The following is a 114,422-nucleotide window of genomic DNA, read 5'->3' on the forward strand; positions in this document are numbered from 1 at the left end:
TTCCCGTCCCACCTGGAACTGCTTGCCGGGCAGGGTGCGCGCGACCATGCGAACGCTGACCTGGTCGACCTCGAGGCTCTCGACGCCCATCACGGTGGGCTCGTCGAGCAGCAGTTCCTTCAGCTTCTCGTCCTCGAAGGCATTGACGCCGACCTCGTGCAGGATGTCGTTGACCTCCGCGATGTCGGCCGTGACCGGGATCGGCACGTCGACGACCGCACGGGCCCAGTCCTTGGAGAGGTTGACGGCCTTGTTGATCTGCCCGTTGGGCACGGTGATGACCTCGCCGGCGGCGTTGCGCAGCTTGGTGACGCGCAGGGTGACGTCCTCGACCGTGCCGACGGCGTCGGCGGAGGCCCCGGTGACCGAGATCTGGACCGTGTCACCGAACCCGTACTGCCGTTCGGTGATGATGAAGAATCCGGCGAGAATGTCCTGGACGATGCGCTGGGCGCCGAAGCCGAGCGCCGCGCCGAGGACGGTCGCGGGGGCCACCAGGCTGCCGATGGGCAGCGCGAGGTAGTCGAACACCTTCAGGGTGGCGACGATGTAGACGAACGTGATGACCACCCAGGTGATCACCTGCGCCACCGAGTGCCGGTGTTTCGTCACCTCCGAGCGCACCAGCGCGTCGGACTGCTGATACGTCTCGTCGATGCGGCGGGTGATGCGGCCGCCGGTCCAGCTGACGAACCGCGCGACGAGGACAGCGCCGAGCACGGTCAGCGCGATCTGCAGACCGCTGGTCGACAGCCAGTCGAGGAGCCTGGTACCGGGAAACAGGGTGGATCCTCCGTAGCCGTGTTATTGATTCTGCTTCTGGTTCTCGCGCATGCGCCACCGGATGCCCTCTTCGAGGAACCCGTCGATGTCGCCGTCGAGGACGGCGGCCGGGTTGTTCACCTCGTACTCGGTGCGCAGGTCCTTGACCATCTGGTACGGGTGCAGGACGTAGGAGCGCATCTGGTTGCCCCACGAGCTGCCGCCGTCGCCCTTGAGCGCGTCCATCTCCGCGCGCTCCTCCTGCCGCTTGCGTTCGAGCAGCTTGGCCTGCAGCACGCGCATGGCCGAAACCTTGTTCTGCAACTGCGACTTCTCGTTCTGGCAGGTGACGACGATGCCCGTGGGGATGTGGGTCAGGCGCACCGCGGAGTCGGTGGTGTTGACGGACTGCCCGCCCGGGCCGGACGAGCGGTACACGTCGACGCGGATGTCGTTCTCGTCGACGTCGATGTGGTCGGTGGTCTCGACGACCGGCAGCACCTCGACCTCGGCGAACGACGTCTGGCGGCGGCCCTGGTTGTCGAAGGGGCTGATCCGCACGAGCCGGTGGGTGCCCATCTCGACCGACAGGGTGCCGTACGTGTAGGGCGCCTTGATCGCGAAGGTCGCGGACTTGATGCCGGCCTCCTCCGCGTACGAGGTGTCGTACACCTCGACCGGGTAGCCGTGCTTGTCGGCCCACCGGATGTACATGCGCATGAGCATCTCGGCCCAGTCCGCGGCGTCGACGCCGCCGGCGCCGGCGCGGATGTTGACCAGCGCGTCGCGCTGGTCGTACTCGCCGGACAGGAGCGTGCGCACCTCCATCGCCTCGATGTCGGTGCGCAGGCCGGCCCGCTCGGCGTCGGCGTCGGCCATGGCGGCGGCGCGGTCCTCACCCTCCTCGCCCTCGGCGAGTTCGTAGAGCACCGGTAGGTCGTCGAGCCGGGAGCGCAGCTCCTCGACGCGGCGGAGTTCGCCCTGGGCGTGCGAGAGCTGGCTGGTGACCTGCTGCGCGTGCTCCTGGTCGTTCCACAGCTCCGGGTCGGCGGCCTGGTGCTCGAGTTCGTCGATACGCCGACGCAGCTCGTCCACGTCGAGAACCGCCTCGACGGTCTCGAGGGTGGTCGCCAGTTCGGCCAGGTCTGCGGAAACATCGGGATGCACGATTCCCAAGGTTACCGGGTGTGCGGCGGTACCTCGCCACCGCTCGGGGCCCGGTGGGCTCTCGGCTAGCGTCTGAGGCATGAGCACCGACCTCTCGGCCGATCTGGACCTCGCCCTGCGCCTCGCCGACGAGGCGGACGCCATCACGCGCACCCGGTTCGGCGCCCTCGACCTGACCGTCACCGACAAGCCGGACCTGACACCGGTGTCGGATGCCGATCTCGGCGTCGAACGCGCCGTGCGCGGCACCCTCGGCGCCGAGCGCCCGGGCGACGCGATCCTCGGCGAGGAGTTCGGCGGCGACGCGGTGTTCACCGGCCGGCAGTGGGTGGTCGATCCGATCGACGGGACGAAGAACTTCGTGCGCGGCGTGCCGGTGTGGGCCAGCCTCATCGCCCTGCTCGACGACGGCGTGCCCGTGGTGGGGGTGGTGAGCGCCCCGGCGCTGAACCGTCGCTGGTGGGCCGCGGCGGGCGCGGGCGCGTGGATGGCGCACGACGGCGCAGAGCCGCGCCGCATCGCCGTCTCGCAGGTCACCGACCTGTCCGCGGCGTCGCTGAGCTTCTCGAGCCTGTCCGGCTGGCGCGATCGCGGTCGGCGCGACGAGTTCGTCGCGCTCACCGACGAGGTGTGGCGGGTGCGGGCCTACGGCGACTTCTATTCGTACTGCCTGCTCGCAGAGGGTGCGGTCGACATCGCCCTCGAGCCCGAGGTGTCCCTGTGGGACCTGGCCGCGCTCGACGTGCTGATCCGGGAGGCGGGAGGCCGGTTCACGAATCTGGACGGTGCGGCCGGCCCGCACGGCGGCAGCGCGGTAGCCACCAACGGGGCGCTGCACGAGGGCGTGCTCACGCGCCTGCGGTGATCCGCGCGGCTCCCGCCCACCCCGAACTTACTTGATAGTAGACACCTACCTTACTCCGGAGTAAGGTAGTGGTGTCCGTCCCCACATCGAGAAACTTCTGGTGATCATGAGCAAGCAAGAGAGTGTGGCCCGGAACACCCCTCGCGACACGTCCGCGGTGGGCCTGAATCCCCTCCGACGGGACGCCATGGGCGCCGCGATGCGGGTGCTCACGCGGATCACCGGTTCGGAACTCGCGGACCGGTACAACCTCCGGCAGGCCATCGACCGGGTGACCTACCAGTCCACCAAGACCGGCTTCAAGACGCTCGGCGCCGCCACCCGTACCTTCAAGAAGGTCACCGGCGGCAACGCACCTCAGCGCCTCGACCCCGCCGTCCGCACCGACCTGTTCGACCTGACCCCCACCGACGATCAGCAGATGATCGCCGAGACCGTCCGCGAGTTCGCCGCCGAGATCCTGCGGCCCGCCGCGCACGACGCCGACGAGGCGGCCGCCGCCCCCACCGACCTCCTCGCCCGGGCCGCCGAACTCGGCATCACCCTCGTCAATGTGCCCGAGGCGTTCGAAGGAGCCGCCACCGAGCGGGGCGCCGTCACCAACGCGCTCGTCGCCGAGGCGCTCGCCCACGGCGACATGGGGCTGGCCCTGCCGATCCTCGCGCCGAGCGGCGTCGCGGTCGCCCTCACCCAGTGGGGCACCGAGGAGCAGCAGCGGACCTACCTGCCGGCGTTCGCCGGGGACGACGTCCCGCAGGCCTGTGTCGTGATCACCGAGCCGCGCGCCCTGTTCGACCCGTTCGCGCTGCAGACCAAGGCGGTGCGCTCCCCCAGCGGTTACCGGCTCAACGGCGTCAAGTCCCTCGTGCCGGCCGCCGGCAGCGCCGAGCTGTTCGTCGTCGCCGCCGAGCTCGACGGAAAGCCGTCGCTGTTCCTGGTCGAGTCCGACAGCAAGGGCGTCGCGATCGAGGCCGACCCGTCGATGGGCCTGCGTGCCGCCGGGCTCGGCCGGCTGCATCTGACCGACGTCGCCGTCCCGCAGGCCGCCCTGCTCGGCGACGCGGACGCCGACGCACGCGCCGAGCAGTACGCGGACGCGGTCCGCCTCGCCCGCCTGGGCTGGGCCTCCCTCGCCATGGGTACCGGGCAGGCCGTGCTCGACTACGTCGTCCCCTACGTCAACGAACGGGAGGCGTTCGGCGAACCGATCAGCCACCGGCAGGCCGTCGCCTTCATGGTCGCCGACATGAAGATCGAGCTCGACGGCATCCGGCTGGTCACGCTGCGCGGCGCGGCCCGCGCCGAGCAGGGCCTGTCCTTCGCCCGGGAGGCGGCGCTGGCCCGCAAGCTCGCCACCGACAAGGGCATGCGGATCGGCCTCGACGGCGTCCAGCTGCTCGGTGGCCACGGCTTCACCAAGGAACACCCCGTCGAACGCTGGTACCGCGACCTGCGCGCCGTGGGCGTCGCCGAGGGCGTCGTCCTCGTCTGAGCCGCCCGATCCGGCAGCGTCACCTCACACCTAGGAATCTGTGATGATCAATCTCGAACTTCCCAAGAGGCTCAAGGCGTCGGCGAACCAGGCGCACCAGGTCGCCGCGCAGATCTTCCGTCCCGTCTCGCGCAAGTACGACCTCGCCGAGCACGTGTACCCGGTCGAGCTCGACACGATGGCCGCGATGGTCGAGGGGTTGAACGACTCCGGCCAGGGCGCCTCGGGCGCGGCGCTCGGCCGCGGCGACGAGCCGAAGAAGCAGGCCGGCAACGTCAACGGCGGCAACATGGCGTCGCTGCTCAATGTGATCGAAACCTGCTGGGGCGACGTGGGGCTCACCCTGTCGATCCCCTACCAGGGGCTCGGCAACTCGGCGATCGCCGCCGTCGCCACCGACGAGCAGCTCGAACGCTTCGGCAAGGTGTGGGCGTCGATGGCGATCACCGAGCCGAGCTTCGGCTCCGATTCCGCCGCCGTGACCACCACCGCCGTCCTCGACGGCGACGAGTGGGTCCTCAACGGCGAGAAGATCTTCGTCACCGCCGGCGAGCGCTCGACCCACGTGGTGGTGTGGGCGAGCGTCGACAGGTCGAAGGGGCGCGCGGCGATCAAGTCGTTCGTCGTCCCGCGGGACGCCCCCGGCCTGAGCGTGGCGCGCCTCGAGCACAAGCTCGGCATCAAGGCCTCCGACACCGCCGTCCTGGTGCTCGACAACTGCCGGATCCCGAAGGACAACCTGCTCGGCAGCCCCGAGGTGAACGTCGAGAAGGGGTTCGCGGGGGTCATGCAGACCTTCGACAACACCCGCCCGATCGTCGCCGGCATGGCCGTCGGCGTCGCCCGCGCGGCGCTCGAGGAACTGCGCGGCATCCTCGCCGAGGCCGGCGTCGAGGTGTCCTACGACATCCCGGCCTGCAACCAGCACGCCGCGGCCGCCGAGTTCCTCGCACTCGAGGCCGACTGGGAGGCGGCCTACCTGCAGGCGCTGCGGGCCGCGTGGATGGCCGACAACAAGCATCCCAACTCGCTCGAGGCCTCGATCTCCAAGGCCAAGGCCGGCCGCACCGGCACCGCGGTCACCCTCAAGGCCGTCGAACTGGCCGGCACCTACGGCTACTCCGAGCGTCCGCTGCTCGAGAAGTGGGCGCGCGACTCGAAGATCCTCGACATCTTCGAGGGCACCCAGCAGATCCAGCAGCTCATCATCGCGCGGCGGCTGCTGGGCCTGTCGAGCACCGAGCTGAAGTAGCAGGTCACAGACCACTTCTCCGAGGGGTCGGGCCCCCGCCGTAGGCACCGACGGTGGGGGCCCTCTCGCGCTCCGGGGGCGGTCCGCTACACGCGAGAGCCGGCGGAATCGTCCTCACGTGCGCGGCGGAGATCTTCGCGGAGGGCGACCACCTCGACCGTCAGCGCGGCCACCTGCGCCCGTGTCACCGCCTGGCTCGCCTCGTCCTGCTCGCCCACACGCTCGACCGGCCAGGACGCCAACGTGACCGTCACGACACCGAGCAGGGCGATGCCCGCGATCATCAGGGCGGCCGCGATCAGCCGGCCGGTGGCCGTGACGGGGGCGAAATCGCCGTAGCCGACCGTGGTGACACCCAGGTGAGCACCATCACCGCCTCGCCCACCCGCGCCGTGCCGTCCGCCGGCTGGGCGAGCACCAGCCATGCGTACGCGGCCAGGAACATCCCCGCCGCGGTGGCCATCGGCCATTCGGACAGGCGGCGCCACCGTTCCTCGGTCACTCGAACGCCCCGGAGGCGAGGTATCGGATCACGAACGGATCCTGCCGTCACCGCCGCGCGGGCCGGAATCGCCTCCCGTCCGGGTGCCCGCCGGCAATTCGGACGAATGTCCATGACTGTGAGGCGCGTCACCACTAGGGTTGCGGTGACGCGAATCCGGCACGAGCTCGAAGGGGACAGCATGCCCGGGCAGGACATCATCGACAGGATCACCGGTGCCGCCGGGGGGGTGACCGACACGCTGGGCGCCGTACGGGTGCTCGCCCGCTCCGGGCTGCTGCACTTCCCCCGGGTGGACCACGGGATCGGCACCCTCGTCGCGGTGAGCCGCTACGGTCCGTTCGCCGGACCGGTGCACGCCCACGCCGCGCGTGGCTTCGACGCCGTCGCCCTCGTCGACGAGCGTGGCCGGCTGAGCTACCAGGAACTCGAGGCGCAGTCGAACGCGCTCGTGCGGGCGCTGCAGGCCGACGGCGTCGCGGCGGGGGACGTGATGGGCCTGATGGCCCGCAACCATCGCGGACTCGTTCTCACCATGCTCGCCGCCGCCAAGCTCGGCGCCAAGCTGGTCATGATGAACACCGGGTTCGCTCCGCGGCAGCTCGCGGACGTCGCCGCGCGCGAAGGTGTGGGCACCTTCGTCTACGACGCCGAGTTCGCGGCGGTGGCGGCCGCCCTGCCGCCGGAGGTGCGGACCTACAGCTCGTGGCCCGAGGGCGACGAGCCGGGCCCACCGGGCATCGAGTCCGTGCTCGCGCAGTTCGACGGGTCCGCCGTTCCGCCGCCGAGCACGCTGGGCGGTTTCGTTCTGCTCACCAGCGGCACCACCGGCACACCCAAGGGCGCCCCGCGCGAGCGCACGTCGCCGCTCGCCTCGGCGCAGTTCCTGGACCGGGTACCGCTGCGGCCGGGACAGACGATGCTGATGGCGGCGCCGGCGTTCCACGGGACCGGAATCTCGCAGTTCGGGCTCGCCTTGGCGTTGGGGCAGACGGTGGTGATGGAGCGACGGTTCGACCCGCTCGAGACGGTTCGCCTGATCGAGCGGCACCGGGCCAACGTGCTGGTCGTCGTGCCGACCATGCTGCAGCGGATCCTGGACCTCGGCGGCGAGACGATCGGGCGGTACGACACGTCGAGCCTGCAGATCATCTTCTCCGCCGGGTCCGCGCTGTCGCCGGACGTGTGCCGGCGCACCCGTGAATACTTCGGCGACGTGCTGCACAACCTGTACGGCTCCACCGAATGCGCGGTGGCCACGGTCGCCACTCCCGAGGACATCCGCCGGGCGCCGGGCACGGCCGGACGACCGCCGGTGACGTGCCGGGTCGAACTGTACGACGAGGCCGGCAACCGGATCACGACGCCCGGCGAGGTGGGCCGGATCTTCGTCGCGAGCGGTCTGAGCTTCGACGGCTACACCGACGGCCGGGACAAGGAGCGCATCAACGGTCTGCTCTCGACAGGCGACGTGGGGCACTTCGACGAGGATGGGCTGCTGTTCGTCGACGGCCGAGACGACGACATGATCGTCTCCGGCGGCGAGAACGTGTACCCGCTCGAGGTGGAGAACCTCCTCGTCGAGCGGGACGACGTGTTCGACGCCGCGGTGGTCGGCGTGGAGGATCCGGACTTCGGTCACCGGTTGCGCGCCTTCGTGGTGCCGGCGGAGGGCTCCGAGCGCGACGCCGAGGAGATCAAGGAGTACGTCAAGGCGAACCTGGCCCGCTACAAGGTCCCGCGCGACGTCGTCTTCCTCGACGAGCTGCCGCGCAACGCGACGGGAAAGCTGCTGCGACGCGTGCTCGTCGACATGAAGCCCTGAGCACATGGGAAGGGCCCGGCACCGGATGATCCGGTGCCGGGCCCTTCCACTTGGTAGCGGGGACAGGATTTGAACCTGCGACCTCTGGGTTATGAGCCCAGCGAGCTACCGAGCTGCTCCACCCCGCGTTGCAAGAACGAAGTTACACGGCCCGATGAACGGAATGCAAATCGCCTGGGCGAAGGCCGTTTTCGCCCCTCATCCTGTGTCCTGGGACACACTCGCGCGACGACCCCGCTCACATAACGGTGGAATAACAATCGCGTGGCGAGGCGGCCGACCTGCAGTGCGAGAGCGGCTGCCCCGGCCGGACGCCGAGTCGTCCTCGAACCGACGGGGCCCCGCGCACCTCGTGCGCGGGGCCCCGTTCGTCGCGGAAGGGATCAGCCGCCGGTGGACTGGTACGCGTCCACGGCCGCCTGCACCCGTTGCAGCGCACGGCCGTAGGCGGCGAAGTCGCCCGTGCTCTGGGCCGCACTGAGCTCGGCCAGCGCCGCGTCGAGTTCGGCGACCGCGGCCGCCCGGTCCGCGGGAGCCGGGGCGGGAGCGGGGTTCGGCGCCGGAGCGGGCGCCGGAGCCGCTGCCTGACCGTCCTGCTCCGTCCCCTCGACCGGCGCGGTGGGCGCCGACTCGCCACCCGGCGCGGTGGCCGCACTGCCGACACCGGCCCCGAAGACCTGGTCCAGCGCCGCGGCGAGAGTGGGGGCGTAGCCGATGCGCACGCCGCCGGCAGGGCCGGGCTCGCGATAGCTGACGATCACCCGGGACAGCTGCGGGAACGTCGACGTGCTCCCCGTCGCCGAACTGCGTTCCGTGTACATCGGCTGGACGTAGAGGATCCCGCCCTGGGCGATGGGCAACGTCAGCAGGTTGCCGTACTGGATCCGGTTGGATCTCTCGAGCAGGGTCCGCTCCGACGCGACGCGCGTGTCGGAGATCATCGCGTTCTGCGTCTGTTCGGGACCGAACGTCTGGGTGTCGGTCGGCAGCCGCAGGATCGTGAACCTGCCGTAGTTGTCCGGGTCCGAGTCCACCGAGATGTACGCGGACAGGAACTGCCGGTTGAAGCCCACCATCGCCGAGGTGAGCCGGAACGACGGGCGGGCCGTCTCCTCGTCACCGATCAGCACGTAGTACGGCGGCTGGTTCGCGGTCGTGTCCACCGTCGGATCGCTCGGCACCGACCAGAACGCGTTGTTGGTGAAGAACTCGCGCGGGTCGTCCACGTGATACTTCGCGAGCATCTCGCGCTGCACCTTGAACAGGTCCTCCGGGTACCGGAAGTGCGAGCGGAGCTCGTCGGAGATCTGATCCTGCGGGGTCACCGCATCGGGGAAGACACCCATCCACGCCTTCAGGACCGGGTCCTGATCGTCGACCTGGTAGAGGGTCACAGTGCCGTCGTACGCGTCGACCGTCGCCTTCACCGAGTTCCGGATGTAGGAGACTTCCTTGCGGGGCAGCAGCCGGCCGGTGTTCTGGTCGACGCTGTCCTCGACGAGCCCTTCGAGGGAACTGCGCTGCGCGTACGGGTAGTTGTCGAGCGTGGTGTAGGCGTCGACGATCCACACGATGCGCCCGTCGACCGCGGCGGGATAGGCGTCGCCGTCGGCGGTGAGCCACGGCGCGACCTTCGTCACCCGGTCCCGCGGGTCGCGGTTGAACAGCAGCTTCGACTCGCTGCCGATGGCGCTCGAGAACAGGATGTTGCGTTCGGCGTACTTGGACGCGAACGCGAGCCGGTTGAACCAGTTGCCGATCGAGACGCCACCCGAGCCGGTGTAGGTGTACTGCGCGGTGTCGGTGTCGTACTCCCGCGGGGCCTCCCCCTCGGCGGCACCGACGATCGCGTAGTCGGGCTCCTCCTGCGCGATGACCTCACCGAAGTAGATCCGCGGCTGCTCGACCGGAATCACCTGGTTGCCCGACTCGAGCGATGCGATGTCGCTGACCATGTACACCGGGTAGCCACTGTTGCTGTTCGCGGCCTCTTCCGCGGACTCGCTGGCGGCCGCGTTCACTCGGTTGGCGGGAGCCGCGACCAGGCCGTTGCCGTGGGTGTACACCGTGTGCTTGTTGATCCAGTCGGTCTGGTTGCCCGTCAGGCTCGACGGCGACAGCTCGCGGGCGGCGACGATGTAGTCCTCGCGCTCCCCGTCGATCTCGTACCGGTCGATGTCCAGCGACGGCGGGAACCCGTAGAAGTTCTTCAGCTGCTGCTGCTGGGTGAAGGTGCGCGGCAGCACGTTGGGATCGAGCAGGCGGGTGTTGGCGATGGTGGTCACGTCCGCCGGCACGTTGCGCGGTGACGTGGTGCCCACGCCGGGGTAATCCCGGTACTCCACGATCTCGTCCGTGATGCCGTAGGCCTCACGCGTCGCCGCGATGTTGCGCTCGATGTACTCGGACTCCTTGACGGCGGCGTTCGGCCGGACGGAGAACTGCTCGACCACCAGCGGCCACACGGCCCCGACGAGGATCGACGAGAGCACGAGCAGGGCCGTCGCCATCGCCGGGATGCGCAGGTCACGCAGCACGATGGCCGCGAAGAACGCCACCGCGCAGATGACCGCGATCGCCATCAGGATCAGCTTCGCGGGCAGCACGGCATTGATGTCGGTGAAGCCCGCGCCCGTGAAGGTGGGCTCCTTGCGCCCGCTCCACAGCAGTGCGTACCGGTCGAGCCAGTACGCGATCGCCTTGAGCGCAACGAAGATCCCGGCCAGCACGGCCAGCTGGATGCGGGCGGCGCGGGTGAGGCTGCCGCCGCGGCCGGCGAGCCGGATGCCGCCGAAGATGTAGTGGGTGACCAGGCTGGCGAAGAGCGCCAGGATGACCGCCACGAACATCCAGTTCAGCAGGAAGCGGTAGAACGGCAGGTCGAAGGCGTAGAACCCGACGTCCAGCCCGAACTGGGGGTCCGTGGTGCCGAACGAGCCGCCGTTGAAGAACATCTGCACGGTCACCCAGCTCGCCTGCGCGATCAGGCCCGACAGCACGCCGAGCACGATCGGAATGCCGAGGCCGAACGTGCGCAGCCGGGTCATCACCGTGGTGCGATACCGCGAGATGGGGTCGTTGGGCCCGGATGCGGGCACGAACACCGGCCGCGATCGGTACGCCAGCAGCAGCGCCAGCCACACCACACCGCCCACGAACAGGCTCACGAGGAGGAACAGGACGATCCGGGTCAACAGCACCTTCAGGTACACGTCACGGAAGTCGACCTCGCCGAACCACAGCCAGTTGGTGTAGGCGTCCACCAGTCGGGGACCGACCAGCAGCAGCACCGCGGCCACCACGGCCAGGCTCAGCAGGATCTTGCTGCGTTTCGACAGCGAAGGTACTCCGGTGGGGGGCCTCATGCCCACGTGCCACACTCCCAATTCTCCGGCGACGCGAACGCGCCGCAGCTGTTCACCCCGACTGTCACCCACGGCACTCGCGGTGACCGTTTCGCCCCACTCTACGGAATGAGGCGACCACCACGCCGCGCGGCGACGAGACCCGGCGACGATGCAAGGATATGTCCGTGAGCGACAGTCATCCCGTCCCGTCCGAAGACGCCCTGCGCCGGTGCGTCGGTGAGATCGTCGACTTCGTCGACGCCGGTGGCTGGGGACAGCCGCCGACGATGTTCGCGCTGGTGCCCACGGCCCTGCTGGCGGCGTCGGAACCCACCCTGCTCGACCAGCTCGACGAGGGCCACGAGTACACCCCGGTGGAGCAGGAGGCCTTCCCCGACGACGTCGAAGGCGGCAGCCCCGCCCTCGACGAGTTCCTCGCCACCACCAGCTGGCCTGATTCCGTCGCCGGCTGCGCCCTGGTGCAGGAGATCGTGGTGCTGCCCCCGAGCGCGGAGTCGGATCTCGACGACGCGCTGGTGCCGCTGCTCGCCGATCCGCACGCCGCCGACGAGGCCGCCCGGGCCGCGGCGCACGGGCACCCGGAGCGGCGCGATGCCCGCCTGATCGCGGCGGTCCTGCGCGACGGTCCGTCGCTGTCGCTGCTGCAGCTGAGGCCCACCGACGAGGACGACCCGTTCGCCGGGATCGAGCTGCGCACCTACGACAACCTCGCGCCGAACGTGGTGTCCGCCCTGTACGCGACCCTCGAACCGGGCGACGACTAGGACCGGTCCCGCACGACGGCCTAGCCGCAGGTGGGCGCGTCGCCGCCGGCGGCGAGGGAGCCGAGCGCGTCGATCGCGCCCTCGAGGGTCTCGACCTTGACCAGCCGCATCCCGTCGGGGGCGTCGCTCTGTGCCTCGGCGCAGTTGTCGGCGGGCACGAGGAACACCGTGGCGCCGTCCTCCGCCGCCCCGACGAGCTTGTGGGTGATGCCGCCGATCGGGCCGACGACCCCGTCGGATTCGATGGTGCCGGTGCCTGCGACGACCTCGCCGCCGCTGAGCTCGCCGGGGCTGAGCTTGTCGACCACGGCGAGGCTGAAGATCAGCCCCGCCGACGGGCCACCGACGTCGGCGAGGTTGAACGTCACGTCGAACGGCACGTCCGGGACCTCCTCGGGGCTGATGCCGAGGAAGCCCTTGTCCGGATCGTCGGGGCGGGCTCCCACGGTCACCGAGGCGGTCTGCTCGACCCCGTCGCGCACGAGCACGACGTCGACCGGGGTGCCGGGCGCGACCGCGGCGACGGCCCGCTGCACGCTGCCGGCGGTGGTCACCGGCTCCCCGGCGACGGTGACGAGCCGGTCGCCCTCGCGCAGCACGCCGGCGGAGGGCCCGGACTCGCCGACCCTGGCGACGCGCAGGACGACGGGCAGGTCGAGGTGGTGCAGGGCGGCGAGTTCCGCGCTGCGTTCGGACTGCTCGAACTGGGCGGCGTCCGCCTCCTTGACCTGCTCCCTGGTCGCGGTGGGCGGGTAGATCTGCTCGCGGGGGGCGATCCCGTACCGGCTGCCCAGCCACGCCGAGAGCGCCTGCGCCACGGTCAGGCGGTCGCTGACCCCGACCGTGGTCATCACGAGCTCGCCACTGGTGGGGTCGGTGTCGGCGCCCTCGATGGCGACGACAGCCTTGCCGTCGATCTCGCCGAGGGTGTCGAACGTCGGGCCCGGACCGAGCGCCACGTACGGCACCTTCACGTTCAGCGCCACCGTCACCAGCAGCAGCGCGGGGAACAGCGCCGCCAGGATCGTCACGAGCCGTCGATTCACCCGGCCAGGGTATCCGGAGCGGCGATGTTCGCGATCAGCGTGATCGCGGGGGCCGCCACCCCGCGGTGCGCCTTGTACCGTTGACGACATGAGCGACACGCCTTTCGGATTCTCGAATCCCGACGACGACCCGGACCGCAGGAAGGATTCCGGTTCCGGCGCCGAGGGATCCGGCGCCGAGGGTGCCGGTCCGGAAGGCGCCGGGTCCCAGGGCGGCGCCACCGGCGGGTTCCCCTTCGGTTTCGGGGCCCCCGGCGCAGGCGGTGCCCCGTTCGGCGCGAGCGGCGACAACCCGTTCGGCGCGCAGGGCTTCGACCCGGCGGCGCTCGGGCAGATGCTGACACAGTTCGGTCAGATGCTCAGCGGCATGGGCAGCGCGGTGGGGTCCGGCGGTTCCGGGCCGGTCAACTACGAGGTGGCCGGCAAGCTCGCCCGCCAGCAGATCGGCTCCGTCACCCCGGTGTCGTCCGGGTCGGCGGATGCCGTCCGGGACGCCGCACATCTGGCGGAACTGTGGCTCGACGGGGCGACGACCCTGCCCGCGGGCGCGACCCGCACCGTCGCGTGGACGCCCGTCGACTGGCTCGACAACACGCTCGAGACGTGGAAACGCCTGTGCGATCCGGTGGCCGAGCAGGTCAACGGCATGTGGATGCAGGGCCTGCCGGAAGAGGCCCGGGCGATGGCCGGGCCGATGCTCGGCATGTTCTCCCAGATGGGCGGGCTGGCGTTCGGTTCCCAGCTCGGCCAGGCCCTCGGGCAGCTCGCCAAGGAGGTCCTGACCTCGACCGACATCGGCCTGCCGCTCGGGCCCGCGGGCACCGCGGCGCTGATGCCCGCCGCGATCGAGGCGTTCGGTGACGGACTCGAGCAGCCGGCCCAGGAAGTCCTGGTCTTCCTCGCCGCCCGAGAGGCGGCACACCAACGGCTCTACAGCCACGTGCCGTGGCTGCGCTCGCGCCTGCTGTCCACTGTGGAGGACTACGCGCGTGGCATCCGGATGGACTTCTCCGCGATCGAGGACCTCGCCCAGGGTATCGATCCCATGGCGCTGACGGATCCGTCGAAGATCGAGGAACTGCTCAAGGGTGCGGCGTTCGAGCCGCAGACCACCCCCGAGCAGAAGCAGGCCCTCGAACGCCTCGAAACGCTGCTCGCCCTGGTCGAGGGCTGGGTGGAGACCGTGGTCGCCGACGCGCTCGGCGACCGGCTGCCCGGGGTGGCCGCGCTGAGCGAGACGCTGCGCCGCCGCCGCGCGAGCGGCGGGCCCGCCGAGCAGACCTTCGCGACTCTCGTCGGTCTCGAGTTGCGGCCGCGGAAGCTGCGCGAGGCCGCGGCCCTGTGGCGCCGGCTCACCACCGATGCCGGGCCGGACGCGCGGGACAAGGTATGGGCGCACCCGGATCTGCTGCCGGACTCGTCGGACCTCGACAACCCGGCCGCGTTCCTCGACCGCGTCATCGGCGGAGAAGCGGCGGCGTTCGACGATCCGATCGCCCAGTTGCGCGAGACCGAGGCGCGCGAACGCGCCGAGCGGGAGAAGGGCGAGCCGGGCTCCGGCGAGTCCACCGATCCCGACGAATCCGCCTGAACGCACATCGGGCCAGGTAGGCGCCGGTTTTACCCTGTGGACAACCCGCCTCGGGCACAGGTGGTGCGGCGGGTTTGCTGTCAGGCTGACGGCATGACCACGGCAACGCATCCACAGTCCGGACCGGCGCTCGACCCTGCCCTCGAGGTGCTCCACCGACCGGACGGCACGGTGCAACTCGGGTGGGGCCCGGACACGGCGGCCGTCCTGTCCCCCGGCGCGGGGCTCGACGCGTTCGGCCTCTCGACGGTGCTGCGCCTGCTCGACGGGCGCTCGTCGCGCGAGGAGATCCTCGCCCGCACCGCGCGGGCGGGGCTGCCGGGCGCCGCCGTCACCGCCCTGCTCGACGAGCTGACCGCCCTCGGTGCGGTCCGGGATCCCGGCGTAGCCGCGCTGCAGGTCCCCCGGGTGCGGGTGCACGGGCGCGGGCCGCTGGCAGACGCGCTGGTCGCCCAACTGACGGTGTCGGGCACGCGGCTGCGCCGGTCCGCCGTCTACACCGGCGACAGCGACGTCGCCCGCTGGGACGCGCAGTGCGTGCTGCTCACCGACGCGCTGGTGCCCGACCCCGGTCTCGTCCGCGAGCTGATGCGGCACCGTGTGCCGCATCTGCCCGTACTGCTGCGCGACGGCCGCGGCATCGTCGGCCCCTTCGTCGTCCCGGGCCGCACGAGCTGCCTGCGCTGCGCCGATCTGACCCGCACGGATCTCGATCCGCACTGGCCGCAGCTGGCCGCCCAGCTGTGCGACCGCGTCGGGTGTGCGGAGCCCGCAGCGGTATTGGCGACCGCGGCCCTCGCCCTCGGACAGCTCGACGCGATTCTCGCCGCCTCGCCGTCCACGCCGCCCGCGACGTTGGACCGGACCCTCGAGGTGGATCTGCGCAGCCATCGACTCACGTCGCGGCGCTGGTTCCGGCACCCGGACTGCGGGTGCGGAGGCACACCCGCGTGAAGCGGCGCACCGCGCCGGTGACGCAGCGGCGCACCGCGCCGGTGACGCAGCGGCGCACCGCGCCGGTGACGCAGCGGCGCACCGCGCCGGTGACGCAGCGGCGCACCGCGCCGGTGACGCAGCGGCGCACCGCGCCGGTCTGACGCCGTCAGGCATGATGGTGGGCGTGGCCGAAATCCCCCGCAGAAGCAGTTCCCGCACCGCCAAGCTCGCCAGCATCCCCCTCGGGATCGCCGGTCGCGCCGCGGTGGGATTCGGCCGGCGTCTGGCCGGCGGGGACCGCGAGGAGATCGATGCCGAGCTTGCGGCGAAGGCGGCCGAGCAGCTGTTCACGGTGCTCGGCGAGCTCAAGGGCGGAGCCATGAAGGTGGGCCAGGCGCTGAGCGTGATGGAAGCCGCGGTGCCGGAGGAGTTCGCCGAGCCGTACCGGGAGGCGCTGACGAAGCTGCAGTCGGCGGCGCCGCCGCTGCCGGCCAAGGCGGTCCATCGCGTCCTCGATCAGCAGCTCGGCGCCCGCTGGCGGGAGCGCTTCGCCTCGTTCGACGACATTCCCACCGCCTCGGCGAGCATCGGCCAGGTCCACCGGGCGGTGTGGGCGGACGGCCGCGAGGTCGCGGTGAAGGTTCAGTACCCGGGCGCCGACGAGGCGCTGCGCGCCGATCTGCGCACCCTGTCGCGGTTCGCGGGACTGTTCGCGACGGTAATGCCGGGCACCGACGTGCGGGCCGTGCTCGACGAGCTGACCGCGCGCACCGAGGAGGAGCTCGACTACCGGATCGAGGCCGACAACCAGCGGACGTTCGCCAGGGTGTTCGCCGACGATCCCCGGTTCGTCGTGCCGCGGGTCGTCGCCAGCTCCCCGAAGGTCTTTGTCACCGAATGGCTCACGGCGACACCGCTTTCCATGATCATCGCCGAGGGAACCCGCGAGCAGCGCAACCGGGCCGGGGCGCTGCTGGCCGAGTTCCACTTCGCGTCCCCGGCACAGGTGGGGCTGCTGCACTGCGATCCGCACCCGGGCAACTTCATGCTGCTCGACGACGGCCGGCTCGGCGTCATCGACTTCGGTGCCACGGCCGCGATGCCGAACGGGTTGCCGCCGGTGCTGGGCCGGATGGTGCGGCTGGCCCTCGAGGAGCGCTTCGACGAGCTGACCACGCTGCTCTACGAGAACCGGTTCGTCCTGCCGGGCCGGGAGGTCACCGAGCAGGAGATCGCGGACTACCTGCGCCCGTTCACGGATCCGATCCACACGGAGTCGTTCCACTTCACCCGGGCCTGGCTGCAGAAGGCGGCGGGCACCGCCACCGACTTCTCCGGATCCAACTTCCGCACTGCGCGGGCACTGAACCTGCCGCCGGAGTACGCGAACATCGTCCGCGTACTCCTCGGCTCCGTCGGTATCTGCGCGCAACTGGACGCGCACGCGCCGTACATGCGGATCCTGTCGGCGTGGCTGCCGGGATTCACCGATCCGGTGGACTGACCTCCCGGCAGCCGGTCCGGCCTAGGCGCACACCAGTTCCTTGCGGGGGCGTCCCCGCGGACGCTTGCGGGCGACGACGACACCCCGTTCGAAGATCTCGCCGCCCCACACGCCCCACGGCTCGGCACGGTCGAGTGCCGCGGCGAGGCAGTGGGCGCGGATCGGGCACCGGCCGCACAGCGCCTTGGCTCGCTCCAGTTCGGTCGGTGATTCGGCGAACCACAGGTCCGGATCGCCGTCGCGGCAAGGCAACTCGCGCACGCGCGTCGTATGGTCGACGTCGAGCGTTGCGGTCTGCACGATGGATGTCTCCTCTGTCTGGTTCGGATGCGATGCGCGAACCGGGCAGAAGACGAAGAAGGCCACGGTCCGCTGGGCGGTGTCCGTGGCCGGAAGGCGAATGAAGATTACCGGGGTGAACCTCGGTGGCTTCGGGGCACGGACGAAGGGGCGGCTGCTCGCACGCGGGCGACGCGCGGAGTGCACGCGCCGGCGGCGACGGGGGCGCCGGCGACGGGGGCGGCGACCACCACTGCAGCTGCATCGAAGCCGAGCATCGGGGCCACCTCCTTCGTCGTCCGCGCACGGGCCTTTCCCGTGACATCGACCTCCAGCCTAGGAACTCGGCCGTCGATCGCACAACCCATTTTCTACCTGCGGTTTTACCGCAGCTTTGCGAACCGCTAGAGATCGAGGGTATCGGGCGCGCGTTCACCGCGCACGACGGCGAGCACGTCCGCGCCGAACTGCTCGAGTTTCTTCGCCCCGATGCCGGGGATGGCGACGAGGGCACGGTCGTCGCCCGGCCGCTGCTCAGCGATCGCGATGAGCGTGTTGTCGCTGAACACCACGTAGGCGGGGACCTTCATCTCCTTGGAACGTTCCCGGCGCCAGTCCTTCAGCGCCATCAGCAGCGATTCGTCCAGGTCCGACGGGCAGCCCTCGCAGCGCCCGAGCATGGTCGCGGACGACCCCATCAGAGGCTTTCCGCACACGCGGCACTGCGGCCGCTTACGTTTCGGCGACGCGGGGGCCGCGATCCGGGAGGCCGGCGAGTCGTCGGGGATCAGACCGTGCAGGAACCGGGACCGCCGCCGCGACCGGCGGCCGCCCTCGGTGCGCGAGAGCGCCCAGGACAGTTGCAGGTGCACGCGGGCGCGGGTGACCCCGACGTACAGCAGGCGGCGCTCCTCCTCGATGCCGGCCTCGTCGGGCGGCGTGGAGCTGTCGCCGACGACGTGCACGATGGGCAGGGTCCCGTCGGTGAGGCCGACGAGGAAGACCGCGTCCCATTCCAGGCCCTTGGCCGCGTGCAGCGACGCGAGCGTCACGCCCTGCACCGTCGGCGGGTGCCGCGCCTCGGCCCGCGCCGCCAGGTCACGCAGCAGACCGTCGAGATCGAGGTCGGGCTCGTGCCCGAGGAGCTCCTCGGTCAGCTGCACGAGCGCCCGCAGCGATTCCCACCGTTCACGGGCCTGCGCACCGGCAGGCTCGGCCTCGGTCAGGCCGAGCGGGGCGAGCACCGCCCGCACCAGCGTGACGAGGGCGGCGCCGCGATCGGCGCCCTCGGGCAGGTCGTCGCGGCCGTGGGCCTGCCGCAGCGCGCCGACCGCCTGGCGCACCTCGGCGCGGGTGAAGAAGCCCTCGCCGCCGCGGACCTGATACGGGATACCGGCCTCGGTGAACGCCTGCTCGTAGGCCTCCGACTGGGCATTGATGCGGTAGAGCACCGCGATCTCGGCGGCGGGCACCCCCGATCCCAGCAGCTTCGCGATCGACTTGGCCACGGCCTGCGCCTCGGCGGGCTCGTCGTCGTACTCGGCGAACGCCGGCTCGGGTCCGGGCGGGCGCTGGCCGACGAGCTGGAGCCGGGTCCCGGCGATGCGGCCGCGTGCCGCACCGATGACCCGGTTGGCGAGGGACACCACCTGAGGCGTGGAACGGTAGTCGCGTTCGAGCCGGACCACGGTGGCGTCCGGGAATCGGCGGGAGAAGTCGAGCAGATACTGCGGGGTGGCACCCGTGAACGAGTAGATCGTCTGATTCGCGTCGCCGACGACGGTGAGGTCGTCGCGGTCGCCGAGCCACGCGTCGAGCACGCGCTGCTGCAGGGGCGTGACGTCCTGGTACTCGTCGACGACGAAGCAGCGGTAACGGTCGCGGAACTCGTCGGCGACGGCGGTGTGCTCCTCGAGCGCGGCGGCCGTGTGCAGCAGCAGGTCGTCGAAGTCGAGGAAGATACCGTCGTCGCGCACCTTGAGGGACTCGTAGCCGGCGTAGACGGCAGCCACCCGTCCGGCGTCGGCGGGGGGCTCACGCCGGGCCCGGGCCACCGCGGCCGGGTAGTCCTCCGGCGCGACGAGCGAACCCTTGGCCCACTCGATCTCCGAGAGCAGGTCGCGCACGGTGTCGGTGTCGGTGGCGAATCCGGCACGGTGCGCGGCCTGGGAGACGACGGCGAACTTGCGGTCGAGCAGCTGCCACGGCGTGTCGCCGACCACTCGCGGCCAGAAGTAGCGCAGCTGCCGCAGCGCGGCGGCGTGGAAGGTACGCGCCTGCACCTGCGGCCCCGAGCCGCCCACCCCGAGTTCGCGCAGCCGGCCGCGCATCTCCCCGGCGGCGCGGGCGGTGAACGTGACGGCGAGGACCTGGCCGGCCGCGACGTGTCCGTGGGACACCAGGTGCGCGATGCGGCGGGTGATGGTCCGGGTCTTTCCCGTCCCGGCACCGGCGAGGACACACACCGGGCCCCGCGGCGCGAGGACCGCCGCCGCCTGCTGGGGATCCAGGCCCTCCACCGATGCATCTGCTCGCATGGGCTCCATCATGGCAGGACGCGGTGACAGGCCTCCGGCCCACACCGACTGTGGTGGAGAACACATTTCACCGTCGCGCGGAACAGCGGGTGCCCCGGAGTTGTTGTGCGCACCGTGACTACGACCGATGCTCCCGCCCTGACGCTCTACACCACCGACTGGTGCGGCTACTGCCGCCGCCTCAAGAGCCAGCTCGACGAGCACGGCATCGGCTACGCCGAGATCGACATCGAGGCCGACCCGTCCGCCGCCGAGTTCGTCGGCAGCGTCAACGACGGAAACCACGTGGTCCCCACGGTGAAGTTCGCCGACGGCAGCACCGCGACCAATCCCCCGCTGTCCGCGGTCAAGCAGGCGCTCGGTCTCTAGCCGACGGCACCGCATCCGCCGGGAGCACCGAGGAGCTCAGGTGGTGTATCCCGGCGGGGCCGGCACGGCGTGTTCGGCTGCCCGGCTGACCTGCTCCCATGCCGCCCAGTCCCGGATGCGCTCCTGCGCGAGTCCGACCGCGGCGTCGTAGACGACGCTGCCGAGGATCAACCGTCTCGGCGGGGCGTCGCTGTCCACGGCTGCCCGGACCGCGGCCGCGGCGAGCGCCGGCTCGCTGTCGACGCCGCCGGCGGCCGACGTCGCTGCCATCTCGGCGCGCAGCGCCGCATAGTCGTCGAGCGGCGCAGTGGCGGGCATGTCCTTGTACAGGTCCGTCCAGTATCCGCCGGGTTCGACGATCGTCACGGCGACCCCGAAGTGTGCAGCCTCGGCAGCGACCGCCTCGCTCAGTCCTTCCAGTGCGAACTTGCTGGCGCTGTACAACCCGGTGGTGGGAAATGCCGCGATCCCCGCAACACTGGAGATCTGCAGCAGGTGGCCCGGGCGCCGGCGCAGCGCCGGCAACACCGCCTGCGTGACCCACAGCGCTCCGAAGAAGTTGGTCTCCATCTGAGCGCGTGCCTGCTCCTCGGTGAACTCCTCGACGAAGCCCGTCCACATCGTCCCGGCGTTGTTGACGACGACATCGAGGCGCCCGAAGTGGTCGACAACCCGATCGACCGCCGCGAACACCGCCGACCGGTCGGTCACGTCGACGTCGACGGTGAGCACCCGCTCGTCGTCCCGGAACTCGGGCACGGCGGTTGCGGTGCGGGCAAGAGCGGCCACCCGGTCTCCTGCGGTGAGCGCCTCCCGGGTGAACGCTCGGCCTAGCCCTCGACTTGCTCCCGTGACCAGCCATATCCGCTGCTCGACCATACCGGCACCTCCTCGAATCTAGACGAGACGGATCGTCTCGCCATGCGAGTATGCGACCCTCGTTCCCTCTTGTCAAGACGGTCCGTCTCGTCTCGGTTTGGCTATGCTGGGTTCCATGCCGCCGAGAACCACCCGCCGCAGCGACGCCGCCCGGACAGCGATCCTGACCGCCGCGGTGGAGTTGGTCGGTGAAGTGGGCTACAGCAAGTCGAGCATCGAGGCGATCGCTGCCCGAGCCGGCGTCGGGAAACAGACCATCTACCGGTGGTGGTCGTCGAAGGGATCGGTGCTGCTCGACGCCTACCTCAACGCAAACGTGGGCGGCGAACCGGAGGACCCGCAGGGCCTACCGAACACGGGCGATCTCGTCGCCGACATGAGGGCGGTGCTGCGCGCCACCGTCGACGAACTGAACGATCCCCGGTTCGAACGGCCGTTGCGCGCGCTGACCGTCGCCGTACTCGAGGACGAGTTCCTGGCCGCCGAATACTCCCGTCGTCTCGACGAGCCGACGCGGCAGATGAAGAAGGAGCGGCTGCGCGCGGCGCAGCGACAGGGTCAGCTGTCCCCCGATGTGGATCTCGACGCCGTCGTCGACACCCTCTTCGCCCCCGTCGCCCAGCGCTGGCTGCTGCGCTCCGGTCCGCTGACCTACGAATACACCGATCACCTCGTCGAGACCGTGCTCACCGGTCTGCCGAGGCCGGGGTCCTGACCGGTTCAGTTCCCCCGGACCCAGCCCTCCAGCATGCCCCGGGCGATCGAGATCGATCCCGGCAGCAACAACGGGGCGTCGGCCGGGGAGGCCCAGTCGCCGAGCGCCAGCGCGGCCCGCACCTCGTCGCGGGTGAACCAACGGGCCTCGGCGATCTCCCCGTCGAGGAAGGCCAGCGGATGCTCCGGATCGGCGACGGCGGAGAACCCGATCATCACCGACCGCGGGAACGGCCACGGCTGGCTGCCGAGGTACCGCACGTCTCGCACGTCGACGCCGACCTCCTCGCGGATCTCCCGCACGACGCAGGACTCGAGCGACTCCCCCGCCTCGACGAACCCGGCGAGCACGGAGAACCGTCGCTCCGGCCACACCGGCTGTCGCGCCAGCAGGACCCGGTCCGCGCCGTCGTGCACGAGACAGATGATCGCCGGGTCGGTACGCGGGAACTCCTCGTGACCGGTGCTGGTGCTGATCCTCGACCAGCCGGACAGGGTCGGCTCGGTCGGCGCTCCGTCCAGTGAACTGAAGCCCGCGTTGTCGTGCCAGTTGAGCAGGGCCACCGCGGTCACCATCAGACCCGCGTCGGCGTCGTCGAGCCGCTCCCCGACCCGGCGCAGGTCGGCGACCGTTCCGGTCTGCGCGAGCACCCGGATCGCCCACACGTGCCGGTCGCCGCGCACACCGAGGAACACCGCGCCGGGAACCGGCTCGGGTCCCAGCTCCACCGCCGCGGCGAACACCAGGGCGTCGCCGTCCACCGGCACCTGCCCGCGACGATCGACCCGCAGCAGATGGGCCCGGGACCAACCGTCGTGCAGGGCCGCGGCGTCGCCCCGCAACTCCTCGGCGCGGTCGACGACCGCACGGGAGAGCAGGGGGGTGTCGGACAGCTGGAAACGGCTCACGACTGCACCCTAGCGGCGGCGCGGGCTCAGCCCGACACCCGCCGGATGTAGAGCAGCTTGTCGTCCGCCTCCACGGCGTCGACCTCGGGGGACCCCACGCGCAGCAGGCGGCCGTCGCGCACGACTCCGAGCACGATGTCGGACAGGTGCCGGGGCGATCCACCCACTTCGTTCGGTTCGACGTCGCGTTCGGCGATCGCGAATCCCGCCTCCGGGGTGAGCAGATCCTCGATCATCTCCACGACGCTCGGCGTCGTGGTGGCGATGCCGAGCAACCGGCCCGCCGTCTCGGACGAGATGACCACCGAGTCCGCGCCCGATTGACGCAGCAGATGCGTGTTCTCCGATTCGCGGATGGCCGCGACGATCTTCGCCCTCGGGGCGATCTCGCGGGCGCTGAGCGTGACGAGCACCGCGGTGTCGTCGCGGTTGGCGGCGACGATGATCGCGGCGGCGTGCTGAACGCCCGCCAGGCGCAGCACATCCGACTTCGTCGCCGAGCCCTGTACCGTCACCAGCCCCTGCCCGGCGGCGGTCTCGAGTACCACCGGATCGGTGTCGACGACGACGATGTCCGACGGCGGAACCCCGTCGCCCAGCATCGCATCCACCGCGGTACGGCCCTTGGTGCCGTATCCGACGACGACGGTGTGATTACGCACGCGGCGCCTCCAACGCTGAATCTTGAACGCCTGGCGCGAACTCTCGGTCAGTGCCGAGAGCGTGGTACCGACCAGGACGATGAGGAAGAAAATCCGCAACGGCGTGACGACCAGGACGTTGATCAGTCTCGCCTCGGGTGTGAACGGGGTGATGTCGCCGTAGCCGGTGGTCGACAGCGAGACGGTCGCGTAGTAGATGCAGTCCAGCAGCGACAGTGCGTCGCCCTGGGCGTCGCGGTAGCCGTCCCGGTCGAGGTAGACCACCAGCACGGCGAATGTCAACGCCACCACCGCATATCCGACGCGGCGAGTGATGGCCCGGCTCGGGCTCGTCTGCAGCTGCGGCACCCGCAGGATGCCCACCAGTGCGAAGTCCGGGCGCTCGGTGAGCACGTCGGAACGGCTGAAGCGGGCACGCAACCTACCCGGCATGGCGGCGCTCCCGCGGCGTTCTCGGCTCCGGTGACGCGGTCACCGACGTTCTCGTTGCTGACATCGGCTCGCAGCCTACGCGTCGGCCGCTAGTGTGGCGCGCATGTCCACACTCCCGTCCCAGCGCGCGGCGCTGCGGCTGTCCGCGCTCCTCCTCGGAGCGGGCGCGGCGCACTTCGCCTCCCCCCGGCCGTTCGACCGGATCGTGCCGACGGCGCTGCCGGGTTCGCCACGCACCTATACCTACGTCTCCGGGGTGGCCGAGCTGACCGCCGGGACGGCGCTTGCGATTCCGCGGACCCGGCGGCTCGGCGGGACGCTGGCCGCGGCCCTGCTGATCGCGGTGTTCCCCGCCAACGTGCAGATGGCCGTGACATGGCTGCGCAGCGAGCGGCTCTCCCCGGCCGCGAAGGCGGTCGCGGTGGCCCGGCTGCCGCTGCAGGTGCCCCTGATCGCCCAGGCTCTCACGGCGCGGCGCAACGCCCCGCGCCGCTGACCGCCGCTATCGCTCGCCGGCCGACGGGCGGTCCGCGCCGGCGCTGCGCACCAACCGGTCCAGCCGCTCGGCGCCGGGCAGGTCCTCCGGCGCGATGGTCCGCCCGGTGCGCACGTAGTGGAATGCGGCCCGCACCTTGTCGAGAGGCGGCACGGCCGGTCGGCCCGTCGCGCGGAACGTGCGGGCGGCCATCAGCTGCGCCCAGGCCAGTCGGTACGCGGCCAGCTGCATCGCCACCGCCTCGAGCCGGTCCTCGTCGGGCTCGGCGCCGGTCTTCCAGTCGATGACCGTCCAGCCGCCGTCCGAGTCCTCGAACACCGCGTCGATCCGGCCACGGATCACCACCCCGGCCAGCGACGTCTCGAACGGAACCTCCACCTCCACCGGGCTGCGCTGCGCCCACCGCGAGCGCAGGAACGCCTCCTGGAGCCGGTCGAGTTCGGTCTCGTCGCCGCCGGCGTCGTCCGCGCCGGGCAGTTCGTCGAGGTCGAGCAGCCGCGTGGCGCCGTATCGCCGTTCGAGCCAGGCGTGGAAGGCGGTGCCGCGGCGCGCCAGCGGATTCGGCCGGAACGGCAACGGACGGCGCAGCCGCGCCGCCAGCGCGGCCGGGTCCGCGGCCAGATCCACCAGCTGGCTGACCGACATCTGGGCGGGCAGCATCACCTCGGCACGCTGCTCGGCGCGCCGGGCCCGCTCGGCGAGCAGCGCGTCGACGTCCGCGGCCCAGTCGTCGGGGTCGTCGTCCGGGGTCGCCGGGGGTTCGGGTTCGGGCTCCTCGAGCATCGCGAGGACCAGGGCCGCGCCCTGCTCGACGAAGGGACGCCGCACCCCGAGGGGATCGCGCGGCCACACGGCGGTGTGTGGATCCGCGGTCATCGGGTTCTCGGTGCCCGGCTCCGGCGCCGGGGCCCAGGTCTCGATGCGGCCGAGCCCGGGTCGCGCCGCCACCAGCTCGTGCAGTTCGGACAGGAACGGGGACGGTCCCTTCGGGTCCGTTCCGGACTCGGCCCAGTGGTGCCCGGAGACGAACAGGGCCCGCTCCGTGCGGGTGAGCGCGACGTAGAACAGGCGCCGGTCCTCGTCCAGTTTCCGGCGCTTGAGGGCGTCCTTGTGCGTGTCGATGCAGTTCTCGAGCGATTTGCGGTCGTAGACCTCGTCGAGATCGAGGACGGGGACGCCGTCGCTGTTCTCGCCCGGCAGCGCCCGGTCGCCGCGCAGCGACGGCGGCAGTTCCCCGAGGGCGCCGAGCCATGTGCTGCCGGCCGTCGACGAGGGGAACACCCCGGCGGTCAGGTGCGGGACCGCCACCACCTCCCATTCGAGGCCCTTGGCCGAGTGCACGGTCAGCACCTGCACCCGTTCGGTGGCGACCTGCACCTCGCCCGGAGCGAGTCCGCCCTCGATCGCCTCGGCGGCGGAGAGGTAGGCGAGCAGGCCGGTCAGCGTCGCCGAACCGCGGCTCGCGTACCCGGCGACCACGTCCGCAAAGGCGTCGAGGTTCTCCCGGCCGACACCGCCGTCGCTGCCCGCGCGGGCCTGCGCCTCGATGCCGATGCCGAGAACCCGCTCCACCTCGGCGACGAGCTCCGTCAGCGGCTGGCCCAGCCGCTCCCGCAGGGACGCCAGCTCCTTGCCCAGCGCGACGATGCGCGCGTAACCGAACTCCGAATACCGATGCGGCGGACCGGGATCGGAGAGTGCGTCGGCGATCCCGGCCTGTTCGGACTGCTCGCCCGGCAGGGCGCTGTCGAGCGCCTCGGCGAGGGCGGCCGAGTCGCTGACCGTGCCGGCGACGCCGAAGCGGCCGCCGATGGCGAGTTCGCCGGCCCGGCGCCACAGCGCCTTCAGGTCGGCGGCGCCGAGCTGCCAGCGGGCACCGGTCAGCACCCGCACGGCCGCGCTACCGGCCGTGGGGTCCGCGGCCAGCCGCAGCATCGCGATCACGTCCGCCACCTCGGGGGTGTGCAGCAGGCCGCCGAGACCGACCACCTCGACGGGCAGGCCGTGGGCTCGCAGCGCCTCCGCGATCGGCGCGGCGTCGGCGTTGCGGCGCACCAGCACCGCCGCTGTCGGCGGCGACGCCTCGGCGGCCCGGGCGGCCGCGTACTCGGCGGCGATCCGCCCGGCCACCCATTCCCGTTCGGCCTCCACGTCCGGATGCAGGGCGAGCCGGACGTCGCCGGGGGTCGGCTCCGGCTTCGCCCGCAGCGTGCTGACCTGGACACCCTTGTGCCGCAACGGTTCCGATGCCAGATTTGCCAGCTCCAGCGCCTCTGGGGGGTTGCGCCAGCTGGTGAGCAACTCGAGCCGGGGCGCGGGGCTGCCGTCCGGCAGCGGGAAGTCCGTCGAGAACCGGGGCAGGTTCGCCGCGGACGCGCCACGCCATCCGTAGATCGACTGCATCGGATCGCCCACCGCGGTCACCGCGGGCATCCGCTCCGAGGCGCCGCCGGACAGGGGACCGCCGAACAGCGACGACAGGAGGACACGCTGCGCGTGGCCGGTGTCCTGGTACTCGTCGAGCAGCACCACCCGGAAGCGGGCCCGCTCGGCGCGGCCGACCTCCGGGTGGTCGCGGGCCATCCGGGCGGCGAGCGACATCTGGCTGCCGAAATCCAGCGCGCCCTCGCGGCGCAGCGTCTGCGCCAAGCGCTCGACCAGGGGCAGCAACTCGATCCGGGCCTGCTGCGCGTCGAGGATGTTCAGCAGGGTCTTCGACGGTCCCCCACGCTGATTCGGGCCGGCGGGCAGCGTGTGCACGAGCTTGTCCAGCTCGGTGTGCGCGACGCGCAGGTCCTCCGGCTCGACGAGGTGCTCGGCGAGCTGCCCCGACAGGGCCAGCACGCACTCGGTGACCGACGCGGGATTGCGGTCGGTGTCGAGGTCGCCGTCCCAGGCGCTGACCACGCGGTACGCGAGCTGCCACAGCTCGGTCTCGGACAGCAGGGTCGCCGACGGTTCGATGGGCAGCAGCAGCCCGTGCTCACCGAGCAGGCGCCCGGCGTACGCGTGATAGGTGCCCACCTCCGGCTCGCCGGCGAGGATGCGGGCGCGCAGCCCGCCGGTCGGGTCGAGGTCGCGCACCAGCGCCGATCCGGCGAGCTTCGCCAGCCGCCGGCGGATCCGGGTGGTGAGCTGCTGGGCGGCCTTGCGGGTGAACGTCAGGCCCAGCACCTGTTCCGGGTCGACGAAGCCGTTCGCGACGAGCCAGACCACGCGCGCCGCCATCGTCTCGGTCTTGCCGGCGCCGGCGCCGGCGACGACGAGCGTGGGCTGCAGCGGCGCCTCGATCACCGCGGCCTGCTCGCCGGTCGGCGGGAACTGCCCGAGCGCGGCGGCCAGCTCGACCGCACTCACCGTCGGTGGTGCCACTATCCCGTCACCTGCCTGCCCTCGTCGTGCGCCGGGCAGCTCGACAGGACCGGGCAGTGCCGGCACCCGTCGTTGACCCGGGCCAGGAACTGCGGTCCGCGGGTGGCCGCGGCTGCTTCGTGGATCACGTCGCGCCAACGGTCGAGCGCCTCGGCGTCCAGCGGGGGCTGTACCCGCTGGGTGGCGCCCTCCTTGTTGTGCGGTTTGGCGACGAACACCAACCGTGCCCCGCCGGGTTCGCCGGCGGGCTGCCCGTCGATCGCGCCCGCCGCGGCGGCGACCTGGTAGGCGGCCAGCTGCGCGTGCTGCTGCGCCGCCTCCTTGGTGACCGGATGGCGCGCGGTCTTGACGTCGATGATCACGGGCCGCCCGTCGGGGTCGCGCTCGAGCCGGTCGATCCGGCCGCGCAGCCGCACCCGAGGCTCGTCCTCGGTCCGGGGTTCGAGGATGCCGTCGACGGCGATCTCGACCCCGACCTCGGTGAGCTCGCCACGGGTGCCGCGCAGCCACGCCGAGAACGTGTCGAGCATGGCGCGGGTGCGTTCGAGCTCGCGACGGGCGTACCACTGGGAGCCGAGATCGACCGAGTCCCATGCCCGTTCGAGCGCCCGCTCCACCTGGTCGGGCGGGATCCGCCCGGCGAGCGCCTGCACCAGCGTGTGCACCAGGCTGCCCGCGACGGCGTGGGTGTTGTCGCCGTCGGAGCCGCCGTGCCGCTCGAACATCCACCGCAGCGGGCACGTGGTGAGCTGTTCGACCGTCGACGGCGACAACGGCACCGCGTCGGCCCCGGGGTCCCACAGTTCCTGTTGCGTGCTGGGCTCGGCGGTGCCGTACCACTGGTCCGGATGCGCGCCCCGCACACGGGCCCGGGCGAGCCGCGCGAGCTGTGCGGCCGCCCGGCGCTGCCGCTGCGGATCGTCCCGGGCCACCACGGGATCGCACACCACGCTGCGCAGCTCGGCGACGAGGGTGGGGAGGGCGAGCACCCGGGTGCGGGTCTCCTCGGGCAGCACCGAGACGTCCTCACCCGCCTCGTCGACGACGTCGTCGGAGTCCGCGCCCACCAGCTCGTCGACGAACCGGGACCGCACCATGTCGGTGTCGCCGCCCACCGATTCGACGGCGGTGACGAGCAGGGTGCGCCGCGCCCGGCTGCACGCGACGAGGAACAGGCGGCGCTCGTCGGCCAGTAGCGGCGCGGTGCGTGAGAGCCGCGTCGAGCCGTCGCCGCCGCCGTCGGCCCCGGACACCGCGTCGATCAGCGTCTCGATGCCCAGCAGGGTGCCGCGGGCGCGCAGGCTCGGCCACAGGCCCTCCTGCACGCCGGCGACCGCCACGACATCCCACTCCCGGCCGGCCGCCGAGTGGGCACTGACGACGGTGACCGCCTCCGCCGGCGCGACCAGGCGGGTGCGGACGGTGCCCGGGATCTCCTGCTCGGTGAGGTAGTCGACGAATCCGGCGAGCTGGGCGCGCGGCAGCCGGTCGACGTAGTCGGCGGCGGCGTCGAACAGCGCCACGATGCCGTCGAGGTCGCGGTCGGCCTGCGCGCCGACCGGACCGCCGCGTTCGGACGCCGCGGCCCACTTGCGCTCGAGTCCGGTGGCCTGCCACGCCTCCCACAGCACGTCCTCGATGCCGCCGCCGCGGCGCGCGGCCTCCCGGGCCTTGCGCAGCACGGCCTGGGCCTTCTTCAGCGGCGCCGCCTCGACGTCGGTGAGTCCGCGCTCGAGCCGTTCGGCGTTTTCGCCCTCGTCGTCGACGAGCAGCAGTCGCAGCAGTTCGGCGGAGTCGCGGTCGCCCCCGGCGGCGAGCTCGACACGGCGCAGGCCGCGGCGCAGGCGGCGCAGGGCGACCGGTTCGGCTCCGCCGACGGGCCCGGACAGCAGGGCGAGCGCCTCCTCGCCGCCGAACGGCAGCCCGGACAGGGCCCGCAGTACGAGCAGCAGCCCGGCGACGCCGTGCTGGCGGGCCAGCGGCAGCTCGGAGGCGGCCGTGGTCACCGGCACGCCGGCCGCCAGCAGGGCGCGCCGCAGCGGGGCGAGCGAGCGCGGCACCGACCGCACCACGACGGCCATCCGGGACCACGGCACCCCGTCGACGAGGTGGGCGCGGCGCAGCGTGTCGGCGACGAGCGCGGCTTCCTTCGCCGGCGTCGGCAGCACCCGGACCCGCACGGTGCCCGGGTCGTCCGACGGGACGGCGGGTGCGCCGCGGTGCGGCGGGAGGCCGGACAGCCGGCGGGTGATACGGCCGACGAGTTCGGCCACCTCGGGGGCGGCGCGGTGGTTGGTGCCGAGCACCACGCGGCGGCTCGGGTCGTCGTCGACCAACGCGGCGAGGAAGGCCGGGTCGGCGCCACGGAAGGTGAACACCGCCTGGTCCGGATCGCCGGCGACGGTGGTGGTGCGGGTGCCGAGCCCGACGACGCGCACCAATTGCGCCGCCTGCGGGTCGAGATGCTGGGCGTCGTCGACGAGCAGGTGCCGGATTCGGGACCGTTCCCGTGCGAGCAGGTCGGGGTCGGTGACGAACGCGGCGAGGGCCGCCCCGACGAGTTCGGCGGCGTCGAGGGCGGGCGCGGTGGCCTCGGGCGCCTCGATGCCGACCGCGCCGCGCAGCAGCATGATCTGCTCGTACCGGGCGGCGAATTCGCCGACGGCGACCCACTCCGGCCGCGACCGCCGCTGCCCGAGCTCGATCAGGTCCTCGGGACCGAGGCCGCGTTCGTTGGCGCGCAGCATCAGGTCCCGCAGCTCCACCGCGAAGCCGGTCATGCCGAGCGCGGGCCGCAGCCGCTCGGGCCACATGCCCGCGCCGTCGTCGAGATCGCCGCGCAACAGCTCGCGCAGGACGGCGTCCTGCTCGGCGCCGGTGATCAGGCGGGGGGGCGGGTTGCCGTGCGTGGACGCCTGCAGCCGCAGCACCGCGAACGCGTACGAGTGGACGGTCCGCACCAGCGGTTCCCGCGTGGCCCGGGGACCACCGGGAACCGCCCCCACGCGGAGCAACCCGGCGGTGATCGCCTCTCGCACCTCGGTCGCGGCGCGCCGGGAATGGGTGAGCACCAGCACCGACTCCGGGTCGGCGCCGGCGGCGATCCGGGACACGGCCAGGTCCACGAGCAGCGCGGTCTTACCCGTCCCGGGGCCGCCCAGCACCTGCCACGGCCGCCACTGCGGCATGGGCGGCGAATCGGCGAACACCCGCTGCACGTCCTCGGGCCACTGTCGCTGCGGCGGCGCCTCGTCCGGCCTCGGCACCAGCCGCACCTCGGCCTGCCGGGGCCGGGCGTCGGGGCGGATGTCGGCGTCAGTCATGGGGCCATTCCAGCAGACGGGACCGACACCGCCGCGGAGCGGCGAATCCCGCACCGCCGCGGAGCGGCGAATCCCGCACCGCCGCGGAGCGGCGAATCCCGCACCGCCGCGAAGCGGCGAATCCCGCACCGCCGCGAAGCGGCGAATCCGACAAGGCCGCGGAGCGGCGAGTCAGCCGGGCAACGGAACGTTCTGCAGCCGGACCTGACCGCGCGCCAGGGTCCTGCCGCTCTCGGTGCCGGTGACGGTGACGAGCCACAGCTGCTGGACGCGGCCCTGCTGAAGCGGTTCGGCGACGACGTCGACGCGCTCCCCCGTGCTCGAGCGCAGGAAGTCGGTGCTGTTGTGCACCCCGACCGCGAACTGGCCGCGGTCCTGGACAGCGGCGCTGGCCCCGACGCTGGCCGCGGATTCGACGGCGGTGGTGTAGACACCGCCGTGCACGACGCCCCACGGAGTGTGATGGTCCCGGCTCAGATCGATGTGTCCGGTGACCCGGGTGCCGGAGACCTCGTCGAGCACGAGGCCCGCCGCCTGCAGGAAGGCGCTGCCGGCGGGGAGATCGGTAGAGGTGGTGTCCATGGCGTCACGCTAACTTCTGAAATTACAGTTAGCAAGGGTCTAGCCTCGATGCATGCGCTGGTTGGAGACGGACACGGCGAACTGTTCCGTGCAGCGGACACTGGACGTGATCGGCGAGAAGTGGACCCTGCTCGTCCTGCGGGAGGCGTTCAACGGCGTGCGCCGGTTCGACGACATGCGGCGGCACGTCGGGATGTCCGAGCCGATCCTGGCCGACCGCCTGCGCAAACTGGTGGCCGCGGGAATCCTGCGCCCGGTGCCGTACCGGCAGGCCGGACACCGCACCCGCAACGAGTACCGGCTCACCGACAAGGGTCTGGACCTCTTCCCCGTCCTCGTCGCCCTGCTCCAGTGGGGCGACCGCTACTGCGCCGACGAGGACGGGCCCCCCGTGGTGGTTCGCGACCGGGTGAGCGGCCGGCCCGTCGCCGCGGTGGTCGTTCCCGCCGGCACGGCCGGACTGACCGCCCGCGAGACCGAATCGACCCCGGGTCCGGGAGCCCGGCCCGTCCCCGCCGACCGGCCGCACCGGTCCCGCGCGAGCGCATCGGCTGCCACCGGAACCGGCCGCGGCCCTGACACAATCGACGGGTGAACGAACTGCACACCCATCTGTTCGGCCCCGCCGACGGTCCGCAGCTGCTCGCCCTGCACGGCCTCACCGGTCACGGCCGGCGCTGGGAGCACCTCGCGTCGGAGCACCTGCCCCAGGCCCGGGTCATCGCGCCGGACCTGCGCGGGCACGGCCGCTCCCCGTGGACGCCGCCGTGGAACTTCGAGACGCACGTGCGGGACCTGCTCGCCGTCCTCGACGCCCACGCCTCGGGTCCGGTGCTGGTGGTCGGGCATTCGTTCGGCGGCGCCCTCGCCGTGCATCTGGCGGCGACCGCCCCCGAGCGGGTGCGCGGGCTGGTGCTACTGGATCCGGCGATCGGGCTGCCGCCGGAACGCATGCTCGAGATCGCGGAGCTGACCGTGCAGCACCCCGACTACACCGACGCGGCCGAGGCCCGCGCCGACAAGACGAACGGCGCGTGGGGCGAGGTCGATCCCGCGCTGCTCGACGCCGAACTCGCCGAGCACCTGATCACCCTCGACTCGGGCCGGGTCAACTGGCGCCTGTGCGTTCCCGCCCTGGTGACGTCGTGGAGCGAGCTGGCGCGTGAGTTCGTCCTGCCACCGGCGCACCTGCCCACGATCGTCGCGCGGGCCGCGAAGGTGCAGCCGCCGTACGTGACCGACGAGTTCCGGGCCGCCCTCGCCGACCGCCTCGGCACGAACCTCACGGCGCTCGACATCGACTGCGACCACATGATCGATCAGGCACGACCGGAGGAGACCGCGGCCCTCGTCCGGAAGCTGCTGTAGATGCCGGCAACGAGCGAGGCGGACGTCGAACGCGTCCGGGAGCTGGTGGCCTCCGTCCCCGAGGGCCGCGTGACCACCTACGGCGACGTCGCCGCGGCGGCCGGCCTGTCCAGCCCGCGCACCGTGGGCTGGATCATGCGGACCGACAGCGCGGACCTGCCGTGGCACCGGGTGGTCCCGGCCTCCGGAAGGCCCGCCGCGCACCTGGCCCACCGGCAACTCGCCCGGCTCGAGCTCGAAGGCGTGCCGATCCGCGACGGCCGGGTCGATCTCGCGGCGGCGCGGCACCGCTTCTGAGCCGGCTCACACCAGCGGTGGTGCCGCTCGCCGCGGCTCGAGGACGGCCGCGCCGAGCCCGGCCAGCACGTCGACCGCGGCGAGCAGTTCCGCGACCGGCCGGGTGAACGGCAGGCGCTGATGGTCGTCGAACGCGTGGCCGGTGCCGAATCGGGTGCCCGGCAGCAGGACGAGTCCCTGCCGTTCCGCCGCGGCGACGAGGCGGGTGGAACCGATACCGTCCGGCAGCCGGCACCACAGCGACAACCCGCCCGCGGGCGGGACGAACCGCCACCCGGGCAGGCGTGCGGCGACGGCCGCGGCGAGCGCCTCCTGACGGGCGCGCAGCCCGGCGCGGCGCTCGTCGAGGATCCGCTGCCACTGCGCGAACAACTCCACGGCGGCGAGCTGGTCGAGGATCGAGACGCCGAGCTGGCGCCGCAGCAGCACCTCCCGCACGCGCGCGACGGTCGCCCGGTCGCCGCGCACCCAGCCGATCCGGATCCCGCCCCAGACCACCTTGCTCAACGAGCCGACGTGCACGGTGGCCGCGTCCGGGACCGCCGCCCCGAACGGCTCGATGTCGTCGCCGGCGAACGACAGCTCCGCGGCGACCTCGTCGACGACGGTCAGGACGCGGTGCCGCCACAGGGTCGCGGCGAGGGACCGCCGCGCGGCCACGCTCAGGCTCGCACCGGTCGGATTGGCGTGGTCGGGCATCAGGTACGCGACGGTCGGGGCGTGCTGCCGCGCGGCGCGATCGGCCTCGTCGACGATCACATCCGGATCGTCGACGTCGACGGGCACGGCGACGGACTGGGCCCCGGTCGCCGCGATCGTCTCGAGCGCGCCGGGATGGCTCGGATGCTGGTGCAGCACCCGTCGTCCCGCCCCGACGACGGTGTGCAGGACGGCGTCGAGCCCGTCCGCCGCGGCGGCGGTGATCAGCACCTGCTCGGGGTCGGTCGGCAGTCCGCGGGCGGTGTACCGCGCCGCGACGGCGGCACGCAGCTCGGGCAGGCCGCTCGGCGCGTACCCGTGACCGGCCAGCAGGTCGGGCAGCCGGGTCTGCGCGACCGCGTAGGCGGCGGTCAGCAGGGACGACGCCTCCGGGGCGGCGTTGCCCAGGTCCAGCACGCCGGGCACGGGGGCGCCGAGCGCGGTGCCCCACGGCTGCCGGCCGTCGGGAGCGGCAACGAACGTGCCCGCCCCGTGCCGGGTGAGCGCCCAGCCGTCGTCGCGCAGGTCGCCGTAGGCGGCGGCCACCGTGACGCGGCTGACGCCGAGCGCGTCGGCCAGCGCCCGCTCGGCGGGCAGGCGCGCGCCGACCGGGAGCCGGCCGTCCGCGATGCGGCGGCGCAGCGCGGCGGCGACGGCCCGGTACAGCGGACCGCGGTCGGCTCCGACGTCGCCGAGCAGCGCCGCGAGCCGGGCAGCGGACGGGGTGGCGGACACGTCCTTCATACAGTCCACTTTCGCACGGTGGACCGGAATCTCCGGTCCACCGGCCCGAGAGAATAGGACCATGATCTTCCTGGTCGTTCTCCTCACCGCGCTCAGCCTGGCGGCGGCCACCTGGACAGTGCTGGACACCGCGCAGGGCGGCCGGTGCGGTATCGGCGGGCCGCCGCGCAGTCACCACACGCCCGACTGACCGCCCCGGCACACCGCGCCGGTCCGCGTCGGGCAGCATGAGCTCATGAGTTCGCTGACCGACGTCGAGGCCGTCATCGTCGCGGGCGGACGCGCGACCCGCATGGGCGGCGTCGACAAGCCCGCACTCGTCGTCGGGGGCCGGCGCATGCTCGACATCGCGCTGGCCGCGGTGGCCGGGTGCCGCCGGATCACCGTCGTCGGACCACGGCGCGACGATCTCGACCCGGCGGTGGTCCAGGTCCAGGAGCAGCCCGCCGGGGCCGGGCCCGTCGCCGCCCTCGCCGCCGCGGGTCTTCACGCACCGGTGGTGCTGGCCCTCGCCGCCGACCTGCCGTTCCTCACCGCGGACACGGTCACCGCACTGGTGGAGACCCTGCGCGGCGCCCCCGGAGCCGACGCGGCGTTCGCTGTCGACGACTCGGGCCGGATCCAGTTCCTGCTCGCCGCGTGGCGTGGTCCCGCGCTCGCCGGCCGCCTCGCCGCGCTGGGGACGGATCCGGCCAATCAGCCGATGAAGGCCCTGCTGCCGGAGCGCTACGTCACGGTTCCGGTGGCGGGGACCGCGGACTGCGACACCCCGCAGGAGCTCGCGCAGGCCCGCGCCGCGCGTCCCGGGCTCGTCGCGGCCGACCCCGCCGCCGCCCGCGCGGAGATCCGGCGGTCGTTGCCGCGGTTGCCGGTCCGCACCGTGGCGCCCCAGGCGGCGGAGGGTGCCACCCTCGCCGCGGCACTCGTCGCCGCCGAGGCCCTGCCGCGGGCCGCGGTGTCGGCGATGGACGGGTACGCCGTCGCCGGCGACGGTCCGTGGCTGCTGCGCGCCGAGGTCCACCGGGCCGGCGCGACCGAGCCGTTCACCCTGCACGACGGCCAGGCCGCGCGGATCGCCACCGGTGCCTACCTGCCGCCCGGCGCGACGACGGTGGTGCGCGACGAACACGTCGAGGTGACCGACGGCACCGTGACCCGGATGCCCGGCGCCCCGGTGCGCGACGACGCGCGCCGTCGCGGGGAGGACTGGGCGCCCGGTCACGTGCTCGCCGAGGCGGGCACTGCCCTGGGCCCGGCGGTGGTCTCCGCTGCGCTGAGCGGCGAGGTGACCGCGGTGCCGGTCCGCGGGCCCGTCCGGGTCCACGTGGTCGTCACCGGCGACGAGATCCGCCGCGACGGGCCGCTGCGCGACGGCCAGACCCGCGATTCTCTCGGCCCCGTCCTGCCGCGGTTCGTGCAGTGGTGCGGCGCCGCCGTCGCCGCCGAGGCGCACCTGCGCGACACCGTCGACGGGTTCGACCGGCTGCTCCGCGAAGCCACCGACGTCGACACGATCGTCGTCACCGGGGCGACCGGCGGCGGGGCCGCCGACCAGCTGCGGGCGGCGCTGGCCCGCGCCGGCGCGGCGATCGTCGTCGATCGGGTCCGGTGCAAGCCGGGCGGTTCCCAGGTGACAGCGGTGCTGCCGGACGGTCGTGTGGTGCTCGGCCTGCCCGGCAACCCGGTCGCGGCCGTCGCGACGCTGCTGGTGATGCTGCCCGCCGTCGTCGACGGGCTGACCGGACGACGGCCGGAGCCACCGTGGACCGCGCCGCTCGCCAACGCCTCGCAGGTGAGCGGCGACGTCACCCGGCTGCTGCCGGCGACACAGACCGACGACGGACTGTGGGTGTGCGACAACGCGATCCGCACCGCACACCTGGCGGGGCTGATCGGGCGACGGGCGATCGCGCTCGTGCCGCCCGGCGCGGCGGACGACGATCCGGTGGAACTGGTGCCGCTGCCACACTGACCGGCGCGCCGGTCAGGCCGGGTGCGCGAGGACCCGGTATCCGGTCTCGTGGAGCCGCCGGTGCTCCGGCCACCGGTCGCGGGTCCAGCCGGGTTCGGTGTGGGCCGCGACGATCGCGGCGGTCGTCGCGGCGTGCAGGTCGAACTCGAGGTCGCGGCGCAGTTCCGGCAGGACGGTCCGCTCCCCCGCCGTGCGCGCCTGCACGATGGTGGCGACCGTCTCCGCGACCCGCGCGTCGGCGCAGCGCAGCACGCGACGATGCGCGAACGGCAGCACGACCCACAGCACCGCGACGGCGACGAGCACGCCGATCACCGTCTCGAGCAGGCGGTCGCGGGCCACCACGGCGAAGTCGTGCGGCACCCCGGCGCCGCCGAGCAGCAGCGCGAGCGGAGTGATGAACACCATCGCCACGCCGTAGTTCCGGACCAGGTACTCCTCGGTTCCGGCGAGCAACACCGCGACCACCACGACGAGTGCGACGGCCGTCGGGGCGGCCCACACGACCGCGGCCAGCACGCCCAGACCCACGACGGTGCCGGCGAACCGGTGCAGGCCCCGGTAGCTGCCCAGCACCCGGTCGGGTCCCTGATGCAGCACCATCGCCGCCGTGATCACCGCCCAGTCCGGCCGCCCGACACCGCACGCGAGCGCCAGTGCGCCCGCGACGGGACCGGCCACGACGAGGCGGAGGACGATGGTCCAGGATCGACTGCCGGGCCCGGCGGCCCGCGCCAGCCGGTATCGCGCCGACGGGCGCGGCAGCGGTGGTTGCGGCCGCAGATCGTCGGTCTCGGAGGCGGCACCCTCGTCGGTTCCTGCGACGACCGTCGCGAGCCGCAGGTGCGCCGCTCGGAGCGTCCGGGTCAGCGGATGCGCGCCCCCGCCCAGCCGCCCGTCGTGCAGGCACATCCACGCGGCGTGCAGCGCCCGGACCGCCTCGTGCCGCGGCCCGGTCTCCGCCGGGGCGCGCAGGCAGGCGTCGACGGCCTCCACGGCCGCCGCCACCGCGGCACGCTCGGGTGCGCGGGGCCGGGCCACCGCGCCCGACATCGACACCACCACTGCCGTGCCCGCGCCGGCCGCGGTCCACGACACGACCGCACCGACCGGCACGCCGGCGCTCGGCAGTGCCGCCGCGATCTCCAGGGTGAGCAGCGGCAGGAACGCACCGGGTGCACCGAAGCGCAGCGCGTCGACCAGGAAGGCGCCCACGGCGACGACCGCCGTCATCACCGCCACGAGCAGCAGCCACGTCCATTCCGAACCCGAATGCACGAGCGTGCCGACACCGGCGCCCAGACCGGCCAGCGCGACGAGCACCGCCGCGACGACCATCACCACCTGCCACCGCGCCCGGTAGGCGCGGCCCTCGCCGTAGACGACGGCGAACGCCCCGAGGGCGGCCGTCGCGGCGACGGGCCCGTGACCGAGCGCGAGGCCTGCCAGGCCGGGCAGCGCCACCGCGGCGGCCGCGCGCAGGGCACCGGGCCAGCGCCGGCCCCGCCGGGGCACCCCGAGCAGGAGCGTCCGCGCAGGCCCCGGCGCCGGGATCGGCGGGCTCGCCGCGTCACTCCGGGACCCGGCTCCCGGATCTGTCACCGCTTCGGACACGAGGATCGACGATACGGCGCGCACCCGCGGTCGGCGGCGCCGTGTCGGCAAGGTCACCCGCGCAGCGGGCCTCCGGCGAGCAGCGCCGTCGCCGCCGACCGGTACCGCTCGGCCACCAGGCGCACGATCGAGTCGTGCACCCCGAGCGGGGCCGCCACCCCGTCGGCGCCCGCATCGGCGAGACGCGCGTGGAACAGCCCGTCGGCGAGCAGGTACGAGGCGACGAACACCCGGCGCGCACCCGCGGCGCGCAGTCCGGCGACGACGTCCGGCACGCGCGGGGCACCCGTGGCGACGTACCCGACGCGCACGGCGACGCGCGCGAGGGCCGACAACATGTCCGCGGCCCGTCGCACGTCGCCGAGGGCGCGGGGGTCGGAGGAGCCCGCCGCGGCGAGCACCACCGCGTCACCGGGTTTCCAGCCGGCCGCGGAGAGCCGGTGCAGCAGCACCCGTGCGAGCACCGGGTCGGGTCCGAGCGCGCGGGTGACCGCCACGGCGGGATGCCCACTGTCGGCGACCTCGCGTGGCACGTCGGCGTGCACGTGGTAGCCGGAGGCGAGGAAGGCGGGCACCAGCACGGTGGGCCGGCCGGAATCGCGCAGCACCTCCGCCGGCGAGGGTCCGAGGACATCGACGAACGCGACGCGGGTGGCGCCCACGTCGCGGGAGACGGCGTCGGCGAGGGACGCGATCATCTCGACGCCGCGCGGATTGCGCGTGCCGTGAGCGACGAGCAGCAGGGCCGGGTCGATCATGGTCACAACTCCTGATCCGGAACGGGGTCGGCCGGAGACGATGCCCCTAGCCGAGCGGGTATTCCTTGTCGGCGCAGCCCACCGGGTCGACCGCGAGCCGGTAGCCACGCTTGACGACGGTCTGCACGATCGTGGGGGCGCCGAGCGCGGACCGCAGCCGCGCCACGGCGGTCTCCACGGCGTGGGTGTCGCCGCCGCCGCCGGGCAGCGCGGCGAGCAGTTCCTCACGCGAGACGACCCGGCCGGGCCGGGCGGCGAGGGTGCGCATCAGCGCCATCGCGGCGGGCGCCAGGCAGCGGATCTCGCCGTCGACCACGACGCAGCGGCCGCGGACGCTGAGGACGTGCCCCCCGGCCTCGATGCGGTGGGCGCGCCGCGGCAGCTCTTCGGCCAGGTGCCGGGCGAGGGATCCGAGCCGGGCCCGGGCCGGTGCCGAGACCGGCACCTCCAGCTCGACCAGCGGCGCGGCCGTCACGGGCCCCACGCACACCGCGGTGACCCCGGTGCGCAGCGCGCGCAGCATCAACTCGAGCATGCCGGTGGCCTTGGAACGCATCAGCAGCGACGCGACGGCCGGCGCGCTGGTGAAGCTCACCGCGTCGATGCTGTGGTCGGCGATCTGCTCGATGAGCCGGTCCAGCGCGGTGGGGTCGTCGGGCGGGGTCCACCGGTACACCGGGACCGCCACCACGTCGGCACCGGCGTCGCGCAGCACCTCGCACAGGTCCGCGCCGGGTTCCCACTCGGTGCGGGCGCCGTGCAGCTGCACCGCGATCCGCACCCCCTCCACACCCTCGGCCAGCAGGTGCTCGAGCACCTCCGCGGACGACTCCGACGCCGGCGACCACTCCTCCCGCAGGTCGGCGGCCCGGATCGCGCCGGTGACCTTCGGCCCGCGGGCCAGGATGCGGCTGCCGCCCAGGGCCTCGCCGAGCTGCTCGGCGAGGCCCCAGCCGTCCGCGGCCCCCATCCAGCCGCGGAAGCCGATCGCCGTGGTGGCCACGGTGATGTCCGGCGGGGTGTCGAGGATGTCGCGCGTCACGCGCTCGAGCTCGGCGTCGTCCGCGAGCGGGATGATGCGGATGGCGGGTGCGTGGACAACCTCCGCGCCGCGCCGGGTGAGCAGGGTGGCGAACTCGTCGGCGCGGCGTGCGGCGGTGATGCCGATCGTGAAGCCGTGCAGCGGCGCGTTGTCCTCGCTCACGAACGCTCGCCGTAACCGCGGTGCACGGGCACGAGGCTGTGGATCTGGACGACACCGGCCCACACCCGCACGTCGTACACGGGCAGGCGGACCGACGGATCGTCGAGGCAGCGTCCGTCGTCCAGCGAGAAGACCTGCTTGAGCAGCGGCGAGGCGACGGTGGGCTCGCCGCTGCGGTCGCCGACGATCCCACGCGACATCACCGCGGCGCGGCCGAACGGATCGAAGTTGCCCACCGCCCGCAGACTGCCGTCGTCGAGCCGGAACAGCGCGGCCTGCTCGCCGCCGCGCAACAGCACGGCGACGCCGCGGCCGGGGATGAGGTGACTGAGCGGGCACGCCGACGTCCACTCCAGACGCCCGTCGTACACGCTGGCACGCGACGCGCGCTCGGGGGTGTGCGTCTCGATGACGGTCATGAATGTCCTCCTTGGAACTACGGACGGAATTCTCCGGGGCCGGTGTTTCTCGGGCGTTAACCCGAGATTCCCTCACGGTAAGAGGGCATTCCGACCAGCACCGGCACCTTCCGCTTGCCCGAGTCGTCGAACCGCACGGTCGGGTCGGCCACCTCGGGCGCGTTGACGAACGACACGAACCGGGACAGCTTCTCGGGGTCCTCGAGCACTCCCTTCCACTCGTCCCGGTACCCGGCGACGTGCTTGGCCATCGCCGCCTCGAGCTCGTCGCCGATGCCGAGGCTGTCCTCGCACACCACCGCCCGGAGGTGCTCGAGCCCGCCCTCGAGGGACTCGAGCCAGGGCGCGGTGCGCTGCAGGCGGTCGGCGGTGCGCACGTAGAACATCAGGAACCGGTCGATGTACTTGACGAGGGTCCCGTCGTCGAGACCACCGGCGAGCAGCTGCGCATGCTTGGGCGACTGGCCGCCGTTGCCGCACACGTACAGGTTCCAGCCGTTCTCCGTGGCGATCACCCCGACGTCCTTGCCGCGCGCCTCGGCGCACTCGCGGGCGCAGCCGGAAACGCCGAACTTGAGCTTGTGCGGTGAGCGCAGCCCGCGGTAGCGCAGTTCGAGGTCGACCGCCATGCCGACCGAGTCCTGCACGCCGTACCGGCACCACGTCGAGCCCACGCAGCTCTTCACGGTGCGCAGGGACTTGCCGTACGCCTGGCCGGATTCCATGCCGGCGTCGACGAGCCGCTGCCAGATGAGCGGCAGCTGCTCGACCCGCGCACCGAACAGGTCGATGCGCTGGCCGCCGGTCATCTTGACGTACAAGCCGAAGTCGCGGGCGATCTCGCCGATGACGATGAGCTGCTCGGGGGTGCACTCCCCGCCGGGCATCCGCGGCACCACCGAGTAGGTGCCGTTCTTCTGGATGTTGGCCAGGAAGTGGTCGTTGGTGTCCTGCAGCGCCGCCTGCTGCCGGCCCAGGATGTGGTCCGAGTCGGTCGAGGCGAGGATCGAGGCGACGACGGGCTTGCAGATGTCGCAGCCGGTCCCCTGGCCGTACTTGGAGATCAGTGCCGAGAACGTGCGGGTGTTCGTGGCCTGCACGATCTGGAACAGCTCGGCCCGGGACTGCTCGAAGTGCTCGCACAAGGACTTCGACATGACCACACCGGACGCCGCGAGGAGCTGCTTGACGGTGGGCAGGCAGCCGCCGCACGTGGTGCCGGCGCCGGTGCAGGCCTTGACCTGGGCGATGTCGCACGCGCCGTCCGCGATGGCACCGCAGATCGTCCCCTTGGTGACTCCGTTGCAGGAGCACACCTCGGCGTCGTCGGGCAGCGACCCGGCGCCCGGCTTCTCTCCCGCCGGGGAGATCAGCGCCGCGGGGTCGCCGGGCAGCTCCCGGCCGACGAGCGGCCGCAGCGACCCGTACGCGGAGGCGTCGCCGACGAGGATGCCGCCGAGCAGTGTCTTCGCGTCGTCCGAGACGACCAGCTTGGCGTAGGTGCCCTTCGCGGCGTCCGACAGCACGACCTCGAGGGCGCCGGGAGTGATGGCGTGCGCGTCGCCGAAGCTCGCGACGTCGACGCCGAGCAGCTTGAGCTTCGTGGACAGGTCGGCGCCCGGGAACTCGGCGGCGCCGCCGAGGAGCCGGTCGGCCACCACCTCGGCCGTGCTGTAGCCGGGGGCGACGAGGCCGTAGCAGGTGCCCTCGACGGCCGCGCACTCGCCGATCGCGTAGACCGCGTCGTCGGTCGTGCTGCGGCAGCCGAGGTCGGTGCGGACACCGCCGCGCGGGCCCAGCTCGAGCCCCGCGTCGCGGGCCAGCCCGTCCTGGGGACGGACGCCTGCGGAGAACACGAGCAGCGCGGCGTCGATCACCGACCCGTCGGACAGTTCCACCCTCAACCCGCCGGGACCCTCGGTGATGCCGGCGGTGCCGACGCCCGTGTGCACCGTCAGCCCGAGATCGGTGACGAGCCGGGCGAGGAGCGCACCGCCGCCCTCGTCGACCTGCAGCGGCATGAGCCGGGGGGCGAACTCGACGACGTGCGGCGTCATGCCCAGCATCCGCAGCGCGTTGGCCGCCTCGAGGCCGAGGAGCCCGCCGCCGACGACGACGCCGACCGCTCCCGGAGCGGCCCGCTCCGCGCCGGCCCGGATGCCGTCCAGGTCGTCGAGGGTCCGGTAGACGAAGCACCCGGCCAGATCCTTGCCGGGAATCGGCGGGACGAAGGGGTACGAGCCGGTGGCCAGGACGAGCGCGTCGTACCCGATCACCTCACCGGCGTCGGTGGTGACGGTGCGCCCGGCACGGTCGATCGCCGCGGCCCGGGTGCCGATCCTCAGCTCGACCAGGTCGTCGCCCTCGTACTCGTTGCCGGCGAGGGCGAGTTCCTTCGAATCCCACGAGCCGACATAGGAGGACAGTCCCACGCGGTCGTAGGCGGGCAGCGGTTCCTCGCACAGCACCGTCACCGACCAGAGGTTCTTCTCGTCGCGGGCGCGCAGCGCCTCGACGAAGCGGTGGCCCACCATGCCGTGTCCGACGACGACAACAGACTTGTGGCTCATACCGTTTCCTTCTTCCTTGCGTACGTGATGGGGGGCCGGCCGCGGTCAGACGCGGGTGGCCACCGTGTCGGCGGTGACGTCGCGCGGTGCGGGCGTCTCCGCGGGCGGGGCGGTGGGTCGGCGCAGGAACACGGCCCAGGTGACGACGATGCAGACCAGGTAGAAGGCGAGGAACACCCAGAACGCCATGGTCGCCGACTTGGCTTCGCTGCTGTAGGACGCGCGCAGCACCAGGTTGATCCCGACGCCGCCGAGTCCGCCGATGGCGCCGGCGAATCCGATCAGGGCGCCGGACATGCTGCGCGCCCATGCGGCCTTCCCGGCCCGGTCGAGCGAGTCGAGGCTCTGCGCCTTGGCCTCGAAGATGGACGGGATCATCTTGTAGACGGAGCCGTTGCCGATGCCCGAGAGCAGGAACAGGGCGATGAACCCGAGGACGAAGGTCACCATGATGCCGCCGGTGGCGGCGCCGGCGGTGGCGTCGTCGAGGGTGCCGGCGGTGACGAGCAGTCCCGCCGCGAGGGCCATTGCCGCGAACGTGTACAGCGTGATCCGGCCGCCCCCGATCCGGTCGGCCAGCTTGCCGCCGAGGGGCCGGGCGATCGAGCCGAGCAGCGGGCCGATGAACGCGATCTGCGCGGCGTGCAGGGAGGCCTCGGCGGCGGTCGCGCCCCCGGCCAGGAAGTTGATCTGCAGCACCTGCCCGAACGCGAAGCTGAAGCCGATGAAGGAGCCGAAGGTGCCGATGTAGAGGAAGCTGAGGATCCACGAGTCGCGGTACCTCAGGGATTCGCCCATCGCCCGCAGGTCGGCGCGCTGGTCACCGAGGTTGTCCATGAACAGGGCCGCGCCGAGCGCGGCGAAGGCACACAGCACCAGGTAGACGGCACACACGATCCACGGCTCGGTGTTGCCGACGGTGGCGATGACGAGCAGGCCGACGAGCTGGACCACCGGCACGCCGATGTTGCCGCCGCCCGCGTTCAGGCCCAGCGCCCAGCCCTTGAGCCGCTGCGGGTAGAAGGCGTTGATGTTGGTCATCGACGAGGCGAAGTTGCCGCCGCCGAGTCCGGCGACCGCGGCCACCACCAGGAAGGTGGTGTACGAGAAGCCGGGGTTGAGCATCAGGTACAGGGCCGCGAGGGTGGGGATCAGCAGCACCAGCGCGCTGAACACCGTCCAGTTCCGACCGCCGAACCGGGCCGTGGCGACGGTGTAGGGAATGCGCAGCAGCGAGCCCACCAGGGTGGGCACTGCGACGAGGAAGAACTTGCCGGCGGGATCGATGCCGTAGACGTCGGCCGGCATGAACAGCACCATCACGGACCAGATGGACCAGACGGAGAAGCCGACGTGCTCGGCCAGGACGGACCAGATCAGGTTCCGCTTCGCGATCTCCTTGCCGCCGGCTTCCCATGCCGCCGTGTCCTCGGCGTCCCAGTGTTCGATGCGGTGCTTGCGCGCGAACTTCGCACGCAGGCCTTCGGTCGGTGATACTCCGGTCGTTGCGGCCACCCCATGCCCCTTCCTCGGGTCGGTATCGATGGACCCAAGGTAGGAAACGGGTGTTGCCGCGGTGCTGCCCTCGGTGACTGCCGCGTCAAGAGATGCTCACCTGCGGCAGGAGGCCTCCGTGAGGTCGGCGCCGCGGGTGCTCGCGGGCTGTGGACCGGCACCGGAACCGCCCCAGGTGTCCTCGACGTACCGGGGCCGGCAGGCGACCCGGCCGGCGATGAGCACCACGAGCGCCGCACACCCGAGGAACGCGAACGGCGCCGTCCAGCCGCCGGTGGCCTCGCGCAGCACACCGACCAGCACCGGGCCGAGACACGCGACGGTGTAGCCGAGACCCTGGGTGAAGCCGGACAGTGCGGCGGACGCTGCGTGGGTGCGGGTGCGCAGATTGATCAGGGTGAGCGCCATGGGGAACGTGGTCGGCCCGACGCCGATCGCCAGCACCCACAGCGCCGTGGCCGTCAGCGGCGCGAGCAGCAGACCGGTGAACCCCACCGCGTAGCACGCCACGCACACGACGACGAGCGGGAACGGATCCCGCATGCGGGCGCACGCGGCGGGAGCGACGAACGAGGCGGTCAGGCCGACGAACGAGAACAGGGCGATCATGGCGCCGCCGAGCGCCTCGCTGCCGCCGGCGTCGAGCAGCACCGCGGGGATCCAGGTGAACATCGAGTAGGTGATCAGCGAGGTCATGCCGAACATGCCGGCCATGCCCCACGCGACGGGCGAGCGCCACACCCGGCCGGGCGTGGGCTGGGAGTGCGGCGCGTCGCCGGCGGCCGGACGCGTGCCGCGGGCCCGGTACAGGACGCCGATCCACGGGATCGCCGCGGCGAACGCCCACGCCGCCCACAGCCCGATGGACCAGCGCCACCCGGCGGCCTCGGCGACGGGGACCGCCGCGAGGGCCGGCAGCACCGTCCCGATCTGGACGCCGACGATGTACACGGTGCTCACGACCGCGAGCCGGTCGGAGAAGTACCTCTTGACCAGTGGCGGGATCACCACGTTGCCGACCCCCATCCCGGCGAGCGCGAGCGCGGAGAACGCGAGCAGTGTCCACGTCTCGTGGGTCAGCGCGCGCGCTGCCATGCCGAATCCGGCGGCCAGCATCGCGACGAGGGCCGTGGCCTCGAGCCCGGCCCGGCGCGCGATGACGGGGGTGAGCAGCCCGAACACCGCGAACATCGCGGTCGGCACCATGCCGAACACGCCCACCACGGCGGGCGCGAAACCGAGCTCGGCGCGGATCTGCTCGGCGAGCGGGCTGAACGAGGTCACGGCGAGGCGCAGCGTGAGCGCGGACATCACGATCGCAACGAAGACCAGGAGCCGTCCCCGCAGGAGGGACGGGGACGAGGATCCGGCACCGGTGACAGCCACGAGCGAAATCATAGGATGACCCGACGTCTATCGTCGAAGGTGTTTTCCGGATGCAGGAAGGATCCCCATGCGCACCGTGCGACGCACCAGCCTCATCGCCCAGGTCACCGAGCAGTTGCGCGACCAGATCCGCACCGGCGCCTGGGCGGTGGGCACTCGCATCCCTTCCGAACCCGCCCTGGCCGAGCTGACCGGGACGGGCCGCAACACCGTGCGCGAAGCCGTGCAGGCGCTCGTGCACTCGGGGCTGCTGGAGCGGCGGCAGGGCTCGGGCACCTACGTCGTCGCCACCTCGGAGGTGGGCAGCGCTCTCGGCACCTACTTCGCCGACGCCCACGAGCAGGACGTGCTCGAACTGCGGCAGGCGCTGGACGTCACCGCCGCAGCGCTCGCCGCCCGGCGCCGCACCGACGCGGACGCCGCGCACCTGACCGAACTGTTCGACGCGCGGATGCGCGCGTGGGCCGACCCGCGTTCGGCCGCCGCCCTCGCCGCCGACGTCGCCCTGCACCGCGCAATCGTCGAGGCCAGCCACAACGCCGTGTACCTCGAGTTCTACGACTCGCTGCTGCCCGTCATCGAGGAGACGATCCGGCGCCGCGTCGACGAGACGGGGGCGGGGTTCCACGACGAGCACCGCGAGCTGGTGCTCGCCGTCGTCGCGGGAGAGCCCGGCCGCGCCACCGCCGCCGCGCTCGCGATGTTCGGGGAGCTGCGCGGCGGCGAAGGCTAGAGGAGCAGCCGCACCAGATCCGAGGTGTGTGCCAGCCCCGGGAACGCCTCCTCCGTGGAGCGCGGATGCAGGGCGTGCACGGCGAGCCGGAACATCACCGCGCGCAACAGCATCTGCGGCCATTCCGGCAGGTCCTCCCACCGGCCGATGAGCTCGTCGTCGGCCCCGCCCCACGACAGCGCGTCGACGACGGCGACACCGGCCGCCCACGACGCGGGCCGCCAGTAGGGGGTGATGTCGGTCAGGCCCGGCGCGGCGCTGCCGGCGAAGAGCACGGTGCCGAACAGGTCACCGTGCACGAGCTGATCGGGCAGGTGGACCGGCTTGCGCAGCGTCGCGAGCTGGTTGATCAGGTCGATGCTCTTGCGTCCGTCGGGAGTGACGGTTTCCGGGGCGCCGGCGGCGCGGGCGGTGCGCAGGGGCACCGCCTCCCACGCCGCGCGGTCGGCGGCGACGAACACGTCGACGTCCTCCCACGGCGCCACGGGCGGCTGCATGAGGAAGCGCGGCCGCTCCAGCTGGGCGGTGGCCGCGTGCAGCCGCAGCGACAGGGCCACCACCTCGTCGTGCCGCGGTTCGGAGGTGCCCACGATGTAGGTGTCGGCGCGCCAACCGGAGACGACGTAGCGGCCGTCGGTGGAGCGGACGGGCCGCGCCAGTCGCACCCCGTCGACCCCGAGGGTCTCGCGCACCTTCGCCGACCACGCTGCGCGGGCATGGTCGGCGACCGGCGAGAGCACCACGTCGCCGCACCGCCAGCCACCGTCCCAGTCCGCCCCGAGCGGGACCGGTTCGACGTCGCGGAGGCCGAAGGTCGAGCGCACGTGCTGCGGGGGTTCGAGGGGACTCACGGGGCACACCGTACAGTCGGCGCCGCCCCGTTGAGGGGAAGGCACTCCGTTACCCGGGGACACCATTCCCGCATCGTTATCTTCCCCGTATTCCCCTCAGTACACGGGCAGCGAAGGGTCCACCTGCTGCGCCCACGCGAGCACCCCGCCCTGCAGATGCGTGGCGTCCGCGAAACCGGCCTCCTTCAGCACTGCGAGGGCCTCGGCCGAGCGGATCCCCGTCTTGCAGTGCAGCACGATCGGCCTGTGCTGCGGCAGCTCCGCCAGCGCCTCGCCGGAGAGGATGCGGTCCTTCGGGATCAGCCGCGCCCCCTCGATGTGGACGATGTCCCACTCGACCGGCTCGCGCACGTCGATCAGCTCGATCTCCCGGTCCGACTCGAGCAGCCGGCGCAGCTCGGTCGGGGTGATGGTGGACTCGGCGAGGGCGGCTGCGCCGTCGTCCGGCACCACACCGCAGAAGGACTCGTAGTCGACCAGCTCGGTCACCGGCACCCGGCCCGGGTCGCGGCGCAACGTCACCGTCCGGTAGCTCATCGCGAGAGCGTCATAGATCATCAGGCGTCCGAGCAGCGACTCGCCGATGCCGGTGATCAGCTTGACCGCCTCGGTGGCCATGATCGACCCGACGGACGCGCAGAGCACCCCGAGCACGCCGCCCTCGGCGCAGGACGGGACCATCCCGGGCGGCGGCGCCTCCGGGTACAGGTCCCGGTAGTTCAGCCCCCGCCCGTCCGGTGCGGCCTCCCAGAACACCGACACCTGTCCCTCGAACCGGAAGATCGACCCCCATACGTACGGCTTGCCGGCGAGGACCGCGGCGTCGTTGACGAGGTAACGGGTGGCGAAGTTGTCGGTGCCGTCGAGGATCAGGTCGTACTGCTCGAACAGTGCGACGGCGTTGGCGGGGTCCAGGCGCACCGGGTGCAGCCGCACCTCCACGTTGTCGTTGATCCCGCGGATCGTGTCGCGGGCGCTCTCCCCCTTGGGGCGGCCCACGTCGGCGATCCCGTGGATCACCTGCCGTTGCAGGTTGGACGATTCGACATCGTCGAACTCGACGATGCCGAGTGTGCCGACACCCGCCGCGGCGAGGTAGAGCAGCACCGGCGAACCCAGGCCGCCGGCGCCGATGCACAGCACCCGCGCGTTCTTCAGCCGCCGCTGCCCCACCACCCCCACCCCGGGGATGATCAGGTGCCGGCTGTAGCGGGCCACCTCCTCGCGCGTCAGGTCCGCAGCGGGTTCCACCAGAGGTGGTAATGGGCTCACGACAGCTCCTCGGCCGGCTCGATCGGGCGGTTACCCGATTGTCCCATCCTCACGCCCGCGGATACGGCCACGGGTTGAACCTGCAGGTGAGTCCGTCGCGGGGGACGAGGCCCTCGGGATCGAGGCCGGCGATGTCGTCGTTGGCGGTGCCGAAGGACTGCTGCATCATGATCGGCGCGAGGCCCCCGTCGCTGCCGCACCCCTCGTGGGCGGCGAAGCCGATGGCGTGCCCGACCTCGTGGTTGATCTGATACTGACGGTAGGAGCCGATGTCACCCTGGAATGCGACGGCGCCACGCACCCACCGCGGCTCGTTGAGCAGGACCCGGCCCAGGCCCGGGTTGTAGCACGACACCTCCAGCTCGATGTCGTACCCGCAGCCCTGCCGGATCGTCATCTGGGACGTCAGCGACACCCGGAAGTCGGGCACGCCCTGATCGACGCGACGGAACGCGAACGCCGGGTCCTGTGTCCAGCTCTTCGGGTTGGCCAGGGTCTCGTCGACCATCCGGGCGAACGCCGCGTCGCCGCCGTAGCCGGTGGCGTCGACCCCGTCCTCGATCTCCACGGTGTAGGTGTAGACGCGGCCGGTGCCGACCTGACCGCTGGTCCCGGGCACCACCCGCCAGGTGCCGACGCCGGCCACCGTGAACGGCCCGCCGTCCGGGAGCGCGCCGGACGGCAGATCGGCGGGGAACGTGCCGTCCGCGACCGGCGCGGGCACGCCCACCACGTCGCCGGATGCGGCCGCCGCGTCCCCGGCCGCCGTGGCCTCGGGCGTGCTGCCACCGGTACGCAGCGCATCCACCAGGACGATCACCGTGAGGACCGCGAGGACGGGGATGGCGTAGGCCCGCCATCCGTAGGTCGCGACGAACCGGCCGAGCCGGGTCTGCCTGCGCACCCCGCGGTCCGGGCGCGGCGGGCGAGGAACCTTCTCCCCGCCCGAGACGGGATCCCACTGAGCTCGCAGAGGCTGGTGGGAAGGGGCGCGGCTGCGTCGCCGGTCGGACGTCCGGTCCTCGGGTGTCCGGTGCGGACTGCGCACCGGGCGGCGCGGTGTGTCCGTCACGCCGGCTCCTGCTCGGTCGGTCACGGTTGCCAGACTCTCATACGGCCGTCGCCGGCCGTGCCGGGTCGCCGAGCGCGGGCGCCGACCGCCGCCACGCCGATGTGGCGCCGCGCACAGTGGGCCTTCGGCTGGGATACTCGTGGGTAGGGGTGCACGGCACCTCGAGGCCCCCCGGCCTGTAACGTGCAGAGACGATTGCACGTCGTAGTGGTAGGCATCACTTCGACGAATTTTTCGGATTGGGAGCGACATGACCGAACTCGCAGCCCGGACATCGTCCGGCCGCGCCACCAGCTCGGGCAACGGCACCGGCACTCGACGCGGCGCCCGGATGCCGCGGGACGAGCGCCGGGTCCAGCTCCTCGCTGCAGCCAGCGAAGTCTTCGTCACCCGCGGATACCACGCGGCCGGCATGGACGAGATCGCCGAGTGCGCCGGGGTCAGCAAGCCGGTGCTGTACCAGCACTTTCCCGGCAAGCTCGAACTGTACTGCGCTGTGCTGCAGAGCTACGTCGACAGCCTGATCGCCGGAGTCCGCCAGGCCCTGCGGTCGACGACCGACAACAGGCAGCGCGTCCGCGCCGCGGTGCAGGCGTTCTTCGACTTCGTCGACAACGACTCGCAGGGTTTCCGTCTGGTGTTCGAATCGGACCTGATGGGCGAGCCGCAGGTGGCCCACCGCGTGGAGCAGGCCACCGAGGCATGCGTCGACGCGGTGTTCGACCTGGTGAGCCACGACTCCGGTCTGGACCCCTACCGGGCGCGCATCCTGGCGGTCGGCCTCGTCGGCACCAGCCAGTTCACCGCCCGCTACTGGCTCGAGGCCGCCCGGCCGATTCCGAAGGAGGACGCCGTCGACACCACGGTCGCTCTCGCCTGGGGTGGACTCTCGCACGTGCCGCTGCAGCCGGAGCTGCGCAGGCGGTAACCGGAAGGCGCCGACCAGACGGCGCCGACCCCAGGGCCGGGGCCGCGCCCGCGACGACAGAAGGGCCGGGGCAGCAGCCCCGGCCCTTCGTCGTGATGCCGTCGTTCTAGGTCGCCGCGAACCCGACCTTGCGAATGTCGGCGGGGCCGATCTCGACGTAGGTGACCCGCGCCGCCTGCACGATGAGCTTGCGGCCCTTCTCGTCGACGAGTGTCAGCACGCCGTCCTTCTCGCCGGCCAGGGCTTGCGCCACGAGCGACTCGACCTCGTCGGGCGTCTGCTCGCTGATCACGGTGAGCTCGCGGGGACTGTCCGCAACACCGATCTTGACCTCCACGGTCGACCTCCGAACTCTCAGGGCTCTACAGCTGTCCCCGCCCAGGCTAGTGCAGTCCCAGCACCGCCATCCGCTCGGCGTGCTCGAGCTGCATCCGGTCGAACAACGCGGCAATGTCGGTGAGATCACCGGACGCGGCGATCACCAGATCGGTGAGGTCCTCACGCTGGGCCATCACGTACTGCGCCTGGGTGATGGCCTCGCCGAGCAGCCGCCGTCCCCACAGCATCAGCCGGTCCTTGTCGGCCGCGCTGCGCCGCACCGCCTCGCGCACCTCGTGCACCACGAACTCCGAGTGCCCGGTCTCGGCGAGGACCTCCCGCACGACCTCCGCCACCTCGGGGGCGAGGGTGCCGGCGATCTCGCGGTAGAAGTCGGCGGCGATGCCGTCGCCGACATACGCCTTGACCAGCGACTCGTGCCAGTTCGAGGGGTTCGTGGACGCGTGGTACGCGTCGAGGGCGCGCCGGTAGGGCTCCATCGCCGTGTAGATCTCCACGCCGCGCGCGGTGAGCGCGGCGTGCAGCGTCTCGAAGTGGCTCATCTCCGCGGCGGCCATGCTCGCGAACGCCACCCGCCCCTGCAGGCTCGGCGACATCCGTGCATCGTCGGCGAGGCGGTAGAAGGCCGAGATCTCACCGTAGGCGAGCACCGCGAACAACTCGGCGACGCCGGGATGATCGGCCGGGACGCGCGCCGGAGCGGCGGGTGGACGAGACTCTGCGGCGGACGGCGACGTTTCGGCTCCCATGACGACACAGCGTAGTACCCAGCCGGTGACCGCGCGGCTCACGGTACAATGGTCCTGGAAGGCCGCGCCTCGAGGCGCCGACCACCGGCCCCGCGGACTTCACCGATGATGTGCGCGCACCCGATCGCAGATCGCTGCCGCGCCTCGCAGAGCCCGTTCCGGTCGCTCTCGCTGAGGCGCAGGCCGGTCGCCTCTCCACTCGTGCGTGCGTGCCGAGACCAGGAAGGCCAGACCCCTGAGCAAGATCACTGTCGACCACGAAGACGACGCCACCGAAACCACGGTGTCGGCCCAACTCGACTCCACCCACACCCCGCCCACGTTCGGCGAGCTGGGCGTGCGGGACGAGATCGTCCGCGCTCTCGCCGAGATGGGCATCGAGCGCACCTTCGCCATCCAGGAGCTGACGCTCCCCCTCGCCCTCGCCGGCGACGACCTGATCGGACAGGCGCGCACCGGCATGGGCAAGACCTTCGGGTTCGGTGTCCCGCTGCTGCACCGCCTCACCACCACCGCGTCCGGCACCACCGCCCTCGACGGAACGCCCCGCGCCCTGGTGATCGTGCCGACGCGCGAGCTGTGCCTGCAGGTCACGCAGGACCTCGAGAACGCCGCCAAGTACCTCCGCGGCGCCGACGGACTGCTGAAGGTCCTGTCCGTCTACGGCGGGCGCCCGTACGAGACACAGGTCGACGTGCTGAAGAAGGGCGTCGACGTCGTTGTCGGGACCCCGGGCCGCCTGCTGGATCTCGCCAACCAGGGTCACCTGATCCTCGGCAAGATCGGCATCCTGGTGATGGACGAGGCGGACGAGATGCTCGACCTCGGCTTCCTCCCGGACATCGAGCGCATTCTCGGCATGGTGCCCGACCGCCGCCAGACGATGCTGTTCTCGGCGACGATGCCCGGCCCGATCATCACGCTCGCCCGCACCTTCCTCACGCGCCCGACGCACATCCGGGCCGAGGAGCCGGAGTCCTCCGCGGTGCACGAGCGCACCAACCAGCTCGTCTACCGCGCGCACGCACTCGACAAGGCGGAGCTGGTGGCGCGGGTGCTGCAGGCCGAGGGCCGGGGCGCCACGATGATCTTCACCCGCACCAAGCGCACCGCGCAGAAGGTCGCCGACGAGCTCGCCGAGCGCGGCTTCGCCGTCGGAGCCGTGCACGGCGACCTGGGGCAGATCGCCCGGGAGAAGGCCCTCGACAGGTTCCGCAAGGGCAAGATCGACGTGCTCGTCGCCACCGACGTGGCCGCCCGCGGCATCGACATCGACGACGTCACCCACGTCGTGAACTACCAGTGCCCCGAGGACGAGAAGACCTACGTCCACCGCATCGGCCGCACCGGCCGGGCGGGGCGCACCGGCATCGCCGTCACCCTGGTCGACTGGGACGACATCCCGCGCTGGCAGCTCATCGACAAGGCCCTCGACCTCGGCCTGTCCGACCCGGTCGAGACGTACTCGAGTTCGCCGCACCTGTTCGAGGAGCTGGGCATCCCCGAAGGCACGACCGGCACGGTCCGCAAGGCGCCGGCGGAGCGGCCCGCCCGCGAGGAGGCCGCCGAGGCCGCCGAGGACGCGGCACGACCCAAGCGCACCCGGGTCCGCCGGCGCACCCGCGGTGGCCGGCCCGACTCCGGAAGTGCCGAGAACACCGGACCCGAGAACACGAGCGCCGCGTCGGAGCAGGCCGAGGACTCCGGGGACGGGACGGCGGCGCCCGCACGCCGGCGCCGGCGCCGGCGCCGCGGCGGTTCCTCCGCGACGGCGAAGAGCGACACGGTCACGGCCTCGGCTGCCCAGTAGTCGGCCGCGATGCTCGCACCGGAGCGCAGAACCCGGGCGGACCTGATCGCAGCCCTCCTGCTCGCCGTCGCGGTCGTCGCGGCGGCGAGCGTCGTCTGGCTGCGGTCGGACGCACGCGGCACCGTGTCCGTCACGACCGACGCGGCACCCGAGGCGCCGGCGTCCGCGACGGCGGTGCCGTCGACGCTGACGGAGGCGTGGCGGGCCCCCAGCGGTGCGACGTCCCGTCCGATCGCGGTCGGAGGTGTCGTGGTCACCGGCGACGGCGGCACGGTCACCGGCCGCGCCCTCGACTCGGGCGCCGAGCTGTGGCGCTACGGCCGCGACATGCCGCTGTGCGGGGTCGTGGAGGACTGGCGCACCGCCGTGGCGGTGTACCGCGACCAGCGGGGATGCAGCCAGGTGACCCAGCTGGTCCCCGATTCGGGGATGCGCGGGGCGCAGCGTTCCAGCGACGCCGACGACGCAGTGACCCTCACCGCCGCCGACACCCACGTGATCTCGCGGGGCGACACCCGCCTCGAACTGTGGCGGTCGGATCTCGTGCGCACGCTCGAGTACGGGCGCGTGGACGCGCCCGTCGTGCCGGGGGCGCAACCCCGCAACGGGTGCACGCTGCGCTCGGCCGCGGCCAGCAGCACCCGGCTGGCGGTCGTCGAACGCTGCCCGGGCGAAGAGGCGGACCGGTTGACGCTGCTCGAGACGACCCCGGAGGCAGACTCCCAGCCGAAGGAGATCGCCTCGTCGGTGCTGCCGGAACTGGGGCCGGACGACATGGGTACGCGCGTCGTCGCGGTGAGCGGTGAGCGCACGGTGCTGTACCTGCCGCCCACCGCCTCGTCCGGGCCCGTTCTCGCCGGATACGACGCCGCCGGCACGCTGACCGCCCGGCACCCGCTGTCGGCCGCGGCGACGCCGGACGCGGTGTTCCCCGCCGCGGTGCAGGGTTCGTTCCTCACGTGGTGGTCGGGCACGGAGACCGTCGCCCTCGGCGGCGACGACCTGGTGCCGCGGTGGACGCTGCCCGGGACGACGGGCACCGGCGCCGCCATGGCCGGGGCCCTGCTGCTGCCGGTGCGCGACGCCCTCGCGGTGGTCGAGCCTGCCACCGGGGCGGTGCAGGGCCGGATTCCGGTCGTGCGCGACGAGGCGGGAGTGGTGAACGTGGCGGTCGCCGGGACTTCGGTGCTCGAGCAGCGCGGGCCGCAGGTCGTGGTGCTGCGATGAGCCCCCGAGGAACTCACCGCGCACCTCACGACGTGAAGGTGACCAGCTTCTTGCCGTCGCGCCAGTGGGCGAGCAGGTTCTCGGCCAGCTCGCGATAGGCCTCGGCGCCCTTGTTCTTCCGGCCGGCGAGCACCGACGCCCCCGACGCCGACGCCTCCGCGAAGCGCACGGTGCGCGGGATCGGCGGCGCGAGCACCGGCATGTCGTACCGGTCGGCGACGTCGGCGAGCACGTCGCGGCTGTGCGTCGTGCGGGCGTCGTAGAGCGTCGGCAGGGCACCGAGGAGCTCGAGGTCGGGGTTGGTGATCTGCTTGACCTCGGCGACGGTACGCAGCAGCTGCCCGACGCCGCGGTGCGCGAGGGTCTCGCACTGCAGGGGCACGAGCACGGACTGCGCGGCGGTCAGGCCGTTGAGCGTGAGCACGCCCAGCGACGGCGGGCAGTCGATCACGACGACGTCGAAACTGTCGAGCAGCGGGGCCAGCGCCCGCCGGAGGGTGAACTCCCGCCCCGGCCGCATCAGCAGCAGCGCCTCGGCCCCGGCGAGGTCGATCGTCGCGGGCAGCAACGTGAAGCCCTCGTCCGTGTCGAGCAGAACCTCCTTGGCCTCCGCCGCCCCGACCAGCACGTCGTGCACCGAGCGTTCGAGCCGGTCGGGGTTGTGCCCGAGCGAGAATGTCAGGCATCCCTGCGGGTCCAGGTCGACGACGAGCACCCGCTGCCCCAACCCGGCCAGGGCGGCCGCCAGAGACGCGACGGTGGTCGTCTTCGCGACGCCACCCTTCTGATTTGCCACCGCAAGTACCGTTGTCACGGAACGATCCTCGCCTAAAAGTCGTCCGAACGCGAGAATCGACCGCGACTTCCGCCGTCCGGCGGGTCGCCGATCCCCACGAAAGGCCCCCGATCGTGATCCGCCGCGCCCGTCCCGCCGACGTCGACGCCCTCACCGCCCTCGTCTACGAGCTGGCCGAGTACGAGAAGGCCCGCGCCGAGTGCACCGTCGTGCCCGAGCAGCTGCACACGGCGTTGTTCGGCAGGGACGCCGCCGCGTTCGCCCACGTCGCAGAGGACGCACAGGGAACGGTGGTGGGCATGGCGCTGTGGTTCCGCAACTTCTCCACCTGGGACGGGGTGCACGGCATCTACCTCGAGGACCTGTACGTCCGGCCCGAGCACCGGGGCCACGGCCACGGCCGCGCTCTGCTCGCGGCACTGGCCCGCGAATGCGTCGACCGCGGCTACAGCCGCCTGAGCTGGTCGGTGCTGGACTGGAACACGCCGTCGATCGGGTTCTACCGCTCGCTCGGCGCCGTCCCGCAGGACGAGTGGACCACCTTCCGCCTCAGCGGGCAGGCACTCGCCGCGCTCGGCGGAGATCAGGCCACGTCGTCGGCGTCCGGGGCGTAGTCCTGCGCCAGCCAGCGCGTCGTCGGCGGGCTGAACAGCAGCACCAGCGCCGGCACCACGATCAGGGCGAGCAGGATGCCGAGCACGACCTGGTGGGAGTCCGTCAGCAGCGACCAGGCCACCGGCAGCAGCAACAGCTGGGCGACGATCGCCACGGCCCGCCCCCACCGCTTGCCCCGCAGCAGCGCGATCCCGGCCGCGAGCACGCCGCCGAACAGGATCCCCAGCCACAGTGCGAGGCCGTAGCCGTTGCCGACCGTCTGGTCGTGCCCGCCCGTGAGGGCCCGGACCACGGAGACCACAGCGAAGCCGATGGCGATCACGCCTTCGAGGACGACGAGACCACCCGCGGCTCGAACGGTCGACGGAACGGTGCTGCGTGGCGACTCGGTGGACACCCGGCCAGCGTAGTGGACCCGTACGAGACCACTTAGGCTGATGCTCCGTGCGCGCACTGCTGATCGTGAACCCCAACGCGACGACCACCACTCCGGCCGGTCGCGACCGGCTGGCCCGTGCGCTCGCCGACCGGGTCTCCCTCACCGTCGCCCACACCACCCATCGGGGGCACGCCGCCGAACTGGCCCGCTCGGCGCACGCCGACGGGATGGACGTCGTCGTCGCGCACGGCGGCGACGGCACCGTCAACGAGATCGTCAACGGCCTGCTCGGCACCCCGTCGGAACGGGTGGCCGACCCCACTCTCCCCCTGCTCGCGGTGGTCCCCGGCGGCTCGGCCAATGTCTTCGCCCGGTCGCTGGGCGTGGACGCCGATCCGGTGACGGCGACCGAGCAGTTGCTCGACCTGCTGGCCCAGCGCACCACCCGCCGGATCGGCCTCGGCCACTGCGACGGCCGGTGGTTCGTCTTCAATGCGGGACTCGGGCTCGACGCGCAGGTGTGCGAGGCCATCGACCTGAGCCGGCTGGGCGGGCGGAAGGTCACCACCGCGCGTTACGTCGCGCATTCGATCACGCAGTTCTTCAAGTCGAAGGGCGCCGAACCCGCGCTGACGTTGACGCTGCCCGGCCGGCCACCGATCCCGGGCGTGTACTACGCGTTCGTCTCCAATTCGAGCCCGTGGACCTACCTCGACAAGCGCCCGGTGCATACCAACCCGGGCACCTCGTTCGAGACCGGGCTCGGAGTCTTCGCGATGACGACGACGGCGGTGTTCGCGAGCCTGCGGGTGGTCCGCCAGCTGCTCGCGCGGCGCGGCGATCCGAACTCCCGTCGCCTGGTGCGCGTCGACGACGTCGCGCGGGTGCAGGCGGTGTCGTCCCGGCCGATCGGCCTGCAGGTCGACGGCGACTACCTGGGCCTTCGCACCGAAGTGGAGTTCGTGTCGGTGCCCGCCGTGCTCGACGTCGTGGCCCCGTGTCCCAGGCGCGCCGACGCCCGTACGTGATCCGGGTTACATTTTTGTTTCCCGAGGTGTACAAAGGAAGTTCGAACCCAAATACCCGGGACACCGTCGGCGTGAGCTTCCCCACGGTCGTGACGTTTTCTATTGACTTCACGCTGGTTCGTGAAAGCATTCACAAGTAACCGCGCGGAAACACTTGCCGACGCGCACATGAACTTGCCACCACGATCAGCCGGTGCGACGAGCACTATCGAAGGAGAGTAGAAGCATGGACTGGCGCCACAAGGCCATCTGCCGCGACGAGGATCCCGAGCTGTTCTTCCCCGTCGGCAACAGCGGTCCGGCCCTCGCGCAGATCGCCGACGCCAAGCTCGTGTGCAACCGCTGCCCCGTCACCGCCGAGTGCCTCTCGTGGGCCCTCGAGTCCGGCCAGGACGCGGGCGTCTGGGGCGGCATGAGCGAGGACGAGCGTCGCGCCCTCAAGCGCCGCAACGCCCGTACCCGGGCACGCACCGCGGTCTGACGCGACCTACGCCACAGAGCTCCGGGAAGGCCCGGCACCGTTTCGGTGCCGGGCCTTCCCGCGTCCGGAGGCCGCGCTCCCCCGTCCCGGCAGGGACACGGCAACACCGTCCCGGCAGGGACACGGCGACACCGTCCCGGCAGGGACACGGCGACACCGTCCCGGCAGGGACACGGCGAGACCGTCTCAGCCGAGTGTCACCCGGCCCAGCGGAACCCGCAGCCGCGCGTCGGTGCCGGTCGGCGCAGCCCGTTCGAGCCGCAACGTCCCGCCGAGTTCCGCGGCGACGAGCGTGCGCACGATCTGCAGGCCCAGGCGGTCCGAGCTGCCGAGGTCGAACCCCTCCGGCAGACCCTTGCCCTCGTCGTGGACCACCACGTCGAGCCAGCGGGCCGACCGCTCGGCGCGCAGCGTCACGGTGCCGGAGGCACCCGGGTCGAAGGCGTGTTCCACGGAGTTCTGCACGAGTTCGGTGAGCACCATCACCAGCGGTGTCGCCCGCTCGGCGGGGAAGACCCCGAGGCTGCCCTCCCGGCGCACCCGGACCTGGCTGCCCACGGCCGCGACGTCGACGACGATGGGGATCAGCCGGTCGACGACGTCGTCGAGATCGACCTCCTCGTCCACCGACATCGACAGCGCTTCGTGCACGAGCGCGATCGACGTCACCCGGCGTACCGCCTCGGCGAGGGCCTGCCGGGCCTCGGTGTTGCCGGTGCGCCGTGCCTGCAGCCGCAGCAGGGCCGCGACCGTCTGCAGGTTGTTCTTCACCCGGTGGTGGATCTCCCGGATGGTGGCGTCCTTGCTCAGCAACGCCCGGTCGCGCCGCTTGACCTCGGTGACGTCGCGGATGACCACCGCAGCGCCCTCGAGCCGGCCGCCGGGCGCGAGCACCAGCGCGCGCAGCAGCACGGTGGCGCCGCGGGCCTCGATCTCCATGGGCCGTCCCAGCTTGCCGTGCACCGCTCCGCGCAGATAGGTCTCGACGTCCTCGCTCTCGAACGGATCGGTCACCAGCGCGCGCGTCGTCTCGATCAGGTTCTGGCCGAGCAGGTCGGAGTTCAGGCCCATCCGGTGGTAGGCGGACAGGGCGTTCGGGCTCGCGTACACCACCCGGCCGGACCGGTCGAGGCGGATGAAGCCGTCCCCGGCCCGCGGACTGGACTTGGTGTCGGATCGGGATTCCGGATTCGGGAAGGTGCCTTCGCAGATCATCGTGAACAAGGCGTCGGCGCATTCGAGGTAGGCGGTCTCGAGGGCGCTCTTGGTGCGCCGCGCCACGGTCGCCGCGTCGCGGCTCAGGACCGCGATGACCTGCCCGTCCCAGCGGACCGGCACGGCCTGACGGCGCAGGGGCGCGACGTGGCTGGGCCGTGAGTCCGCGGAGACGACCACTCCGGTCTCGAGGGCCCGCAGCACGTGTGGGTGCTCCCGTTCGGAGACCACCGAACCCACCATGTCCTCGGGCAGCACGGTCGAGGCGGTGGTGGGCCGGCACTGCGCCACGCACACCACCCCACCCGGCTCCGCGCTCACCCACAACAGGACGTCCGCGAAGGACAGGTCCGCGAGCAACTGCCATTCGCCGACGACCCGCTGGAGGTGATCGACCGCACCGCCCGGCAGGTCGGTGTGCTCGGCGAGGAGGGCACTGAGGGTGGACACGGGGGGCACGTGCGGACTCAGGAGATGACCGCGATGAGATCGCCCTGCTGGACGACGTCGCCGACGACCACGTCCAGCGATGTCACGGTGCCCGACGTCTCGGCGAGCACCGGGATCTCCATCTTCATGGACTCCAGGATCACCAGTGTGTCGCCTTCGGCGACGACGTCCCCCTCCTGCACGACCACCTCGAACACGGTGGAGACCATCTCGGCGCGCACGTCCTCGGCCATCGGGCACCTCATTCCACGAAGAAGACGGTGGCCCTGCTTTCAGGGCCACCGGACCACACGTGAAACACTGTAATGAACCAGAAAGGAGATCGGACCATGGGTAAGCGAGGCCGCAAGAAGCGCAGCCGCAAGGGCAACGCCGCCAACCACGGCAAGCGTCCCAACGCCTGAGGCGCGCGCACACGCGTGAGGGGGCCGGTAGCAGCTGCTTCCGGCCCCCTCACTCGTTGGTGGCTCAATCCCGGACGTCGGTGCGGGTCGTCACGACGACGGTCCGCCGGATCTCTATCAGCAGCCGCTCCCGGAGGCCCTCCGGAGCGTGCTCGCCGCCGCATTTGCGGCTCAGCAGGGACTTGAGCTGGGACTCGAGCCCGTACGCCTCGAGGCAGGACCCGCAGTCGTCGAGATGGCGCTGCAGGCGCTCACGCGACCGATCGTCGCACTCGCTGTCGAGCAGCAGGTAGACGTCCGCGATCACCGCGGAACAGTCGAGCTGATCGAAGTCGGCCGACTCGCTCACCTCGAGACCTCCTTCTTGTCCGCACCGTCTCCGACGGCCGCGTCGACGGCTCCGCTCCGGTTGAATCCCCGCTCCCGCGCGACATCGGCCAGCAGGCCGCGCAACTGCTTGCGGCCGCGGTGCAGCCGCGACATCACCGTGCCTATGGGGGTCCCCATGATCTCCGCGATCTCCTTGTACGGGAAGCCCTCGACGTCGGCGTAGTACACCGCCATCCGGAACTCCTCGGGCAGCTCCTGCAGCGCAGCCTTGACGTCGTCGTCGGGAAGCGCGTCGAGCGCCTCGACCTCGGCCGACCGCAGACCGGTGGAGCTGTGCTCGGCGGTCGCCGCGAGCTGCCAGTCGGTGATCTCCTCCGTCGGGTACTGCGCGGGCTGGCGCTGCTTCTTGCGGTAGGAGTTGATGTAGGTGTTCGTCAGGATGCGGTACAACCACGCCTTGAGGTTGGTGCCCTCCTTGAACGAGGAGAAGGCGGAGAACGCCTTGATATACGTCTCCTGAACCAGATCCTCCGCATCCGCAGGGTTGCGGGTCATCCGCAGGGCCGCGCCGTAGAGCTGATCGAGCAGGGGCAGTGCATCCCGCTCGAACCGTTCGGCCAGTTCCGCACCAGACTCCTCGACCACACCGATCCCTTCACTTGCCGTATCCGTGAAGGCTACCGGTCGGGGCGGGCACAGCACAGGCACGCGGTACTCCCTCGCTCTCGGTCACCGGCCGCGCCCGATCGGGGCGGCCACCCGGAATCAACACGACAGGTCCGGCCCTTGTTCCCTACATTGGCGCGCATGGCCTCGACCTCCACTCCCGCGACGAAGCTGCTGCTGCGCGAGAACATCACCCACCGCGTCCACGAGTACCCGCACGACCCGCGGGCCGGCTCCTTCGGCTCCGAGGCCGTCGAGATGCTCGGGCAGCGGCTCGGGGTGGTCCCCGCGCAGATCTTCAAGACCCTGGTGATCAAGCTCTCCGACGGCAAGCTCGCGGTGGCCGTGATCCCGGTCCCGGCGACCCTCTCGCTCAAGGCGGCGGCGGCCGCCCTCGGTGGCGGTAAGGCGGTCATGGCCGAGCGCAGCGACGCCGAGCGCGCCACCGGCTACGTCCTCGGGGGGATTTCACCGCTGGGCCAGCGCAGCCGGCTGCGCACCGCCGTCGACGCCTCCGCGCAACAGTGGGATCGGGTCCTGTGCAGCGCGGGACGCCGCGGCCTCGAGATCGAACTCGCGCCGGCGGACCTGGTGCGGCTCGCGGGCGCGGTGGTGGCGCCGATCACCACCGGGGCCTGATTCGGCGCCGGGCGTCAGAGCAGGGTGAGCTGCTCGGCGGCGGGCGAGGCCGGGGCGAGCAGTCCGGGACCGTGGTTGCGGACGCTGCCGACCGCGGCCGACGCCGGATCGTGATCGAGACCACCGCCTCGCGGCTCGACTTCGGATCGGACCACCGCGACCACAGCCCGGCCGTGCAGTGGCGCGAGCCGCCCGCGGGGACATGTAGTACAGGATCCGCCCGGCCCTGCCAGCCTTGCCGGCAGGGCCGGCCCTGCCGTCGGCCGACGACGGGTCGTGCTGCCACTCGTACCAGCCGTCCGTCGGCACCAGGCACCGCCGGTGCCGCACCGGCCGCGCGAAAGCGGGCTCGAGCGCGGCCGATTCGGGTCGGGCGTTGAAAAGCGTTGCGCTCCGGACAATCTCGGTGGCGAACGACGGGACGGGCCCCCAGCGCATCCGCCGGATCCGCCGTCACCGCATGCCGGCCGCACACGGCTTCGAAGTGTGGCAGGTGTGGCCCTCGCGCGGATGGGCGAAGATGGACGGGTGAATCCGTGGAGTGCGCCCCGAGCCGAGTCACCCGTCGACAGTTCCGTCACGCTGCCCGGGTCCAAGTCGATCACCAACCGCGCCCTGATCCTCGCCGCCCTCGCGGACGGCCCGTCGACCGTGACCGGCGCGCTGCGCAGCCGCGACACCGACCTGATGATCGGCGCCCTGCGCGGACTCGGCGCGACGATCGACGAACGCGACGACGGCACCACCCTGCACGTCACCCCCGGCCGGCTGCACGGCGCCCGGGTGGACTGCGGCCTGGCCGGCACGGTGATGCGATTCGTGCCGCCCGTCGCGGCACTGGCCGACGGCGACGTCTTCTTCGACGGCGACGAGCAGGCGCGCACGCGGCCGATGGGCACGGTCCTCGAGGCCCTGCGCTCGCTCGGCGCCGACGTCGACGGCGACACCCTGCCCTTCACCGTGCACGGGCGCGGCCGCCTGCGCGGCGGTGTCGTCACCATCGACGCGTCCGGCTCGTCGCAGTTCGTCTCGGGGCTGCTGCTGTCCGCCGCGGCGTTCGACGAGGGCGTCACGGTCCGGCACGCCGGGGCGGCCGTGCCGTCCATGCCGCACATCGACATGACCGTCGACATGCTGCGCGAGTCCGCGGTGACGGTGGACACCACCGTGCCCGACACCTGGCGGGTCGCGCCGGGCCCGATCCGCGCGGTGGACCGCGTGGTCGAGCCGGATCTGTCCAATGCGACCCCGTTCCTGGCGGCCGCGGCCGTCACGGGCGGCACGGTGTCGGTGCCGCGGTGGCCGCAGCGCACCACCCAGGCCGGCGACGCGATCCGCGGCATCCTCCAGCAGATGGGCGCCGACGTCGCCCTGTCCGGCGGCACGCTCACCGTGCGCGGCCCGGAGCGCCTGCGCGGCCTCGACATCGACCTGCACGACGTGGGTGAGCTCGCCCCCACCGTCGCAGCGCTCGCGGCGCTGGCGACGACCCCGTCCACGCTGCGGGGCATCGCGCACCTGCGCGGGCACGAGACGGACCGCCTGGCCGCCCTGGCCACGGAGCTCGGCAAGCTCGGCGGCGCCGCGACCGAGACCGCCGACGGCCTGCACATCGTGCCCGCGCCGCTGCACGGCGGGCGCTGGCATTCGTACGCGGATCACCGGATGGCCACGGCGGGCGCGATCGTGGGCCTCGTGGTCGACGGCGTCGAGGTCGAGGACATCGGCACGACCGCCAAGACCCTGCCGAACTTCCCCGAGCTGTGGGCCGGGATGCTGACGGGAGCACGCTCCTGAGCCGGCGCACCTACGACGAGTCCGATGTCCGGATCCGTCCGGGCAAGGGCTCGCGTCCGCGCACGAAGGACCGGCCGGCTCATCTCGACGCCGCCGAGGCGATGGTGGTCTCGGTCGACCGCGGTCGGTGGGGCTGCGTGCTGGGCGGCGATCCGGCACGGCCGGTGGTGGCGATGCGGGCCCGTGAGCTCGGCCGCACCCCCGTCGTGGTCGGCGACCGGGTCGCCGTGGTCGGGGACCTGTCGGGACGGCCCGACACCCTGGCGCGGATCGTGCGGGTAGAGGAGCGCACCACGGTGCTGCGCCGCACCGCCGACGACACCGACCCGTTCGAGCGGATCGTCGTGGCCAACGCGGAGCAACTGCTGATCGTCGTCGCGCTGGCCGATCCGCCGCCGCGGACCGGGCTGGTCGAACGGTCCATGGTCGCCGCGTACGCGGGCGGTCTCGACCCGGTGCTGTGCCTGACCAAGAGCGATCTCGCCGATCCGGCCGAGTTCACCGCGCAGTTCGCCGACCTGGACGTCCGCGTGATGCTGGCCGGACAGGATCGGGACCTGACGGAACTCCGGGAGATGCTCACCGGCAAGGTGACGGCCCTGATCGGCCACTCCGGCGTCGGGAAGTCGACCCTGGTCAACAGACTCGTCCCGGATGCCGACCGGGCCATCGGGGCGGTCTCGGGCGTCGGGAAGGGCCGGCACACCTCCACGCAGTCGGTGGCGTTGCCGCTGCCGGGCGGTGGTTGGGTGATCGACACGCCCGGTATCAGGTCGTTCGGACTCGCGCACATCGGCGCCGACAACGTGATCGCCGCCTTCTCGGATCTTGCCGAGGCGGTGGAGGCCTGCCCCCGCGGCTGCACCCACCTGGGCCCGCCTGCGGATCCCGAGTGCGCGCTCGACGAACTCGAGGGCAAGTCCCGGCGCCGCGCGATGGCGGTGCGGGCTCTGTTGACCGCGATCGCCGCGAACGAGACCTGGTGACCGAAAGCCGGTGATACGGGCCCGTGACGCCGAGCGCCCGGCGTCACGGGGACGCCGGGCGCTCGATGCGGGCTCGGGATCAGCGCATGCCCAGGAGGCGGCGCACGCCGCGGACCCGGCGGTTCTCGCGGATCGCGGTCGCCAGACCGCGTCGCCGGCCGGTCGCGGGGTCCACCACGGCGGTGCCGCCGAAGCCGCGTTCGGACGCGGTTTCGGGTGCGGCGTCCGGGGTGTCGGCGAGGTACTTGTTCGGCAGCGACAGCTTGGCGATGGTGCGCCACGACTTGAAGTACTGCACCGCGAGCGGGCCGGTGGTGTACGGCAGGTCGTACTTGTCGCACAGCTGCCGGACCTTCACCGCGATCTCGGCGTACCGGTTGGACGGCAGGTCCGGGAACAGGTGGTGCTCGATCTGGTAGCTCAGGTTGCCGGTCATGAAGTCCATGACGGGGCCGCCGGAGATGTTGGCGCTGCCGAGCATCTGCCGCAGGTACCACTGCGCCTGCGACTCGTTGTCGACGTCGGCCTTGGTGAACTTCTCGGCGCCGTCGGGGAAGTGCCCGCAGAAGATGACCGCGTTGGTCCACAGATTCCGGATGACGTTCGCCGTCATGTTCGCGGTCAGCGTGGACTTCCAGGCCTTGCCCGTCAGCGCCGGGTAGACCACGTAGTCCTTGACGATCTGGCGACCGATCTTGTCCCCGACCTCGCGCAGCTTGCGCTTGGTCTCGGCGCGGTCGTCGCGGCCCTTGGCCACCTTGCCGAGCTCGAGATGCTGGACCGCGACGCCGTACTGGAACAGCAGGGCGAGCAGCGCGTTGTAGACGATGTTGCCGTAGTTGAACGGCGACCAGCGCTGGTCCCGCGTGACCCGCAGCAGGCCGTATCCCACGTCGTCATCCATGCCGAGGATGTTGGTGTACTTGTGGTGCAGGTAGTTGTGGGTCTGCTTCCAGTGCGCGGACGGGTCGGCGTTGTCCCACTCCCAGCTGGCGGAGTGGACCTCGGGATCGTTCATCCAGTCCCACTGCCCGTGCATCACATTGTGCCCGAGCTCCATGTTCTCGATGATCTTCGAGACGCCGAGCAGGCCCGCACCGAGCAGCCACAGCGGACGCCGGCGGCTGCCGAACAGCGCCGCGCGCCCGCCGAGTTCCAGGCCGCGCTGCAGCCGGATCGTGTTGCGGATGTAGCGGGCGTCGCGTTCGCCGCGGGAGTCCTCGATGTCTCGCCGGATGGCGTCGAGTTCTCGGCCGAGGGCCTCGACGTCCGCCTCCGTGAGGTGCGCGTACTCCTTGATGTCCGAAATGGCCATGCGCCTACCGTACCGTAGGTTACGAGTCCGTAGGTTACGGAGATGTAGCTTGTGCGGCAGATCACTTCCGCCGGGCGGCGCGTTTGGCGGCGCGCAATGTCTGCAGTGCGGTCGCCAGCCCCTCGCGACGCTCCCCCACCGACCGCACCCGCGGCAGATCGGGACGCCGGAACTTGCGCTCGGAGGAGGTCTCCGGGGCGTCGTCCGACGTCGCCCGCAACCACGCGTCCGGCAACGCCAGCTTGTGGATCGTGCGCAGCGCCAGCAGGTACTGCTTGCCGAGCGGACCGCTCGTGTACGGCAGGTCGTACTTCGCACACAGCGTGCGCACCCGCTCCGCGATCTCCGGGTAGCGGTTGCTGGGCAGGTCCGGGAACAGGTGGTGCTCGATCTGGTAGCTCAGGTTGCCGGTCATGAAGGCCATCACCGGACCGGCATCGATGTTGGCGCTACCGAGCAGCTGCCGCAGGTACCACTGGCCCTGCGTCTCGTTCTCGTACTGCGCCACGGTGAACTTCTCGGCGCCGTCGGGGAAGTGACCGCAGAAGATCACCACGTACGCCCACAGGTTCCGCACCAGGTTGGCCGTGAGGTTCGCGGTGATCGTGCTGCGCCACGCCCGGCCCGTCATGGCCGGGAACAGCACCAGGTCCTTGCCCAGCTGCCGCGCGATCTTCCGGGCAAAGTCCTTGGTGGGCTGGGAGTTCCGCTGCCCCGGCGGCACACCGCACGCCTTCTTCTCGGCTCCGAGGTCGTGCAGGGCGATGCCCCACTCGAAGGTGGCCGCCAAGATCAGGTTGGCCACGGGCTGCAGCAGGTTGATCGGCCGCCACTTCTCGTCGCGCGTCATCCGCAGGATGCCGAATCCCACATCGTCGTCCATGCCGACGATGTTCGTATAGGTGTGGTGCGCGTAGTTGTGGGCGCGCTTCCAGTGCTGCGACGGACCCGTCTGGTCCCACTCCCACGACGTCGAGTGGATCTCCGGGTCGTTCATCCAGTCCCACTGCCCGTGCATCACGTTGTGCCCGAGCTCCATGTTCTCGATGATCTTCGACAGGGAGAGCAAGCCCGTGCCGAGCAGCCACAGCGGACGCCGGCGGCTGCCGAACAGCGCCGCCCGGCCGCCGATCTCGAGCACGCGTTGCAGCCGGATCGTGTTGCGGATGTAGCGGGCGTCGCGCAGCCCCCGGGTGTCCTCGATGTCGCGACGGATCGCGTCGAACTCGCGGCCGAGTTCCTCGATGTCCGCGTCGGTGAGGTGCGCGAACTCGGTGATGTCGGTGATTGCCACCGGGGTCCTTCCCCCTGGTCCGGGTCGGTAGTGCGTCAGGCGCCGAGCGTGCAGTCTCCGGCAGCCGCGGAGATGCAGGTCTGAACCCGCTCCCCCTCGGCGTGTTCCTTGCCGGACCGGAGATCGACGACGTGCCCCTTCTCCAGGGGCACCACACAAGTCTGACAGATTCCCATCCGGCAGCCGAACGGCATCAGGGCGCCGGCGCTCTCACCCGCCTCGAGCAGGGTCGTCGCACCGTCGACGGTGACGGTCTTGCCCGACTTGGCGAAGGTCACCGTGCCGCCGGCGCCGGAGGTATCCGCCCGGGTGACGGCGAAGCGTTCCAGATGGAGCCGCTCCGGCAGGCCCGCGGCATCCCAGAACCGCTCCATGTCGTCGAGCATCGCCTGCGGGCCACACGCCCACACCTGGCGCTCCCGCCAATCCGGGCACACCGTGTCCAGCTCGGCGAGGGTGAACTTGCCCTGCTCCCGCGTCAGCCGCACGTATGGGCGGTACTGCTCGTGGTCCGCACCGAAGCGGGCGATCTCGTCGGCGAACATCACCTCGGGGGCGGTGGGCGCCGAGTGCACGTGCACGACGTCGGGCAGCTCGGCATGCGCCTGCAGCGACCGGCGGTCGAGGGTGCGCAGCATCGACATGATCGGGGTGATGCCGCTGCCCGCGGTGAGGAAGAGGATCTTCGGCGGCGGGGGGTCGGACAGGACGAACTCGCCCTTGGGCGCGGCGAGCCGCACGATCGTGCCCGCGGGCACGCCGCTCACGAGGTGACTCGACAGGAAACCGTCGGTCATGGCCTTGACGGTGATCGAGATGAGCTTGCGGTCCCAGGTGGGCGACGAGGTCAGCGAGTACGAACGCCAGTGCCAGCGGCCGTCGACGTGCAGCCCGATGCCGATGTACTGGCCCGGCGCGTACCCGAAGTCGAAGCCCCAGCCGGGCTTGATGACGAGCGTCGCGGAGTCGGCGGTCTCGCGGCGGACCTCGACGATGCGGCCGCGCAGCTCACGCGCCGACCACAGCGGGTTGGCGAGGTGCAGGTAGTCGTCGGGCAGGAGCGGTGTCGTCAACCGCGCGGCCGCGCCGCGCAGGAGATTCGACACGGATCGGTCCCTCGTCGCGACATGCGCCGCCGGCCGCTCGATCCAGTCCTTCAGACCCATCCGATCACTTCTCCTCGTCCAGGGGCTACGCCTCCGTAGGTTACCAGCTCCCTACGGAGGCGTAGGTTGCGGCGAGACAGCCGTCACACTCGGGGCCGGGAGCAGCTCAGAGCAACTCGAGCAGGAACTGCAGTTCCTGGGCGGCGTACCAGGCGAGTTCGTGGTCCTCGGCGTCGCCCAGCACGAACTCCGCCTCCTCGTCGCCGAGGTCATCCGCGTCCACGACCGGGAGGGCACGGGCGATGTCCGGCTCCGCGGCGGCGAGGTCCACGTGCACCGACGCGACCGCGGACAGCGGCACCGGTCCGGGCAGCCGGACCACCGCATCGTCGAGATCCGGGCGCAAAGTCACCCCGTCGACGTCCGCGGCCACGACCACCCGGCGCAGGCCGAACTCGGGAGCCGGGTCGTCGTCGGCCCGGCCGGCGAGCAACCGCAACGAGGCGCGGGCCGCCTCGGCCATCGCGACCTCGGCGAGTTCCTCGTCGTCGCCGGAGGTGTACGCCTCGCGCAACGCGGGGGTGACCGCGAACGCGGTGCGGCTCACCGCCTCGAACTCGCCGTCGGCGACCAACCGCTTCAACGTCTCGATCGTGGCCGGCACGTACACCCGTGTCACAACTCACCTACTGGCATCCAACAACTCCTCGAGCGACTCGTGCAGCAGCGACGTCAGCACCTCCACATCGGGCATGGCGTCGCGGTCCGCATTCAGACCGTAGTAGACGTTGCCGTCGTACGACGTCAACGCGACGCTCAGTGCCTGGTTCTTCAGCAGGGGCGAGATCGGGTACATCTCGAGCACCCGCGCCCCGGCGAGGTAGAGGGGATGCTGCGGACCCGGTGCGTTCGTGATCATCAGGTTGAACATGCGCTGGGAGAAACCACTCGCGACACGCGCCCCGACCGCGTGCATGGTCGCGGGCGCGAACCCGGACAGCCGCATCATCGACCGCGCCGGCACCCGCCGGCCCTGCCGCGAGTAGGCCTCCCCGGCGTGCGAGATGTGGGACAGGCGGACGACCGCGTTCGGTTCACCGACCGGAAGGTCCACCAGGAAGGTCGAGACCTCCCCGCGCGGCCCCGCCGCGGACACGTCCCCACCCTCGTCGGGCGCATCCGGGTCCTGCGTGTACACCGACATCGGCACCATCGCCCGCACCACCGTCGCCTCCGTCAGCGGCTCCCCGCGTGAGAGCAGCCAGTACCGCAGCGCCCCCGCGATCACCGCCAGCACGACGTCGTTGATGGTGCAGCCGTAGCGGGCCCGGATCTTCCGGTACAGCTCGAGATCGGCCTTGACCACCGCGAACCGGCGGTTGCGCGAGATCGAGGCATTCAGCGGGCTGCCGGGCGCGGACTGGGCGGCGGTGCGCGCCAACCGGCCCACCACATCCAGCGCCTCGCCGGCGGTGGCGGCCAGATCGCCGACGGCCGCCCGCAACCCCGACACGGCCTCGCCGGGGCGGGCCACCAGCTCCGCGAGCGCGCCGAACACCAGCGCCGAGTCGCTCGGCTCCGGTTCCGGCATCCACAGCTCCTCCGGATCCACCCGGGGAGTCTCGGTGGGCTCGAAGAGCACCTGCCCGATCTCGAGTGCCTCCTCGCCGTCCACCAGGGCCGAGTGGGTCTTGGTGAACAGGGCGCACCGGTCGCCGGCCAGGCCCTCGACGAGATACATCTCCCACAGCGGGCGCGAACGGTCGAGAGGACGGGAGATCAGCCGGGCCAACAGGTCGTGCAGCTGCGCTTCGGAGCCGGGCCGCGGCAATGCCGAGCGCCGCACGTGGTAGGTGATGTCGAAGTCGCGGTCGTCGACCCACACGGGCCGCGCCAGGCCGAGCGCGACCTCGCGGGCCTTCTGCCGGTACCGCGGCACCGCCGCGAGACGTCGCTCCACCAGCCGCAGCACGTCCTCGTAGTCGAGCCCACCGCGCGGCTGCTCCAGGATGGCGAGCGAGCCGATGTGCATCGGCGTATTGCTCGTCTCCAGAAAGTAGAACGACGCGTCCTGAGCCGACATCCGGTTGGTCATCGCCCGACATCCCCCTCGTCCCGCGGCGCCCCGGCCCGCGACGACTCGCCGAGGCCGAACAGCACCGTCAATTCCGCCACCACCTCGGCGGCATCGGCATGATGCACGCCGACCATCCCCGCCGCGACCGCGCCGTCCACGTTCACCCGCAGGTCGTCGACGAACACGCACGCCGACGGTTCGAGCCCGAGACGCCGGGCCACCAGCAGGTAGCTGCGCGGGTCCGGTTTGGCGGTGCCCACGTCTCCGGACAGCACCACCTCGTCCACCAGCCGGCCGCGCCCGAGATCGCGCAGCGGGCCGGCCGCGGGACCACCCGGATCGTTGCTGAGGATCGCGGTGCGCACGCCGCGCCGGCGCACCTCGGCGAGCACCCCACCGAGCGCGGCCGCGTCCGTGCCGGGGCCCGCGAGCACCCCACCGAAATCGAGCACCAGTCCACGCATCGCCTCACCCTAGTTCGCGAGCACCGGTTCGGCGATGCAACAGCCCGAACGACGCGGCGACACCGGACCCGCCATGCTCGCGCCTCCTCGGCGCGGATGTGGCACCATGACCGGCGACTCCGTCCTCTCCCGGGGTCCGCACACCGGGCGTCGGCCGTTCCGCGCCGACGTCGCCCCCTGGATCCGGGAGAACCGATGACATCTCCGCACGGCGACGCCCACTACGTCCGGCGCATCGTTCCGTTCGAGCCGCCGGTGCAGCGCTGTTGCCCGGCCGGACCGCATCGCCGGCACGCGCGGCGCCGCCTCACCCCGCACGACGGCCGCTCGGTGCGCGCCTCGGCGCCGCCGGCCGGCCGGCCGCTGCCGGAGGTGGATCCGGCGGCGCGACGGTTCGCCGACCTCGCGGCCCGGTTGATCCTCGAGGTGGCCGACCGGCGCCGCCCGGAGACCCAACTCGCCGCGGTGCTGCATTCGTCGCTGCACGCGACCGTCGCCGCCGTGGCGAAGTCGGGCGACACGGGGACCGCGGTGCTCCTGCGGACCCGGCTGCGCGCGGTCGACGCCGACACCGCCGAGTTGTTCGGCTCCTACGGCCGCGGCCACCGCGTGTTCGCGCTGGCCGGCCGGGTCTCGCGCCATCCCACGACACGCCGGACGCCACACGGCTGGCTGATCACCACCGTGTGGCTGGGCTGACCGGACGACGCGGCCGGGCCGGCGCTCCGGCCCGGACCGGGTCGTCAGCGGCGGCGCTGCGCCTTGGTCTGCTTGCGTGCCGCCTCCCGGCGCTGCCGGCGGGTGCCCGTCGTCCCGGGCGCGGACGCGGCCGGCGACGATGTCGCGGGGCTGCGCCGCACCTGGGCACTGCCGTCCTCGGCCGGCCCGGTGTAGGTGAGGTTGCGCTCCTCGTCCTCGTCGAGCCCCTTCGCGCGCAGCGCGGCCGGAGCGGGCGCGGGAGCAGGAGGTGCCGGGGCTGGAGCAGGCTTCGCCAGGGTGGGGGCGGCCTGCGCCGTGACGGCCGCGGACGCGGCGGTGACGCTGACGCCCGGGGCCGGCTGCGGCTGCGCCGCCTCGACCTGCAGGTTGAACAGGAATCCGACGGACTCCTCCTTCAGGCCCTCGAGCATGCCGATGAACATGTCGTAGCCCTCCCGCTGGTACTCGACGAGCGGGTCGCGCTGCGCCATCGCCCGCAGGCCGATGCCCTCCTTGAGGTAGTCCATCTCGTAGAGGTGCTCGCGCCACTTGCGGTCGAGCACCGACAGCAGGACACGGCGCTCGAGCTCGCGCATGCCGCCCTCGCCGGCGACGGCGTCGATCTCCGCCTCGCGGCGGGCGTACGCGGCGCGCGCGTCCTCCAGCAGGGCCTCGCGCAGTTCCTCGCGGCTGAGGTCCGCGGGCTCGCCGTTCGTGGAGACGGTGAGTTCCTTGTGGTCGATGCCCACCGGGTAGAGGGTCTTCAGCGCCGTCCACAGCTGCTCGAGGTCCCAGTCCTCGACATAGCCCTCGGCGGTGGCGCCGTCGACATACGCGGTGACCACATCCGCGATCATGTGCTCGACCTGGCCCTCGAGGTCCTCCCCGCGGAGGATGCGGCGGCGCTCGTCGTAGATGACGGTGCGCTGCTGGTTCATCACCTCGTCGTACTTCAGGACGTTCTTGCGGATCTCGAAGTTCTGCTGCTCGACCTGCGTCTGCGCGCTCTTGATGGCCTTCGAGACCATCTTCGCCTCGATCGGCACGTCGTCGGGCAAATTCAGGCGGGTCATGATCGACTCGAGCGCCGCGCCGTTGAAGCGGCGCATCAGCTCGTCGCCGAGCGAGAGGTAGAAGCGCGACTCACCCGGATCGCCCTGCCGGCCGGAACGGCCGCGCAGCTGGTTGTCGATACGGCGGGACTCGTGCCGCTCGGTGCCGAGGACGTACAGGCCGCCCGCCGCCCGGACCTTGTCGGCGTCGGCCTTGACCTCGGCGTTGATCCGCTCGATCACCTCGTCCCAGGCCGCCTCGTACTCCTCGGGCGTGTGGACCGGGTCGAGACCCCGCTTGCGCAGCTCCACGTCGGCCAGGATGTCCGGGTTGCCCCCGAGCACGATGTCGGTACCGCGACCGGCCATGTTGGTGGCGACGGTCACCGCGCCGGACCGGCCGGCCTCGGCGATGATCGTCGCCTCCTGCTCGTGGAACTTGGCGTTGAGCACGTTGTGCGGGATGCCGCGCTTGGTGAACTGCTTGGACAGGTATTCGGAGCGTTCGACGCTGGTGGTGCCGATCAGGACCGGCTGGCCCTTGGCGTGGCGCTCGGCGACGTCGTCGACGACGGCCGCGAACTTCGCCTCCTCCGTCTTGTAGATCAGGTCGCCCTGGTCCGCGCGGACCATCGGCTTGTTCGTCGGGATCGGGATCACGCCGAGCTCGTAGATCTGGTGCAGCTCCGCGGCCTCGGTCTCGGCGGTGCCCGTCATGCCGGAGAGCTTGTCGTAGAGGCGGAAGTAGTTCTGCAGCGTGATCGTGGCGAGCGTCTGGTTCTCCGCCTTGATCTCGACGCCTTCCTTGGCCTCGATGGCCTGGTGCATGCCCTCGTTGTAGCGCCGTCCGACGAGGATGCGGCCGGTGAACTCGTCGACGATGATCACCTCGCCGTTGCGGACGATGTAGTCCTTGTCGCGCTGGTACAGCTCCTTGGCCTTGATGGCGTTGTTGAGGTAGCTCACCAGCGGCGAGTTCGCCGCCTCGTACAGGTTGTCGATGCCGAGCTGGTCCTCGACGAGCTCCACCCCCGCCTCGTGCACGCCGATGGTGCGCTTCTTGATGTCCACCTCGTAGTGGACGTCCTTCTTCAGCAGCGGCGCGATCCGCGCGAACTCGGCGTACCACTTGCTCGACGCGTCGGCCGGGCCCGAGATGATCAGCGGCGTGCGGGCCTCGTCGATGAGGATCGAGTCGACCTCGTCGACGATCGCGAAGTTGTGGCCGCGCTGCACGAGATCGTCGAGCGAGTGCGTCATGTTGTCGCGCAGATAGTCGAAGCCGAACTCGTTGTTGGTGCCGTAGGTGATGTCCGCGGCGTACGCGGCGCGCCGCTCGGCGGGCGGGAGGCCGGACAGGATCACCGCGGTCTCGAGCCCGAGGGACCGGTGCACCCGGCCCATCCACTCGGAGTCGCGCTTGGCGAGGTAGTCGTTGACCGTCACCACATGCACGCCCTCGTCGGCGATGGCGTTGAGGTAGGCGGGCAGCACACAGGTCAGGGTCTTGCCCTCACCGGTCTTCATCTCGGCGATGTTGCCGAAGTGCAGTGCCGCGCCGCCCATGATCTGAACCGGGTAGTGCTTCTGGCCCAGTACCCGCCACGACGCCTCGCGGGCCGTCGCGAACGCCTCGGGCAGCAGCTCGTCGAGGGTCTCGCCGTCCTGGTAACGCCGGCGGAACTCGTCCGTCTTGGCCCGCAACTGCTCGTCGGTGAGCGTCTCGAACTCGGGTGAGAGGGAATCGACGTGGTCGGCGATGTGCTTGAGCCGCTTGACCATGCGACCTTCACCGACTCGGAGCAGCTTCGACAGCGACAGCACGGGCGTGTTCGTCCTCAATCTCGGGTACAGCACGGGCAACGAAAATCCGGCCGAGGCCTGTATCGACCCCGGCCGGATTCCATGGTAGGCGGTCTTTCAGCGAGGTGACGACGGGCGACCGCTCGGCAGGGTGGCGCGCGAGGCGCCGCCGCTCCGCGGTGCGGTCGTCACACCAGCCGGATCAATCCGTAGTCGAACGCGTGCCGGCGGTAGACGACCGAGGGACTGTCGGTCTCCTTGTCGTGGAACAGGTAGAAGTCGTGCCCCACCAGCTCCATCTCGTACAGCGCGTCGTCGACGGTCATCGGCTCGGCCGTGTGCTCCTTCGTGCGCACGATCCGGCCCGGACCTGTGGGCTCGGGCTCGTGCTGTTCCAGCGAGATCTCCGGTGAGATGCCGAGGGAGTCGTCCTTGGCGAGTTGCGCGGTGGCCTCGGCGACCGAGACGGGGGTCTTCTCCCCGTGGTGCACCTTGCGGCGGTCCTTCGTGCGACGCAACCGCGACTCCAGCTTGTCCGTCACGGACTCGAAGGCGGCGTAGAAACTGTCCGCGGACGCCTCCGCGCGCACCACCGGTCCCTTGGCCCGAGCGGTGATCTCGACTCTCTGACAACTCTTCAGCTGCCGGCGATTGCGCTCGTGCTGCAACTCCACATCGAACAGGAAGATCGTCGGGTCGAAACGTTCGAGCCGAGCGAGCTTCTCGGACACGTAGACCCGGAAGTGATCCGGGACCTCGACGTTGCGCCCCTTGACGACGATGTCGGCGCGGGGACCGTTGGACTCCGCAGTACCGGCTTCGGCCTCTGCAGCGGGAACCTTGGACTTCGAAGGGATCGTCACTCGTACCTCCCGAGTACGGCCGGCGCAGCTCGCGCGCCGGCATGATCGACGAGCGCGAAACGCGCTCCGCCCGACACGACGGTCAGGGGCGTTTTGCGCCCGCTACCTGTGTTTTCGGGTCTGAGGGCGACGGTAGTACGGAACGGCGGGGAGTGCCACCGTTCCGTCGAATTTCACGCCGTGGTCACCTCGTGGCAGGACCGATGTCCCCTTTCTCGCGGACCCACGTCCCGCGGCGCAGGGCCCTCCGGCTCGCTACGCGGCGGCGATCACCAGCACCCCGCACGGGCGATGGCCCGCGGCCCGCAGGACCCGCACCGACTCCGCCGCGGTGGCGCCGGTGGTGACGACGTCGTCGACGAGCAGCACCGCCGCCCCGGGCGGCGGACCCGCCGCCGTCCGGATCCGCACCCGGCCGGCCAGGTTGCGCTGCCGCTGGGCGGCCGACAGCCCCACCGAATCCCGGACGCCGCGCCCGGTGCCGAGGAGGCCGCAGACCTCGAGCCGCCGGTCGTGGCCGGCGGCCACGCGCGCCGCGCGCGTCACCGGGTCGCCGCCGCGTGACCGCGCCGCCCGCGCCCTCGTCGGGGCGGGCACCACGACGACGGGTCCGGCGGGCAGCTCACCCCAGCGCCGCAACCGCGACACGGCGGTCGCCAGCGCGAGGCCGAGCGGGACGGCCAGATCGCGCCGGCCGTGTTCCTTGGCCGCGATCACCGCGCGACGGCGGGCGCCGCGGTACGGCCCCAGCGCCCACACCGGCACGCCGGGATCGACCCGGGGCCGGACCCGTGCAGGCACGTCCGCCAGTTCCCGGGCACAGCGCCGGCACCAGCCGACGCCGGCGAGTCCGCAACCGCCGCACTCGACGGGCAGCACCAGATCCAGCAGCGAGGTCAGCACCGCGCCAGTGTGGCCGCCGGCCCCGACATCCCGCGCCGGACCGTCAGCCCGGCAGGACGGGGACCGCCTGCAGCCCGGTCAGGCCGGGTACCTCGCGCCAGTACCGGTCGCCGGCCGGATCGGCGTTGTTCAGCTGGAACACCGCCCGCGAGTCGGCCACGAACTCCGAGGTCGTCGACGCCTCGACGGCGACCACGGGCGGGGTGAGGTTCCGGCTCGGCAGGGCGTCCATGCGGGAGCCGTCCACCGCGACCTGCACGACGGGCACGTCGGAGGCGGACCGTGCCACCACCACGGTGTCCGGGGTGCTCCAGTCCAGCGACAACGCCGGGCTGCCGAGGCCGATGGCGATCTCCCGCGGCGTCGTGAGCGAGAACTCGCCGTTCGACTTCTGCACGACCACCGCGACGTACACGCGGCCGTCCACGATCATCGCCGCGCGCACGCCGTCGCGGGAAAGCCGCAGATCGCTGATCACGTTGCCCACGGCCCGCACGGAGCCGGCGTCGACGGGGAGGACGGTGACCCGGCCGGTGCCCGGCTCGCGCACCACGCGCACCACGTTCGTGCCGTTGACCACGGCCCACACGGAGTTGTCGTCGAGCGCCCACGTCGGCCGCGTGATCGATTCGCCCTGCAGGGCACGTGCCGCCGTCCCGTCGCGGTAGGGGCCGATCAGCAGCTCGGCGGTGGCTTCGGGGGCGGGACGCCCGGTGTCTGCGACGGCGGCCGCGAGCTCGCCGTCGTGCGACAGCGCGACCGAGCGCAGGTTCGTCGCGGCGCCGAAGGCCCCGGGCACCGGAGTCACCCCGGTCTCGGCGACACTGACCAGCCCGCCGCCCCGCAGGGCGTGGAGGCCGATGGTGGCGCTCGAGGTGGCCAGCGGGTTCATCGACGCCACGTCCGCGGTGGTCCAGCCGTTCGGGAACCGCTCGTCCAGCGGCTGACCGTCCGCGAGCAGCACGTAGGGCCCGGTGATCTCGGCGTTGGCGAGGGTCCAGATCACCTGTGCCGCCAGCATCTCGCGGCTCTCCTTGCCCAGGGGCTTCAACCCCAGGAAGTCGATCCGGACGCCCCCGAGACCGACACCGACCTGGGTCGTGCGGCCGTCGGCCTTGGTGATCGGCCCCCGCACGGACACCCCGGAGCCGAGTTCCGTGCGCACGGCCGGTGCCAGGGCCGCCTTCGGGCCCTCGATGAGCAGGTCGATCAGCTGTGCCGCGGTCTGGTCCTGGGTCGCGGCGATCCAGCGGGGGTCGGGCACGACCGTGCGCCCGGACGGGTCGACGAAGTACAGCGAGCGTCGCTGGTAGCCGTTGAGGAACTGCGGGCGGTCCATGACGACGCCCGGTCCCATCTCGTCGATGCGCCACTCGCCGCCCGTGAGCACGAGCGTGATCCTGGTTTCGAACGGTCCCTCGTCGGCGCGGTAGACCCCGCCCTCCTCCAGGTGCCCGACCCGGTTGGCGCGGATGACGTACGTCGCGCGCTCGGCGCTGCGCGACTCCGGCAGCACGTCGACCTTGTCCACGATCGTCGCGCTGGCGGCGTCGTCCCACCCGGCCGACATGTCGGCGGTGAGGAACTGCCGGGCCGCGAGGTGGCGGTTCGCCGGGTCGGTGCTGGCGCGCAGGAAGTCGCGCAGGAGCAGGTCCGGTTCCCGGCCCGGTGCCGGCGGGGGGACCGAGGTGGTGGTGGGCTCACGGGCGATGGTGCCGACCGCCTGCGGCGACGACGAGTCCGGCAGGCTGGCACACCCCGACACGGCGACGGTCAGGCCGAGCATCGCCGTGAGGATCGTCTTCGTGCCCCTCATGTGGCGGCTCCTTCGGGCGGGACCGGCACGTGCGCCGAATCCGCGGCCGTCCCGGCGTCGTCGCCGGTCCCGGCATCCGCCGACTCCGCCTCGGCCGGCGCGGCCGCTCCCGGCAGCGGGCGGCCCTGGACCGCACGGACCGTGCTGGGAACGAGCGGCAGCGGACTGCGGCCGACCTTGCGTCCCCGTTCCCGCGGGAGGGTCAGCCGGAAGCAGGACCCCTGGCCGGGCTCGCCCCACGCCTCGAGCTTGCCGTTGTGGAGGTTGGCGTCCTCGACGCTGATCGCCAGGCCGAGACCGGTTCCGCCGGACCGCCGGACCCGCGACGGGTCCGAGCGCCAGAACCGGTTGAAGACGAGTTTCTCCTCGCCCGGACGCAGGCCGACGCCCTGGTCCCGGACGATGAAGGCGGCGGCGTTGTCGTCGGCGCGCAGGCGCAACAGGATGGGTTTTCCCTCCCCGTGGTCGATGGCGTTGGCGAGCAGGTTCCGCAGGATGCGCTCGACGCGGCGCGGATCCACCTCGGCGGTGACGGGTTCGCCGGGCAGGTCGACGATCAGCTCGGTCCCGCTCTCGCGGGCGAGGTGCCGGACGGTGGAGACCGCGGCACGGGCGCACATCCGCAGGTCGAGCTGCTCGGCCGCGAGCTCGGCGACGCCGGCGTCGTGACGGCTGATCTCGAGCAGATCGCCCAGCAGGCTCTCGAACCGGTCGAGCTCGGTGACGAGCAGCTCCGAGGCCCGCTTCAGGGACGGGTCGAGTTCGTCGCTGCCGTCGTGGATCAGGTCGGCGGCCATCCGCACCGTCGTCAGCGGGGTCCGCAGCTCGTGACTGACGTCCGAGGTGAACCGCTTCTGCAGGTTGCCGAACTCCTCGAGCTGCGTGATCTGCCGCGACAGGCTTTCGGCCATCTCGTTGAAGGACATGGCCAGGCGCGCCATGTCGTCCTCACCGCGCACCGGCATGCGTTCCTTGAGGCGGCCGTCGGCGAACCGGACCGCGATGCGCGACGCCGAGCGGATCGGCAGCACGACCTGGCGCGCGACGATCATCGAGATCGCGGCGAGCAGCACGAGCAGCACGCCGGCGCCGACGAGCAGCGTGCCCCGCACCAGCGACAGCGTGTTCTCCTCGCCCGCCAGCGGGAACACCAGGTACAGCTCGAGGGTGGAGATGTCCGACGCCGTCGGGGTGCCCACGATCAGGGCCGGGCCGGAGTAACCGTCCGGATCCGACACGGTCGCGAACTGGTAGGAGATCTGGCCCTTCTGCACGAAGGCGCGCAGGTTCTCGGGGATCTGGTCGGCAGGACCGCTCGACGTCGGGGCGCGCGGTCCGTCGCCCGGCACGATCAGCACCGGGTCGAAGGTGCCCGCGACGCCGGTGTCCTGGCCGGCGTCGCTGCCGCGGTTGGTCAATGCCGCGGCGGCCCCGTCGAGCCGTACCTGCAGCGAACCGGAGTCGTCGGCGCCGGCGAGCTGGCCCTCGACGAGTGCGCGGGAGCGCTCGACCTCCTCGGTGGCGGCGTTGATCTTCACCTCGAGCAGCCGCTCGGTGATCTGGCTGGTGAGCACGACACCGAGGACGAGCATCACGATCAGCGACAGCGACAGGGTCGAGACCACGACCCGGAGCTGCAACGATCGCCGCCACGTGTGGGCGAGCCGGTTGCTCACCGCACGTGACCACCTCAGCAGCGGCAGGGTCCTCCTCGTGACCCGCCGCCGCAGTCGGTACCCACCGATCACGGCGGTCCGGCCTTGTAGCCGACGCCACGCACCGTCAGCACCACCTCGGGATTCTCGGGATCCTTCTCGACCTTCGCGCGCAACCGCTGCACATGGACGTTCACCAGGCGGGTGTCGGCCGCGTGCCGGTAGCCCCAGACCTGCTCGAGCAGCACCTCACGGGTGAACACCTGCCGCGGCTTGCGCGCGAGCGCCACCAGCAGATCGAACTCGAGCGGCGTGAGAGAGATCAGTTCGTCCCCGCGGCTGACCTTGTGGGCGGGAACGTCGATGGCGATGTCGCCGATGGAGAGCACCTCGGCCGGTTCCTGCTCGGTGCGACGCAGCCGCGCCCGGACCCGGGCCACGAGTTCCTTGGGCTTGAACGGCTTGACGATGTAGTCGTCGGCGCCGGATTCGAGCCCGAGCACCACGTCCACGGTGTCCGACTTGGCGGTGAGCATCACGATGGGCACGCCCGAGTCGGCCCGCAGCACCCGGCACACGTCGATGCCGTTCATGCCCGGGAGCATGAGGTCGAGCAGGACGAGGTCGGGCCGGATCTCCCGGACCGCGTTCAGCGCCTGCGAACCGTCACCCACCACGTACGGCTCGAATCCCTCGCCCCGCAGGACGATCGTGAGCATCTCGGCGAGCGCGGTGTCGTCGTCGACAACCAGAATCCTCGGCTTCATGGCTTCTATCGTGTCACTCCTCGACCGTGGTGAAGCTGATTTGAGATCTCGGCGGCGAGTTGTCGCGGATCGGCGTCGGGTCCGGCAACCCGCCACGGCGACATCCACTGTCGGCGTGCGAGGTCGTCGTACACCTGCCCGGTCCGGGCCTGCAGACCCGAGTCCCGTTCGTACGCGTCCCGATCGCGGGCCGTGTCGGCAGCGGCGCGACTGCGGGCCCGCTGCGCAGCCAGTTCCACGGGCACCCGCAGCAGCAGCTGCAGATCCGGTACGGGCAGCGCGAACCGATCGAACTCGAGCTCGCGGACCCATTCCACCGACGGCCCCGAGCCGTCCTCGTGGTGCCGCGCGGCGGTGTAGGCGGCGTTGGACGCGACATACCGGTCGAGCAGCACGATGTCGTTGTCCGCCAGGAGCTTCCGCAACTCGTCGGCGGCGTCGCGCCGATCGAGGGCCCACAGCAGGGCCATCGCCTCGATGCTCGAGGCCGCGTCACCGTGCCGGCCCCGCAGGGCCTCGGCACCGAGGTCGGCGTGCACCGACACGCCGTAGCGCGGAAACGCGAGCGTCGCGACGACGAATCCCGCAGCGCGCCAAGCCTCGACGAGGCCCGCGGACAGTGTCCGCTTGCCGGCCCCGTCGAGCCCCTCCACGACGATCAACGCGCCCATCGGCGGTGTCCTGCGATCCTCGCTACCGTGCTCAGTACCGGTAGTGCTCGGGCTTGTACGGGCCCTCCACGTCGACCCCGATGTACTCGGCCTGGTCCTTGGACAGCTTGGTGAGCTCGCCGCCGAGGGCCTCGACGTGGATGCGGGCGACCTTCTCGTCCAGGTGCTTGGGCAGGCGGTAGACCTCGTTGTCGTACTCGTCCGGCTTGGTCCACAGCTCGATCTGGGCGATCACCTGGTTGGCGAACGAATTGCTCATCACGAACGACGGATGGCCCGTGGCGTTGCCGAGGTTGAGCAGCCGGCCCTCGGACAGCACGAGGATGGAATGCCCGTCGGCGAAACGGAACTCGTCGACCTGCGGCTTGATGTTGATGCGGGTGACGTCCGCCGCCCGCTCGAGGCCGGCCATGTCGATCTCGTTGTCGAAGTGGCCGATGTTGCCCAGGATCGCCTGGTGCTTCATGCGGCGCATGTGGTCGAAGGTGATGATGTCCTTGTTGCCGGTCGCGGTGATCACGATGTCGGCCTGCTCGATGAAGCCCTCGACCGTGACGACATCGAAGCCGTCCATCAGCGCCTGCAGCGCGTTGATCGGGTCGATCTCGGTGACGGACACGCGCGCACCCTGCCCGCGCAGCGCCTCCGCGCAGCCCTTGCCGACGTCCCCGTAGCCGCACACCAGGGCGGCCTTGCCGCCGATGAGCACGTCGGTACCGCGGTTGATGCCGTCGAGCAGCGAGTGCCGGGTGCCGTACTTGTTGTCGAACTTGCTCTTGGTGACCGAGTCGTTGACGTTGATCGCGGGGAACGCCAGGTCGCCGCCGGCCGAGAGCTGGTACAGCCGCAGCACACCGGTGGTGGTCTCCTCGGTGACGCCGCGCACCGACTCGGCGATCGCCGTCCACTTCTTCGCGTCCTGCGCGAGGGACTCGCGCAGCAGCGCCAGGAACACCCGGTACTCGGCGGAGTCGTGCTCCTCGTCCACCGGCGGCACCACACCCGCCTTCTCGAACTGCGCGCCCTTGAGCACCAGCATGGTGGCGTCACCGCCGTCGTCGAGGATCATGTTGGCCGGCCGCGGTGTCCCGTCGGCGGCGGCGGGCCAGGTGAGCATCTGCTCGGCAGCCCACCAGTACTCCTCGAGGGTCTCGCCCTTCCACGCGAACACCGGCACACCGCGCGGGGCCTCCACGGTGCCGTGCGGGCCGACGACGACCGCAGCGGCGGCATGGTCCTGGGTCGAGAAGATGTTGCACGAGGCCCAGCGCACCTCGGCGCCGAGCGCGACGAGCGTCTCGATCAGCACGGCCGTCTGGACGGTCATGTGCAGCGAGCCGGAGATCCGCGCGCCCTTCAGCGGCAGCACCTCCGCGTACTCGCGGCGCAGCGCCATCAGGCCGGGCATCTCGTGCTCGGCCAGCCGGATCTCCTTGCGGCCGAATTCGGCGAGGGACAGATCGGCGACCTTGAAGTCGATCCCATTCAGCTGGTCGGCCACGAGCTTGGTGTCGGACACGTGAGAATGCCTCTCCTGTTGTCAGTCGGTTCTGCCAACAGGCTATACAACTCGCTGCTCAGTCGTGCCGGGCGGAGCGATCGATGAACGGCCCGAGCAGCTCCGCCAGGTCCGCGGCGACGTCCCGGTCGGACTCGGGCGGCATGGAGATGTAGCTCATCGCGATGCGCACGATCGCGCGGCCCAGGATGCCCGCATCCGACGCGGACGCCTGGACCCAGCTGCGCTGGAAGGTCTCCGACAGCCGGGCGGAGGCCCGCTCGATGAGCGGCGCCGAATCGGTGGTGATCAACCGCAACAGGTCGGGCTTGGCCTCGCCGCGCAGCAGCGACTGGATCAGCGGGTCGGCGCTGCTCTCGACGAAGAACGACGTGAACCCCTCGACGAGGGCGTCGCGCGCCTGCCCCACATGGCTGTAGATCGCGTCGTCGACGGCGTCGACGAACTGATCGACCAGGCGCAGGGCATACGCCTGGGCCAGGCCCTGCCGCGAGGCGAACTCGTTGTAGAGCGTCTGCCGGCTCACACCGGCGCCCCGGGCGACGTCCGTCATGGTGACGGCGGACCAGTCGCGGGCGGTGAGCAGGTCCCGCATGGCATCGAGCACCGAGTTGCGCAGCAGCATCCGGCTGGCCTCGTGGAACGGTACGCGTTGCCGGTCCTCGGGTTCCCCGGCTCGCGGGGGCTCCCCGGCGGGGGACGATTCGTGCACGATCGACATGCCGCGACGTTTTCACGCGGGGCGGGTCCCGTCAACACGAATGGAGCTAGCGGCGCGGCGCCGCCGGTTCCGCCAGTACCGAGTGCCGGCGACTGTAGGTGAAGTAGACGACCACGCCGATCACCATCCACACCACGAACCGCAACCACGTCTCCACCGACAGGTTGGCCATCAGCCACGCGCACGCGAGTACCGCGAGAATCGGCACGAGCGGCACCGCGGGCACCCGGAATCCGCGCTCGAGATCCGGACGGGTCCGGCGCAGCACGATCACCCCGATCGAAACCAGGACGAACGCGAAGAGCGTCCCGATGTTGACCATCTCCTCGAGGGTGCCGAGCGGAATGAGACCGGCGAGGACGGCAACCACGACCGTCACCAGCACGGTCGTCCGCACCGGGGTACCGTGCCGGCCGGTGTGCGACAACCGTCGCGGGACGAGGCCGTCGCGTGCCATCGCGAACAGCACCCGGGTCTGGCCCAGCATCAGGACCATCACGACGGTGGTCAGGCCGGCGAGGGCACCGACCGAGATGAGGTTCTTGGCCCAGTCCATCCCGTTCAGCGCGAACGCCGTCGCGAGCGTCGACTCGTCTCCGGCCAGTTCCTTGTAGTTCACCATCCCGGTGAGGACGAGGCTCACCGCCACGTACAGCACGGTGACGATCGCGAGGGAGCCCAGGATCCCGATGGGCACGGCCCGCTGGGGATGCCGCGTCTCCTCCGCGGTGGTGGCGACCACGTCGAACCCGATGAATGCGAAGAACACCAGGCTCGCCGCGGCGAGCAGGCCGTACCACCCGAACGTGCTGCCCCCGGCCCCGGTGAGGAACGAGAACAGCGACTGCCGCAGGCCCTCACCGGTCGAGGCAGATTCCGACGGCGGGACGTACGGGGTGTAGTTGTCGGTGTCGATGTAGAAGACGCCGAGCGCGACAACGAACAGGACGACGGCGATCTTGATCGAGGTGATCACCAGCGACACGCGCGAGGAGAGCTTCGTGCCTGTGGCTACGAGTACGCCGATCACCACGACGATCAGGATCGCACCCCAGTCCACCTTCACGGGCCCGAGAGAAGCCACCGGCGACAGGCCGCCGAGCACCTCGCCGAGATACAGCGACCAGCCCTTGCCGACCACGGCGGCGGCGAGAGCGAACTCGAGGATGAGGTCCCAGCCGATGATCCATGCGACGAACTCGCCGAACGTCGCGAAGGAGAAGGTGTAGGCGCTCCCGGCGACGGGCACGGTCGACGCGAACTCGGCGTAGCACAGCGCCGCGAGCGCGCAGGCCACAGCCGCGAGCACGAACGCGAGGGACACGGACGGGCCGGCGACGTTCCCGGCCGTCCGGGCCGTGAGGGTGAAGATGCCGGCGCCGATGACGACGGCCACGCCGAACACGATCAGGTCCCACGCTGTGAGGTCCTTGCGCAGACGGGAATCCGGTTCGTCGGTGTCGAGGATGGATCGCTCCACCGACTTGGTCCGGAACAGTCCGCTGCGGGATACGCCGCCGGTCTCGGTCATCGGGCACTCCCCTTTCTCCGGAGCGGAAGTACCCGGAGTGGCGCCTTCCCACGCCTAAGCCACAGGGGTACGGAACAGGTCGGGCTCGAGGTGGATCAGCCGAACGGCGGGGACGACGGCCCCGACCCGGGCATCGGGTCGTCGATCGCGGACAACGAGCCGAGGGAGAACAGCACCCCCTCATCGATCGGAAACGAGCGTGTTTCTGCTAGTCGACGGGAGCGCCGGTGTCCGCCAACCGCGCGCGGAACAGTTGCGCCGGCTCGCCGGCCGCCCGCACCGTGACGGCCGGGTCGGAGGCCGACAGCCACACCGCCTGGCCGGCCGACAGCTGCAGGCTCCGCCCACCGCATTCCACCCCGGCCACCCCGGCGGTGCACAACAGGATCTGCGGGCCGCACGGCGGCAGGGTGACGGCGTCCGGTGCGGCATCGGAGCCGGCGGCGACGTCGACGCGTGACAGCGCGAACTCCGGGGCCGGAGTCCGGTAGCGCACCTCGCCCGGCCCGGACGGCTCCGGTTCGAGGATCGGCACATCCACGGGACGGAAATCGAGCACCCGCAGCAACTCCGGCACGTCGACGTGTTTCGGCGTGAGGCCGCCGCGCAGCACGTTGTCCGAATTGGCCATGATCTCCACGGCCATGCCGTGCAGGTACGCGTGCAGGTTCCCGGCGGCGAGGAACAGGCCCTGTCCCGGCTCGAGGGTGATCCGGTTGAGCAGTACCGCAGCGAGCACCCCCGCGTCGCCCGGGTAGAACTCGGCCAGCTGCAGCACGGTCCGCACCTCCTCGGCGAACGAGGCCGTGCCGTTGCCGTTGTGCGTCGCCAGGTACGTCACGCAGCCGTCGAGCACCCGCGGCAGCAACGCCGACAGCACCGACTGCGGCAGGGTGATCCAGATGGTGAACAGCGCCCGCAGGCCGTCCGAGTCGGGCTGCCCGGCGAGCAACCCGATGTACGGGTCGAGCTCGGGAACCTCGAGGGCGCCGAGCAGCTCGACGGTGCGGTGCGGATCCCGGAAACCGGCGAGCGCCTCGAAGCGGGTGAGCGCGACGACGAGTTCGGGCTTGTGGCTCGCATCGCGGTAGTTCCGCACCGGCGACTCGAGGGGCAGGCCCGCGGCCTCCTCCCGGGCGAAGCCCTCGGCGGCCTGTTCGGCGCTCGGATGGGCCTGCAACGACAGTGGCTCCTCGGCGGCGAGCAACTTGAGCAGGAACGGCAGCCGGGGTCCGAACCGGCTCAGTGTCGCCGGCCCCAGATGCCCGCCCGGATCGGCCTCGAGCACGTCGAGCAGCGATGCGCTCCCGCCCGGGCTGTCGCCGTTGGCGCTCACCACGCGCGCCGGGTCCGCGGGATGCGCACCGAGCCACAGTTCCGCCTCCGGATGTGCGGACGGCACGGTACGGCCGCACAGCGCCGCGATCGCGGTGCGCGAACCCCAGGCATACGAACGCAGCGCACCTTCGAGTCGGAGCACTAGCAACCACCGACCAACCGCAGATAGGCCGCGGCCATCTCGAATCGCACGGCCAGCACCGCCACCTGCTCCGGCACCGGCGGCACCGCCTTCGCCTCGAACTCCCCCACCACCGATACCAACTCCATGTCCGGCAGCGCTGCCGCGCGCCGCTCCGCCTGCCGCCGATCCTCCTCCACGCTCAGCACGAACACCCGCGCCGGGGGTGCGGGCACCGGCCCGTCGAGCTGTTCGTCGTGGAAGAACGGATCGTAGGGTTCCCCGCTCGCCGGCGGCCTCGCGATGAGCCGGTCCCGGGCGGCGAGGACGTCCGACAACGCCGACGCCGACGCGATCACCCCGGCCACCTGCAACAGGGACTCCCCGGCGTGCCGGGCCAGCGCGGCCGTCACCGCGGAGTCGCCGGCCAGCGCCACCCGACGCGACTGGATGCGGGCCGCGAGCGCCTTCGCCGGGTTGTGGAACACCTCGCTGCCCGGCTGGTCGCGACCGGCCTCCGCGTCCGCCGAATCGGCGAGGTCGGCCAGCGGGGGAACCGCGCCCGCCGTGCGGGTGGCCTCCATCGCGACCACCACCGCGAGGAACACGGCGAGGTGCCGCAGGAGTGAGTACGCCACCGGCACCCGGATCCGCGGGGGCAGCAGCGTCGCACGGCCGGCGGTCGCCGCCCGGATCGGCCCCTCGTCCGGGGCGTCGACGACGACCTCGGCCCCGCGCCGCAGGGCCGCGGCGACCGACTCGGCGAGCTGCGGGTCGCCCGCGTCGTCGCCCGCGACGACGACGACGTCGAGCGGGCCGACCCACGGCGGCGTGACGGGGGCCGTGACCAGCGGCACGGCCGAGCGGGCCGCAAGCATCGCGACGACCAGCTCGCCCGCGCGCGCGGCGCGCGCGTCGCCGCACACGAGCACCACGCTGCGGGGGTGCAGGCCGTGCAGGCGGTCGAGGATCTGCTCGTCGACGGCCGCGGCGGTGGCCCGGATCTGGGCCCCACCGAGCGCGGCGAACCGCAGGATCCCGTCGACGTCCGCGTCGATCAGGGCGTCCGTGTCGTCCAAGTCGAGGAACGAAGAGGGAGCCGTCATGGCTGCGCCACCATCCTTCCGACTCGAACCGTCCCGGCGCCGGGCCCCGGGAACTCGATTATCCCCGCCACGGATACTTCCGTCACGCGCGCACGATTGCCAGGATTTCCCTCACCAGCGCGTCGACCTGTTCGGCGGTGCGGGCCTCGACGTTGAGCCGCAGCAGCGGCTCGGTGTTGGAGGCGCGCAGGTTGAACCAGGCGCCGTCGGCGAGGTCGACGGTGACGCCGTCGAGCCGGTCGACCGATTCGGCACGAGCGCCGAATGCCTCGAGCACGGCGGCGGTGCGCCCCGCGGCGTCGGCGACGGTGGAGTTGATCTCCCCGGACGCCGCGTACCGGTCGTAACCGGCCATCAGCTCGGACAGCGGCCGGTCCTGCCCGGCGAGCGCGGCGAGCACGTGCAGCGCGGCGAGCATGCCCGAGTCCGCGCCCCAGAAGTCGCGGAAGTAGTAGTGCGCGGAGTGCTCCCCCCCGAACACGGCCCCGGTCTCGGCCATCTGCTGCTTGATGAACGAGTGCCCGACGCGGGTGCGGACGGGCTTGCCGCCGAGTTCGGCGACCAGTTCCGGCACGGCGCGCGAGGTGATGAGGTTGTGGATGATCGTCGACCCGGGTTCCTTGGCGAGTTCCCGCGCGGCCACCAGCGCGGTGACCGCCGACGGAGTGACCGGCTCGCCGCGCTCGTCGACGACGAAGCAGCGGTCGGCGTCGCCGTCGAAGGCGAGTCCGAGGTCGGCACCGGATTCGCGCACGAGCTTCTGCAGGTCCACCAGGTTGGCGGGATCGAGCGGGTTGGCCTCGTGGTTGGGGAAGGTGCCGTCGAGTTCGAAGTACAGCGGCACGAGGTCGATCGGGAGCGCGCCGAACACCGCCGGCACCGTGTGCCCGCCCATGCCGTTGCCGGCGTCGACGGCGACCTTCAGCGGACGCATCGCCGACAGTTCCACCCGCGAGCGGACGAACGCGGCGTAGTCGGCGAGCACGTCCCGTTCGGAGACGGTGCCGGGGGCGCCGTCGAAGTCCGGGACGCCGGCGACGAGTTCGGCGGCGATGGTGGCGAGGCCGGTCTCCTGCCCGACCGGCTTCGCCCCGGCCCGGCACAGCTTGATGCCGTTGTAGCGCGCCGGGTTGTGGCTCGCGGTGAACATGGCGCCGGGGGCCTCGAGGATGCCGGAGGCGAAGTACAGCTGGTCGGTGGAGGCGAGTCCGATGTGCACGACGTCGAGTCCCTGGGCGGTGACGCCGGCGGCGAAGGCCTGCGACAGCTGCGGGGACGATTCGCGCATGTCGTGGCCGATCACGATGCGGGTGGCGCCGCCGTCGCGCATCAGGCGAGCGAAGGAGGCTCCGACATCACGGACGAACCCCGCATCGAGCTGTTCTCCCACCACGCCACGCACGTCGTATGCCTTGACCACGGCGGACACGGACTCGGCAGATCTCGCCACTGTTGCTGCTCCTGATCGTCGACTGGCACCGCCGCCTCCGCGGCGGGGCACGGTCAGCCTAGTGGGCGACGATCAGGACGTGGGATCGGGCAACACGCGCAGGTGGCCACGGCGGCCGGTGCGGGCCGTGGGCGGCGCGGCCAGCGCCGTGGGGACACCGGAATCGGTGTCGTCGGAGTCGGTTCGGGCACGCTCGCCGAGACCGGCCTCACGCACCGCCTCGGCCAGGGCGGTCAGGTCGTCCTCGTCCGGAGTGCCGGTGGTGAAGGCACCCTCGTACCGGACCAGCTCCCACCCCTTCGGCGCGGTGATCCGCGAGCCGTGCGATTCGCACAGATCCCACGAGTGCGGCTCGGCGACCGTCGCCAGCGGACCGACGACCGCGGTGGAGTCCGAGTACACGTAGGTCAGCGTCGCAACAGCAGGGTTCTTGCACCCAGGCCGGCAGCATCGACGCAGTGATCTCACAGTCGGAGAGTAGCGCGCCGTCCGCCCGGGGACTATCCGGACACACCGGAGAACCCGGTACGGATTTTCGTGTCGTACTGTCCAGAGCATGCACCGATCGCGCCGTTCCCGCCCCGTGACGTCCCGCTCGGTCGCGCGACGCGGCCGCGGCGTGCGCGGGCCGTTGTTCCCGCACGAGTTGCCGGCGTGGCGCTCACGGGCGGAGAAGTTCGACCTGCTCGTGCTGGGGGCGTTCGCCCCGATCGACGCGCAGTGGCACGACCGGCTGACCAAGCTCGATATCGCCGTCGACGAGGTGCCCAAGATCCGCGCCCTCGACCCCGACTCGGTGAACTGGCCGTCGGAGGTGGTCGCGGACGGTCCGGTGCCGCTGTCGCGACTCGTGCCCGCGGGGATCGACCGCCGCGGCGCCGCGACGCGGGCCCGGATCGTGCTCTTCCGCCGCCCGCTCGAACTGCGGGCGAAGGATCCCGAGGATCTCACCGATCTGGTCCACGACGTGCTCGTGCACCAGGTCGCCACCTACCTCGGCGTGGAACCCGAGGTCATCGACCCCGAGCTCGGCGGCTTCGACGAGGACTGACGTCCTCAGACGATGCCGCGCTTGAGGCGCCGGCGCTCCCGCTCCGACAGACCGCCCCAGATGCCGAAGCGCTCGTCGTTGGCCAGCGCGTATTCGAGACACTCGTCCCGGACCTCGCAGCCCAAGCAGATCCGCTTCGCCTCCCGGGTCGATCCGCCCTTCTCGGGGAAGAACGCCTCGGGATCCGTCTGCGCGCACAGCGCGCGTTCCTGCCACTGTTCGTCGCCACCGTCGGACGGGTCGCCGAAACCATCGATCAGGCTGAGCACGGGTCGCGCGGGCGCGTCCCCCCCGATGCCGTCGATGTCGTCCCGAACGTCCTCGCCTGCAGTGTCGATGCCTGCAGTGTCGATCCGAGAGCTCTCGAACCATTCGCGCTCGTCGGCCATCGTTCGCCTCCTCACCTGCAGCGCTGCAACTCTCGTCGAAACCGGCCCACTCCGCGCCATCCCCGGTCGAACATGCGTTCGAATGCAGTTCACCACAACCGATCTCGGCCCCGGTTCACTGGAAATGACACTTATGTGATTAGACACGTGGGGCGTGTCGCGGTCAAGCCGAGCGGCGCCGCTGCCTTACCATCCGGGGTTCTCCACCGTGCCGGTGCGCACCCGCCGCCCGGGCGCGCAGGCACCCCGGCAGCCCACCCGGCGCACCGCCTAGGCTTGCCCTGTGAACGTGACTGTATTGGTCGGCGGCGTCGGAGGTGCGCGTTTTCTCACCGGCGTGCGCCGGCTCCTCGGCATCGAACCCGGCCGCGACCTCGACCCCGACGCCGCACACCGGGTCACCGCGATCGTCAACATCGGCGACGACGTCTGGATGCACGGGCTGCGGATCTGCCCCGACCTGGACACGTGCATGTACACCCTCGGCGGCGGGATCGACACCGAACGCGGATGGGGCCGGGCCGACGAGACCTGGCACGCGAAGGAGGAGCTGGCGGCCTACGGCGCCACACCCGACTGGTTCGGTCTCGGCGACCGCGACATCGCGACCCACCTGCTGCGCACCCAGTTGCTGAGCGCCGGATACCCGCTCTCGGCCGTGACCGAGGCCCTGTGCGACCGGTGGAAGCCCGGCGTCACCCTGCTCCCGGTCTCCGACGACCGCAGCGAGACCCACGTGGTCATCACCGATCCGGCCGACGGCGAGCAGCGCGCCGTGCACTTCGAGGAATGGTGGGTCCGGCACCGCGCGCAGGTCCCCACGCACAGCTTCGCGCACATCGGCGCCGAGAAGGCCGCCCCCGCTCCCGGAGTGCTCGCGGCGATCGAATCGGCGGACGTGGTGATCCTCGCCCCGTCGAACCCGGTGGTGAGCATCGGCGCGCTCCTCGCGATCCCCGGCCTGCGCGGCGCGCTGCGCACCACGTCCGCGAAGATCGTCGGCCTCTCGCCGGTGATCGACGGAAAGCCGTTGCGCGGCATGGCCGATGCCTGCCTCGACGTGATCGGCGTCGAGTCGACCGCCCAGGGCGTCGGGCGGCACTACGGCGCCCGCAGCGGCGCGGGCCTGCTCGACGGGTGGCTGATCCACGCCACTGACACCGCCGATGTGCCCGGCGTCGAGGTGCGCAGCGTGCCGCTGCTCATGACCGATCCGGACGCGACAGCCGAGATGGCTCGCGCCGCATTAGAACTGGCAGGAGTGACCCCGTGACCATGCCCACCGACACGGCCACCGGGACCGCCGCCGGAGTGCGCGACCACTCCCCCGGACGGCCGATCGAGATCCTCCCGGTGCCGGGCCTGCCCGAGTTCCGGCCCGGCGACGACCTCGCCGCCGCAGTGGCCACCGCCGCACCCTGGCTCGCCGACGGGGACGTCCTCGTCGTCACCAGCAAGGTCTTCTCCAAGGTCGAGGGCCGCATCGTCGACGCCCCCACCGATCCCGAGGCCCGCGACACGCTCCGGCGCCGCCTCGTCGACCAGGAGGCCGTACGCGTGCTCGCCCGCAAGGGCCGCACCCTCATCACCGAGAACCGGCTCGGGATCGTGCAGGCAGCCTCCGGGATCGACGGCTCCAACGTCGCCGCGTCCGAGCTCGCCCTGCTGCCCGAGGACCCGGACGCGAGCGCCGCGGCGCTGCGGGAGCGCCTGGGGACCCTGCTCGGCGTGACGGTCGCGGTGGTCGTCACCGACACGATGGGCCGGGCCTGGCGCGTCGGCCAGACCGACGCCGCGATCGGTGCGGCCGGGATCCCGGTCCTGCACGAATATGCCGGATCCCGGGACGCGCAGGGCAACGAGCTGTTCGTCACCTCCGTCGCCGTCGCCGACGAGATCGCCGCCGCGGGCGACCTCGTCAAGGGCAAGCTGGGCGGGGTACCGGTCGCGGTGGTCCGCGGTCTCGACCTGCCCGACAACGGTTCCACCGCACAGGAACTGATCCGCGGCGGGGAGGACGACCTGTTCTGGCTCGGCACCGCCGAGGCACTCGAGCAGGGCCGCCGTGAGGCGCTGCTGTTGCGCCGGTCGGTGCGCGAATTCTCCTCGGAACCGGTCGATCCCGAGGATCTGCGGGACGCGGTCGCCGAGGCGCTCACCGCTCCGGCGCCGCACCACACCCACCCGGTGCGGTTCGTCTGGGTCCGCACCGAGCAGGTCCGCCGGCGGCTGCTCGACCGCATGCGCGAACGCTGGGCCGCCGACCTCGCCGGCGACGGGCTCGACCCGGCGGCGATCGACCGCCGGGTCGGCCGCGGCGCCATCCTCTACGGCGCCCCCGAAATGGTGATCCCGTTCTGGGTTCCCGACGGCGCACACAGCTACCCCGACGCCCGCCGCACCGCTGCCGAGGCCACGATGTTCACCGTCGCCGCCGGCGCTGCCGTGCAGGGGTTGCTGGTCTCGCTCGCCGTGCGCGGGCTCGGCAGCTGCTGGATCGGGTCGACGATCTTCGCCCCGGACGTCGTGCGGCGTGAACTCGGCCTGCCCGGGGACTGGTCGCCGCTCGGCGCGATCGCGGTCGGGCACCCCCTCGAGCCGGCGACGCCGCGCGTCGCCCCCGCGGCCGGCGACCTGCTGCTGGAGCTTTGAGGTGACCGCGTCCACGCTGCACGCCTCGGCCGTCGACCGGCTGCAGAACTGGCGGACCGACTCGGTGGATGCGGAGTCGCTGCGGCACACCATGCTCGCGTTCCTCGACGCCGCGCCCGAGGGGTGCCTCCGCAGGCACGTGCCCGGGCACGTCACGGCGTCGTCGCTCGTGCTCGACGCCGACCGCCGGCACGTGCTGCTCACCCTGCATCCCCGGGTGGGGCGGTGGATCCAGCTCGGCGGGCACTGCGAGGAATCCGACGAGACGGTCGTCGGGGCGGCGCTGCGGGAGGCGACCGAGGAGTCCGGCATCGAGAACCTGGTCATCGATCCGGAACTGCTCTCGGCGCACACCCATCCGATCACCTGCTCGCTGGGCCGCCCGACCCGGCACCTGGACCTGCGGTTCCTCGTCGTCGCGCCGCCCGGGGCCGTGCCCGTCCGCAGCGCGGAATCGACCGACCTGCGCTGGTGGCCGGTCGACGCGCTGCCGCCGGAGGCCGAGCACGACACCCTCGGGCACCTGCTCGGCCTCGCCGCCGTACGCACCGGGGCGGGCCCCGCCGTACGCACCGGGGCGGGCCCCGCCGTGCGCACCGGGGCGGGCCCCGCCGTGCGCACCGGGGCGGGCCGTTAGACCGGCTGCAGCGTGGGGCGTTTCGGTTCGATGCCGTCGCCCGAGGAGGTGCCGCGCAGGCGCCGCCCGACCCAGGGAATCAGGAATTCGCGTGCCCACCGGCGGTCCTCGGCCCGCTTCGCCGCCGAGACCACCGGCGCGGCATCGAATTCGGCCGGGGTGAGCGTGTGCGACACACCGAGGAGATCGAGCACGCGGATCGCCATGTTCCGGTGCCCGGCCGGCGACATGTGGAGCCGGTCGAAATCCCACATCCGCAGGTCGCGGTACTCGTCGAACCGCCAGAAGTCGACGATCGCCGCACCGTGGCGGTCGGCGATCGCCCGGACCAGCTCGTTGTAGACGGCCCAGCGGCCGCGCAGCACCCCGAACACCGGCGCCCAGCTGCCGTCGTAGGCCGTCCACACGAGCACTCGCGCACCCGTGGCGGCAAGCTTGCCGATCGCGTCGTCGTACTCGGCCGCCAACGCGTCGAGGTCAAGCTTCGGGCGCATGAGGTTGTTGCCACCGGCGTAGATCGTCACCAGGTCGGGTCGCATCGCGATCGCCGCGTCGAGCTGCTCGTCGAGGATCGGGCGCAGCAGCCGTCCGCGCACGGCGAGGTTCGCATACCCGAACCCGGGGTGGTCGCGGGCGAGCTCCTCGGCGACGAGGTCCGCCCAGCCACGCAACCCGTTGGGCCGGGCCGGATCCGGGTCCCCGACGCCTTCGGTGAACGAATCACCCAGCGCCACATACCGTTCGAACTTCATTCGTGGACCCCCCGTGCTCACACGTCGGTGCTGAAACGGATCCCCCCGTCGGGGATCTGCACACCGGGCCAGACCCGGGCGCCGCGCAGCAGCTCGCAGCGCGCCCCGATGTCGGCGCCGTCGCCGATCACCCCGTCGCGGATCAGGGCGCGGGGACCGACCCGGACCCCGAATCCGATGATGGACCGCTCGATCACCGCACCGGCCTCCACCCTCGCGCCGTCGAAGATCACCGCGCCGTCCAGGCGTGCGCCGGCGCCGATCTCGGCGCCGCGGCCGACGACGGTGCCGCCGATCAGCAGGGCACCGGGCGCGACGGAGGCACCGGGATGGACGAGGGATTCGCCGCGCTGCCCACCGAGCGCGGGCGACGGTGCGATGCCGCGCACCAGGTCTGCCGAGCCGCGCACGAAGTCCTCCGGCGTGCCCATGTCCCGCCAGTAGGCGGCGTCGACGTGCCCGTACACGCGCTTGCCCTCCGCCAGCAGGGACGGAAAGACCTCACGTTCCACGGAGACCGGACGACCCTCGGGGATCGACTCGATGATCTCGCGCTTGAAGACGTAACAGCCGGCGTTGATCTGGTCCGTCGGCGGATCCTGCGTCTTCTCCAGGAACGCGGTGACCCGGCCCTCCTCGTCGGTGGGCACGCACCCGAACGCGCGGGGGTCGCCCACGCGCACCAGGTGCAGCGTCACGTCGGCGTCGGTGCGCAGGTGCGTGTCGAGCACCGCACCGAGATCCGTGCCGCCGAGGACGTCACCGTTGAAGACCATGACGTTGTCGGCGCGCAGCCTGGGCAGCACGTTGCGGATGCCGCCGCCGGTGCCCAGCGGCTCCGCCTCGGTGACGTACTCGATCTCGAGACCCAGTTCCGAGCCGTCACCGAAGTAGTCCTCGAACACCTCCGCCTTGAAGGATGTTCCGAGCACCACGTGCTTGATGCCGGCCGCACGGATGCGCGTGAGCAGGTGCGTCAGGAACGGCACGCCGGCGGTGGGCAGCATCGGCTTCGGCGCGGACAGGGTCAGCGGCCGCAGCCGGGTCCCCTGCCCGCCCACCAGGATCACCGCATCGGTGTGCGGCGCAGCATCGTTCGTCATCGTGTCCCCTGTTCCGTGGTGTTGCCCGCCTCGGCCGCCCGCGCCCGTTCGCGTGCCGCCGCGGCCACCGACATCCTCGACCGGGCGGCGAGCCCGGCCCGCAGCGCCCACCGCAGCGGCGCCTGCCACGGATGCGGGTGCCGGTCCGCCTGGAACCGGTACGCGCTGTCGTGGTGGGCCGGCAGCATGAGTTCGGGATGCCGTCCTGCGGCGTGCCCCTTCGCGTGGGTGACCTCTGCCGAGGGCACGTACACGTTGAGCCAGCCCGCCCGGCCGAACCGGTCGCCGAGATCGACGTCCTCCATGTACATGAAGTAGCGCGAGTCGAAGCCGTCGACCGCGTCGAACGCCGCCCGCCGCACCAGCAGGCACGACCCGGACAGCCAACCCACGGGGCGTTCGGAAACGGTCTCGTTCTCCTGCCGGTACCGCTGCGTCCACGGGTTCTTCGGCCACACCGTGCCGAGCAGCGCGTGCCCGGCGCCGGAGACCAGCCCGGGCACCGAGCGCGCCGACGGATAGACGGTGCCGTCGGGTTCGTAGATCAGCGGGCCGAGGGACGCCGCGCGCGGCCAGCGACGCGCCGCCTCGAGCAGCCGGTCCAGCGACCCGGGTCCCCAGCGCACATCGGGATTGGCGACGACGACGAACTCCTCCGCCGGATCGACCTCCGCGACGGCCCGGTTGACGGCCCCGCCGTAGCCGATGTTGCCGCCGGTGTGCAGCAGCCGCACGTTCGGGTGCCGGGCCGCGGCGTCTTCGGGGGCGCCGTCGGTGGACCCGTTGTCCGCCAGGATCACACGGGTGGGCAGGTTCGTCGCGCCGGTCAGCGAGGTCAGGAAGTGCTCCAGATGCTCACCGGGCGAGTAGGTCACCGTCACCACGGTCAGCTTCGAACTCACGCCGTCACCTTAGCCGCCGGGCGCGGTCCCGCCGAATCACGCCCTGGCCCGCAGGGCGCCGATCGCGGCGTGCAGCGCGGGCCGCCACGGCCGGAGCGGCGTCAGCCCGGCCGCCGCCCACGCGCTGCCGTCGAGGACGGAGTACGCCGGGCGGGGCGCGGGCCGCACGAACTCGTCGCTGCCGCAGGGCTGCACGCGGCCCGGGTCGGCGCCCGCCTCGGCGAACACCGCACGGGCGAGGTCGAACCAGCTGGCCTGCCCGGAGTTCGTCGCGTGCAGGACCCCGCCGGGCACCGCACCGGCGCGGGTGGCGAGTTCGAGGAGTCCGTCGGCGAGATCGGCGGCGTAGGTGGGGCAGCCGACCTGATCGTCGACGACGCGCACGGTGTCGCGTTCGCGTTCGAGCCGCAGCATCGTCGCGACGAAGTCGTTGCCCTCGCCGGTGTAGAGCCACGCGGTGCGCACCACGTGGGCGGTCGGCAACCGGTCGAGCACCGCGCGCTCCCCCGCGAGCTTGGTCCGGCCGTAGACGGTCCGGGGCCCGGTCGGATCGCCGACCCGGTACGGGCGGTCCCCGTCGCCGGCGAACACGTAGTCGGTGGACACGTGGATCAGGTGCGCTCCGGCGGCGGCGCACGCGGCGGCCAGATGGGCCGGTCCCCACTCGTTGACCGCGGCGGCGTCCTCCACATGGGTCTCGGCCGCGTCGACGGCGGTGTAGGCGGCGCAGTTGAGCACGACGGCGCCCGGTTCGACGAGCGCGGCGACGGCATCCGGATCGGTGATGTCCGCCTCCTCCGCGCCGACGCCCCGGATCGGGAGGCCGGCCGCGGCGCCGCGGGTGAGCAGGTGACGGCCCAGCTGTCCGCGGGCTCCGGTGACGAGAACGGTCTGCACGGGCACGAGTCTGGCACGCCGGGGCGGCTGTCACCCGGTAGCCGGCACGGCTGTCACCCGGTAGCCGGCGCGGCTGTCACCCGGTAGCCGTCGCGGCTGTCACCCGGTAGCCGTCGCGGCTGTCACCCGGTACGAGCCGGGCACGCCGCGGCGGGTGCCACAAGGGCCGCGGTCTCGGCAGTAGCCTGGGTGCGACCGCCGACGCCCGACGAGAGGACCGCCAGGTGCCGCCAGAGCCGCCCACACGCCGAGTGCCGGCGCGCGACGCGGGGGGAGGATCGGGGATCTTCCGCGGCCGGCCGCTGCGGATCGCCGTCAGCGTCGCCGCGGCGCTCACCCTGGTCGTCACCGGCGTCGCATGGCGCGGCATCGATTCGCTGCGCTCGTCGCTCGCCACGGTGGGCGGGCTCACCCTGGGCGACGGCCGGGACGGCGCCCTCGACATCCTCCTGGTGGGCACCGACAGCCGCACCGACGCGCACGGCAATCCGCTGTCCCAGCGCGAACTCGACGCGCTGCGGGCCGGCGAGGAAGTGGCCAACAACACCGACACGATCATCCTGGTCCGGGTGCCGCTCGACGGCACCTCGGCCACCGCCATCTCCATCCCGCGCGACACCTACGTCGAGGTGCCCGACATCGGGATGTCGAAGATCAACGCCGCGTTCGGCGCCACCAAGGAGACCGAGCGGCTGCGGCTCGTCGAGGCCGGCGAGTCCGATGCGGCCGCCGAGAAGGCGGCCACGCAGGCGGGCCGGGAGGCACTGGTCGAGTCGGTCGCCGACCTGACCGGCGTCACCGTCGACCACTACGCCGAGGTCGGCCTGCTCGGGTTCGTGCTGCTCACCGATGCCGTCGGCGGCGTCGACGTGTGCCTGAACAACCCCGTCGACGAGCCGCTGTCCGGGGCGAACTTCCCCGCCGGCGAGCAGACCCTCGACGGCGCGGACGCCCTGAGCTTCGTCCGGCAGCGCCACGACCTGCCGCGCGGCGACCTGGACCGAATCGTGCGCCAGCAGGTGTTCATGGCCTCACTCGTACAGAAGGTGCTCAGCGCGAAGACGCTGAGCAACCCGTCCAAGCTGAACCAGCTCAGCGCGGCCGTGCAGAGGTCGGTGGTCCTGGACTCCGACTGGGACATCCTCGACCTGGCGACCCGGATGCAGGACCTCGCCGGCGGCGCCGTGCAGTTCTCCACGATCCCCGTCCAGGACCTCAACGCGATGACCGACTACGGCGAATCGGTGGTTCAGGTGGATCCGGAGGAGGTGCGCCGCTTCGTCGCCGACCTCGTCGATCCCGGCTCCGGCGACGACGGGTCGCAGCCGACGACGAGCGCGGCACCGGAGGTCGATGCCGGCACGATCACGGTGGACGTCGCCAACGCCGGTGGTGTCGGCGGCCTGGCCTCCCGCGTCGCGGCCGTGCTCGTCGGCGACGGCTTCATCGAGGGCGGCGTCGGCAACCACACCGGCCGCGCGGTGGACGAGTCGACGGTCTTCGCCGCCGACCCCGAGTCCGACCAGGCGCGTGCCGTCGCGGAGGCGCTCGGCGGCCTGGCTACCGCCGCCGACCCGTCGCTCGACGCCGACACGGTGCGGGTGGTGCTCACCGCGGACTACGCGGGGCCGGGCACGGATGCGAACGTCACCTCCGTGGCCTCCGGATCGGATCTCGTGAGCGCCGGGGCCACCCCGACGTCCGTCCCGGCCGCCCCGCCGATCGACGCCGGCTCCGCCGGCCCCCGCTGCGTGAACTGAGGAACGAGGAAGCTGTGACCACCCTGACCGACACCCTGCTCGATCCGATCCTGGCCGCCGACCCGGCCGGCCCCCGCATCACGTGGTACGACGACGCGTCCGGCGCCCGGATCGAGCTGTCCGCGGTCACCCTGGCGAACTGGGCCGCCAAGACGGCGAACATGGTGCGCGACGAGTTCGGTCTGCTGCCCGGCGGCCGGGTGGCCGTCCTGCTCCCGGCTCACTGGCAGAGTGCCGCGGTCCTGCTCGGCGCATGGTGGGCCGGCGCCGAGGTGGTGCTCGAACCCGACGACGCGGACCTCGCGCTGGTCAGCGCGGACCGTCTCGACGATGTCGCGGACGTCGCCGAGGTCGCCGTCCTCTCGCTCGACGCGTTCGGCCGGCCCGTGCCGGACCTGCCGGTGGGGGTCACCGACTACGCGACGCACGTGCGGGTACACGGTGACCAGTTCCGCTCCGCCGGGGACGGCGGACCGGTGCTCGACGGACGGACGGCCGGCGAAGTGATCGCGGCGGCCCGGGACGCGGCCGCGGCCGCCGGCATCACCGGCGCGGACCGGGTGCTGTCGAGCCGCGACTGGGGCACCCCGCAGGCGCTGATCGACGGCCTGCTCGCCGTCCTCGCCGTCGGCGCGTCGCTGGTGCAGGTGAGCAACCCGGATCCCGCCGCCACCGACCGACGGGTCGAGAGCGAGAAGGTCACCGCCCGGCTGAACGGCTGACGCGCGGCAGGCTCAGGCGACGTAGCCGCCGTCGGCGAGGCCGGCCTCGATCTCGAACCGGTTGCGGGCACCCGGGTGGCGTAGCTCCTCCCACACGTAGCGGACGGCGAATCCGGCCCCGTACCGCGCCCACTGATCGGCGTGGACCGCCTCGTGCCGCAGGATCCGGCGCGACGGTGGCCGGCCGGTGAGGAACACCCCGCCGATCGTCGTGCCCGAGCGGGCGTAGCCGCCGCGCATCCCGGTGCACACGTAGAGTCCGAACTCGTCGTCGAAGCCGACGCGGCCGCCCCATCCCCGAGCCCACAGCAGGGCCAGGGCCGTCACCGCCCGGGCCTGCGCGTCGCCCCGCGACGCGCAGGCCCGTTGCAGGTCGGCACGCGCGTCGCGGGGGCTCACGGGCCCGAGCCTATCCGGCCGACAGTGCCTCCACCGGCGACACCGCCGCCGCGCGCCGCGCCGGAAGCAGCGCCGCGACCACACCGGCCACGCCGCCGGCGACGACGATCCCCAGCAGCTGCAGCCACGGCACCGACGGCAGGACGAGCTTGTCCACGCCGAACACCGACGCGGTCCCGGCGACACCGAGGATCAGTCCGAGCGCGACGCCGAGGCCCGAGGCCACCCCTGCCACGAGCAGCGCCTCCTGCACGAGCAGCGACCGGATGCCGCCTCGGCCGAGCCCGACGGCCCGCAGCAGTCCCGTTTCCCGGCGCCGCTCGAGCACCGACAGGGCCATGGTGTTGCCGACGCCGATCAGGGCGATGAGCACGGCGACCGACAGGAGGCCGCCCACCACGAGCAGCATCGTGTCGAGCACCTGCTCGATGGTGCGGCGCATCGCGACGGCGCCGCCGACCTCGCTGCCCGGGGCGGCCTCGGCCGCGGCGCTCGTGACGGCGCGCTGCGCGGCGGCGATCGCCGCGTCGTCGTCGATGTCGGCCAGCCGCAGCCACACCGCCTCGGTGCGCGTCGCCCCGGTCAGCGCGGGCAGGTCGGCGTCATCGACGAGGGCCGGGGCGCCCTCGGTGCCGTCGACCACGGTGAGGGTCCGACGCCCCCGCTCTCCGGCGACGTCGAGCCGGGAACCCGCGGACACGCCGCGTCCGGCACGCTCGTCGGGCGACAGGGCGATCTCCCCCGGTCCCGGCAGCGTGATGTCGGTGCGCAGGGTGCGGCCGACGTCGACCCGATCCACGCCGAGCACGCGCAGGTCCACTCCGCCGACGGCGAGGGTGACCGCCTGCAGGTCCGCGGTCTCCGCGACCCCGTCGATCGTGTGCAGGCGTTCGCCGAGGCCCGCCGGAAGGCCCTCGTCGCCGGCGGCCGTGACGGTCACGTCGACGGGGAACTGGCCGTCGATGGCCGCGGGCGCGCTCGCCTTCACCGTGGCCACGCCCACGACGATCGTCGCGGTGAGGGTGACGCCGAGGATCAGCGCAGTTGCCGTGGCGGCGGTGCGGCGCGGATTGCGGCCCGCGTTGCCGGCGGCGAGCTCGCCCACGGGCCCGCCGATCCGCGCCAGGGCACGCCCCGCACCCTGCACGACCGCCGGGACGATGCGCCGGGTCGCGGCGAGGAATCCGACGAATGCGAGCAGCCCGCCCGCACACGCGACGAGGACGTTGACTCCCAGGACGCCCGCGGTCAGCAGCACGGCCCCGGCGACGAGGCCGACCGTCGCGACGATGCGGCGCAACCAGGACGACCGTGCCGGCTCCGGCGTGCTCTCCATCGGATGGAGCGCGGCCAGCGGCGCGACGCGGGTGGCGGCCCGTCCGGGGCCGGTGGCGGCCAGGACCGTCACGACGATGCCGACGAGCAGGCCGACGAGGACGGTGAGGGGCCCGACGGCGAGCGATCCGATGGGCAGCGGTGCGTCCCACGCCCGGGCCGCCGCGACCACCGCCGCGGCGAGCCCGATTCCGGCGAGGACGCCCGCAACCGAGGCCACGGCGCCGACGAGCAGCGCCTCGAGCAGGACACTGCGCCGTACCTGTGCGGCGGTGACCCCGACGCAGCGCATGAGGGCCAGTTCCCGGGTGCGGGCGGCGAGCACGACCGCGAAGGTGTTGGCGATCACGAGCGCGGACACCACGACGGCGATCGCACCGAACGCGAGCAGCACGTTGCGCAGCAGGTCGGCGTCGCCGAAGTAGCGCGCGGCCACTGCGGCGGACCGTTCGGCGCCGGTCCGGACGGTCCATCCGGGCAGCGCCTCGGACACCCGGTCGACGAGGTCGGCGGCGGTGACGGTGCCGTCCCCCGCCAGGCGCAGTTCCCACCCCGGTGCGCCGCCGGCCCATCGGTCGACCTGCGCTCCGGTCCCGAACACCGCCGCGTCCGCGGCCTGCGGGGTTCCGGCCAGATCGACCTGCCCGACCACCGTCACGGTCGCGGGCTCGCCGCCCTCGGCATCCGTCACGGTCAGGACCGTGCCGAGCGGCACACCGGTGGTCGAACCGACCGCGATCTCGGAATCGGCGGCGGGCCATCGGCCGTCGGCCAGCCGCTGCCAGCGCAGGGCCTCGTCGCCCCCGACGGAGGTGACGTCGGCGTACGAGGGCACACCCTCGGGACCGGTGTAGCGCACCGGCGCGGTCAGGTCCACCGCGACGGCGCTCACGCCGGGCACCGCGGCCACCCGGGCCGCGAGCTCCTGCGGCCGCTCGACGGGCGCCGGCGGCGACTCGGGCGCGGTGACGACGGCGTCGGTGCCGCGGTACTGGGCCGCGAGCGAATCGGTCACCCCGGCGCGCACCGTGTCTCCGAGGACGAGAGTGGTCACGACGTAGGCGACCGCGACGAGGACGGCGAGGACCGAGGAGAGGTACCGGCCGGCGTGTGCCCGGGCCTGGGCGAGCGCCAGCCGTCGCATCAGCGCACCTCCTGGAGCGCGGCGGTGCCGAGGCGGCGCATCGTGTCGAGGACGGTGTCGGGCGTGGGCGCGGCGATCTCGCCGGCGGGCCGGCCGTCCGCGAGCAGCACGACGCGGTCGGCGTAGGACGCGGCCACCGGGTCGTGGGTGACCATGACGACGGTCTGACCGGTCTCGCGCACGCTCGCCCGCAGCAGGCCGAGCACCTCCGCCCCGGAGCGGGAGTCGAGGTTCCCGGTCGGTTCGTCGGCGAAGACCACATCGGGCTGGGGCAGCAGGGCCCGCGCGACGGCGACCCGCTGCTGCTGGCCGCCGGACAGTTCGTGCGGCAGGTGCCGCAGCCGCCCGTCGAGGCCGAGGCGGGTGACGACGTGGTCGCGCCATTCGTCGCTCGGTCGCCGCCCGGCCAGCCGCATCGGCAGCAGCATGTTCTCCTCGGCCGTGAGCACGGGCAGCAGGTTGAACGCCTGGAAGACGAATCCGATGCGGTCGCGCCGTAGTTCGGTCAGCCGCCGGTCCCCTGCCCCGCTGATCTCGTCGTCCCCCAGGAAGATCCGCCCCGAGGTCGCGGTGTCCAACCCGGCGAGACAGTGCATGAGGGTGGACTTCCCGGATCCCGACGGCCCCATGATCGCCGTGAAGGCTCCCTTCTCGAAGGCCACGCTCACCCCGTCGAGCGCACGCACCTCGGCGTCGCCCCGGCCGTACACCTTCACCAGCTCTTCCGCACGCACGGCGGCGGTTCCCACATCGTTGTCGTCCATGCCGTCGACGCTAGGAACCGCGCCGCGCCGGCACATCGGAGCGCGGGCGGATCTTCCGGCCCCCGGGTCCTACCGTGGTATGACCGGCCGCGACCACGACGGGCGGACGGCCGGAGCCGCGCAACCGTGCGCCCGCAGGTTCACGGTCCGTCCGCCGCGCCGAGCAGATCCTCCGGCCGGACCAGTCCCGCACGGAACGCGAACAGCACCGCCTGCACGCGGTCCCGCGACGCTGTCTTCGAAAGCACCCTCCCCACATGCGTTTTCACGGTGGCTTCCGACAGCACGAAGCGTTCGGCGAGTTCGGCGTTGGTGAGGCCGTGCGCCATCGCGACGAGCACCTCGAGCTCACGCGGGGTCAACTCCGGCGGAACCCGCACGGCCGGACGACGATCGGGCGCGCCGTCGCCCCCGAGCAGCGGACCGACGTGCCGCAGCAGACGGCGGGTGGCGCGGGGCGCGATCACCGCGTCGCCGCGGTGCACCGTGCGGACCGCGGCGAGCAGATCCTCCGGCGGCGCGTCCTTGAGCAGGAACCCGCTCGCGCCCGCGCCGAGCGCGGAGACGACGTACTCCTCGGTGTCGAAGGTGGTGAGCATCACCACCTTCGGCGCGTGCGGGCGGGTGAGCAGCCGGCGGGTGGTCTCGATCCCGTCCAGGCCGGGCATCTGCACGTCCATCAGCACCACGTCCGTCTCGGCCCGTGCGAGCGCGTCGAGGGCGGCGTTCCCGTCCGCCGCCTCGGCGACCACCGTCAGGTCCGGTTGCGAGTCGAGCACCATCCGGAAGCCGGCCCGCACGAGGTGCTGATCGTCGACGAGACCGACCCGGACGGGTCTCGGCTCCGGGCCCGAGTCCGGCACGGTCTCTCTCCTCTCAGTGGTACGGAAGCAGCGCATGGACACGGTAGCCGCCGCCCGGCGCCGGACCGGCGGACACGGCGCCGCCGTGCAGCCGGGCGCGTTCCGCCATGCCGATCAGTCCCTGCCCGCCCGGGCAGGGCTCGACGAGGGCCGCCGCGCCGCGACCGTTGTCGACGATCTCCACCTCCACGCGTTCGGGCAGCCATGCGAGGCGGACACGGGCGTGGGCGCGGGGGCCGGCGTGCCGCAGCACGTTGGTCAGCGCCTCCTGCGCGATGCGGTACACGGTCAGGCCCGTGCCCGCGGGCAGGTCGCGCCGCGGACCGGTGACCGTGAACTCGACGTCGAGCCCGCCGCCCCGCAGATCGGCGATCAGCTCGTCGAGGTCGTCCGGCCCGGGTGCGACGCGGAACTCGCGGGGTCCGTCCTCGCGCAGCACCGCCAGCAGCGAGCGCATGTCGCTCAACGCGCGCCGGCCGGTGTCGGCGATGGCCGTCAGCGCGGACACGGCCTCCTCGGGGTGCTGCGGGGCGGCGTACCGGCCACCGTCGGCCTGGGCGATCACGACGGTCAGCGAATGCGCGACGATGTCGTGCATCTCCCGGGCTATGCGGGTGCGCTCGCCGAGCGCGGCGAGCTCGGTCTCCTTCTCCCGTTCGAGTTCGAGAAGGCGGTTGCGCTCGCTGAGGTTCGCCATCTCCTCCAGGCGCAGATTCCGGATACGCCCGAACGCCCATGCCCCGGCGAGGAATACGACCACGAACACCGCGGACACGGCCATGCCGAGGGCGGAGCGGTCTTCGATGTTCCCGAGGTAGCGGATGCCCGCGAGGGCACCGCCGGCGACCGCCGCGGCGAGGCCGAGGGTGCTCGCCCACCGCGGGCCGTAGGCGGCGAGGGCGTAGACCGCCGCCGGGACGGCCACCGGGGCGACGGGGCTGACCGTCGGCACGGTCGCCAGGTGCACGAACGCGGCGGCGGCGACCACGGCCGTGGCCGGCACCACCCGGGTGCGCCGCCACGCCAGCGGCACGCTCAGGACGAGCACGAGGACCGCGTCCCACCAGCCGGGCTCGGAGGTGGCGACGACGAGCAACCCGAAGGCGGTCAGCAGAGCGGCCAGGACCGCGTCGATGGTGCCGGTGTGGGTGCCGCTCCACCGGTACCACCGCTCGAGGCGAGTGGGGGCGGGCACGGCGCGGCCGTCAGCCCAGCAGCTTCCGCCGCAACGCGTCGTCCTTCTCGAGCACCATCTGCTCGAGGCCCGCCTGGAACTGCTCCATCCGGCCCCGCAGCGCGGGGTCGGCCGCGCCGAGGATACGGGCGGCGAGCAGGCCGGCGTTGCGGGCGCCGCCGATGGAGACGGTCGCGACAGGCACCCCGGCAGGCATCTGCACGATCGACAGCAGCGAGTCCATGCCGTCGAGGTACTTCAGGGGGACGGGCACGCCGATCACCGGGAGCGGGGTCGCGGAGGCGACCATGCCCGGAAGGTGGGCGGCACCACCGGCGCCGGCGATGATCACCTTGATGCCGCGTCCGGCGGCGTCGCGGGCGTAGTCGAGCATGCGCTGCGGGGTGCGGTGGGCCGAGACGACCCCCACCTCGAAGCGGATGCCGAACTCGACGAGCGCCTCGGCGGCGGCCTCCATCGTCGGCCAGTCCGAGTCGCTGCCCATGATCAGGCCGACCTGTGCTCCGTCAGTCACCGTGAGAATCCCATCCGTCGGTCCACACTCCGTGCGAGAGCCAGTGCGCCGCGCGTTCCGCGCGTTCGCGCACCGCCGCCACGTACTGCGGGTCGTCGATCGACCCGGACGCGTCCCCGAGCACGTTGACGTGCCCGATCTTGCGGTCCTTGCGCTCGCCCTTGCCGTAGAGGTGCACACGCACGTCGGGCATCCGGGCGAACAGGTGGTGCAGCCGCTCGTCCATGCTCATCGCGGGCGCCTCGGGGGCGCCGAGGACGTTCGCCATCACCGTCACCGGGGCGATCGGTGACGTGTCGCCGAGCGGGTAGTCCAGCACCGCGCGCAGGTGCTGCTCGAACTGCCCGGTGCGGGCGCCGTCCATGCCCCAGTGCCCGGAGTTGTGCGGCCGCATCGCGAGCTCGTTGACGATCAGCTCGCCGGTCTCGGTCTCGAACAGTTCGACCGCCATGACTCCGACCACACCGAGCTCGGCGGCGATGCGCAGGGCCAGCTGCTCGGCGCCGGCCTCGATGTCGGCCCGCAGGTTCGGGGCGGGCGCGATGACGACGGCGCACTGCCCGTTCAACTGCACGGTCTCGACCACGGGCCAGCTCGCGCCCTGCCCGAACGGCGAGCGCGCGACCATCGCGGACAGCTCCCGCCGCCACGAGACCTTCTCCTCGGCGATGAGCGGCACCCCGGCCGCGAGCTGCTCGGCGACGATCCGCTGCGCCTCGTCCACGTCGTCGGTGATCCACACACCGCGACCGTCGTAGCCGCCGCGCGCCGACTTGATCACGACGGGCCACCCGTGCTCGTCGCCGAACGCGGTGAGGTCGTCGACCGAGGTGAGCTCGGTGAACGGCGGCACCGGGGCACCGAGCTCCGCGAGGCGCCGGCGCATCGCGAGCTTGTCCTGCGCGTAGATCAGGGCCTGCGGCGGCGGCTGCACGCTGACGCCCTCACGCTGGAGCACCTCGAGATGCTCGGTGGGCACGTGCTCGTGGTCGAAGGTCAAGGCGTGGACGCCGGTCGCGGCACTGCGCAACGCGTCGAGATCGGTGTGGCTGCCGAGCACCACGTCGGGGCTGACCCGCGCGGCCGGATCGTCCGGGCTCGCGGCCAGCACCCGCAGGGTCTGGCCGAGCGCGATCGCGGCCTGGTGGGTCATCCGGGCGAGCTGGCCGCCGCCGACCATCGCGACGACCGGCATACCGGTGGGCAGCGTGCGGGGAGGGTGCGAAGGGGCGTCGCCGGCCGCGGAGGCGGGAGTCGCGGCGGCCGAGTCCGGGGGTGTAGCGGTCACGGCTCACCATGGTGTCACAGCGGGCGGCGGGCGCGGCGCCGCGCTCCCGCGCGACACCCCGTCGTTCCTGTGGTAAAGCTGATAAACCGCCCGCGGGTTCGTGTGTTCGGATCCCGGTTTCGTAGACTCGTCCGGGTGTCTTTCGTCGATGCTGCCGTGAACCGAGTCCCCGAGCCTCTGCGGGGCCTGTTGCTGCGGCACCACGAGTTGATCAAGTTCGCGATCGTCGGCGGCACCACCTTCGTCGTCGACTCGGTCATCTTCTACACCCTCAAGCTCACGGTGCTCGAGGAGAAGCCGGTGACCGCCAAGGTCATCGCCGGGGTGATCGCCGTGATCTGCTCGTACGTCCTCAACCGGGAGTGGTCGTTCAAGAACCGGGGCGGCCGGGAGCGGCACCACGAGGCGCTGCTGTTCTTCGCCGTCAGCGGCATCGGCGTGGTCCTCAGCTTCATCCCGTTGTGGATCTCGAGCTACGTGTTCGACCTGCGGGTGCCGAACGTCAGCCTCACCATGGAGAACATCGCCGACTTCGTCAGCGCCTATCTCATCGGCAATCTGCTGCAGATGATCTTCCGGTTCTGGTGCTTCCGCCGTTTCGTGTTCCCGGAGGAGATGAACCCCGGCGGAGACGACATTCCCGAGCACGAGGAACTCGCCGAGGAAGGCCTGGGACACTCCTGAGTCCGGTCCCCGCCGCCGCGGGTCAGCCGAATCCGGTCCCCGCCGCCGCGGGTCAGCCGAATCCGGTCCCCGCCGCCGCGGGTCAGCCGAATCCGGTCCCCGCCGCCGCGGGTCAGCGTGGTTCCCGGATCCCCGCGGGGGCGGACTCGTCGCGGGTCGAGCCGAGGAACAGGGCGAACAGGGCGGGCCGCCGGCGTTGCAGTTCCAGGCGCCCGCCGTCGGCCTCGGTCAGGGCACGGGCGAGCGCGAGTCCCACCCCGGTCGAGCCGGTACCCGAGAAGCCGCGGTCGAAGATGTGCGGGGCCAGCTCGTCGCTGACGCCGTCACCCTCGTCGGTCACCTCCACGCACACGGTCGATCCGCCGCCGTGGGTCGATACCCGCCGCACGGACACCGTGCACGTTCCACCGCCGTGCATGAGGGCATTGTCGACCAGCACCGCGACGGCCTCGCGCAGCCGGGATCCGGTTACGCGGCTGCGCAGCGACGGATCCCCGCTCAGCAGCAGTTCCCGGCCCGCCTCCTTGTAGGGCCCCCGCCAGTCCGCGATCACCCCCGCCAGCTCCCCCACGACGGACACCTCGGTGCGCAGCTCGGAGCCGCTGTTACGGGACGCGCGCACCAGCTCGTCGATGGCGGTGGTGAGCCGGTCCACCTGGCGCATCGCCTCCTCCGCCTCCTCGACGACGGCCGGGTCGGCGTGGGTGGACAGCTCGTCGAGGCGCAGCCGCACCGCGGTCAGCCGGGACCGCAGCTGGTGCGAGACGTCGCCGACGAGGGCGTGCTCCCGCTGCAGGCGCCCGGCGATCTCCACGGTCGCGGCGTCGAGGACGTCCGAGACGCGGTCGAGTTCCGGGATGCCGTGCCGGCGTGGATCGGGCCGGAAGTCGCCCTCGGCCAGCCGGCGGGCCCGTGCCGCGACGTCGCGCAGAGGGTCGGCCAGCCGCCGCGCGGTGACGACGGCGACGACGGCGCCGACGGCCATGGACAACAGCACCAGCAGCGTCACCCCGACCAGGACCTGCCGCTGCAGCAGGCGCATGTCCTCGGACGGCGCCTCGAGCCGCAGGGATCCCGACGTTCCCATCGACAGGGACTCGACCAGGGGGTTCGGGACTGCGGCGGCGCCGATGTCGAGGCGGGCCGCGGCGTCCTCGGGGGTCGGGTAGACGACGAGGAGGCGGCCGCCGTCGGGAACGACGAGCCGCAGCGAACTGGTGTCGAGGCCGCCGACGACCAGGCCGTCGGCGCCCTCCTGGGCGATGATCTCCGCGGACATGCGGTCGAGCCGGTCCTGCAGGTCCCTGCGCGCGGTGTCCTCGACGAACAGCCAGGCGGTGTAGGCGAGCGGGACTCCGAGCAGCAGGGCCACGAGCAGCGAGCCCGCGAGGACCGCGAACAGGATTCGGCGGCGCACTCCGGTCCCGTCAGTCGGTGTTCAGGCGGAAGCCGACGCCGCGGACGGTGGCGATGCGCCGCTCCCCGGCCGGGCCCTCGTCACCGATCTTGCGGCGCAGCCAGGACATATGCATGTCGAGAGTCTTGGACCCGCGCAGGTCGGCGTCGCCCCACACCTCCTGCAGGATCACGTCCCGCGAGACCACCTGGCCGGCGTGCTCGAGCAGCACCCGCAACAGTTCGTACTCCTTGTTGGCGAGGGTGACCTCGGAGCCGTCGACGAGCACGCGCCGGGCCGCCCGCTCGAGCCGGATCCCCGCGACCTCGACGATGTCCTCGGGCTCGCCGCCGCCACGGCGGCGCAGCAGCGCCCGGACCCGGGCCATGAGTTCGGCGAGCCGGAAGGGCTTGCCGACGTAGTCGTCGGCGCCGGCATCGAGGCCGACGACGAAGTCGACCTCGTCGGTACGGGCGGTGAGCATCAGGACGGCGAGGTCGGAGCGGTGGGCCCGGATCTGCCGGCACACCTCGAGGCCGTCGATGCCGGGCAGCCCGAGGTCGAGGATGAGCAGTTCGTAGTCACCGGACAGGGCCCGTTCGAGCGCGGCGGGACCGGTCTGTTCGACGGTGACGTCGTATCCCTCCCGGCCCAGCGCCCGGGACAGGGGCGCGGCGATGGCTTCGTCGTCTTCGGCGAGCAGGACTGCGGTCACGGATCCAGCGTACGGATCGGCACCGGCCGTCCGGCGCGTTACCAGGCTTTGCGACTCGGCCCGTCGGGTCGGGGTTCCCGGTCCCGCGCCGGGTCGGCGTGGAACGCCTGCTGGTACAGCAGGGCATGCACGCGCTGCACGTCGGGGATGTCGTCGAACTCGAGCGGATCGTCGGCCGCGGAGACGATGACGAGGGTGCCGGTGCGCAGGATCCGGTCCAGCAGGCCGTGCCGGAACTGCACGTTGCTGATGCGGCCCATCGGGATGTCGATGCCGGAGTGGGTGAGCACGCCCTGCCGGACGAGCACCCGCCGGTCGGTGACGATGAAGTGGGTCGACAGCCAGCTCACGAGCGGCGCCAGGCACTGCCACGCGACGATCGCCGCCCACAGCACCGCGAGCACGATCGTCAGCGTGCTCGCGGTGGAGCCGTCGAGCCGGGCCTGGCTCAGGCCGAGCAGGAATCCCGCGAGCGCGGTGGCGACCAGGAAGATCGCCGCCGGCACGATGAGCATCTTCCAGTGCGGGTGCCGGTGCAGCAGCAGCCGTTCCTCGGTGGCGAGGGCGTCCTCCGGGTATCCCATGCCGGACACGATGGCACAGCCGCAGCGCCGGGCGCCCGTGCCGGGTCAGGGCACCGGGCGCAGGTGGGTGATGTCCCCGGCCGACACCGCGATCGGCTCGCCACCGTCGTCCGGGGTGATGACGATGCGGCCCTGCTCGTCGATGTCGACCGCGACGCCGTGCAGTTCCGTGTCGCCCGGCAGGACCGCCCGCACCCGGCGGCCGAGCGTGCCGCACCGGTCGCGGTAGGGAGCGGCCAGCCCGGCGACGTCCCAGCCCGCGACGTACCACTGCTCCCACCGGCGGCCGAGTTCGCGCAGCAGGGCCTCGGCGAGTGCGGTGCGATCGAGTTCGGTCGCCCCGGCGAGCGCGAGCGACGTCGCGGTGGGAACCGGCAGCTCGTCCTCGGTGAGCGAGACGTTGAGGCCGATGCCCACCACCACGACGGGCTCGGGGTGGGTACCGGCGACCTCGGCGAGGATGCCGGCCACCTTGCGACCCTCGACGAGCACGTCGTTGGGCCACTTCAGTTCGGCGTCCACTCCGGTGACCGAGCGGATCGCGTCGACGGTGGCGATGCCGGCCAGCAGCGGCAGCCAGCCCAGGTCGGCGAGGTCGATGCCGGGCATGCGCAGCAGCACCGAGACGATCACCTGGGCGCGGGGAACACCGGCCCATCCACGCGAGTGCCGGCCCCGGCCGCCGTGCTGGAACTCGGCGAGCAGGACGCGGCGGTCGGCTCCGGGTTCGCGAGCGGCCGCGAGCAGGTCGGCGTTGGTCGAGGCGGTCTCGGTGACGACGTCGAGGCGCCGGTAGAACGCGTCGGGGTCGGCGCCACGCACGAGCGCGGCGCGCAGCCGGGCGGCATCCAGCTCGCGCCGCACGGGCGCGGGGTCGACGGGCGGGCGCTGCGGTTCGGGTTCGGTGGGCATCCGCACAGCCTAGGATGGGCAGCGAAACGTACTCGCCGGTAGCTTCAGTTCAATGATTCAACACAAGCGGGGCCTCGGTGCGCGATCGCTGACTGACGCTCGCTAAGCTCATGGGCCATGACCACTGTCCAGGAGCCGTCCGCGCCCGAGGCGGCGAGTACGCCCGATATCCACACGACTGCCGGCAAGCTGGCGGACCTGCGCAATCGCCAGGCTCAGGCTCAGGCCCCGAGCGGTGAGGCCGCCGTCGAGAAGGTGCACGCGAAGGGCAAGTTGACCGCCCGCGAGCGCATCGAAGCGCTGCTCGACGAGGGCTCGTTCGTCGAGCTCGACCAGCTCGCCCGGCACCGCAGCACCAACTTCGGCCTGGCCGAGAACCGCCCGGTCGGCGATGGCGTCGTGACCGGCTACGGCACCATCGACGGCCGCGACGTGTGCGTGTTCTCGCAGGACGCGACCGTCTTCGGCGGCAGCCTCGGCGAGGTCTACGGCGAGAAGATCGTCAAGGTCATGGACCTGGCGCTCAAGACCGGCCGCCCGCTGATCGGCATCAACGAGGGGGCGGGCGCGCGCATCCAGGAGGGTGTCGTCTCGCTCGGCCTCTACGGCGAGATCTTCCACCGCAACGTGCAGGCCTCCGGGGTGATCCCGCAGATCTCGCTGATCATGGGCCCGGCCGCCGGTGGACACGTCTACTCCCCCGCCCTGACCGACTTCGTGGTGATGGTCGACCAGACCAGCCAGATGTTCGTCACCGGTCCCGACGTCATCAAGACCGTCACCGGTGAGGACGTCACCATGGAGGATCTCGGCGGCGCGCACACCCACATGGTCAAGTCCGGTGTCGCGCACTACGTCGCCGACGGCGAGCAGGACGCCCTGGACTACGTCAAGGACCTGCTGTCCTACCTGCCGAGCAACAACCAGGCCGCCGCGCCGCGCACCGAGCCGACCGACCCGATCCTCGGGTCGATCGAGGAGTCGCTGACCGAGGAGGACATCGAGCTCGACACGCTGATTCCCGACTCGGCGAACCAGCCGTACGACATGCACGAGGTGATCCGTCGCCTCCTCGACGACGACGAGTTCCTCGAGGTCCAGGCCGAGCGCGCCCAGAACATCATCGTCGGCTTCGGCCGCGTCGACGGCCGGTCCGTCGGCATCGTCGCCAACCAGCCGACCCAGTTCGCCGGCTGCCTGGACATCGACGCGTCGGAGAAGGCCGCGCGCTTCGTGCGCACCTGTGACGCGTTCAACGTCCCGATCGTCACGCTCGTCGACGTGCCGGGCTTCCTGCCGGGCACCGAGCAGGAGTACAACGGCATCATCCGCCGCGGCGCCAAGCTGCTGTACGCGTACGGCGAGGCCACTGTCGGCAAGATCACCGTCATCACCCGCAAGGCCTACGGCGGCGCGTACGACGTGATGGGCTCGAAGCACATGGGCGCGGACGTCAACCTGGCCTGGCCGACCGCGCAGATCGCCGTCATGGGCGCCTCCGGTGCCGTCGGCTTCGTCTACCGCAAGCGCCTGCTCGAGGCGGCCAAGAACGGCGAGGACGTCGACGCGCTGCGCCTCGAGCTGCAGAACGAGTACGAGGACACCCTGGTGAACCCGTACGTCGCCGCCGAGCGGGGCTACGTCGACGCGGTCATCCCGCCGTCGCACACCCGCGGGCAGATCGTGGCGGCCCTGCGGCTGCTCGAGCGCAAGATGGTCACGCTTCCGCCGAAGAAGCACGGGAACATCCCCCTCTGACGGCCGCACGGCCGAGACCATCCCGGCCGGCTCGGTCCTTCCGAGCCGGCCGGGCCACGACCCCACGAGAGGGACGACATGACTTCGAACGCGCAGCGATCCCGCTCCCGCGTCCTGCCCACCGGCTCCGGTAGCCTCCCGGGAGGTGTGTTGTGACTGCGGTAGCTGAGGAGAAGACCATCATCGACACCGAGGTGACCGAGGTCGCGGCGGCCGAGGAGGCCCCGGCGGCGGCGCCGGCGGCCGAGACCGCCGCTCCCGAGGCGGCCGCGGCGATCCGGATCGTCAAGGGCCGGCCCTCGGACGTCGAGATCGCCGCGCTGGTGGCGGTGCTCGCCGCGGCCTCCGGGTCCGCCGCCCCGGCAGCGGACGACCGCCCGCGCGAGACGTGGGGCGACCCCACCCGGATGCACCGCCGGACGGCGCCGTTCTCGCCGTACTCGTACCCGAACCTGGGCTGATCATGGCGAGGCTGGTGCTCGCGTCGGCGTCCCCGGCCCGGTTGTCAGTGCTGCGGTCGGCCGGCGTCGCGCCCATCGTGCGGGTGTCCGCGGTGGACGAGGATGCGCTCGCCGCCGCACTCGGTCCCGGGGCACCGCCCGCGGTGGTGGTCACCGAATTGGCTCGCGCGAAGGCGGCGGACGTGGTGCCCGGCCTGGTCCGGGACAGCCTCGGCGACGACACCCTCGTCGTGGGCTGCGACTCGATGCTGCTCGTCGACGGGCAGTTGCAGGGCAAACCGGGGACGGTCGAGGTGGCGCGCGAGCGCTGGCGGGCGATGGCGGGACGCAGCG

At 72.1% G+C, this 114,422-nt stretch carries 108 protein-coding genes and 1 tRNA gene (2 of these 109 only partly in view); 38 read left to right on the forward strand and 71 right to left on the reverse strand.

What is annotated here, in order from left to right:
• A protein-coding gene (locus tag HFP48_RS17355) for a mechanosensitive ion channel family protein (protein WP_044476174.1) crosses the window boundary here: on the reverse strand, window positions 1-753 show its 5' portion. Its footprint begins 102 nt before the window's first position; the window shows 753 of its 855 coding nt (coding positions 1-753); the start codon lies at window positions 751-753; its stop codon lies beyond the left edge, outside the window.
• A gap of 51 nt (window positions 754-804) precedes the next feature.
• Window positions 805-1,929 carry a peptide chain release factor 2 gene (gene prfB / locus HFP48_RS17360; RefSeq protein WP_029544529.1) on the reverse strand — a complete coding sequence of 375 codons (1,125 nt, stop codon included), beginning with the start codon at window positions 1,927-1,929 and terminating at the stop codon, window positions 805-807.
• A gap of 79 nt (window positions 1,930-2,008) precedes the next feature.
• Between prfB and hisN the strand changes: the two genes are divergently transcribed.
• The 3 genes from hisN (at window position 2,009) to HFP48_RS17375 (ending at window position 5,538) form a co-directional block, all read left to right on the forward strand.
• Window positions 2,009-2,794, forward strand: a complete 786-nt coding sequence (hisN, locus tag HFP48_RS17365) for a histidinol-phosphatase (RefSeq protein WP_006940620.1) — start codon at window positions 2,009-2,011, stop codon at window positions 2,792-2,794.
• Between the two features lie 100 nt (window positions 2,795-2,894).
• Complete coding sequence (locus tag HFP48_RS17370; RefSeq protein ID WP_065922418.1) at window positions 2,895-4,286, forward strand: acyl-CoA dehydrogenase family protein; 1,392 nt, start codon at window positions 2,895-2,897, stop codon at window positions 4,284-4,286.
• A gap of 43 nt (window positions 4,287-4,329) precedes the next feature.
• Window positions 4,330-5,538 carry an acyl-CoA dehydrogenase family protein gene (locus HFP48_RS17375; protein ID WP_029544531.1) on the forward strand — a complete coding sequence of 403 codons (1,209 nt, stop codon included), beginning with the start codon at window positions 4,330-4,332 and terminating at the stop codon, window positions 5,536-5,538.
• Between the two features lie 86 nt (window positions 5,539-5,624).
• Here HFP48_RS17375 and HFP48_RS31635 read toward each other — a convergent pair whose 3' ends face one another.
• Both HFP48_RS31635 and HFP48_RS31645 read right to left on the reverse strand, forming a co-directional pair.
• Complete coding sequence (locus tag HFP48_RS31635; protein ID WP_051359197.1) at window positions 5,625-5,822, reverse strand: hypothetical protein; 198 nt, start codon at window positions 5,820-5,822, stop codon at window positions 5,625-5,627.
• 14 nt (window positions 5,823-5,836) lie between these two features.
• The gene (locus tag HFP48_RS31645; protein ID WP_051359198.1) at window positions 5,837-6,040 is read right to left on the reverse strand and encodes a hypothetical protein; all 204 of its coding nucleotides are present in this window, start codon (window positions 6,038-6,040) and stop codon (window positions 5,837-5,839) included.
• A 181-nt stretch (window positions 6,041-6,221) separates the two neighbouring features.
• On the opposite strand from HFP48_RS31645, the gene HFP48_RS17385 reads away from it, so the two are divergent.
• The gene (locus tag HFP48_RS17385; protein ID WP_029544536.1) at window positions 6,222-7,865 is read left to right on the forward strand and encodes an acyl-CoA synthetase; all 1,644 of its coding nucleotides are present in this window, start codon (window positions 6,222-6,224) and stop codon (window positions 7,863-7,865) included.
• A gap of 51 nt (window positions 7,866-7,916) precedes the next feature.
• Here the strand turns inward: HFP48_RS17385 and HFP48_RS17390 are convergent.
• Window positions 7,917-7,993, reverse strand: a tRNA-Met gene (locus tag HFP48_RS17390).
• A gap of 255 nt (window positions 7,994-8,248) precedes the next feature.
• Window positions 8,249-11,236 (reverse strand): UPF0182 family protein, encoded by a 2,988-nt coding sequence (locus HFP48_RS17395; protein WP_210432762.1) that lies wholly within the window; start codon window positions 11,234-11,236, stop codon window positions 8,249-8,251.
• Window positions 11,237-11,391: 155 nt separating this feature from the next.
• On the opposite strand from HFP48_RS17395, the gene HFP48_RS17400 reads away from it, so the two are divergent.
• Window positions 11,392-11,997 carry a PPA1309 family protein gene (locus HFP48_RS17400; RefSeq protein ID WP_037200991.1) on the forward strand — a complete coding sequence of 202 codons (606 nt, stop codon included), beginning with the start codon at window positions 11,392-11,394 and terminating at the stop codon, window positions 11,995-11,997.
• A 20-nt stretch (window positions 11,998-12,017) separates the two neighbouring features.
• Here the strand turns inward: HFP48_RS17400 and HFP48_RS17405 are convergent, their stop codons facing one another.
• The gene (locus tag HFP48_RS17405) at window positions 12,018-13,043 is read right to left on the reverse strand and encodes a PDZ domain-containing protein (protein WP_168579798.1); all 1,026 of its coding nucleotides are present in this window, start codon (window positions 13,041-13,043) and stop codon (window positions 12,018-12,020) included.
• Window positions 13,044-13,131: 88 nt separating this feature from the next.
• Between HFP48_RS17405 and HFP48_RS17410 the strand changes: the two genes are divergently transcribed.
• From HFP48_RS17410 to HFP48_RS17425, 4 genes are all read left to right on the forward strand, one after another.
• Window positions 13,132-14,634, forward strand: a complete 1,503-nt coding sequence (locus HFP48_RS17410) for a zinc-dependent metalloprotease (RefSeq protein ID WP_168579799.1) — start codon at window positions 13,132-13,134, stop codon at window positions 14,632-14,634.
• Between the two features lie 93 nt (window positions 14,635-14,727).
• Window positions 14,728-15,588: a TOMM precursor leader peptide-binding protein gene (locus HFP48_RS17415; protein WP_029544547.1), complete on the forward strand. Its 861-nt coding sequence runs from the start codon at window positions 14,728-14,730 to the stop codon at window positions 15,586-15,588.
• Entirely contained in the window at window positions 15,585-15,731 is a 147-nt protein-coding gene (locus tag HFP48_RS17420; RefSeq protein ID WP_168579800.1) for a hypothetical protein, read from the forward strand. Before HFP48_RS17415 ends, HFP48_RS17420 begins: the two co-directional genes overlap by 4 nt.
• Before the next feature lie 11 nt (window positions 15,732-15,742).
• Window positions 15,743-17,074, forward strand: coding sequence for an AarF/UbiB family protein (locus tag HFP48_RS17425; RefSeq protein ID WP_029544549.1), 1,332 nt, complete (start codon window positions 15,743-15,745; stop codon window positions 17,072-17,074).
• A 21-nt stretch (window positions 17,075-17,095) separates the two neighbouring features.
• Here HFP48_RS17425 and HFP48_RS17430 read toward each other — a convergent pair whose 3' ends face one another.
• Both HFP48_RS17430 and HFP48_RS17435 read right to left on the reverse strand, forming a co-directional pair.
• Window positions 17,096-17,374 carry a WhiB family transcriptional regulator gene (locus HFP48_RS17430; RefSeq protein ID WP_043797088.1) on the reverse strand — a complete coding sequence of 93 codons (279 nt, stop codon included), beginning with the start codon at window positions 17,372-17,374 and terminating at the stop codon, window positions 17,096-17,098.
• Window positions 17,375-17,757: 383 nt separating this feature from the next.
• Complete coding sequence (locus HFP48_RS17435) at window positions 17,758-19,890, reverse strand: ATP-dependent DNA helicase UvrD2 (protein ID WP_246872430.1); 2,133 nt, start codon at window positions 19,888-19,890, stop codon at window positions 17,758-17,760.
• Between the two features lie 114 nt (window positions 19,891-20,004).
• On the opposite strand from HFP48_RS17435, the gene HFP48_RS17440 reads away from it, so the two are divergent.
• Window positions 20,005-20,259, forward strand: coding sequence for a mycoredoxin (locus HFP48_RS17440; RefSeq protein WP_029544555.1), 255 nt, complete (start codon window positions 20,005-20,007; stop codon window positions 20,257-20,259).
• 36 nt (window positions 20,260-20,295) lie between these two features.
• Here HFP48_RS17440 and HFP48_RS17445 read toward each other — a convergent pair whose 3' ends face one another.
• Window positions 20,296-21,138: an SDR family NAD(P)-dependent oxidoreductase gene (locus HFP48_RS17445; RefSeq protein WP_081705050.1), complete on the reverse strand. Its 843-nt coding sequence runs from the start codon at window positions 21,136-21,138 to the stop codon at window positions 20,296-20,298.
• Between the two features lie 103 nt (window positions 21,139-21,241).
• Here HFP48_RS17445 and HFP48_RS17450 point away from each other — a divergent pair, with 103 nt between their 5' ends.
• The gene (locus tag HFP48_RS17450; RefSeq protein ID WP_168579802.1) at window positions 21,242-21,853 is read left to right on the forward strand and encodes a TetR/AcrR family transcriptional regulator; all 612 of its coding nucleotides are present in this window, start codon (window positions 21,242-21,244) and stop codon (window positions 21,851-21,853) included.
• Window positions 21,854-21,858: 5 nt separating this feature from the next.
• On the opposite strand, the gene nudC is transcribed toward HFP48_RS17450, so the two are convergent.
• Window positions 21,859-22,761 carry an NAD(+) diphosphatase gene (gene nudC / locus HFP48_RS17455; protein WP_006942772.1) on the reverse strand — a complete coding sequence of 301 codons (903 nt, stop codon included), beginning with the start codon at window positions 22,759-22,761 and terminating at the stop codon, window positions 21,859-21,861.
• A gap of 26 nt (window positions 22,762-22,787) precedes the next feature.
• Window positions 22,788-23,855, reverse strand: coding sequence for a potassium channel family protein (locus HFP48_RS17460; RefSeq protein ID WP_006942770.1), 1,068 nt, complete (start codon window positions 23,853-23,855; stop codon window positions 22,788-22,790).
• 103 nt (window positions 23,856-23,958) lie between these two features.
• Between HFP48_RS17460 and HFP48_RS17465 the strand changes: the two genes are divergently transcribed.
• The gene (locus HFP48_RS17465) at window positions 23,959-24,351 is read left to right on the forward strand and encodes a MauE/DoxX family redox-associated membrane protein (RefSeq protein ID WP_029544562.1); all 393 of its coding nucleotides are present in this window, start codon (window positions 23,959-23,961) and stop codon (window positions 24,349-24,351) included.
• 6 nt (window positions 24,352-24,357) lie between these two features.
• Here the strand turns inward: HFP48_RS17465 and HFP48_RS17470 are convergent, their stop codons facing one another.
• The 3 genes from HFP48_RS17470 to HFP48_RS17480 form a co-directional block, all read right to left on the reverse strand.
• On the reverse strand, window positions 24,358-27,708 hold the full coding sequence (locus tag HFP48_RS17470) for an ATP-dependent DNA helicase (protein ID WP_246872431.1): 3,351 nt from the start codon (window positions 27,706-27,708) through the stop codon (window positions 24,358-24,360).
• Window positions 27,709-27,722: 14 nt separating this feature from the next.
• Window positions 27,723-31,046, reverse strand: coding sequence for an ATP-dependent DNA helicase (locus HFP48_RS17475; protein WP_029544567.1), 3,324 nt, complete (start codon window positions 31,044-31,046; stop codon window positions 27,723-27,725).
• A 171-nt stretch (window positions 31,047-31,217) separates the two neighbouring features.
• Window positions 31,218-31,628 carry a PaaI family thioesterase gene (locus HFP48_RS17480; protein ID WP_029544569.1) on the reverse strand — a complete coding sequence of 137 codons (411 nt, stop codon included), beginning with the start codon at window positions 31,626-31,628 and terminating at the stop codon, window positions 31,218-31,220.
• Between the two features lie 52 nt (window positions 31,629-31,680).
• Between HFP48_RS17480 and HFP48_RS17485 the strand changes: the two genes are divergently transcribed.
• The 3 genes from HFP48_RS17485 to HFP48_RS17495 are packed head-to-tail and all read left to right on the forward strand — an operon-like array spanning window position 31,681 to window position 33,293.
• The gene (locus HFP48_RS17485; RefSeq protein WP_029544571.1) at window positions 31,681-32,223 is read left to right on the forward strand and encodes a helix-turn-helix domain-containing protein; all 543 of its coding nucleotides are present in this window, start codon (window positions 31,681-31,683) and stop codon (window positions 32,221-32,223) included.
• Window positions 32,220-32,996 (forward strand): alpha/beta hydrolase, encoded by a 777-nt coding sequence (locus HFP48_RS17490; protein ID WP_029544573.1) that lies wholly within the window; start codon window positions 32,220-32,222, stop codon window positions 32,994-32,996. The genes HFP48_RS17485 and HFP48_RS17490 overlap by 4 nt, the downstream gene beginning before the upstream one ends.
• Complete coding sequence (locus HFP48_RS17495) at window positions 32,997-33,293, forward strand: MGMT family protein (RefSeq protein ID WP_006942757.1); 297 nt, start codon at window positions 32,997-32,999, stop codon at window positions 33,291-33,293.
• A 6-nt stretch (window positions 33,294-33,299) separates the two neighbouring features.
• Here HFP48_RS17495 and HFP48_RS17500 read toward each other — a convergent pair whose 3' ends face one another.
• Window positions 33,300-34,736 carry a PLP-dependent aminotransferase family protein gene (locus tag HFP48_RS17500; RefSeq protein ID WP_029544575.1) on the reverse strand — a complete coding sequence of 479 codons (1,437 nt, stop codon included), beginning with the start codon at window positions 34,734-34,736 and terminating at the stop codon, window positions 33,300-33,302.
• A 61-nt stretch (window positions 34,737-34,797) separates the two neighbouring features.
• Here HFP48_RS17500 and HFP48_RS32115 point away from each other — a divergent pair, with 61 nt between their 5' ends.
• Together HFP48_RS32115 and HFP48_RS17505 are read left to right on the forward strand one after the other, a co-directional pair.
• Window positions 34,798-34,926 (forward strand): hypothetical protein, encoded by a 129-nt coding sequence (locus tag HFP48_RS32115; protein ID WP_006942753.1) that lies wholly within the window; start codon window positions 34,798-34,800, stop codon window positions 34,924-34,926.
• A 45-nt stretch (window positions 34,927-34,971) separates the two neighbouring features.
• Window positions 34,972-36,708 carry an NTP transferase domain-containing protein gene (locus HFP48_RS17505; RefSeq protein WP_168579804.1) on the forward strand — a complete coding sequence of 579 codons (1,737 nt, stop codon included), beginning with the start codon at window positions 34,972-34,974 and terminating at the stop codon, window positions 36,706-36,708.
• 12 nt (window positions 36,709-36,720) lie between these two features.
• On the opposite strand, the gene HFP48_RS17510 is transcribed toward HFP48_RS17505, so the two are convergent.
• The 7 genes from HFP48_RS17510 to HFP48_RS17540 form a co-directional block, all read right to left on the reverse strand.
• The gene (locus HFP48_RS17510; RefSeq protein WP_210432840.1) at window positions 36,721-38,223 is read right to left on the reverse strand and encodes an FUSC family protein; all 1,503 of its coding nucleotides are present in this window, start codon (window positions 38,221-38,223) and stop codon (window positions 36,721-36,723) included.
• A gap of 152 nt (window positions 38,224-38,375) precedes the next feature.
• On the reverse strand, window positions 38,376-39,080 hold the full coding sequence (locus tag HFP48_RS17515) for a sirohydrochlorin chelatase (protein ID WP_006942747.1): 705 nt from the start codon (window positions 39,078-39,080) through the stop codon (window positions 38,376-38,378).
• Between the two features lie 46 nt (window positions 39,081-39,126).
• The gene (locus tag HFP48_RS17520; RefSeq protein WP_006942745.1) at window positions 39,127-40,284 is read right to left on the reverse strand and encodes a uroporphyrinogen-III synthase; all 1,158 of its coding nucleotides are present in this window, start codon (window positions 40,282-40,284) and stop codon (window positions 39,127-39,129) included.
• Entirely contained in the window at window positions 40,281-40,703 is a 423-nt protein-coding gene (gene nirD, locus HFP48_RS17525; RefSeq protein ID WP_006942743.1) for a nitrite reductase small subunit NirD, read from the reverse strand. Before nirD ends, HFP48_RS17520 begins: the two co-directional genes overlap by 4 nt.
• A 56-nt stretch (window positions 40,704-40,759) precedes the next feature.
• Entirely contained in the window at window positions 40,760-43,273 is a 2,514-nt protein-coding gene (gene nirB, locus HFP48_RS17530) for a nitrite reductase large subunit NirB (RefSeq protein WP_168579805.1), read from the reverse strand.
• Window positions 43,274-43,318: 45 nt separating this feature from the next.
• Window positions 43,319-44,788, reverse strand: coding sequence for a nitrate/nitrite transporter (locus tag HFP48_RS17535; RefSeq protein ID WP_006942740.1), 1,470 nt, complete (start codon window positions 44,786-44,788; stop codon window positions 43,319-43,321).
• A gap of 96 nt (window positions 44,789-44,884) precedes the next feature.
• Window positions 44,885-46,186, reverse strand: coding sequence for an MFS transporter (locus tag HFP48_RS17540; RefSeq protein ID WP_072635571.1), 1,302 nt, complete (start codon window positions 46,184-46,186; stop codon window positions 44,885-44,887).
• Between the two features lie 55 nt (window positions 46,187-46,241).
• On the opposite strand from HFP48_RS17540, the gene HFP48_RS17545 reads away from it, so the two are divergent.
• Complete coding sequence (locus HFP48_RS17545) at window positions 46,242-46,907, forward strand: FCD domain-containing protein (RefSeq protein WP_168579806.1); 666 nt, start codon at window positions 46,242-46,244, stop codon at window positions 46,905-46,907.
• Here HFP48_RS17545 and HFP48_RS17550 read toward each other — a convergent pair.
• From HFP48_RS17550 to HFP48_RS17560, 3 genes are all read right to left on the reverse strand, one after another.
• Window positions 46,904-47,758, reverse strand: a complete 855-nt coding sequence (locus HFP48_RS17550; RefSeq protein ID WP_006942736.1) for a TIGR02569 family protein — start codon at window positions 47,756-47,758, stop codon at window positions 46,904-46,906. The genes HFP48_RS17545 and HFP48_RS17550 overlap by 4 nt on opposite strands.
• A gap of 96 nt (window positions 47,759-47,854) precedes the next feature.
• Complete coding sequence (gene moeZ / locus HFP48_RS17555; protein WP_168579807.1) at window positions 47,855-49,030, reverse strand: adenylyltransferase/sulfurtransferase MoeZ; 1,176 nt, start codon at window positions 49,028-49,030, stop codon at window positions 47,855-47,857.
• A 49-nt stretch (window positions 49,031-49,079) separates the two neighbouring features.
• Window positions 49,080-50,003 (reverse strand): DUF3152 domain-containing protein, encoded by a 924-nt coding sequence (locus HFP48_RS17560; protein ID WP_246872571.1) that lies wholly within the window; start codon window positions 50,001-50,003, stop codon window positions 49,080-49,082.
• Between the two features lie 349 nt (window positions 50,004-50,352).
• Between HFP48_RS17560 and HFP48_RS17565 the strand changes: the two genes are divergently transcribed.
• A complete protein-coding gene (locus HFP48_RS17565; RefSeq protein ID WP_006942732.1) occupies window positions 50,353-51,030 on the forward strand; it encodes a TetR/AcrR family transcriptional regulator in 678 nt (225 codons plus the stop codon).
• Between the two features lie 106 nt (window positions 51,031-51,136).
• Here the strand turns inward: HFP48_RS17565 and HFP48_RS17570 are convergent, their stop codons facing one another.
• Both HFP48_RS17570 and HFP48_RS17575 read right to left on the reverse strand, forming a co-directional pair.
• Window positions 51,137-51,367, reverse strand: coding sequence for a DUF3107 domain-containing protein (locus HFP48_RS17570; protein WP_006942731.1), 231 nt, complete (start codon window positions 51,365-51,367; stop codon window positions 51,137-51,139).
• A 46-nt stretch (window positions 51,368-51,413) separates the two neighbouring features.
• Window positions 51,414-52,118 carry a ferritin-like fold-containing protein gene (locus HFP48_RS17575; protein WP_029544591.1) on the reverse strand — a complete coding sequence of 235 codons (705 nt, stop codon included), beginning with the start codon at window positions 52,116-52,118 and terminating at the stop codon, window positions 51,414-51,416.
• Window positions 52,119-52,323: 205 nt separating this feature from the next.
• Here HFP48_RS17575 and HFP48_RS17580 point away from each other — a divergent pair, with 205 nt between their 5' ends.
• On the forward strand, window positions 52,324-53,928 hold the full coding sequence (locus HFP48_RS17580; protein ID WP_168579808.1) for a DEAD/DEAH box helicase: 1,605 nt from the start codon (window positions 52,324-52,326) through the stop codon (window positions 53,926-53,928).
• Window positions 53,929-53,937: 9 nt separating this feature from the next.
• Entirely contained in the window at window positions 53,938-55,155 is a 1,218-nt protein-coding gene (locus tag HFP48_RS17585) for a hypothetical protein (RefSeq protein WP_006942723.1), read from the forward strand.
• Window positions 55,156-55,180: 25 nt separating this feature from the next.
• Here the strand turns inward: HFP48_RS17585 and HFP48_RS17590 are convergent, their stop codons facing one another.
• Window positions 55,181-55,969 (reverse strand): ParA family protein, encoded by a 789-nt coding sequence (locus HFP48_RS17590; protein ID WP_006942721.1) that lies wholly within the window; start codon window positions 55,967-55,969, stop codon window positions 55,181-55,183.
• Between the two features lie 95 nt (window positions 55,970-56,064).
• Here HFP48_RS17590 and HFP48_RS17595 point away from each other — a divergent pair, with 95 nt between their 5' ends.
• Window positions 56,065-56,565, forward strand: coding sequence for a GNAT family N-acetyltransferase (locus tag HFP48_RS17595; protein WP_006942720.1), 501 nt, complete (start codon window positions 56,065-56,067; stop codon window positions 56,563-56,565).
• On the opposite strand, the gene HFP48_RS17600 is transcribed toward HFP48_RS17595, so the two are convergent.
• Window positions 56,535-56,963, reverse strand: coding sequence for a hypothetical protein (locus tag HFP48_RS17600; protein ID WP_006942719.1), 429 nt, complete (start codon window positions 56,961-56,963; stop codon window positions 56,535-56,537). The genes HFP48_RS17595 and HFP48_RS17600 overlap by 31 nt on opposite strands.
• Before the next feature lie 47 nt (window positions 56,964-57,010).
• Between HFP48_RS17600 and HFP48_RS17605 the strand changes: the two genes are divergently transcribed.
• Window positions 57,011-57,973 carry a diacylglycerol kinase family protein gene (locus tag HFP48_RS17605; RefSeq protein WP_168579809.1) on the forward strand — a complete coding sequence of 321 codons (963 nt, stop codon included), beginning with the start codon at window positions 57,011-57,013 and terminating at the stop codon, window positions 57,971-57,973.
• A gap of 226 nt (window positions 57,974-58,199) precedes the next feature.
• Window positions 58,200-58,454 carry a WhiB family transcriptional regulator gene (locus HFP48_RS17610; protein ID WP_006550236.1) on the forward strand — a complete coding sequence of 85 codons (255 nt, stop codon included), beginning with the start codon at window positions 58,200-58,202 and terminating at the stop codon, window positions 58,452-58,454.
• Between the two features lie 186 nt (window positions 58,455-58,640).
• On the opposite strand, the gene HFP48_RS17615 is transcribed toward HFP48_RS17610, so the two are convergent.
• From HFP48_RS17615 to HFP48_RS17630, 4 genes are all read right to left on the reverse strand, one after another.
• A complete protein-coding gene (locus HFP48_RS17615; protein ID WP_006942716.1) occupies window positions 58,641-60,119 on the reverse strand; it encodes a PAS domain-containing sensor histidine kinase in 1,479 nt (492 codons plus the stop codon).
• A gap of 17 nt (window positions 60,120-60,136) precedes the next feature.
• The gene (locus HFP48_RS17620; protein WP_003939128.1) at window positions 60,137-60,352 is read right to left on the reverse strand and encodes a biotin/lipoyl-binding carrier protein; all 216 of its coding nucleotides are present in this window, start codon (window positions 60,350-60,352) and stop codon (window positions 60,137-60,139) included.
• Window positions 60,353-60,587: 235 nt separating this feature from the next.
• Window positions 60,588-60,872 carry a mycothiol system anti-sigma-R factor gene (gene rsrA / locus HFP48_RS17625; RefSeq protein WP_006942706.1) on the reverse strand — a complete coding sequence of 95 codons (285 nt, stop codon included), beginning with the start codon at window positions 60,870-60,872 and terminating at the stop codon, window positions 60,588-60,590.
• Entirely contained in the window at window positions 60,869-61,504 is a 636-nt protein-coding gene (locus HFP48_RS17630) for a sigma-70 family RNA polymerase sigma factor (protein WP_230304573.1), read from the reverse strand. Before HFP48_RS17630 ends, rsrA begins: the two co-directional genes overlap by 4 nt.
• Window positions 61,505-61,660: 156 nt before the next feature.
• Between HFP48_RS17630 and ybaK the strand changes: the two genes are divergently transcribed.
• Complete coding sequence (gene ybaK / locus HFP48_RS17635; RefSeq protein ID WP_168579810.1) at window positions 61,661-62,158, forward strand: Cys-tRNA(Pro) deacylase; 498 nt, start codon at window positions 61,661-61,663, stop codon at window positions 62,156-62,158.
• Between the two features lie 14 nt (window positions 62,159-62,172).
• Here ybaK and HFP48_RS31285 read toward each other — a convergent pair whose 3' ends face one another.
• A complete protein-coding gene (locus HFP48_RS31285) occupies window positions 62,173-62,313 on the reverse strand; it encodes a hypothetical protein (RefSeq protein ID WP_210432845.1) in 141 nt (46 codons plus the stop codon).
• Window positions 62,314-62,668: 355 nt separating this feature from the next.
• Between HFP48_RS31285 and aroA the strand changes: the two genes are divergently transcribed.
• Together aroA and rsgA are read left to right on the forward strand one after the other, a co-directional pair.
• Window positions 62,669-63,955, forward strand: coding sequence for a 3-phosphoshikimate 1-carboxyvinyltransferase (gene aroA / locus HFP48_RS17645; RefSeq protein WP_037200999.1), 1,287 nt, complete (start codon window positions 62,669-62,671; stop codon window positions 63,953-63,955).
• Window positions 63,922-64,941, forward strand: a complete 1,020-nt coding sequence (gene rsgA, locus HFP48_RS17650; protein ID WP_006942701.1) for a ribosome small subunit-dependent GTPase A — start codon at window positions 63,922-63,924, stop codon at window positions 64,939-64,941. The genes aroA and rsgA overlap by 34 nt, the downstream gene beginning before the upstream one ends.
• A gap of 79 nt (window positions 64,942-65,020) precedes the next feature.
• On the opposite strand, the gene HFP48_RS17655 is transcribed toward rsgA, so the two are convergent.
• From HFP48_RS17655 to HFP48_RS17680, 6 genes are all read right to left on the reverse strand, one after another.
• Entirely contained in the window at window positions 65,021-66,256 is a 1,236-nt protein-coding gene (locus HFP48_RS17655) for a fatty acid desaturase (protein ID WP_006942700.1), read from the reverse strand.
• Window positions 66,257-66,317: 61 nt separating this feature from the next.
• Window positions 66,318-67,550 (reverse strand): acyl-CoA desaturase, encoded by a 1,233-nt coding sequence (locus HFP48_RS17660; RefSeq protein WP_006942699.1) that lies wholly within the window; start codon window positions 67,548-67,550, stop codon window positions 66,318-66,320.
• Between the two features lie 35 nt (window positions 67,551-67,585).
• Entirely contained in the window at window positions 67,586-68,716 is a 1,131-nt protein-coding gene (locus HFP48_RS17665; protein WP_050035462.1) for a ferredoxin reductase, read from the reverse strand.
• A 106-nt stretch (window positions 68,717-68,822) separates the two neighbouring features.
• Window positions 68,823-69,335 carry a hypothetical protein gene (locus HFP48_RS17670; RefSeq protein ID WP_168579811.1) on the reverse strand — a complete coding sequence of 171 codons (513 nt, stop codon included), beginning with the start codon at window positions 69,333-69,335 and terminating at the stop codon, window positions 68,823-68,825.
• Between the two features lie 3 nt (window positions 69,336-69,338).
• Entirely contained in the window at window positions 69,339-70,751 is a 1,413-nt protein-coding gene (locus tag HFP48_RS17675; RefSeq protein ID WP_029544608.1) for a wax ester/triacylglycerol synthase family O-acyltransferase, read from the reverse strand.
• The gene (locus HFP48_RS17680) at window positions 70,748-71,197 is read right to left on the reverse strand and encodes an HAD-IA family hydrolase (protein WP_006942692.1); all 450 of its coding nucleotides are present in this window, start codon (window positions 71,195-71,197) and stop codon (window positions 70,748-70,750) included. The genes HFP48_RS17675 and HFP48_RS17680 overlap by 4 nt, the downstream gene beginning before the upstream one ends.
• A gap of 195 nt (window positions 71,198-71,392) precedes the next feature.
• On the opposite strand from HFP48_RS17680, the gene HFP48_RS17685 reads away from it, so the two are divergent.
• The gene (locus tag HFP48_RS17685) at window positions 71,393-71,896 is read left to right on the forward strand and encodes an Rv3235 family protein (protein ID WP_037201793.1); all 504 of its coding nucleotides are present in this window, start codon (window positions 71,393-71,395) and stop codon (window positions 71,894-71,896) included.
• A gap of 44 nt (window positions 71,897-71,940) precedes the next feature.
• Here the strand turns inward: HFP48_RS17685 and secA are convergent, their stop codons facing one another.
• The 14 genes from secA to HFP48_RS17755 form a co-directional block, all read right to left on the reverse strand.
• Window positions 71,941-74,772 (reverse strand): preprotein translocase subunit SecA, encoded by a 2,832-nt coding sequence (gene secA / locus HFP48_RS17690; RefSeq protein ID WP_029544610.1) that lies wholly within the window; start codon window positions 74,770-74,772, stop codon window positions 71,941-71,943.
• A 167-nt stretch (window positions 74,773-74,939) separates the two neighbouring features.
• Window positions 74,940-75,614, reverse strand: a complete 675-nt coding sequence (raiA, locus tag HFP48_RS17695) for a ribosome-associated translation inhibitor RaiA (protein ID WP_006942687.1) — start codon at window positions 75,612-75,614, stop codon at window positions 74,940-74,942.
• Window positions 75,615-75,869: 255 nt separating this feature from the next.
• Window positions 75,870-76,517 carry a ComF family protein gene (locus tag HFP48_RS17700; protein ID WP_006942685.1) on the reverse strand — a complete coding sequence of 216 codons (648 nt, stop codon included), beginning with the start codon at window positions 76,515-76,517 and terminating at the stop codon, window positions 75,870-75,872.
• A 43-nt stretch (window positions 76,518-76,560) separates the two neighbouring features.
• The gene (gene lpqB / locus HFP48_RS17705) at window positions 76,561-78,333 is read right to left on the reverse strand and encodes an MtrAB system accessory lipoprotein LpqB (RefSeq protein WP_006942676.1); all 1,773 of its coding nucleotides are present in this window, start codon (window positions 78,331-78,333) and stop codon (window positions 76,561-76,563) included.
• Complete coding sequence (gene mtrB / locus HFP48_RS17710) at window positions 78,330-80,081, reverse strand: MtrAB system histidine kinase MtrB (protein WP_246872432.1); 1,752 nt, start codon at window positions 80,079-80,081, stop codon at window positions 78,330-78,332. Before mtrB ends, lpqB begins: the two co-directional genes overlap by 4 nt.
• A complete protein-coding gene (gene mtrA / locus HFP48_RS17715; protein WP_029544612.1) occupies window positions 80,078-80,764 on the reverse strand; it encodes an MtrAB system response regulator MtrA in 687 nt (228 codons plus the stop codon). Before mtrA ends, mtrB begins: the two co-directional genes overlap by 4 nt.
• The gene (locus tag HFP48_RS17720; RefSeq protein ID WP_029544615.1) at window positions 80,761-81,426 is read right to left on the reverse strand and encodes a dTMP kinase; all 666 of its coding nucleotides are present in this window, start codon (window positions 81,424-81,426) and stop codon (window positions 80,761-80,763) included. Before HFP48_RS17720 ends, mtrA begins: the two co-directional genes overlap by 4 nt.
• Before the next feature lie 31 nt (window positions 81,427-81,457).
• Window positions 81,458-82,945: an adenosylhomocysteinase gene (gene ahcY, locus HFP48_RS17725; protein WP_006942661.1), complete on the reverse strand. Its 1,488-nt coding sequence runs from the start codon at window positions 82,943-82,945 to the stop codon at window positions 81,458-81,460.
• Window positions 82,946-83,003: 58 nt separating this feature from the next.
• Window positions 83,004-83,666: a TetR family transcriptional regulator gene (locus tag HFP48_RS17730; RefSeq protein ID WP_029544617.1), complete on the reverse strand. Its 663-nt coding sequence runs from the start codon at window positions 83,664-83,666 to the stop codon at window positions 83,004-83,006.
• A gap of 46 nt (window positions 83,667-83,712) precedes the next feature.
• Entirely contained in the window at window positions 83,713-85,197 is a 1,485-nt protein-coding gene (locus HFP48_RS17735; protein ID WP_168579812.1) for an amino acid permease, read from the reverse strand.
• A gap of 208 nt (window positions 85,198-85,405) precedes the next feature.
• Window positions 85,406-86,677, reverse strand: coding sequence for a mannose-6-phosphate isomerase, class I (gene manA, locus HFP48_RS17740; RefSeq protein WP_050035464.1), 1,272 nt, complete (start codon window positions 86,675-86,677; stop codon window positions 85,406-85,408).
• Entirely contained in the window at window positions 86,677-87,762 is a 1,086-nt protein-coding gene (locus HFP48_RS17745) for a hypothetical protein (RefSeq protein ID WP_006942656.1), read from the reverse strand. Before HFP48_RS17745 ends, manA begins: the two co-directional genes overlap by 1 nt.
• Before the next feature lie 82 nt (window positions 87,763-87,844).
• Complete coding sequence (locus tag HFP48_RS17750; protein ID WP_168579813.1) at window positions 87,845-89,212, reverse strand: phosphomannomutase/phosphoglucomutase; 1,368 nt, start codon at window positions 89,210-89,212, stop codon at window positions 87,845-87,847.
• A gap of 72 nt (window positions 89,213-89,284) precedes the next feature.
• Window positions 89,285-89,680, reverse strand: a complete 396-nt coding sequence (locus HFP48_RS17755) for a DUF3499 domain-containing protein (RefSeq protein ID WP_170914101.1) — start codon at window positions 89,678-89,680, stop codon at window positions 89,285-89,287.
• 88 nt (window positions 89,681-89,768) lie between these two features.
• Between HFP48_RS17755 and HFP48_RS17760 the strand changes: the two genes are divergently transcribed.
• Window positions 89,769-90,263 carry a metallopeptidase family protein gene (locus HFP48_RS17760; protein WP_037201001.1) on the forward strand — a complete coding sequence of 165 codons (495 nt, stop codon included), beginning with the start codon at window positions 89,769-89,771 and terminating at the stop codon, window positions 90,261-90,263.
• 5 nt (window positions 90,264-90,268) lie between these two features.
• Here HFP48_RS17760 and HFP48_RS17765 read toward each other — a convergent pair whose 3' ends face one another.
• The gene (locus HFP48_RS17765) at window positions 90,269-90,532 is read right to left on the reverse strand and encodes a WhiB family transcriptional regulator (protein ID WP_170914112.1); all 264 of its coding nucleotides are present in this window, start codon (window positions 90,530-90,532) and stop codon (window positions 90,269-90,271) included.
• A gap of 403 nt (window positions 90,533-90,935) precedes the next feature.
• Here HFP48_RS17765 and cofD point away from each other — a divergent pair, with 403 nt between their 5' ends.
• The 3 genes from cofD to HFP48_RS17780 are packed head-to-tail and all read left to right on the forward strand — an operon-like array spanning window position 90,936 to window position 93,941.
• Window positions 90,936-91,925 (forward strand): 2-phospho-L-lactate transferase, encoded by a 990-nt coding sequence (cofD, locus tag HFP48_RS17770; RefSeq protein ID WP_168579814.1) that lies wholly within the window; start codon window positions 90,936-90,938, stop codon window positions 91,923-91,925.
• 2 nt (window positions 91,926-91,927) lie between these two features.
• Complete coding sequence (locus tag HFP48_RS17775) at window positions 91,928-93,304, forward strand: coenzyme F420-0:L-glutamate ligase (RefSeq protein WP_037201795.1); 1,377 nt, start codon at window positions 91,928-91,930, stop codon at window positions 93,302-93,304.
• A gap of 1 nt (window position 93,305) precedes the next feature.
• On the forward strand, window positions 93,306-93,941 hold the full coding sequence (locus tag HFP48_RS17780) for an NUDIX domain-containing protein (RefSeq protein ID WP_168579815.1): 636 nt from the start codon (window positions 93,306-93,308) through the stop codon (window positions 93,939-93,941).
• Here HFP48_RS17780 and HFP48_RS17785 read toward each other — a convergent pair.
• From HFP48_RS17785 to rfbD, 4 genes are read right to left on the reverse strand one after another with little or no spacing between them, the layout of a single operon-like run.
• Window positions 93,938-94,693: an SGNH/GDSL hydrolase family protein gene (locus HFP48_RS17785; RefSeq protein WP_168579816.1), complete on the reverse strand. Its 756-nt coding sequence runs from the start codon at window positions 94,691-94,693 to the stop codon at window positions 93,938-93,940. The two genes, HFP48_RS17780 and HFP48_RS17785, sit on opposite strands and share 4 nt — an antisense overlap.
• A gap of 17 nt (window positions 94,694-94,710) precedes the next feature.
• Window positions 94,711-95,796 (reverse strand): NDP-sugar synthase, encoded by a 1,086-nt coding sequence (locus HFP48_RS17790; protein ID WP_006942634.1) that lies wholly within the window; start codon window positions 95,794-95,796, stop codon window positions 94,711-94,713.
• On the reverse strand, window positions 95,793-96,698 hold the full coding sequence (locus HFP48_RS17795) for a glycosyltransferase family 2 protein (RefSeq protein WP_029544622.1): 906 nt from the start codon (window positions 96,696-96,698) through the stop codon (window positions 95,793-95,795). Before HFP48_RS17795 ends, HFP48_RS17790 begins: the two co-directional genes overlap by 4 nt.
• Window positions 96,699-96,734: 36 nt before the next feature.
• Window positions 96,735-97,595 (reverse strand): dTDP-4-dehydrorhamnose reductase, encoded by an 861-nt coding sequence (gene rfbD, locus HFP48_RS17800; RefSeq protein ID WP_029544624.1) that lies wholly within the window; start codon window positions 97,593-97,595, stop codon window positions 96,735-96,737.
• 284 nt (window positions 97,596-97,879) lie between these two features.
• Between rfbD and HFP48_RS17805 the strand changes: the two genes are divergently transcribed.
• Together HFP48_RS17805 and HFP48_RS17810 are read left to right on the forward strand one after the other, a co-directional pair.
• Entirely contained in the window at window positions 97,880-99,355 is a 1,476-nt protein-coding gene (locus HFP48_RS17805; protein ID WP_168580598.1) for an LCP family protein, read from the forward strand.
• A 14-nt stretch (window positions 99,356-99,369) separates the two neighbouring features.
• The gene (locus tag HFP48_RS17810) at window positions 99,370-100,077 is read left to right on the forward strand and encodes a TIGR03089 family protein (protein WP_043801451.1); all 708 of its coding nucleotides are present in this window, start codon (window positions 99,370-99,372) and stop codon (window positions 100,075-100,077) included.
• Window positions 100,078-100,089: 12 nt separating this feature from the next.
• On the opposite strand, the gene HFP48_RS17815 is transcribed toward HFP48_RS17810, so the two are convergent.
• The 7 genes from HFP48_RS17815 to HFP48_RS17845 form a co-directional block, all read right to left on the reverse strand.
• Window positions 100,090-100,449, reverse strand: a complete 360-nt coding sequence (locus tag HFP48_RS17815) for a hypothetical protein (RefSeq protein WP_168580599.1) — start codon at window positions 100,447-100,449, stop codon at window positions 100,090-100,092.
• 37 nt (window positions 100,450-100,486) lie between these two features.
• The gene (locus HFP48_RS17820; RefSeq protein WP_168579817.1) at window positions 100,487-102,955 is read right to left on the reverse strand and encodes an FtsX-like permease family protein; all 2,469 of its coding nucleotides are present in this window, start codon (window positions 102,953-102,955) and stop codon (window positions 100,487-100,489) included.
• The gene (locus HFP48_RS17825) at window positions 102,955-103,719 is read right to left on the reverse strand and encodes an ABC transporter ATP-binding protein (RefSeq protein WP_006939554.1); all 765 of its coding nucleotides are present in this window, start codon (window positions 103,717-103,719) and stop codon (window positions 102,955-102,957) included. The genes HFP48_RS17820 and HFP48_RS17825 overlap by 1 nt, the downstream gene beginning before the upstream one ends.
• Before the next feature lie 140 nt (window positions 103,720-103,859).
• Window positions 103,860-104,582 carry a response regulator transcription factor gene (locus HFP48_RS17830; RefSeq protein ID WP_050035469.1) on the reverse strand — a complete coding sequence of 241 codons (723 nt, stop codon included), beginning with the start codon at window positions 104,580-104,582 and terminating at the stop codon, window positions 103,860-103,862.
• Window positions 104,583-104,595: 13 nt separating this feature from the next.
• A complete protein-coding gene (locus tag HFP48_RS17835; protein ID WP_050035470.1) occupies window positions 104,596-105,777 on the reverse strand; it encodes a sensor histidine kinase in 1,182 nt (393 codons plus the stop codon).
• A gap of 10 nt (window positions 105,778-105,787) precedes the next feature.
• Window positions 105,788-106,291 (reverse strand): 5-(carboxyamino)imidazole ribonucleotide mutase, encoded by a 504-nt coding sequence (purE, locus tag HFP48_RS17840; protein WP_006939559.1) that lies wholly within the window; start codon window positions 106,289-106,291, stop codon window positions 105,788-105,790.
• Window positions 106,284-107,486 carry a 5-(carboxyamino)imidazole ribonucleotide synthase gene (locus HFP48_RS17845; RefSeq protein WP_202917709.1) on the reverse strand — a complete coding sequence of 401 codons (1,203 nt, stop codon included), beginning with the start codon at window positions 107,484-107,486 and terminating at the stop codon, window positions 106,284-106,286. The genes purE and HFP48_RS17845 overlap by 8 nt, the downstream gene beginning before the upstream one ends.
• A 228-nt stretch (window positions 107,487-107,714) precedes the next feature.
• Here HFP48_RS17845 and HFP48_RS17850 point away from each other — a divergent pair, with 228 nt between their 5' ends.
• Window positions 107,715-108,263 carry a GtrA family protein gene (locus tag HFP48_RS17850; RefSeq protein WP_043801440.1) on the forward strand — a complete coding sequence of 183 codons (549 nt, stop codon included), beginning with the start codon at window positions 107,715-107,717 and terminating at the stop codon, window positions 108,261-108,263.
• A 112-nt stretch (window positions 108,264-108,375) separates the two neighbouring features.
• On the opposite strand, the gene HFP48_RS17855 is transcribed toward HFP48_RS17850, so the two are convergent.
• Genes HFP48_RS17855 through HFP48_RS17870 form a run of 4 tightly spaced genes read right to left on the reverse strand, consistent with a single transcriptional unit; the run spans window position 108,376 to window position 111,870 of the window.
• The gene (locus tag HFP48_RS17855; protein WP_006939562.1) at window positions 108,376-109,680 is read right to left on the reverse strand and encodes a HAMP domain-containing sensor histidine kinase; all 1,305 of its coding nucleotides are present in this window, start codon (window positions 109,678-109,680) and stop codon (window positions 108,376-108,378) included.
• Window positions 109,681-109,690: 10 nt separating this feature from the next.
• Window positions 109,691-110,374, reverse strand: a complete 684-nt coding sequence (locus HFP48_RS17860) for a response regulator transcription factor (protein ID WP_006939563.1) — start codon at window positions 110,372-110,374, stop codon at window positions 109,691-109,693.
• Window positions 110,375-110,412: 38 nt separating this feature from the next.
• On the reverse strand, window positions 110,413-110,958 hold the full coding sequence (locus HFP48_RS17865) for a PH domain-containing protein (RefSeq protein ID WP_029544647.1): 546 nt from the start codon (window positions 110,956-110,958) through the stop codon (window positions 110,413-110,415).
• A 45-nt stretch (window positions 110,959-111,003) separates the two neighbouring features.
• Window positions 111,004-111,870, reverse strand: coding sequence for a biotin--[acetyl-CoA-carboxylase] ligase (locus HFP48_RS17870; RefSeq protein ID WP_168579819.1), 867 nt, complete (start codon window positions 111,868-111,870; stop codon window positions 111,004-111,006).
• Window positions 111,871-111,987: 117 nt separating this feature from the next.
• On the opposite strand from HFP48_RS17870, the gene HFP48_RS17875 reads away from it, so the two are divergent.
• The 3 genes from HFP48_RS17875 to HFP48_RS17885 form a co-directional block, all read left to right on the forward strand.
• Window positions 111,988-113,628 carry an acyl-CoA carboxylase subunit beta gene (locus tag HFP48_RS17875; protein ID WP_006939566.1) on the forward strand — a complete coding sequence of 547 codons (1,641 nt, stop codon included), beginning with the start codon at window positions 111,988-111,990 and terminating at the stop codon, window positions 113,626-113,628.
• A 152-nt stretch (window positions 113,629-113,780) separates the two neighbouring features.
• Entirely contained in the window at window positions 113,781-114,089 is a 309-nt protein-coding gene (locus HFP48_RS17880; RefSeq protein ID WP_006939567.1) for an acyl-CoA carboxylase subunit epsilon, read from the forward strand.
• 2 nt (window positions 114,090-114,091) lie between these two features.
• Window positions 114,092-114,422 carry the 5' portion of a Maf family protein gene (locus HFP48_RS17885; RefSeq protein ID WP_029544651.1) on the forward strand. Its footprint extends 326 nt past the window's final position, so only the first 331 of its 657 coding nucleotides appear in the window; it begins with the start codon at window positions 114,092-114,094; its stop codon lies off the right edge, out of view.

Source organism: Rhodococcus sp. DMU1 (assembly GCF_012272955.1).
In the GTDB taxonomy this organism is placed as follows: domain Bacteria; phylum Actinomycetota; class Actinomycetes; order Mycobacteriales; family Mycobacteriaceae; genus Rhodococcus; species Rhodococcus aetherivorans.

Bases quoted from the DNA above. Each gene is read 5' to 3' on its own strand.
- HFP48_RS17775 (WP_037201795.1), top strand. From the start codon at position 91,928: ATGCCCACCGACACGGCCACCGGGACCGCCGCCGGAGTGCGCGACCAC.
- nirB (WP_168579805.1), bottom strand. From the start codon at position 43,273: ATGAGCCACAAGTCTGTTGTCGTCGTCGGACACGGCATGGTGGGCCAC.
- HFP48_RS17450 (WP_168579802.1), top strand. From the start codon at position 21,242: ATGCTGGGTTCCATGCCGCCGAGAACCACCCGCCGCAGCGACGCCGCC.
- HFP48_RS17565 (WP_006942732.1), top strand. From the start codon at position 50,353: ATGACCGAACTCGCAGCCCGGACATCGTCCGGCCGCGCCACCAGCTCG.
- HFP48_RS17745 (WP_006942656.1), bottom strand. From the start codon at position 87,762: ATGACGGCTCCCTCTTCGTTCCTCGACTTGGACGACACGGACGCCCTG.
- HFP48_RS17435 (WP_246872430.1), bottom strand. From the start codon at position 19,890: ATGCGAGCAGATGCATCGGTGGAGGGCCTGGATCCCCAGCAGGCGGCG.
- HFP48_RS17585 (WP_006942723.1), top strand. From the start codon at position 53,938: ATGCTCGCACCGGAGCGCAGAACCCGGGCGGACCTGATCGCAGCCCTC.
- HFP48_RS17675 (WP_029544608.1), bottom strand. From the start codon at position 70,751: ATGACCAACCGGATGTCGGCTCAGGACGCGTCGTTCTACTTTCTGGAG.
- HFP48_RS17610 (WP_006550236.1), top strand. From the start codon at position 58,200: ATGGACTGGCGCCACAAGGCCATCTGCCGCGACGAGGATCCCGAGCTG.
- ybaK (WP_168579810.1), top strand. From the start codon at position 61,661: ATGGCCTCGACCTCCACTCCCGCGACGAAGCTGCTGCTGCGCGAGAAC.
- HFP48_RS17735 (WP_168579812.1), bottom strand. From the start codon at position 85,197: ATGACCGAGACCGGCGGCGTATCCCGCAGCGGACTGTTCCGGACCAAG.
- HFP48_RS17465 (WP_029544562.1), top strand. From the start codon at position 23,959: ATGTCCACACTCCCGTCCCAGCGCGCGGCGCTGCGGCTGTCCGCGCTC.
- HFP48_RS17495 (WP_006942757.1), top strand. From the start codon at position 32,997: ATGCCGGCAACGAGCGAGGCGGACGTCGAACGCGTCCGGGAGCTGGTG.
- HFP48_RS17485 (WP_029544571.1), top strand. From the start codon at position 31,681: ATGCGCTGGTTGGAGACGGACACGGCGAACTGTTCCGTGCAGCGGACA.
- HFP48_RS17620 (WP_003939128.1), bottom strand. From the start codon at position 60,352: ATGGCCGAGGACGTGCGCGCCGAGATGGTCTCCACCGTGTTCGAGGTG.
- HFP48_RS17400 (WP_037200991.1), top strand. From the start codon at position 11,392: ATGTCCGTGAGCGACAGTCATCCCGTCCCGTCCGAAGACGCCCTGCGC.
- HFP48_RS17475 (WP_029544567.1), bottom strand. From the start codon at position 31,046: ATGACTGACGCCGACATCCGCCCCGACGCCCGGCCCCGGCAGGCCGAG.
- HFP48_RS17515 (WP_006942747.1), bottom strand. From the start codon at position 39,080: ATGATCGACCCGGCCCTGCTGCTCGTCGCTCACGGCACGCGCAATCCG.
- HFP48_RS17480 (WP_029544569.1), bottom strand. From the start codon at position 31,628: ATGGACACCACCTCTACCGATCTCCCCGCCGGCAGCGCCTTCCTGCAG.
- HFP48_RS17865 (WP_029544647.1), bottom strand. From the start codon at position 110,958: ATGGGATACCCGGAGGACGCCCTCGCCACCGAGGAACGGCTGCTGCTG.
- HFP48_RS17820 (WP_168579817.1), bottom strand. From the start codon at position 102,955: ATGCGACGGCTGGCGCTCGCCCAGGCCCGGGCACACGCCGGCCGGTAC.
- aroA (WP_037200999.1), top strand. From the start codon at position 62,669: ATGGGCGAAGATGGACGGGTGAATCCGTGGAGTGCGCCCCGAGCCGAG.
- HFP48_RS17760 (WP_037201001.1), top strand. From the start codon at position 89,769: ATGCACCGATCGCGCCGTTCCCGCCCCGTGACGTCCCGCTCGGTCGCG.
- lpqB (WP_006942676.1), bottom strand. From the start codon at position 78,333: ATGAGGGGCACGAAGACGATCCTCACGGCGATGCTCGGCCTGACCGTC.
- HFP48_RS17540 (WP_072635571.1), bottom strand. From the start codon at position 46,186: ATGATTTCGCTCGTGGCTGTCACCGGTGCCGGATCCTCGTCCCCGTCC.
- HFP48_RS17875 (WP_006939566.1), top strand. From the start codon at position 111,988: ATGACCACTGTCCAGGAGCCGTCCGCGCCCGAGGCGGCGAGTACGCCC.
- HFP48_RS17655 (WP_006942700.1), bottom strand. From the start codon at position 66,256: ATGGCCATTTCGGACATCAAGGAGTACGCGCACCTCACGGAGGCGGAC.
- nirD (WP_006942743.1), bottom strand. From the start codon at position 40,703: ATGACCGTCATCGAGACGCACACCCCCGAGCGCGCGTCGCGTGCCAGC.
- HFP48_RS32115 (WP_006942753.1), top strand. From the start codon at position 34,798: ATGATCTTCCTGGTCGTTCTCCTCACCGCGCTCAGCCTGGCGGCGGCC.
- HFP48_RS17825 (WP_006939554.1), bottom strand. From the start codon at position 103,719: ATGGACGACAACGATGTGGGAACCGCCGCCGTGCGTGCGGAAGAGCTG.
- HFP48_RS17730 (WP_029544617.1), bottom strand. From the start codon at position 83,666: ATGTCGATCGTGCACGAATCGTCCCCCGCCGGGGAGCCCCCGCGAGCC.
- HFP48_RS17505 (WP_168579804.1), top strand. From the start codon at position 34,972: ATGAGTTCGCTGACCGACGTCGAGGCCGTCATCGTCGCGGGCGGACGC.
- HFP48_RS17545 (WP_168579806.1), top strand. From the start codon at position 46,242: ATGCGCACCGTGCGACGCACCAGCCTCATCGCCCAGGTCACCGAGCAG.
- HFP48_RS17425 (WP_029544549.1), top strand. From the start codon at position 15,743: ATGATGGTGGGCGTGGCCGAAATCCCCCGCAGAAGCAGTTCCCGCACC.
- HFP48_RS31635 (WP_051359197.1), bottom strand. From the start codon at position 5,822: ATGATCGCGGGCATCGCCCTGCTCGGTGTCGTGACGGTCACGTTGGCG.
- HFP48_RS17790 (WP_006942634.1), bottom strand. From the start codon at position 95,796: ATGACGAACGATGCTGCGCCGCACACCGATGCGGTGATCCTGGTGGGC.
- HFP48_RS17720 (WP_029544615.1), bottom strand. From the start codon at position 81,426: ATGGGCGCGTTGATCGTCGTGGAGGGGCTCGACGGGGCCGGCAAGCGG.
- HFP48_RS17385 (WP_029544536.1), top strand. From the start codon at position 6,222: ATGCCCGGGCAGGACATCATCGACAGGATCACCGGTGCCGCCGGGGGG.
- HFP48_RS17415 (WP_029544547.1), top strand. From the start codon at position 14,728: ATGACCACGGCAACGCATCCACAGTCCGGACCGGCGCTCGACCCTGCC.
- hisN (WP_006940620.1), top strand. From the start codon at position 2,009: ATGAGCACCGACCTCTCGGCCGATCTGGACCTCGCCCTGCGCCTCGCC.
- HFP48_RS17375 (WP_029544531.1), top strand. From the start codon at position 4,330: ATGATCAATCTCGAACTTCCCAAGAGGCTCAAGGCGTCGGCGAACCAG.
- HFP48_RS17575 (WP_029544591.1), bottom strand. From the start codon at position 52,118: ATGGGAGCCGAAACGTCGCCGTCCGCCGCAGAGTCTCGTCCACCCGCC.
- HFP48_RS17845 (WP_202917709.1), bottom strand. From the start codon at position 107,486: ATGCCGGTCGTCGCGATGGTCGGCGGCGGCCAGCTCGCCCGGATGACC.
- HFP48_RS17500 (WP_029544575.1), bottom strand. From the start codon at position 34,736: ATGAAGGACGTGTCCGCCACCCCGTCCGCTGCCCGGCTCGCGGCGCTG.
- HFP48_RS17665 (WP_050035462.1), bottom strand. From the start codon at position 68,716: ATGGGTCTGAAGGACTGGATCGAGCGGCCGGCGGCGCATGTCGCGACG.
- HFP48_RS17680 (WP_006942692.1), bottom strand. From the start codon at position 71,197: ATGCGTGGACTGGTGCTCGATTTCGGTGGGGTGCTCGCGGGCCCCGGC.
- HFP48_RS17685 (WP_037201793.1), top strand. From the start codon at position 71,393: ATGACATCTCCGCACGGCGACGCCCACTACGTCCGGCGCATCGTTCCG.
- HFP48_RS17870 (WP_168579819.1), bottom strand. From the start codon at position 111,870: ATGCCCACCGAACCCGAACCGCAGCGCCCGCCCGTCGACCCCGCGCCC.
- HFP48_RS17460 (WP_006942770.1), bottom strand. From the start codon at position 23,855: ATGCCGGGTAGGTTGCGTGCCCGCTTCAGCCGTTCCGACGTGCTCACC.
- HFP48_RS17785 (WP_168579816.1), bottom strand. From the start codon at position 94,693: ATGAAGTTCGAACGGTATGTGGCGCTGGGTGATTCGTTCACCGAAGGC.
- HFP48_RS17445 (WP_081705050.1), bottom strand. From the start codon at position 21,138: ATGGTCGAGCAGCGGATATGGCTGGTCACGGGAGCAAGTCGAGGGCTA.
- HFP48_RS17410 (WP_168579799.1), top strand. From the start codon at position 13,132: ATGAGCGACACGCCTTTCGGATTCTCGAATCCCGACGACGACCCGGAC.